Here is a 115,343-nt window from a genome sequence, read left to right on the forward strand (position 1 = left end):
AAATGGGATTCTATTAAGGCTAGATTTCTCAAATGTCTCGGCAAACCTTTCTGAACCAGAGAATATTCGATAAAATCTACAATTTCTCTGTTGGCATTAATGATACTTTTATATCTCTTCACACTGCTTTCCGAAGTATCGGAAGCGGCAAGAAACTGTGCATTCGCCATATTCGAGCACAGCAATACCATTGCGGTTAGAAAGATATTTTTGAGATTTGGGTTCATTGTTTTATGCTTTTGTGAAAAGTTTTTTAAACTGATTCACGATTTCCATTCTTTCTTATTCTACGTTCCAGCTCAGTTTTTCTTCTTCTGAATTCCAGTCGACATGAATGATCTGTCCGGCTTTTACTTCTTCTCTTACGATCATTTTCGAGATAGGTCTTGCCAATTGAGAACGTATCACTCCTGAGATCTGTCTTGCGCCGTATTTGCTGCTGAATCCGCCCAAAGCAAGATTTTTCACGGCTTCATCGGAGATTTTTAAACTCATTCCCAGTCGCGCTAAAGAGTTGTGTAGTGATTTTAACTGAATATTAAAAATTCTCTCGGCGATGGATTCTGTAATTGGAGCAAAAGGAATAATTTCTGTAATTCTTGCTAAAAATTCCGGTCTGAAACGTCCAGAATTCGACATAATCTGCATCAAAGTTTTCGATTCCGGGATCTTTCCTTCTTCAAACTGTTTTACGATTTCTTCGCTTCCGATATTTGAGGTAAATAAAATCAGGGCATTGCTGAAATCACCTTCTTTTCCAAGTTTATCATGAACTTTTCCCTCGTCCATGATCTGTAAAAACACATCAAAAACCGAATGATGGGCTTTTTCAATTTCATCAAATAAAACGACAGTGTAAGGCTGCTGTCTTATTTTGTTGACGAGCATTCCTCCTTCTTCGTAACCTACGTATCCGGGAGGCGCGCCATACAAAAGTGCGGCTGAATGTTCTTCTTTAAATTCAGACATATCGAAACGAACCATTGCCTTTTCGTCGTTGAAAAGGAGTTCTGCCATCGATTTTGCCAATTCGGTCTTTCCTGTTCCTGTTGGTCCCAAAAGGAAGAATGATCCAATGGGCTGTCCCGGTTTATTGAGTCCGCTTCGGTTTTCAACAATTGCATCGGAAAGGATTTTTAAAGCGTGATCCTGCCCTACAACACGGTTCATTAAAAGAGATTCCATATTCAGCAGTTTCTCTTTTTCCTGCGCCTGAATTTTCCCGATTGGAATGTTTGTTTTTGCCGCCATTACCGCCGCGAGTTCAAGACGGTCTACTTTTTCTCTTTTCTTTGAGGCGTGCTGCAACAGTTCGGCATAGCTGTCTTCAATAATTTTCTGAATCTGCTCCACCGGCATGGAATTGTCGATTTGCGGCTGCTCACTTAAAGATCCCCATAAAATCGGACTTATTTTGTCTCTCAGCAAATTGTAATTCCAGATCAGTTCGTCTGCTTTGTCTTTTTCGTCAAAATAATCTTCGCTCTGAAGCTTTTCGTAGGTTAATTTCCAGCTTTCCAGTTCTTTTTCTGAAAGTTCGTCGAGCATTTTAATCGCCGCCATGGTTCTGTCTAAAAGATCGATGGCTGCATCGGGAAGTTTTTTCCCTTTTGCATATCTTTTTGCAAGACGTACACATTCCGGAAGAGCGGTTTTCTCGACTTCAATTCCGTGGTGTTTTTTGTAGCCTTCGAGTAAAACGTCGATCATTTTAACGCAGGTTTTTTCGTCCGGTTCATTTACGGTTAGCACTTCAAACCTTCGGTTGAAAGCCTGTTCCAGCTCAATAATTTTCCTGTATTCTTCCTGAGTGGTGGCTCCGATTACGGTAATTTCACCTCTTGCGAGTTCAGGTTTCAACAAATTGGCAACGTTTCCGATGCTTCCTTTGGGATCTAAAAGGGTATGAATTTCATCAATAAAGAGAATGGCTTTTTCTATCTTTTTGCATTCGTTGATGACTTTTTTCAAGCGGTCTTCGATCTCGCCTTTGTAAGAGGTTCCTGCCAGTAATGCTCCGGTGTCCAATTCCAGTAAGGTTCCGTTTTTGAGCATTTCAGGAACATTTCCTTTGATGATTTCAATAGCAAAACCTTCTACCAATGCGGTTTTCCCGACTCCGGGTTCTCCGATAATGATAACGTTCGGTTTGCTTCTCCTGCAGAGAATTTCAACCAGCATTCTGAGTTCTTTGTCTCTTCCGATGATGTTTTCCAGTTCTCCTTTTCTTGCCTGTGCGGTTCTGTCTGTGCAATAGCTTTTTATGGAAGGAAAAGACTGATCTGAATAATCTGAACCTTTTGAAAATATCGAAGAAAATTCTCCGTTTTCCGAACTGTCGTAAGGCGTATCTTTTCTGTATAAGTTAAAAATTTCATGTTCTCTGAGAGGTAGTGATTTGAGCTGCTGTAAAGTAAAAGCGACCTGTGGTTTTACAATGGCTGTTAAAATACAGATCGGGGTAATTTCGTCCAGACCTAATTTTAGTCGGATGTCATCCGCTTCTTCTACAATATGATCTACAGTTTCGTCTTCTCCTGCTTCACTTGGAAGATGGCTGGTTTTGGGATAATCTTCAATGCGAACATCTGCCCATTCGTAGAAATATCCGGGATCTTTGTCGATGCTTTTAAGGAATTCGTTCAGCCCGATGTCTTTGTGCATAAGTGCCTGCAAAATGTGCGGAGCTCCGTAGGTGGCATTGTAATTTTCCTTCGCGATGGATTGCGCTATATGAAACAGCTGCTTTACAGTCTCATTGGTAACTAATACTCCCATTGTACTATTCAGATTAATATTTTGTGCGGTGATTTGGTGTTTCTCCGGTTTGGATTTTCCTTGTTTTTTATGGAATGAATCTATAACCGTCTGAATTTTTATTATTTACTAAGTTAACTGTTTTTTCTTAAAAACGGAAAAATATGTATTAATAATGTGATTTAGAATAAATATTTTAACAAAAATTAATTTAAAATGGTAAAAAGACCGTCTTGAGTGACAGCCTTTTGTATGAATATCAATGAAATGAATTGTTTAGCTTGATGGCCAAAGACCTTCGTATTTGGAATTTCCGTAGTCGATGGTTTCTGCACTTACCACGAAGCTGATGAGCATGCTGTTTTCGTCTACCGCATCGAACTCAACTTCGTGCTGAATAACGTATCCGTTGTTCCATGAAAGGGTGATTAATGTACCTTCTTCGTGGGATTTGTTGAAGGTAATTTCTCCTGTGGTCGGTTTGTATTTTCCGTTCAGTAAGCTTTCCAGAATGTCTGATTTTTCTGTCGCTTCTACGGTTACTTTGATGAGCGCATTGGAAGGATCTGAAGCTACTCTCCCGGAAACATCCGTAGATCTGGAAACGCTGTAGTTCAGTTTTAGTAATTTTTGCCCTTCTCCGCCGTTGAATTTTAAGATTCCTCTTGAATTTGCTGCCATGACAGGTAAATTTTAATCGTTATTACTATTTTGTGATTCGGTGATTGTGTAACAAAGATAAAGCGGCAATTTCTCTTCTGAAAGTTTTTAAATATCAATTTGAAATTTTGTCGTATTTCTACGATTTGATGTCGTAATTCTACGACATTGGATTTAATACTATCTTAACAAACCTTTGCTGTAAAATGTTTACGACAATTCTTTGAGTGTAAAAAAACTTTTATTTTTTACACCATACTGAGAAATACTGTAGCTGATTTCGATTTCTTTTACCAATCCGGAGTCTTTATCCAAGATATATTTTCCGACAAAATCAAGCTCATTTTCGTATGAATTTATATTCTGACGGAGAACGATTTCATGATCTTCGGAATCTTCCACTTTCTGCTGAAGCTGAATTTCTGTATTTTCTTCTCCGATTGACTGACTAAGATAAGATTTTCCTTTCTTAAACCTGTTTCTTATGCCTGCAAAATAGTTTTTGATGAAGATGTCTTCCTTCATTCTGCTATGGAAAAGTAAAGGATCGAGAACGACGAGTTCGAATTCATCAAGATATAGTTTAGCGTATTTATCGGGGAAAAGATCTGTAAGACGCTCTTTAATCGTATTGAAATGATCTGTGGTTTCTTTGGTTAACGAAATAAATACAACTCTGCCTTTGTCATCGGTTCTTACCTCAACAGGATTCAGCGAACGGATGGATTCTGAAGCGAGATCCGCCATCATCGTTCCGGATTTTTCGAAAAAATTGTTTTTGAAAAGGTGAAAAATGTGATTATTTTCTTCTTTTCGGATCCATTTTACTGAAACGGTGTAAGAAAGTGCATTTTCTTTTTTTTCAAGCTCATTTTCTTCGGTTTCCCGGCTTTCAACGGTATAAATTTTAGCCAGATTTTCGGGATGGAAAGGAATTTCAGGGTTTAATTTCAGATCTTTGAAAGGTGCATCATTCCTGCTGTTGTATTCTTTTATTTTGTGAATATCAGGAATAAGAAGTTTTTTCCGCGGAACAAGGTTATCGTATATAAAATCTTCTCTCGCACAATGTGCATTGTGAAATTCTTTAAGGTATTCTGGATTTTCGAGATTAATTTCTTCAGCTATACTTTCCAGCGTTTCTCCGGAAAGGATAAAATGAACGGTCATATATTTTTGTTTTTTGGCTCAAACTAAGTTAGAGGAAAATTTTTAGTCCGCAAAATAGTTTTGTCATGATCTTCATGTAACGCAAGGTTCATAAGTTTTTATGCAAATCACTTTTTAAGTTCACAATAGCTTTTCTACGGAGTCAGGAATGTAACCTTTTTTAAAACCATTTTAAATTTAACAAAAAAACAGCGCCCGAAAATGGATGCTGTTTCTATTTCAATCATTAATTTTTGATTATTTCTGTCTGGTGAATTCCAGATATTTATCGCCGCATTGCGTGAAGTGTTCGAATTCGTTCATGGCATTTCCGTAATTCTGGATCACAATTTTATCTCCTTCGTACAGACCGCCAATTTCGCCCATGGTAATATTTTTGATCTCTCCTGTTTTTTCATCGCTTTCCGCAGAAACATTTCCGGCAGCAATCACTTTTGTTTTATCTAAAATTTTAAATGTTGGATTTCCGTCCGTATTTTTAAATTCTATTGAAAATCTTGCACCTTCACAGGTTGTTGCGATAAATTTTCCTTCAACAGAAGTTTTGGAGACGGTCTTTTTTGTATCTTTTTCTTCCGGACTTTCTGTTTGTTCATCAGATTGTGCTGAATCTTTTTTCTCAACAGGAACTGCCGTTTTTTCAACAGGCTGAGAAACGGACATTGAGTCTGCTGTTGCCGTTTTGTTCTTTGTTTCATTTTTCGAGCAGGAAATGGTGAAAAGTCCTGCCAGTAAACAAATTCCAATGATTTTTTTTGTAATCATAAGGTATACTTTTGACGTATTTATTAGATCAAAAATACCATAAATTTTAATCCGACAATATTTTTTGTTTTAAAATTGACTGAAAAAAGATTCAGACAATGATTTAAGATGAAAAGTTCTGTGGTATTTTAATACTGCGTTCGCAAAGAAAACTCATTCAGCAAATGACAGCACAATATGTTCAAAATATATTTAACGGCAAAAGTGAGATGAGTTTAAAAGATTTACAAAAAAAAGAGATTGTGAAAAACACAATCTCCGAATGGTACCGTAAAGTTTATTATTTTACTTTCTTCAACGGAAGATCATCACTTCCGGGATTAATAAAGTAGATGGGACTTCCCGAGATATAAAATTCGTCATCAAGCTTTTCTACGTAGATGATTCCCATTTCTTTATCTTTCGGGCTGAAAGGGATGCTGATCTTGTCTTTGGTAACAAATTTACTCCTGATATTTTTATAAATTTCCGGCCGGTCTTCATCGCTCATATATTTTACCGTAATATTATCGAGCCTGATGATCTGTATATCAAAACTTGTTTTCATACCGTCGCGGTTTCTTGCAGAAAAGTGATAAGTTCCGATCCAGTCTTTTTCGCCGGACAATTTGCCGGCTTCGGAAGGCTGACAAACCATATTGATGAGCAATATGAAAAAGCAAAATAGTGATTTCATGTTCTTGTTATTTTTTAATGAATTTCCCTGTTGCGTCTATGCTGTATTCTACACTTACTTTCGCGGAATCGCCCTGTTTTTTTTCTCCCACAATATCTCCTGCCTCATTGTATTCCAGCTTATCTACAGAGTGTTTTACTATGGCGATGGATTTATCTTTGCCGATGGAAAATGTTCTGAAATATTCTGTCTCAAAAGTAAAACGGCAGTCGAGCAACAGTTTATCCGTTAAAACATTATTGAAATAGCTGTTCAGCTGAACATTCAGAATTTTGGTGTCATTTTCCCCAAAAGTATTATAAATAATGAGTTTTGCTGTATTCTGATCAGAAAATTTAAATGTCTCCAGTGTATAATATTTCGTTTTCGGATCGGGTGTAATCCCAAAATCATTTTCTTTGATGGGAACTGACGAGTCTTTCTCGTTAAATGTATCCGACTGCAAACCTTTATAAGAGGTATTTACAACATAGCTTACAGAATCTGTATCGGGTTTATAGTAGGGCTGCACACGGTCTGAAGTGTAGGGTAAATTATTTGTCATTTCTGTTGATGTACTGTCTGTTGATGATCTGTTGCTTTGCGAAATTCCGTTTTCGCTTACGTTTTTTTTGCAGGAAAAACACAGCAAAACAAAAAGGTGAATTGTGATCAGTTTTAAAATTTTCATTCTCTAATTTCTTTAAAATTTGGGCTGTACCCCTGTAGATGCAGGTGATGATGATGGTTTTTGGTATTCTTTGGCAAATGGTGAAGATAATTTATTTTGCCGTTTCTTTTGTAACTCCATCCCAGCATACTTTTCCACCCGAATCTGTACAGCGCATCATTCCATTTATTCTGTCTTACATCATCCAGCATATCCGGATTTGCGCTGATATCAAGACTGGTTCCGTCGCCAAACATCAGTTTTTTATCTTTTCTTAAATATTTAAAATCTCCGTTATTGCCATTGATATGGCTTACACTCGGACGTGAGGAACCGTCGGAATGGCTGAAACCGTTACAGCTGATGTCATTATAGCTTACTTCAAGCATTGCACCAAAAAGGCTTGCCAGTGTTTTTTCATTCACATATTTTCTCGGAGAGTCTACATTAAAAGTGTACTGATAGCTTCCTTTACTGTAGGTTTTGGTTACCTTATCAAAATTAATAAGATTGACCATCACTCCTTTTTTACCGTTTACCATCTGGGTCGGGATGATGTCGTAGGTTCCCAGCTCATGCAGGGTTCCTTCTTTATCATGGTAAATATACCTGTACTTTTTTTTGTTTTCTTCTTTTACTGTTTTCGGAATTCTTTTTTCAATTCTTCCGTCACTGTAGATATGGTAAGTGATAAGACTGGTGGAAGATGACGTTGTCGCTTTAACGTCCTGACAGGTGAAATCAGTAGTTTTTAATGCTTTTCCTTCGTTGTAAAAATCATTAATGGCTTCTTCGAATTCCCAGACGTACGACTTCCCTTCTTTTCCTTCGTAATATCGTTTTTTTCCTTTTTTATCAATCCAGAATTCATGAGATTCCCTTTTAAACATGGGATTATCATCATATGCAGCTTTGGTACTGTCGTAAACCACATAGTCTTTTTCTGTTCCGTGGCCGCATGCTTTGGGATAATTAACCGCAAGATAGAGATCCGTCTTTGTCTTCAGCTTTCCCTGAAACCTTTTTTGTAAAAAGTGTTTTTCCACATAATCGAGCTGTTTCTCCGCAGTCATCTTAATGAGTTCGCTCCGCTTAATTCCCAAATCTATGGAAGCCACCTGTCCGAACTGGATAAGCCCGACATATCCTCCTTTCCGGCTGTCGTCCTGATTGGATTTAAACGTTCCCACCGTAGGATCAAAACTTCTTCCCGTTTCCAGTGCCATAACCGCCATCAGCCAGTTTGCGCCTTCAAAATTCTGCTGCGGCAGTCCCAGATTCTGAGAAATCTTTATAACTTTTTTTCTGAATTCACAGCTTACTTTCCTTCCCCAGATGAGATCTTTATACAATTCTTTACAGATGCAGCCTTTCGGTGCCTGTGTTTTTCCTTCTACCACACTCGTTGTCTTACCTTCAGGTTTGGCAGCCGTAGGTTTTTTATCCGGTTTAACGGTTCCTTTAGATTCTGCCCAGTCCCAAAGTTCATTCCATGTATTTCTTAAGGATTCTGTGAAGGAATCAAATATTCCGCTGGTTTCTTTTTGTGAATCAGGTTTTGAAGCGGCGGGTGAACCGGTGGCTTTTGGTGTGGATTTCGGAGCCTGAGAGGACTGAACAGGCGGTTTGTATTCTGGATTTTTTATCACCCTGTTTTCACTTGCGTGCTTTCGGTCTTTGTAATATTCTACCGTCACATAAAATTCCAGTTCTTTAGGATCTCTTTCGCCCTGCGAAGCTTTCTGCATCAAAGCTTTAGTAAGTATAAATTCTGCGGTTGCCGTTCCGGTTCTGGTTACAACGGCTTCTTTGCTGTCCACAAATTTATTCTTAGAATTATGTCCTTCTCCGGCGGTATCATCTTCCCAAAGCGTAAACAATAATTTTTTACCTGCAAGATTTACGCACTGCGCACTGGCTACAAGCTTTTCCTGATAGCTGAAAACGGTTCCCGGAGAATCGTCGACATAGCGTAATTCCACTTTATTGATCTTGGGAACTTCTCCCGGTTGCGGAGTAATATCAATGGTGGTACTTCCTTTCCCTTCCGGCTGATGAAGATACGCTTCCAGACGGTAGGTATTTTTAGCCGCAACTTCTCCAAATGTAAAACTTCCGTCCCCCACTTTTTTGATGTTGGTTGTCGTATAACTTCCGTCGGGACGTTTTTTAAAAAGTTCCCAGGTAACCCCAGCAGGATTTCTCTCTTCTGCGGGCGTGGCGGGATACCAGTCTGTAACCATGTAAGTGGTTTTTTCACCAACAACCGGACTTGGGTTTCCCGAGATTTTTGAAACTCCTTTTTTAGACATAGAACGTTCTTTTTGAATTAATTAGTAAGCATCGATTTCACTTTCGAGAACGGTGTCTTTAAAATCCTGCATCTTCACCAATGGATTGATGTGCTGAACGGTTTTGTTATCCGCATTTTTTACATTCTGTTTACTCATTTCTCCACGCTGTCCGTGATCTTTAATAGTAATTTTGCCTCCGATTACACATTGCAGTTCAGAAAGTTCAGTGACGATCTTCTTCCCCATAATGGTTACTTTATCATAAGTTTTCTGCCATTTTCCGGCTGGCGCATAAGAGCATGGCAGATAACCTCCTGAAGTAGGTTTAAGTCTGCATTTTCCAAAACTGGGACCGGATGGATTAAACTGAAGATCGTCTTCGGTAACGCCAAGAAAATCTGCATTACCATCGGAATCGTTCCAAAAATGTTTCTGATGGGAAGTAACCTTGTACTGGGGAAACTGATCACCCTGATTACACTGGGCTTTGCCTTTGCGGACAACAAAATATTTGCCGTCATGAGGTGATGATTGCTGTGACATATTTACGTGATTTGGGTAACCAAAGATAAAAAATTTACATTAAAAAATAAAAAAAGCAGAAAAATATTTTCCGCTTTTCTGTTTATAAAGAATTAATGTTGAGTATATTCCGGTTCCTCGACAGGCATCATGGTCGGCATGAAATATTCATTCAGCCAGTAGAAAGTCTGTCCGTTCTGCTCGATTTTCACCGCAGGATCATTTCTGTGAGACAACATTCTTTCGGCTAAATCTTTGTAATGTTTAAAATAGGTTTTTACCGTTTCATTGGTCACAATTTTAGATTTTTTCCAGCCTTTCAGCATGTATTTCGACATCAGTTCTTCATCAGAATTATCAAAACCTGTACTGATTCCCACGGAGTAAGACATCGGCTGTTTGTAAAGATCACTTTTGTCTAAAAATTTCAGAGTGGGGTTGTATTTTTTCAGCAGTTTCACGTACTCGTTGATCGCTCTGGACTGGCTGAAATCTGATCGCTCTGCTCCGGTGTTCTGATAAACTTCCGTGTAGAAAAGTTTTAAATTATCAAATTCTTTCTCAGAAATTAAAATTCCTTTCTCTAATCCCGGTTTGTAATCTTTCAGTTCTTTCGGAATGTAACCTTTCACCAGAAACGGATTTCCGTAATTGATGAGCTGTGCGGCAATTCCTGCAGGAACGGGATTGGTAAGTCCCGGATAAAGATATTTGTACTTTACATCCACATCGGTTCTTCCTGCTCCTACTGATGAATGGAAATAATCGTTTAAAGATTTATCCAAAGTCGTATTATCGAGAGTAACCTGCGCAATCAGGCTGTCGACGGATTTTTTAAGATAACCGGGCTTCGCAATATCTCCTTTTTTAGGAAAAATTACAAATCCCTGTGCCATACTTTGCTTCGGGTAATCGAGTGAGAAAAAGCCTTCATCACCTTCAATAAGACTGAAATTATTTTTCGTTAAAACATCATTTTGGTTAATAATTTTCTGTTTCTTCAGTTCAGCAATATTTTTTGCGGTATTGGTTACCACATTTTCTGCCATCAAAACAAAATCGTTGTAGGTATCGGATGATCTCGCACTGGTCTGGAACATGATCAGTCTCGCCTGAGCCTGCGTTAGAGAATTGATGACTCCGTACATATTTCCCCCCTGACTGGACGATGTTCCCACCGTGATTACGATATTGGTTTCATCCGGAACGTTAGACAAAAGGTTTCCGGCAGCCATCAAACCTTCATTTACGGGCTGATAACCGCTGTTGCTTACACAGTTCATCTCATTACTTTTCTGATCGATGAAGGTGGTGATTTTGCTGTAATCTGTGCTTAAATTTGAAACCGCCACATTGTCTCCACAGGAATTATTTTTGTACAAAACCACTCCGTATTTTACCTGATTAAAGTAAGACGGTTTCTCGAATCTCAACTGCAAATCCTGTAATAAAGATTTCACAATCGGAGCATAAGGTGCATTCGGAGCACTGATGTCTAAGGCAAATACGATATTTATTTTTTTATTTTTTTCTGTAATCTCGCGGTAACGGTCGAAATAAATCGGCTCTCCTAATACATTGAAAACGTAATTTTTACTGTAATCTAAAATATTGGTAAAATACTTTGTTTTGGAATCCGGAGTGGGTGGTTCATTTAAGGGTAATGTTACCGGAAAAATATTTTCAAGCGGTGTTCTTTTGTTCACATCCGTTAATAAAACGGCGGTTCTGTTTTCGGTTTCGTTTCCTCCCGGAGAACCTTCATGAATTCCCAGCGTGGTTTCTGTAATTCCTGTGGTATTTTTCATTTTTACGGCAGAACGTTCTCCCCATGTAGAAACTACGTTGGAGCTTACCCATCCGTACAGACTTGTACTGATGCTGTCGATATCAATGTTGGGTTTTTTACCCACCAGAAATCGTTTGTTGTTTTCCGCCTGTTTGTAGACGTATACGATCTGTCCGTTCGGGATTTTCACATCTGTCTGTTCAATAAGACTCGGCGAATTAAAAACCATGATGGAATCGTTCTTGTAATATCTTTCTGAGTTTTTGATGACCTCACTGTTGCTCGGTACAATGGCTACTCTTACCGGAAATCCTGTCTTTTCGCTTTTTAAGGAATTGCTCCATAAAAGAAGATCGGATTCCGGAATCCAGCCGTAGGTTTTAATCTGTTTGGAAGACACTTTTTTCATGAGTGCATCCGGAATATATTCTGCAACTTTTACCATTCCGTCGTGGTTTTTCAAAACCATTAAAGGCTCCAGAAATTTAACTTCCTTGTAGGATTTTTCATCGCTTTTATCGAGATATGCGGTATTTCTGGATCTGTCGGATATGGCAATCCACGGAACTGATTTTTTAGGAAAACCGTTCACGACCGGAGAATTATCAACCTGTCCGTAATGAGTGGGCTCCGGAGTTCTTTTCGACGGCAGTTTTACCTGACAGCTTACGAGTACTACTGAAACTCCGATATAATATGCTGCTAAAGGAAGTTTATTTTTCATCCTGATTTATTTAATGATTGGTGTGTGGGGTTCAAGAAAATTTCTGAACGGAAAATTATTTACTTTGGTTAATATCAACTTTGGTTACACAGTTCTGTGCATCATCAAAGTTTACCTTTACGGTCTGAATGACCATATTTTTATCAAACTGAAGACCTGCACAGTACATATAAAAATTATTGACTTTGCTGTCACTAACTTTTACGACTGTATTTTCATTGTTGCACAGATAGGTTCTCAGTAAATAATTGTAATGCATATTGAAGCTGTTTCCGTTGGCAATCTGCTGAAGGTGATATTTAAAATCATTATCTATTTTAGCATAAGCGTCTTCTACACTTACCTCTTCTTCGAGCGCATCATAAGCGGGAAGAATTTTAATCTGATGAAGAATCGGCTCCGCGCTTTCGTCTGTGTAAAGTGTTACGACATAATCTCCCGGTTTTTTGTAGGAATAGATCGCCATTTTATCTTTAGAATCAATATTTCCGGTTTCTCCGAACTTCCATGTAAACTGTTTGGCATCGGAAATCGCGCGGAACTGTACGTTTTCAAACTGCATTGCCTGAGTCTGCGCATCGATTAAAGTTCTTGTTTTTGCGGAATCTACAGGCTTCGGAATTGATCTTGCGGAAACCATTACGGGAAAAGATTTGGAATATTTGTTATCAATAATCAGCGTTACCTGATAATATCCCGGTCTGTTGTAAAAGTGGAAGCCGCTGTTTTTATCGCTTGAAGTTCCGTCTCCGAAGATCCATTTTTTGGTTTTTGCAAACTGGGTTTTGTCTTCAAACAAAAGGGTGTCTCCTACTTTCAGGGAAGAGGGATAAACTACCCCTACAATATCATCTGCGGAGTGGATCACCTTCTTCTGCAGCCACAATGCAACCAGTGCCGCGATAAGCAGCGTCGCAATAACACCGATGATAATGTTCTTTTTGTTTTTTTGAAAATAATTCATAGTTAATGATTGTGTGATGTGTGTTTTATTTGGTGTGTTTTATGAAAGAATATAAAAATTTACTGAGTCCGCGCTTTTAAAGCTGTTTCCCGCTGAAAAAGCTGGCTTTTCTTCTCTTTGAAACCTATGGAGCATTCTTCAAATTGTTTTTCGAAGCTTTTAATGTTTTCCGTTTTGCTGGAAATTACTTTTTTGTCGTTGAAATACATTTTGTAGAATTTCGCAATCTGCGGATACGCATCTTTTCTGATGTCTGAAATATTATCCCCGTTCTGGAAATAATTGGCGACATCGTTAATTCCGTACATGATATTGCTTTCTACAAAAGGCTGCGGCGATTCATCCGTTAAACGGTTGATCATCGAAAAGGTGCTATCTAAGGTTTTATAGGAAAACTTCTGCTTTTGATCGAACTTTGCTTTTTCTTCAAGATTCTGTACCGAGATCATGTCTTCGTCTGAAAACGGAGATTCAAAACCTTTTAAAAAGATGATTCCCAGAAAAATAAGCGCTGCAAAAAGCATTACAATTAAATATAAAAACTGATAATGCTTTTCTTTTTTAGATAGTGTGATTTGTCCCTGCATAATTTTAGTTTTTATCTTCTTCGTTTGCTTCCCGAGAATTTTCTTGTAGGATCTACCCTTAGCTCATGGTTTACAATGCCCACTTTACCGCGGCATTCGCTGAGGTCTCTTAATGCATTCTGCTCTTTGTAGGAAACATTTACAATCTGATTTTTCAGTGCAAGCATCGGCTCGATCTGTTTCATGAGGATGGAATAATGCTTAAAATTATCCGCGCTGTCTTTCCCCATGATGTTTTTGGCATCTCTTACGTTATCCATAATGTAGTTGCGGAGGAAAATATCGTTATCCACCTTGCTGATATCGAGCTGATCCATCCGGTACAGGATACTGTCCACATGGATTCTGAGAAGATCGCTTCTTGTAAGCAGTTCGCGGTAGTCGTCCGCCTGTTTTTTAATCCCTTCTCTTTGGATATCATAGCTTTTAAAAAAGAAAAAGACACAGATGAAGGATACACCTGATAAGACAATGAATGACAGAACAAATTTCCAGATTCCCGCCCTAACGTCGGCATGGTTTAATTTTCTCTCCCTGTTCGAAGACATATTTTGTGATTTGGTTTGGTTATGTGAAATTATAAAAAAATAATTTATGCACAAAATTTAAGTTTTCACTTTAAATAATTCTATTTTCTGAATTAAATTAAGATTAATTTTCACTTTCAGCATATTTTCCTAATTTAGTGATCTGAATTTTAATTATCATTCACCAAATCGATAATAAAGTGAGCAAAATATTAACCAATACTGTGCGATTTTCTATTGCCGACAGTGATTTTTATTTTAAGAAAATCATGATCAAAACGCTGACGGAAAATCCGTTCTACATGCTGCTGAACGACTGCAACAACGGGCATGAACTGATCAGCCGGAATTACAGAAGACAGGAAGACGTATTTATTGTAGAGCTTTTTATGCCTGTTCTCAGCGGGCTGGAAGCCATTAAATACATCCGGAAAAGCGATTCTGAAACCCCTGTTATTACGTATTCCGGAACCTATCAGGAAGATATGGCGGAAATTCTTTCTAAAATTCCCAACACTTTTTACTGTGAGAAAAAAAGTACCATCATTAAAGAAATTATCAAAGGAAAAATTACCTCAGACAGTTTCGATTATGAAGCCTACACGAAACATTGGGAGCAGCAGCCCTTAGCGGTAATGGATTATATGAACCGGCAGAAAAAAAGCCAGGAAGAACTTTCCCCAACGGAAATACAGCTGATGAAATTCTGCTATGAAGGCTTCAGTAACAAGGAGATAGGAGAAAAACTGAATCTCAGTACGAGAACAATCGACACGTACATCAACCGTCTTACGGAAAAGCTCGGATTAAAGACAAAACTTCACCTGATCCGCTTCTGTGTAGAGAACGGCTACTACAATTCCAGTATGTAATCGTGACTTAACAGAATATCTGTACAGAATAAATACTAAGTTTTCAACCTCTTATCAAAAAATATTTTATCACTAATTTGCTAATATTCAATTTTTTTAACTAAATTTGCACACCTAAAATTTAAAATTAAAATAAGGAAATGACAAAGGCAGAATTGGTAAACACCATCTCAAACAAGTTGGGAACCGAAAAGAATGAAACACAGAAAGTTGTAGAGGCATTTATGCAAGAAATCAGGACTTCTATGTATAATGGAGATAATGTTTATCTAAGAGGTTTTGGATCTTTTATCATTAAAACAAGAGCAGCAAAAACAGGAAGAAACATCTCTAAGAACACTGCCATTGAAATCCCTGCTCATAACATTCCTGCTTTCAAGCCATCAAAATCTTTTGTGGAGAAAGTAAAAACGAAAGTTACAGTAAAATAAGAAATTAACTGAATATTAACTAGTTACTAAAAAATTATAATTATGCCAAGCGGAAAGAAAAGAAAAAGACACAAGGTTGCAACTCATAAGAGAAAGAAAAGAAGAAGAGCGAACAGACATAAGAAGAAATAATCTCTTTTTCTCGAGATTTACAATATAAAGATATAGTTGGTGATTTTAAATTTTAAAGCCTCACCGACTATATTTTGTTTTGCAACTATAAGATGTTTAAGGAAAAGAACGTTTTATATTTTATCAGAAAAATTAGCATTCATTCAATTGTTATGCGTAATTTAAGGTTAAAATTCATCTGATGAAAAAAACACTCTTTTCCTACAATCTTAACAATTTTATCTTACAACAAAATGAAGAAAGAACTAATAGTTTCGCATGAGGATGATCTTACAAAGATTGCACTGCTGGAAGACGGAAGACTATGTGAACTTCATGAGCAAGAGGACAAAAGCGATTTTATAGTTGGAGATTTGTTTGTTGGGAAAGTAAAAAAGCTGGCTCCTAACCTGAATGCAGCTTTCGTAAACATAGGATACGAAAAGGATGCCTTTTTGCATTATCAGGATCTGGGACCGCAATATCTCACGTACAGAAAATTTTTACGGGATACGATTTCCAAGAAACAAAATACTTCAAGCTTAAAAAATTTCGAGATACAACCCGAAATAGACAAAAACGGAACGGTAGACAAGGTAATCGCGAAAGACGATCTTGTGCTGCTGCAGATTACCAAAGAACCGATCTCTACGAAAGGACCGAGAATTTCCACTCAGGTTTCTTTAACAGGGAGATTCCTGGTACTCATCCCTTTCGATAACAAGGTTTCGATTTCCAAGAAAGTAAAAAGTTCCGAAGAAAAAGAGAGACTGAGAACGTTAATCGAAAGCATCAAGCCTGAAGGTTTCGGGGTTATTATAAGAACCGTAGCCGAAGGTAAAAAAGTTGCAGACCTGCATAATGACATGAATCAGCTGATTCAGAAGTGGGAAACAACTTTCAAAAATATACAGAAAAATAAAGTTCCGTCACGAGTTTTAAGCGAAGACGATAAAGCTTCAGCTATTTTAAGAGACAACTTCAACCAGGATTTCGTGAGCATTACCTGCGACGACGAACAGATGGTGGAAGAAATGAAAAACTACCTGGAAGTAATCGCTCCCGAAAGGAAAAACATTGTCCATTTTTACAATTCTCATATTCCTCTTCTGGAATATTATAATGTTGAAAAACAGCTCAAACAAAGCTTTGGAAAACACGTCAATATCCCAAGCTCAAAAGGTGCTTATCTGGTAATAGAACACACAGAAGCACTTCACGTAGTGGACGTAAACTCCGGAAATAATATCACAACCGGAACTGCCGTAAACAAAGAACACGCCTTAAAGGTGAATAAAATGGCAGCAACCGAGATTGCAAGACAACTGCGTCTCCGTGATATGGGTGGAATTATTGTGATCGATTTTATCGACATGCCCAACGCAGACCACAGAAGAGATCTGTACGAACATCTGAAGGAAGAAATGAAACGCGATAAAGCCCGCCATAAGATTCTTCCGCCGAGTAAATTCGGACTGATACAGATTACCAGACAAAGAAACCGTCCGGAAAAACAGATCGACACCAAAGAAGAAAACCCGAATAAAGACGGAGAAATTGCAGCTCCGATCGTTATTGTGGAAAGAATGGGAGAAACCTTGAGAACCATCATGCAGAAGGAAAAAGGAAAACTTTACCTTCACGTACATCCGTTTGTGGAAGCTTACCTTACGAAAGGGATCAAAAGCATCCAGATGAAATGGTTTATGAAATACAAAAAGTGGGTAACCGTTATTCCAAGGGATTCTTTTAAATATTTAGAATACAGAATTTACAATTCCAATAAAGAAGAATTGATAGGATATTCTAATTAATACAGGAAAAACTTAAAATCTCCATATTATTGTATGGAGATTTTTTATTTTTACAAGCAATCTGTATTTCACAGCTCTTATTATACAAACTGATACCTGAAAATGAAAAGTATTTTCTCCTTACTTTTATTATTGTGTTTCTTCATTGCTTTTGGGCAGAAAGAGGATTCTGTTGCAATAAGCAAAATATTTAAAATTGAAAATTCTTTACTGAATAAAATTATTTCTGAAACTGACAGCACTTCCATAAATTCAAAAAGTATTATTCATATTCAAAATGAAATTCTTTTAAAATACAATCAATTTATTGCAGCTTATCCGAATTCTGAATATTTATTTACTGCATTTTTAGGCAAAGCATCGAAGGAACAAAGTCTTAAACAATTTAATCGTGCAAAAATATCATATCTTGAACTTTTAAATTATTTTAAACAAAATAAAAATTTAAAAGACCCTTTTGTAAGGATACCCTATTCTGAAGACAATCAGTTTTTGTATGAACTCTACAAAAAACTGGCTTATCTTGAGATGATTCAAAAAAATTATAGGGAAGCCATACAATATCTTAATTTAGCCCAAAATAATCCGGTAAGAATATCCTGCGGAAACGGACTATTTTCAGAAATAGCTTATATTGCTTACCTATATTCTGAATGCTATTCCAATCTTCATGAATACGAAAAAATATATGACGTTCTGATTCCGATAGCCGCTATTCCGATGGTTCACGAAAACTCCCCTACCGTTACAATGCTGTATGAAACTCTTTCCAAAAAATATACAAAAAAAGGAACTTAAAAAACTCTTTAAAGAATCTTTTAAAACACTTTACTCCAAACAAGGCGTGATAAATACTATAGAAAACACCATTTATTACGTAAAGTTTATGGATAGAGATGTCATTTTATACGATCTAAATTTTAAAAATTTATCCAAAAGAGATACAAAGAAAAGACTGAATAAAATTTTACATTTTTCAAAGTTTTACACACTATTATCAAAATGAAAAATCACCATTATAAAATCACAGTTTGCTGGACCGGAAACAAAGGAAAGGGAACCAGTTCTTACAGAGAATACGAAAGAAGCCATGACATCTCTGCAGAGAATAAGGCGATAATTCAAGCTTCATCCGATCCGTCCTTTCGCGGAGACAAAACAAAATACAATCCGGAAGAGATGTTTCTTTCCTCAATTTCCTCATGCCATATGCTCTGGTATCTTCATTTTTGTTCCGAAGAAGGGATTATTGTGACGGAGTATACAGATTTTGCTACAGGCATCATGACGGAACCGGAAAACGGGAGCGGACATTTCACGGAAGTCATTCTCCATCCTGAAATCACGGTTTCAGAGGAATCGATGATAGAAAAAGCCAAAGAACTTCATCAAAAAGCAAACAAATTCTGCTTCATTGCCAATTCTGTAAATTTTCCGATAAAACATATCCCCAAAGTGTTAGTTAAATAATTTCTCAATCTAAATCAGTGTTCGAAAATCCCTATAAATACGGACATTTATTCGCAATAACTCTAAAAATAGAATTGAAAATTCCAATCACAGAGAGTTATTTATCAAATTATCATAAAAAATTAAATTATTTTGAATATTTATTTGGAATATCAATATATTTTTAACTATATTTAATAAAAATTCAAGTTTAATTAATTCCAACGAAACAAGCCATAATAAAATAACAATTAATAATCTTCCACAACCTATGCTGTAATCCGAAGTATTTTTACTTCTTCAGAACAAATTAAGATTTTGCGACAACTGATACTTGAGATCCGGAAAATGATAATTCACAATCAATCAGCAACGGATTTAGAAGTAAAGACCTCTCTAAAATTTTTTATAAGTAATAAAGCACGGTAGAAACACACAGAAAAAAAATTCTTTATCTAAATGAAATTCGGCAGTAAGCTGTAAAATAGTATGCAATCGCAAAGTAATAACAGCTCTATTTCATTACCAAAACAAGAATCCGCCTCAGAAGAGCCGGATTCTTTATTATTGAGCTTTTTTGTACATATGGATCACAAGCATAATGATTGCACTCTAAGAACTAAAATTTATTGCGTCATTATAAGAAATTTTAATTTTAGTATTCTTTTGTACAGTAATACCATATTTATCATCTGAATTGTCATCAATCACTTCATCAACAATAAAAAACAAATCATTTTCTATTAATATGTATTGATAAGGATCATTATTTTCAAAACTAACGCTTACTAAAACCTGCTGATTTAAATATTTTGATACTTGATATCCAAATAAAAAGTTATTTGGATATATTGCAGTTATTTCATTGTTAGGAATATAAACATTTAATTCAGTACAAAACTCTGAAATTTCATCTAAAATTCTGTTTTCAAAGGTTATTTCAAAGTCTTTCTGATCAAATAAATTTCCTATTTGTTCTTTTTTATAATTAAAAACATTACTGAGCATTTCAATAACCTCAGCATCTTCTTTATCATATTTTACATAACAAATATAATTATCCATTTTTGATGATTTTTTATATATCCTCTTCCAAAGCCAAGATCCGGAAATGAAACTCCAACTTTTGAAGCAGCTTTCTGCAATTTTTCTTCAGATGTAAATAGGCTCATCCTTATAATCATCTATATTGCAATTTGATATATTATTAATTAGACGAAAAACACCTTCATTCCACAATCTGTCAAATTCTATTTATTAAATATATTTCAACAATTTGATCTGGTGTGGCTGCATCATATTTTAAAGCAGTTGACCTTGTACTGGTAAATATATTAATTCTTTCCGCAAAATTTATTAATATAAAAAATAATGCTTATTGCTAAAAATTTAAAGACCTCTAATAAAATATCGTTGTATTATAACACAAAACCCACGCAATTGCGGTGGGTTATTTATTATTGCTAACGGATTACAAATCCGCTAGATCCCTGCTTCTTCCGCAACTTACCCTTGCATTTCCCAAATGATTTTTATACTGGTAAATATATTGATTTTTTATGTAATCGTAAAATCCTTCTGAAGTCGGTAAAAACTGCAGTTCAGAATTCTTCAGCATTCCGACAGGTTCCAGACCTCCAATGTCCACAAGACTGAACGCCTGCGTTTCCATCACTCTGGAACTCTCAAGATTGGATGCTGAAAAAGAAGAGCTTCCACCGCCTCCGCCACCTGAATTAGTGATGTTCTGATACTGGAAGCCGTCAAGGTAATCGATGGTCTTTACAGAAGTTGTGTAGCCATTAATTCCGGAAATCGTTGTGGTGTTTACCTTACGGAGCTTTGTTCCGTCGGCGCGGTATTTTGTGTCCAGTTTCACCATTTCAATGCCATCTCTGCTGTATTCCAGATGATGGGGAAGGTTTAAATGATTGTATTTAATCACACTGATTCCCTTATCCGGCATACTGATCATGTTTCCGTTCAGATCATATCCGATGGTTTGTCCGCCGCCTTCGTATCCTGTTGCATTTTGTGCATGATCATTGATGTTGGTAAGCCTGTTGCCGGTATTGCCGGAAGCATAGATGTATTGCAGGTTATCAATCATGGTCGGCGTTTATTCATCTGATCCTGTACAAAACTTCTTGAATTCGAATCAGGAATACCCGTATCTTTTCGGGGAACAAAACCCACCGCAAATTGGTGGGTTCTTTATTGTTGCTCACGGATTACAAATCCGCGAGATCAGGTTAATTATCTTCTTGACTTATGTAATATTTCAAAATTTTAAAGTCTTTATTTTCTTTTATCAAAGTAAAGCTCTCTTTTGTGTGTGCATTTTGATACTCAACTATATACCCCAAATGTATAGTATCTGTAGAATTTGTAGATTTTACTATTTTATATTTTCCTAAAGATTTTTTATTTATTTTTCCAAACGCTTTATTTTTGTTACTTACCATTTGAACAAATTGTTTATATGGAGTTCCTTGGTAAAATTGAAAGCTCATAAGTGTGTCAAGAGCCTTATAATTCCCAGATTCTGTATCACTATAAAAAGCATTTGTCACTGTTTCTCCTTGCTTTAATTGAGCTTTTCCACAAGCAGAAAGTAAAAATAAATAGGCTATAATTATTAAAAGATTATATTTCATTTTAAAATTTTGATTTGCTTATTATACATATCATATACTATTTTACTCTTATCTTTTTTATAAACTGTAAAATATGTAACATCTTTATTTTTAACTAAAGAGTCTCCAGGTTTAATTAATGAAATGATGTTTAAATCTTCCAAATAAATTTTATTTCCATCAGATGATTTGACAATATTAAAATGTGTCGTTAGATCATATATATTAGAAATAACTTTTCCATTACAATGCTGATCAAAATATTTGTATTTTGATAAATTAGGATCTAGCACTTTTTTAATAATTATAATAAAAAACAATAATCCAAAAAAACATAAAACTATTTTATTAATATTATTTTTTAAAAATCCCATACTGACGTTTTAGAACGTTTATAGAAAATCCCTGTTCCGATTCCTTTTAATCCTGAACTTATCTCGGTTGCACCTCTTTTACCTGCTCCAACATTTAAAGGATTCATCATTTCTATTGGTGTTGATTTTGGATCAAAAGTTCCGCCATAATTTACTCCTACAGGAGAAACAAACGATTTTGCTTCACCTGAATAATCCTCTAATAAAAAAGGACCTGAATGACTCGATGAGATTCTTCCTAGTTCTAATCCTCCTTCGAAACCTAATCCAAATTTATGTTTCTATTAAAAAATAATCCCCAATTATTTCCAGCATCTTTTACTAATCCAATATCAAATCCAAAACCGCCTCCTAAAACTCCATTTGCACTAAACGATATACTAGTACCTTTACTTTCTGTACCAATAATTCTAATTCCTCCTTTGGTTTCAAATGTTTCTTTAGCACTTTTTTGGGAACCGTCTGCCTTAGTAATTGTTCCATCATCGTGAAACGTAAGCTGAGAAGTCACTTCTCCATCTTCTCTTGTGGTGATTGTGCTACCTTCTATTAGATGTTGAGCATTCTCACCATATTTATCAATTGCCTGCTCTTGGGTTTTTATTGCAGAGTCGTAAAAAACTTGATTTCCTCTTTTTACCCAGTCTGATTCTGATCTTCCATCGGGATCAATAAATCGGATGGGATTATTGACAGCATAGTTATAAGGTGTAAATCTTCTGTTTTTCTCCGCGAGTGGATCTACGACGCCCCACCTTCCGATATCAGCCATATAAAACCTTGCTCCGTAATCATACATGCCGGATTCCTGTAACTCTTTTCCGTTGTATTTATAATTATACAAACTATTTACCCCAAAAATCGCCTTCTCTTCCCTCAAAATATTCATCCCGAAAGGATAATAATCATTCTGGTCTGTAATTTCTGCTAATCCGTTTGTTCCTTTTTTATAGCTTACCCTTACGTTCCCTAAATGATCTTTATACTGGTAAATATACTCTTTTCTTTCGTAATCATAAAATCCTTCTGCGGTCGGAAAAAAACTAAGAGTGGGTGTATGGTAATCCGGGGCTGCACCATCAATAAAAGCCTCCTGTTCATAGGCAAATTCCATAGGATCCAGTTCATTGGGTTCGCTTCCTACTGTACTCAGATACTGGAAACCATCCAGATAATCCGTAATGGTGGTATATACCGAGCCGTCCTGCTTTATAAAATTAAAGGTCTTTCTGAGCTTGGTTCCGTCTGCACGGTAAAGATAAAGCATCTTCTTTTTAGTATCATCAATTTTCATGGCATTGGGAAGGTTCAGGTAATTGTAGCCAATCTGCTCAATCTGCTTATCAGGCATGAATTTCATATTCCCGTTACTATCATATCCTATGTCGCCTCCACCGCCTTCATATCCTGTAGGATTGTTGCTGTTATCGTCTATTTTAGTAGCCTGATTACCTGAATATTTGTAATCCAGATCATCGATCAGTTCTGCAGTATTGCTGTAAAGGTTCCTCGCATTCCTTTTAAGCGTCTTTATATTTCCGTTCAGGTCATACGTTATTTCCTCATTATTCCAGTTGTTTCGAGGAACCACACTGTCCGGATTCAAAAAGGTTCCTTTCGTAAGGCGGTTCAAGCCATCGTACTGATAAGCATATCTTTTCATGGTCTGGTTGGAAGCTATTTTCCAGTTTACCTCAGAGATATTCCCGTTGTTTTTATTGGGTGAGAGAATAGCATCGGTAGGATTCTGATACCGGATATCGTATCCGAAAAGTTTTCCGTTCAGGTTTGCAGGATCATTGATCTTGGTCATCCATCCGCGGATGTTGTAGGTGTAATCGATGCTCTGAAGATTATTTCCTACTTTCTTGTTCACAAGCTGGGACAGATCGTTGTAGGTATTTTCGGTAAGCAGTTCCTGCGGTTATTATCCACCTGATGATAATGTTTTACCAACCTGTTCTGAGAATCGTACTCAAATCTTTCCTGTACCGTTACCCCGGCTTCGCCCTGCTTTCTGAGGTTAAAAATGAAAAGCATTTTATTTTGTGCTGCTATTTATAACACAAAACCCACCGCATTGCGGTGGGTTCTTTATTGTTGCTCACGGATTACAAATCCACGAGTGTGGGATCGCTTTCATTATAAATTCTTTACCGAATTATATTGTTCTTTTGTAATTACTTTCTTTTCTAACATTTTCTTAAGCCAATCTTTTATTTGCTTTTTAGAAGAAGAGTCCATTTTTGACATATCAATTTTTGAGAAATCACTAAAATCAACACTTACATTATATTTTTCGCACAACGCTTTAAAATAATTATAGTATGCTGTTTCATTATTGTATTTCTCTGCCATTATCTTGGAATAATACATTACTGTATCGGTTCTATCTTCTTTATTTGAATCCATTAAAAAATAATACAATTCATCATATGCTTCAATATTACCTTTATTTTTTACAAGATTAGTAATACTATCATAATTTGAAATATTATTAATAGAAACAACTTCATTCTGATTAATTGGTTTGTTAAATGATTTCTTTTCTCGACACGAATTTAATATAATGATTGATATTAAGACAATTATTACTTTCATAAAAATTAATTAAATATTTTATCCCATAAACTTCGTTGATCTTGTCCACTTGGCTTTGTATTACCTGGCTGCTGATTAGTCTGCTCTCCGTTTTTAAAAGAATTCCAACTTCCAAATTGACCTGTTGATTTTCCATGTTCACTTCTTGGTGTTTTTGGAAGATAATTCACCATTATTATCAGTATTTTTAGCGGATTGTGGTCCTATTTCTTTTCCTTTAGTACTAACAAATCTTTTTCATCAGGTTACAAATCTGCGAGATCAGGAGATCAGGGTTATCAAATATTCATTTTCTACTCTATAAAGTGCCAACCTTGCCTTAGAATTGCTCCAAAAGAGAAACAAATTATTAAAGTTATCAATAGCAAACTATTAATAATATAATTAAAGGTTTTATTATTATATCGATAAATGAAATAAAAATTAATGGCTAATAAGAATATTATTAATGGCAATAATTCTAAAACATCGAAATAAGGAAAAAATAGAAATTCTATTATAACTAATAAGGAAATAATAAAATTTATTTGAGGTATTTTTTTCATTGTTAATTAGGTATTAATTCTCTACTTACGACTTTAATTACTTTCGTGTGTAAATCATTATCTATACTTCTATGTGTTGAAGTTTCAGGAGCAGCTACATTTATTATTTTAGTCTTATTATTACCTTTTGTAGCCTCTATTTTCTCTCCACCATACATATCTTTTGTCTGATAGTAATTGACAGCTTTTGATACATTAGAAGGTATATCAGTATTAGAATAGCCTCCCAATATATCCAATGTAACAAGCAAATCTACTTTTAAATTTTTGTTCTCGTTTACTTTTTCCACTAAGTTATCCCCACCCAAACTATGTCCAACAGCAGCAACCATACCATCAGGATGGCTTTCATTGAAGCTCGAAATTGTTGAATTTATGTCGTTCTTTGTATTTTCATTTCGAGAAGAGTCAAAAATTACTACTTTTGTATTTGAATTTGATAGTTTTTGTAAAGCTCCTAATCCTGCCTTATCAACACTTCCATCTCCTCTGTTTTGAGCTTATGTATATCCTTTTCTTGTATCTCCTGACCAACCTTGAACTACAATTACAAGATTTTGATATTTGTCATTTTTTCTAAAATCTACCGCTTCTAATCCTTCTAATTCTCTTGCATCAACAACTCTGTTTTCAGAAAAATTATAATGCGATTGATAACTATACTTTTCACTCAATGGATCTATATTAAAAAACCTGCCAACATCCGGCATGTAGTTTCTCCACTTAAACGAGTAAAAACCAGTCTCCTGTAATTCCTGTCCCTGATATTTATAGTTTTTGTAGGAACCCCCTCCAAAATACGCATTTCCCGTTTTCAGGTGATTCATTCCGAAAGGATAATAATTATTAGCATCTACAATTTCTAGAATTCCTGCGCTGTTTTTCCCAAAACTTACCCTTGTATTTCCCAAGTGATCTTTGTATCCGGTAGAGTTTCCGCTGATGTCTTTAATTTTCGTTGCTCTGTTTCCGGTATAATCGTAAGTAAGATTATCAATTACCGTTGCCGTACTGCTTCCGTTTTCCATCACCGAAGTCCTGTAAAGGCTGGAAATATTCCCATTCAGGTCATACACCAGAGACTCCATATTTTCCTTGCTGTAAGGATTCTGTTGATTCTGGTAAAACCCCGCCGTTAACCTGTTAATTTTATCATACGCATACCCGTATCTTTTCGGGGTTGTTGATGGATTGGCACCAATAGATTCTACGGCTCTCCAGTCTACCTCGGCAATATTCCCGTTGTATTTCGGGACAACATTCTTTCCTGAAAACTGAGCTGTATCTGGATTTTCGATCCCCTCGCGACTGGTATATTTTATTTTGTAGGAAAACAGTTTTCCGCCAAGATCAGCAGCCGCCATCTGGTTTTTGTTGATCTCCGTCATCCAGCCGCGGATGTTGTAATCGTAATCGATGCTTTGCAGGGGCGCAGAACCCGATGTAGAGCCTACTTTCTTGTTCACAAGCTGGGACAGATCGTTGTAGGTATTTTCGGCAAGCAGTTCTTCGGGATTATTGTCTACCTGATGGTAATGTTTTACCAACCTGTTCTGAGAATCGTACTCAAATCTTTCCTGTACAGTTACCCCGACTTCGCCCTGCTTTCTGAGGTTAAAAATGAAAAGCATTTTATTTTGTGCTGCTCTTTATAACACAAAACCCACCGCTTTGCGGTGGGGTCTTATTGTTGCTCACGGATTACAAAATTCGCGTCATCGGGTTGTTATCATTTCTACCTTTATGGCAACTACTTCAGGGATCGGGTGACTTATTACAATTCACTCTATTTTTTAAATTATCAATATAATCCTGAACTTGCTTCTTTCTTTCTTCTTTGGTAGTTTTTCTGTATTTATTTCCTAATGTAATATTGAGAGTTGTTTTTTCTTTTTTATTAATATCAAAAATTATTAACGAAGAGTAACCAATATTTTCTGAAAAATAATCCTTGTTATTTTCAATATATCTTAATTTATCGCATAAACCAAAATTTATGACAAAATTGGAAACCTGAATGGAGTCCTTAATATCAATACTTTCTCTAGTGTTTAATTTGCTGGAATTACATGAATAAATCAATAATAAGCAAACACTTAAAAATAAATTCCTTTTCATTATTGTATTTCATTAAGGTTAATATTCCCTTTTTTCTCTTCTGAAGAAACGACATTTCCATTTTGATATACAACAACTCTATGCATTTGGTTACCATTTTTATCAGTAAAGTTTTGATAATTAGTAAAACTCATTGTTTTAGTATTTATATTACCGTCTTTATTTTCTCCTGATTTTACTCCTTGTATTTCATCTCCTTTAGTAACTGCCATAGGATGCACAACGTCATAAGCATTATCTTGAGATAAACTTGCTACTTCAGGAACATTCTGTGCCAAAAAGGATTCATATGCTTCATGAAAAATATCCGTTGATGCTAAATTGTTTTCAGTTGCAGCATGTTGTACATCCCATAAATCGACAGTGTTTTGATATTTTTTACCATCATCTCCTAAAGAAATATCAAATCCACCTATTAAGGTTTTACTGCTTTTCTCTGTCAATGATATTGTAGTTTTAGAACCTGGAGCGAGTAGCATACTATATGCATCATATAATCGTTGCTGAACTCCAGAAAGAACCGCTCCTTCTGCAAGTACAAAAGATACCAATCCACTCTTATCTATATTTACTGTTACATTATTTCCAAAATCATTTTGGATAATATTTTTAAATATATCAAATACTCTTTGTTGATCTCCAAAAGTTGTAACTATTAAATCCTTACCATCAGGATCAATAAATATTATGGGATTATTAGCTGCATAATTATAAGGAGACATAGAATTGTATTTCTCTGCTTTCATATCCACGACTCCCCAACGTCCGATGTCAGCCATATAAAACCTTGCACCGTAATCATACATACCGGATTCCTGCAATTCTTTTCCGTTATATTTATAATTCTTATACGAACTTGATCCAAAGAATGAATTTCCACTTTTTAGATGATTCATTCCGAAAGGATAATAATCATTAGCATCCACAATTTCAAGAGCGCCTGCGCTGTTTCTTCCGAAACTTACCCTTGTATTTCCCAAGTGATCTTTATACTGGTAAATATATTGATTTTTTATGTAATCGTAAAATCCTTCTGAAGTCGGCAAAAACTGCAGTTCAGAATTCTTCAGCATTCCCACAGGTTCCAGACCTCCGATGTCCACAAGACTGAACGCCTGGGTTTCCATCGCTCTGGAACTCTCAAGATTGGATGCTGAAAAAGACGAGCTTCCTCCGCCTCCGCCACCTGAATTAGTGATGTTCTGATACTGAAAGCCGTCAAGGTAATCGATGGTCTTTACAGAGGTTGTGTAACCGTTAATTCCGGAAATCGTTGTGGTGTTTACCTTACGGAGCTTTGTTCCGTCGGCGCGGTATTTTGTGTCCAGTTTCACCATTTCAATGCCGTCCCTGCTGTATTCCAGATGATGGGGAAGGTTTAAATGATTGTATTTGATCACACTGATTCCCTTATCCGGCATACTGATCATGTTTCCGTTCAGATCATATCCGATGGTTTGTCCGCCGCCTTCGTATCCTGTTGCATTTTGTGCATGATCATTGATGCTGGTAAGCCTGTTGCTTGTATTGCCGGAAGCATAGATGTATTGCAGGTTATCAATCATGGTCGGCGTTGTATTCCCATATTCCAGAACCGAGGTTCTGTAAAGACTGGTGATATTCCCGTTCAGATCATACGCTAAAGATTCCGTATTCTCTTTACTGTTCGGGTTTTGGGGATTCTGGTAAAACCCGGCTGTAAGCCTGTTAATTTTATCATACGCATACCCGTATCTTTTCGGGGTTGTTGATGGATTTGCACCAATAGATTCTACCGCTCGCCAGTCTACCTCTGCAATATTCCCGTTGTATTTCGGGACAACATTCTTTCCTGAAAACTGAGCTGTATCCGGATTTTCGATCCCCTCGCGACTGGTATATTTTATTTTGTAGGAAAACAGTTTTCCGCCAAGATCCGTTGCCGCCATCTGGTTTTTGTTGATCTCCGTCATCCAGCCGCGGATGTTGTAATCGTAATCGATGCTTTGCAGGGGCGCAGAACCCGATGTAGAGCCTACTTTCTTGTTCACAAGCTGTGACAGATCGTTGTAGGTGTTTTCGGCAAGCAGTTCTTCAGGATTATTGTCTACCTGATGGTAATGTTTTACCAACCTGTTTTGGGAATTGTACTCAAATCTTTCCTGCACCGTTACCCCGACTTCGCCCTGCTGTAAGTCTCCCTAAAAACTGGACAATTTATACCCCTAAGATTAACGAGAAAAAACAATTAATTTTAGGATATGAGAACAAGTAAATTTACAGACAGCCAAATTTTGGCAATTTTGAAAGAGTATGAATCAGGGCAGACCGCAAAAGAATTGTCTCGAAAATACGGTTTCCACTACCAAACCTTGCACGATTGGAAAAAGAAATTTGGTGGGATAACTTCTACCAAAGAACTACAGAAAATCAAGGAACTGGAATCTGAGAACAATCGTTTGAAGAAGATGTTTGCCAATTTGAGCTTGGAACATGAAGCATTGAAGGACGTTTTGTCAAAAAAGTGGTAAAGCCTGCTACGAAACGAGAAGTTGTGAATTACCTTGTGTCAGAATATCCTATAAACATCCGGCAGGCGTGTAAATCTCTTAATTTGGAAAGGAGCAGTTATTATTATCAGCCCCAAAGAAAGGAAGACACAGAACTCATTGGTTGGCTGAATGAACTTTCAGAGAAACATCCTAGCTATGGATTCAAGAAAATATTTCATAGTCTGAGGAATCAAGGTTTTTCCTGTAATCACAAGAAGGTGTATCGTATTTACAAAAAATTAGGATTGAATCTTTTAAGGAAACGCAAGAGAAGATTGGCTTCGAGAGAACGAAAAAATCTGGAAGTTCCAAGAAACTACAATGAAGTTTGGAGTATCGATTTTATGAGTGATGCGCTTTTCAATTCGAGAAGATTTAGAACATTGAATATCATTGATGATTACAACCGCGAATCAATTTGGATTGAGATTGGGCTTTCCATCGGAGCGATTCATATGACGGATTTGTTGGAATGGATTGTGAAAGAAAGAGGAAAACCCAAAGCAATTCGAACTGATAATGGTCCAGAGTTTACGAGTAGTGTTTTCACAAATTGGTGCCACAGGCATAGGATTGAAATCCGATATATTCAACCTGGAAAACCTACACAGAATGCTTTTATTGAGAGATTCAATCGTAGCTACCGCACCGAAGTTTTGGATGCCAGAATTTTCAACAATTTAGTAGAAGTACGAGAAATTACCACGGAATGGGTGGAACATTATAATAACAAAAGACCACACGAAAGTTTACAGAATCTTTCTCCAATGCAATATTTGTTGAAAAAGGAAAACTCGTCTAAACAGAATTCCATCTCCGAGTTTTCTCCTTTCCAACAAAATCATTCAACACCAACATCACCGCAATGAAATATTTTATAGTTTTACAAAACAAAATGAGGGTATAATTCTTTCCAACGTTCGGGGAGACTTACACTGCTTTCTGAGGTTAAAAATGAAAAGCATTTTATTTTGTGCTGCTCTTTATAACACAAAACCCACCGCTTTGCGGTGGGTTATTTATTGTTGCTCACGGATTATAAATCCGCGAGATTGGGGTTAAAATAATAAAACTTATTCAATTCTTGTATCAAAATTCAGATATTCATTTTTTTTATCAAATTTTATCCTAATATTTGATTTATCAGAATCTATCAACAATTTATTATTTACACATATACTATTATAGTAATATATTATTACAGAAAAATTATCATACACTAATTCCTGATTAGGAATACCCAAAACATTAATAAATTCTTTCTTACTTTTTTTATTTAATAATTTGTAACCACTTAATAGTTTATTAAAGTTTTTAACATTTCTGTACTTTAAGCAACCTATATTATCTTTCTTCCATTCTGATGATAAATTTTTTAAGCTATCATTTTTTATAACAATAACATTTTCTTTGGATGCAACATTATTTTCATTGAATTTACAAGAAAAGAAAAGTAATATTATTATAAAGTTTTTATCATAAATTTTATTTGTTGTTTTTCCAATTTTACCTTTCCCATTTTTATCAAATCTTACTCCTTTAAGAACATCATATACTTCTGTTTTATCTACTCTTCTAAAATTCGGATCTATAGAATTACTAGGCCCTTTTTTTGACCATTTAGGATGTACTTGTGTACCTCTCGCCTCCATAATGTCAGGTACATCGTTTTCATTTTGTCCTCCTTTATTAGTATGATCAAGCCCTAAACCATGGCCTATTTCATGAGCAGGTGTTGTTGAACCAGCTAAGTCATCATCAGTATTAAAATAATATGAATTTGCACCTAATTCTTGAGTGAAACTACTTTCTCCATTTTTACCATCTTCTACACGAATAAAGTTATTTTTTATATCCGTATTTCCAGAAGCCATTTTTTTAGCGTCAACTTCAGATACTGTTTCATAAGTAACTTTAAATTTAACTTTATATTCCACTCCACCAACTTTTACCCTTCCATTAGCACCATTCCATTGAGAAGATATTCCTGTTGCTATTTTATCGGATAATTTAGAAGTTGCTTTTCCTCCATAAAATATCAAATGTTGATTTATTGTGATGGTTTTATTTTTTTTATCTAGTGTGGGCTCACCACTTTGCCCATCGGGATCAATAAATTTTATTGGATTATTCCATACGTAACCATAAATATCCATAGTTTTCTCTGCCAACGGATCAACAACACCCCATCTACCGATGTCTGCCATATAAAATCTTGCGCCATAATCATACAATCCTGATTCCGTCTGCAATTCTTTTCCATTGTAACTGTATTTGTATGCAGGATTTCCCGGTAAAACATTATAGGCTTCATGCTTCATCCCAAAAGGATAATAGTTATTTTCTTCAAGAACTTCTGCGCCGCTTCCATTGTTGAAATAACTTAAACGGATATTTCCCAAATGGTCTGTGTAGTTGTAAATATACTTATTATTTTCGAAATTATAATACCCTTCGGAAGTTGGAACAAATTTAAGCAACTCATTGGTATATTGAAAACCATCCAGATAATCCGTCCTTTCGTTGAAAAGATGGGTTATATTACTGGAATTTTTATAGGAATATTGTTTCCCCACTTTTACTCCATCTGCCCTGTAAGTATATGCTGTATTAACGTATATTTTTCCGGCACGAGTTGTTATGAAATTATCGAACTTAATGTATTTCGGAAGATTTAAAAAATTATAATCAATTTGCAAAATTCCCTTATCTCTGTGAGAAATCATATTTCCGTTGCTATCATAGCGAATTGGATTTCCTGAGGTATCCGGATAACCTCTGTAATCTGTTGAGGAATCGGTAACGGAAGTCAGCCTGTTTCCGGTATAAATATATCCAAGATCATCAATATTAAATGCAGAAGCACCTTGCTGAGATTGCGCCGATCTTTTCAGATTGGATATATTTCCGTTAAGATCATATTCCATCTTTTCGAAGTATTCCTTTGCAGAAGGATTGGTGTCTTTCTGGTAAAATCCTGCCAGTAGTCTGTTCACTCCATCATAAACATAGCCGTATCTTCTCAGGTTATCTCCTGTGGTTGTTCCTGTTCTCCAGTCTACTTCCGCAATATTGCCGTTGTATTTCGGTTTTACTTTCAGAGTAGAAAAGTCTGTATTGGGCGTTTCAAGCCCTTCCACTTCACTATATTTTACTTTATACCCGAACAGTTTTCCGTTAAGGTTTGCCGGATCATTGATCTTGGTCATCCATCCGCGGATGTTGTAGGTGTAATCGATGCTTTGAAGATTATTTCCCACTTTCTTGTTCACAAGCTGGGACAGATCGTTGTAGGTGTTTTCAGCAAGCAGTTCTTCGGATTACAAATCCGCGAGATCGGTTTTTTTGCCAAAAACGCAGCTACGCTATAAAACATAAAACCCACCGCTTGCGGTGGGTTATTTATTGTTGCTCACGGATTACAAATTCGCGAAAGCAATTAAATAGGACTAGGTTTTATTCTTTTTCTTTTTATTAATGAAGCTGGTGCTGGAATAAATAATTTTTCTTCTGAATTTTGTTTATTATTATTTTCATCAATTAAGCATAAACATAATTCACATTCAAAGATTAGTTTTTTAGAATCAGATTCTACAAATACACGAAGATTATCATCATGACAACAAGGACAATCTTTATCTGTCTTAAAAATCAAAAGATTAAACAATATGTGATCAACATGTTCAATTGCCCATTGATAAGAATCAACTTTTGCTTGAATAATATCGTATTGAATTATTTCTTCCAATGAATACCAAACAATATTATCATTATAAAAGATTTCTTCTATATCTAGCTTTTCATAATAACTGAAGTGAAGTTTATATAAATTTTGTATATGAACATCTTTAATTTTTTTTATTTCTTGTGTCCAATCTAATAATTTCCTTAATAAAGCATGAGCATCCAAATTTTCTTTATCTGGAATTATTCTCTGTTTTAATTGTTCCCATTTTTTTAATACAATATGACTCATTATGGTGCTACTGGATATGTTGTTATTAAATTTCCTTTTTGATCAGTAATTACATTAATCCATGATGTTAATCCTCCGCCATCTTTTAAAGCTGCATTACCTATTATCTGACCTGTATCTACAGTTCTTTGAAACTGTCCTCCTGTCAGTGGAGTTAGCGGAGCAGTAATTACAGTTTTACTTTGTAGTATGTTTTTTACCTGTTCTTCTGTTATATTAAAGACTGATCTATTATTTGCTAAAGGTCTATTAAAATGACCATTGACTACATGTTTCCATCCAGCACTCACTGGGTTTCCGTTTAAACGTAAGGGGGTAAAGCGGGTAATTCCTTTTGCTATATTAATTCTAGAAGCATCTACATTAACCAGCTTTTGTATTCCAGATGCATTTCCATGGCTAACTTGAACAAGCATAGCCATTAGTTGAACTGTACCGACAGCTTCCTGAGCTTCTTCACTTTGATAATCAAGCCACCAATCAAAAGTAGCCCAACCAGCAGACGCAACAATGTTACTTCCTCCCATCATAAAAGTTCCCATCGTGAATGCAAGATTTCTTTCAAATTTCTCTGTTGCAAGAGCTGCTTTGCTTCCTCTAATAGCTTTAGCAAACCTGTCTTCAGAAGAATGATAAGCGCTCAAGCTGTTTATACCCATCCAAGAAAGTGATGAATCATGTGATTTTAGAGGTTTTATAGGAGCAGGTATTACAACTTCTTCTATTAATTTACCACCCTTGGGACCGTATATTTTTTTTGGATCAGGATCTTCTCCAATCATACCAGTCGGATCATTAAATCTAATCGAATTTCCATAAACATAAGAATAAGGGCTATATGTGAATTGTAATTCACTTAATGGATCGTGCACTCCCCATCGTCCGACATCAGGCATATAAAACCTTGCACCATAATCATACATGCCGGACTCCGTCTGTAATTCCTTGCCATTGTATTTATACTGGTAACTGCTTCCAAAACTGAAAGAAGTATTGTATCCTTCATGCTTCATCCCAAAAGGATAATAGTTATTTTCTTCAAGAACTTCTGCGCCACCTCCACTGTTGAAATAACTTAAACGGATATTTCCCAAATGATCTGTGTAGTTGTAAATATACTTATTTTTTACAAAATCAAAATACCCTTCTGAAGTTGGAACAAATTTTAACTGAAAATCATTCGTAGGTATTCCGGATAATGGTGTCCAGTCATATTCATATTGAAACCCATCCAAGTAATCGGTGGTTCTGGTTCCCAAAGCATAAGCATAGGAAGGATCTTTATAATTATGTACTTTTCTGATCTTTGAGCCATCTGCTCTGTAAAGATAATTCGTATTTACATATACTTTGTTGCTCCTGTCGTAACTTGCAAAATCACTGAACTTAATATATTTCGGAAGATTTAAAAAATTATAATCAATCTGAAGAATACCTTTATCCTTATGATCTTTCATGTTTCCGTTCAGGTCGTAGGAAATCGTGTTTCCTGAAGTATCGGGATAACCTCTGTAATCTGTTGAGGAATCGGTAACGGAAGTCAGCCTGTTTCCGGTATAAATATATCCAAGATCATCAATATTAAATGCAGAAGCACCTTGCTGAGATTGCGCCGATCTTTTCAGATTGGATATATTTCCGTTAAGATCATATTCCATCTTTTCGAAGTATTCCTTTGCAGAAGGATTGGTATCTTTCTGGTAAAATCCTGCCAGTAATCTGTTCACTCCATCATAAACATAGCCGTATCTTCTCAGGTTGTCTCCTGTGGTTGTTCCTGTTCTCCAGTCTACTTCCGCAATATTGCCGTTGTATTTCGGTTTTACTTTCAGAGTAGAAAAGTCTGTATTGGGCGTTTCGAGCCCTTCAACTTCACTGTATTTTACTTTATACCCGAACAGTTTTCCGTTAAGGTTTGCAGGATCATTGATCTTGGTCATCCATCCGCGGATGTTGTAGGTGTAATCGATGCTCTGAAGATTATTTCCTACTTTCTTGTTCACAAGCTGGGACAGATCGTTGTAGATATTTTCAGCAAGCAGTTCCTGCGGATTATTATCCACCTGATGATAATGTTTTACCAACCTGTTCTGAGCATCGTATTCAAACGTTTCGGTGATCACTTTTTCAGTATCTGTACTTAATCTTTTATGATACGTTTTAGAAAGCTTGGGAACTCCTGCAAAATCCAGCTCGGTTTCGGTGTTGGTATATCCTCCGAGATGGTTGGTGCTTTTGGTGGCAATGGCTCTTCCCATCGAATCGTAATAGATGTAGGTTTTCGTCCAGTTGTTGTCTTCTATGTTTTTAACGTAGGCAGCGGTTAAAATCCCTATCGTGGAAGCATCTTCACTGCTTCCCAGCGTCTGTTTCATCGTATGCTGTCCCAGAACCGTTGCCGGAACTGCCGGAGCTTCGGGAGGATAGGTATCGTAATAATTAACCGAAAGCAGGATCATGCTTCCTGTAGGAAATGCCTGTTTGTCGTAGTACACCTCCAGTCCCTGCAGATTAAAGGAGGTGGAGGTTCTTCTTTCAGTATTGTAAGGATTGGCGGTCATGCTGTTCAGGGCATTCTGCATTACCTGTCTCGATGCGGTGTTGGAGAAGAAACCGGTATACGCCACTCTTCCGAATTCATCATATTTGGTAAAAAGCCAGCCTTTGCTTCCGAAGCTGTTGTTTGCTGTTCTCAGGATCGCATCCTGCGTGAGCACCAAACGGTCCTGTTTGTCGTAGACCATCAGTTCCCATTCTTTTCCGGGCAGTCTTTTTTCAACCAGACGGTCTCTGCCATCGTACCGGTACTGGTAGCAGAGTTCGTTTAAAATCGCATCCGTAATCAGGTTACTGTTATCTGAAATCTGTTTTACCGCTTTCGGGGAAAGGACGAAAGCCAGCTGGTTGTACTCGTTGTACACGTAATACGTGTCCACATTCTGTGCCCCGTCATTTCTGCGCACCAGAATCGTCTGTCCCTGTCCGTTTTTAAATTCCGTTACAGGGTTTCCGTCCTCATCGGTAACGGTATTTTTATACAGTGTTGATGCGGGATAATATCCCGAATTATCCGTAGAAACCGAAAGCGTGGAAACCGTGGTGGAAACATTGCTGACGGTACTGGTGGTTGTACTGGTGATGAATTTCTTCACCTCTGTTCCCAGGTTGGTTTCGTACTTCAGCTTCCGGGTGTGTCCCGAGCTCATCTTCCATGGCTCTCCCGGGCTTGCCTGCTGCAATACCCTGTCCAGCGGGGAGTTTTCCATTTCCTTTTCAGAATATGCGTTGGAAACCCCGTAATAGGAGTTGGCAGCCGTTTCATCGGTAATTCCGGTATGGATGGAGGAGTTCTGGGTGGCGGCAGGAACGGGAAGGATGGTTTTCACCTGTCTTCCGAAGCCGTCATAGGTAACGGGGGTTACCAGGTCTTTTCCGCCGGGTGTCGCTTTCACACTGATGATCTGCTTGGGTCTTCCCAGACCGTCAAAATAAGTGATGGTCTCGGATTTACGGCTGCAGTCGTCATTCAGACAGCTCCGGGACTGTATGTAGTTCTCGTTCTGAGACTGTGCGAAAGACATCGCGGCAAAAACCAGCCCCAACAGGGAGAATGCTTTGGTTGTACTGTATTTTCTCATGTTTGTGTTATGGTTTGTAGTTGTACTTGTTTTCAGACATTTTTTTGTTGATATAGCTTCCTGCACTGTTTTTTGCTCTTACTCCTGTTTCTTTCAGCCTGTTTGCCGGATCGTAGGTGTAGGTCTGTCTTACCCCGGACGGAGGGGTGATGCTGGTTACCCCGATCAGCGGATCATAGGTGTAGGTGGAGATCAGCTTTCCTGAAAGAGCCGACTGTTTCCTGAAGCTGTTCAGGGCATCCAGAAGAAGGCTTTCCTGTGCAGGATCTGCGGCATCGTTATTCGACGCCGAAATAATATTGACATCAAGGTAGGCATGAGAAATAGAGGTATAATCCGCTCCTTCAATTTTAGCAATTGGCAGAGTTTTGTTATATCCCCAGATAATGGTTACCGGAATTCCGTCTTTGGTGGTGTATTGAAGAAGGTTCCCTTTTTCATCATATCTATCATAGGTTACATCCGTTGACATTGTATTATTCAGTTTATTATATGATTTTTCAGACAGTGGCAGGATAAGATTTTCTGATTGGTACGTTGGAAGTACTGTTGGATAAACGGTTTCAGATTTCTTCAGTGTTTTGGTAACACCGCCGACGGTTTGGGTCGTCGTTGTTTCCAAAGGAATACCTATCATGTTTTTAGAGATCATCAGCTGGTTGTTTTTTTCGTGGGCGTACTGGTAATTTGTCTCTGTAATGCTGTTCTCAGGGGTTGTGACGGTTTGTCTGGTAATCTGATTATGATTAGGCATGGACGAATATTCATAATTCGTAGTAGTAATGAGCTTGCGGTAAGCCGATTCTGAAGTATTTAAATTTTCTGCCGCCCAGTAATCATCTAAATTATTATACAGAGTTAAAGGAACTTCATCAATATAGTCTGTTACCGTTTCTTTTTCAATTTTGGTATCCACAGTGTAGTTTTTATACATTGTCATATAAAAATTGGCAATACGCTGTACATTTCCTGTAGGGCAGTTGGCATCAGTAAGATCATTAAACACCTTGGAAACAAAAAGATTTGGATTGGTTTTCAGGATATTGTACCTGTATTGGTTCTGTACCTGCTTATTTTTATAAATACTTCCGTTTCTTTTAACGAAGTATTTGGTATTCTGCAGGGTACCGCTGAAAGACAGCCTGTTTCCTTTTGCAGGAAAATAAACATCATTTAATAATGTACCAAAAAAGTTAGGGAGTGCCTGAATACTGCCAAGACCGCCATACCCTGTACCTGATGAAGGAGCCCCTGCCCCGCTACCGGAACCTGAAGAAGGCTGAATCCTTACCAATGCATCATCTGAGTCTTTTCTGAATGTTTTCTGGTATCCTCCGTTCTCAAAATGGTCTCCGCCCAAACTGGTGGTTACAACACGGTACCGCTCCTGAAGCCTGCTGTTATACAAAGGGCTGGAATTGGTAGAGTTATGCGCTGAATAGGTTACAGCCATATTCATGTTTTCATGAAATTCATCGAATGTTGCATATTTTACATACGGGACAATCATCATTTCATTTTCGTTAATATCTTCCTCTTTCGCAGTATAAAGTGCGGCCGGACAGTAATACAGTCTTTTGTATTCGCTTACCTGATTATTTTCAGAATGAGTGACAGACTTTAACCTGATCCCAAAGTTATCAATGGGGTCTTTGTGGCTGTAAGAATATTTAAGTTCCGCATTTCCTCTCGGTGTAAATGATATAAGATATCTCCTGTTCTTCTGAACACTGAACGATCCGGTAATTGAATCTTGTGGCGCATAGCCGTAAGATTTTCCATTAGCATATATCTGTATATTAGAATCAAGATCCTTTACCGTAAAATTTGCAAGTTTCATGTGATTAGGACTTGCATCACCTGAATAGGTTGTAAGAGTAAATTGAAGAGTCTGGTCAAAATGAAGATTCTCTATCAATTGTGTAGAAGTCCCTCCCGAAGAAAAAAGATCTTCTCCCATATTCACCTTTGTTTTGAACAAAGCCTTTGTTTTAGGAGCTTCATATTCAAACTTCGTTTTTCCTCCAGTGGGGTAGATTACTTCCTTCAATGTCCCTTTGGAAGCAAATGCAAAATCCGGTCTGCGGTTTCCGAAGGTCGATAAGATGGATGGAAGGTAAGCAGCACTTGGAGTAGCATCACCAAAGAAAGCCGCAATCAGAGAACCGTTTTCAGAATGTCCGTTAAAATACCCGTACATATCCTGTCCGTGAGTCAGTCTTGCAGGCAGATCTAATGGATTGTCATAATTAAACTGGTATTTTTTTTCAAAAACATTGTTGTTGTAATAGTTCAGCTGTGTTAAATAGAATCTCTGAATATTTTGTGGCGGATTTGAATTTTCAAAAAGATAATCAAAGGCTATTTTTTTAAATACTGAATTATTGACTTTGTATTCAATTCCTGAAAGGTATTTTTTAAAATCGGAATCCGTTCTCTCTGAATAAATAAAGTTGAGCACATCCGTATTTTCACTGTTCGAAATACTTAAAATCCTTTTTTTATTCTTCGTATAATGGGTTTGTGTTAAAACTATCAGTTCAGGATCCAGATTGGGCATAATTCCTGTTCCTAATCCTGCGGAATATAAATATCGTGTATGAATTTTACTGATGCTGTTGGTAACCAGCGGAGTATCTTCATAAGAGAAAAAAATCTTCTCTCCGTTAAGATACTGAATCTCCTTCAGGAAAAATGAAGTAATCGCATAATCGCCCGGCGGATTGGCGGGCATGGCTTTTGAAGCCGTGGTTTCCCAATATGCTATGCTTCCTCCGAAAATGTACTGGATTCCTTCCTTTGTCGTCAATTCAAAACCTATGAATTTCCTGTTGTCGGTTTCATTAGCCGGAAGGATATTTTTTATTCTGACATCCGAATCATTTTTCAGAAAAACCGGAATAAAATTCTCATCCAGATAGAAAGATCCGGACAGATCGCCGAACCTGAAATCAAAAATATCACGCTCTGTATCCATCTGTTGGGGAGTATAGCAGGCAGTTCTTATTTCTTCGTCCGCCGCACAGTCAGAAGCTGTTTTCTGGATTAATTCTGCTTCGGGCTTATTCATCCTCATGGTTGCCTTTTCATCGATAAGTCCGTTAACGGTTCTTGTAATGACTCCTCCTGCATTAACTACCCACGTCATCCCCGCATCGTTAGGCAGGTCGTCAACTTTTACCCCGGCTCCGCTGTATATAAGGCTGATATCCGTACTTAATTTATTGGATTTATAAGTAAACAGGGGGATGTTTACACTGGCACTTCCCGTATGTTCATTTTCAGACACCACATTCGTTGCTTTAACGAAAGAAAAAGACTGTGGGCTTGGGGGTATGAAACCCGTCCCCTGGGAATACATCATGGCAGACTGAAATAAGATCAGCAAAAATGTAAATGGTTTTATTTGTCTCATCATGTTTATTTTTTAATCAATTTGGCATTCGCCGTTTTGTCACTGGTTTTCACCACCACCAGATACGCCCCCTGAATCAAAGGCTGGGTATTGATCTTGGTGATCTTATTTTTTGTCTTTACCGTTTCAAGCTTTCTTCCGCCCATGTCGTACACCGCAATCTCGGCTTCAAACGCTCCTTCTCTCAAGCCCTCAAATCCAAGCTCCACATACACATAATCCGTTACCGGGTTCGGGTAGATCCTGATATCCTGCTTTTCGATCAGCTGGTCAACCTGTTTATCCCCAAGCTTTACGATCTTCCAGTTTTCTTTGCCTAACTCCTCTGCGCTGGTTCCTGCGAGTACAATCGATCCGTCACGGTTCAGCTTAATATCAGACAGTCTTTCCTCTTTTTTTCGGGATTCTCCTTTTACGTGCTTTCTCCACTGCTCATTTCCGTTCTGGTCCAGATACAGCATCCAGAAAGTCTCGTCATCATTTTCAATCCTGCCTTCCGCCTGTGTGTAACCGCCCAGCAGGATGCCTTTAGACTTCCCGCTTCCGTCTTCCTGCTTCCCGGCAATAACGCTCATCCCCATCAGAACATCGCGGTTTTTAAAGCTGTAGGATTTCTGCCAGAATTCTTCACCCCTTTCATCAATGGAGATCAACCAGAGGTCGGTACCCTCTTCAATACCTACTGATTTGTTTCCCGATCTTTCCGATCTGGATTCCCCTCCGATCAGGTAGCCTGTAGAAGTCAGTGCCAGTGTTCTTAGATGATCATCGCCTTTTCCTCCGAAATTCTTTTCCCATTCCACTTTTCCGTCTTTCGAAAGTTTCACGATCCAGTAATCGCCTTCGCCATAATTTTCTGTCTGCTTGGCTTTACTTCCAGCTTCTGCCTTCCCGCTTCCTACCAAAGCCCCGCTTCTCGAATAGATCCCTAATAAAGCTCCCCCGTCTTTGGTGGGAATCATTTTTTCCACTTCATCCAGACCTTTACCTCCTAAAACCAATTGGGATAGTTCCTTCCCGTTTTTATCCAGCCGTACTACCAGTACATCTTTGGAGCCGTAGCCTCTCATTTTTGGATCCTGAGCGGAGCCGAAGGATCCCGCTACAAAGAACCCCATATCCGTGGTCTGAATCACCGCCCTTGCTTCTTCATCCGCAGTACTGCCTATGGTTTTCTGCCATAATTCATCCCCAAATTCGTTGATTCTGATCAGCCAGAAATCCGACCCGCCTTTGGAATCGTCTTTTTTATCCAGCCCTTTCCCCGAATAGCTGGAACCTGCCAGAAGAAATCCTCCTTCCTGCGTGTTGACGGTTGCCGACAAAAAGTCATGGTTTTTCCCTGAGAAATATTTTTCCCAGACCTCTTCGCCCTGCTGGTTCAGTTTTACCAGATGGAAATCATAGCCGTTGTTCTGCTTTTGGCTGCCGGATGCTGGCTGATGGTTGTCAGAATGGATGCTGCTTCCGGTAATTAGATACTGCTGATCGATGGTCGTGGTGACCTGTGAAAGAAAGTCCTGCGTAGAGGACCGGATGTCTTTCTGCCAGACTACTTCCTGGGCATATACCCCCAGAATGCTGCACAGAGTGAACACACTCATGCTGAATTTTTTCATACTTAGTGTAATTTTAACGTTATTGTAAAGGTGAAATTAAGAATAGAACGGGTTAAAAAAATAAGGAAACCCTCATTCTTGAAAAATTATTCCGGATAGAATCTGCTCGAAAATCTTTTTTTGTATTCATGGTCTTTGTTTTTTTATTGGCTTTTGACAGCCTGTTTTTAGTTTTTTTTAAAAAATCAGAATCGTAAAAAGCTTTTAGTCTTTTTGTCTTCTGCAAAGTTACACCCCTGTAACGACAAAAGGTGTCGTTTTATTTTAAAGATGCAAAAATTTTTAAAAAGGTTGGAAATTAATCGAAAAAAAAGAAAGCGTGGAGCTTCCCATTTTCCCGTTATAATCCGGAAACGAAATTAGACAAAATATTTTTCAACGGCAAAGTTTATTTACTGTGCGCTTCGGCTTCGCTCAGCGCACGGTGGCAGGTTTGGGTACAATGATCTGTTTAAAATGGGGTGGCAATGATGTGTGCTTCGGCTCCGCTCAGCCTACAGTGGCAGGTTTTCGTTACAATGATTTGCTTAAAATGGGGTGGCAATGATGTGTGCTTCGGCTCCGCTCAGCCCACAGTGACAGGTTTGCGTTACAATGATTTGTTTAAATTGATGTAGTAATGATGTACGATTTGCAGAGCCGAAGCGGAAAATATCCGCATCAAAATTTTATCGGAGATAAAATCTTTGCGCCTTAATACATACAGCATGAAGTTGTTTAAAGTAAAAGAGTTTGCTCCTTTAGGAGCAGAATCTGTGTAGAAATAAGAATAAATCCGTCAGTCAATCCATAGGATTGATATCTTAAATACGATATATTTTCTAAAGATAGCGTTCCTACGGAACGCAGAACGTCTTGCGAATATGGTGTCTACACAGATAAAACTCTATAGAGTTTTCTACCATTTTACTTTAAACAACTTTTATGTTAAAAATCTTGCGCCTTTGCGATTGTAAACAATTTTGGGGATGGTTATTCAGGATGATGTTCGCTTCGGCTTCGCTCAGCGCACGGTGGTGGTTGATTGACAATGATTTGTTTAAAATGGTGTAGCATTGAAGTACGCTGAGCGAAGCCGAAGCGTACAATGAAGCAGAAATACTTTCATAAAATTCTTCCGGAATCCTTCGACTGCTGTTCGGTAATCCTTCGGAAAAAATCCCATTTTTCCGAAGCCGATCCGAAGAAGACCCGAACATGATCCGAAGAAATGGGTTTTCAAACCGGTCAAAACCGGTCAAAAGCAGTCAAAACCGGTCAGAATTTTTTATGATGGTGGAAAATGGACATTTCTGTGGTAATTTTACCCTGTTCATCAAAAAACAACATTCAAAAACAAGCAAAAAAACAGATTTCAGAAATTCAGCCATTCAAACAAATCAACCCATCAGCACGCAGAGCGAAACCGAAGCCCCCAACAACCAACAACCAACAACCAACAACCAACAACCAACAACCAACAACCAACAACCAACAACCATCAATCATCAATCATCAACCATCAACCCTAAACCCTAAACCCTAAACCAACGCCCCCTCACTTTTACCATTAATTAACATTTTCCGCTCTTCCTTTCTTCAAAAGAAATGATTAAATTTGAGAATGAGTTTTGGAAAAGATTTATTAAAGAAAATAAAGGCTGCGGAATTGCCGGGCATCCATGCGCACGGTGTTTTCTCCCCTCCTTCCCGCCCCGTTTTTACGTATGAAGAGGTTTTGGCAAAAAATCCAAAATTTGCTGCCGTAAATATTGTTCTGTACCTGAAGAATGATGAATGGCATTTCCCATTAATTCAGAGAACCATTAATGAGCACGACCGCCACAGCGGACAGATCTCTTTACCGGGCGGAAAGCGTGAGGAAACGGATGAGGATTTTGCAGAAACTGCGGTGCGTGAGACGTCTGAAGAAATCGGCATTGAAAAACATTATGTACGGATGATTCGTGAAATGTCGCCTATCTACATACCGCCCAGCAACTTTTATGTGTATCCTTATATTTCGTATACCAAGAAAAATCCGGAATTTATTTTACAGCAGAGCGAGGCGGTGGAAGTAATCGAGTTTCCCATCACGTGCTTTCTCAATCTTCCGGATGAGCCGGAAATGATGGTTTTACCGAGCACGGCAGGAAATGAAGTCCCTGTTATAAATTTCAACGGATATATTATCTGGGGCGCTACCGCCATGATTCTGAGCGAATTCAGCCAGTTGCTGAAAAAAATGTAACTTTGCAATACCGTGTTTAATTGAGAGATGGCGAAGAAAAACATTTTCACCGACGCGTTCGGAACTCCTTATTTTTTAAAAAGGTTAATTATTTTTATTTTAGGAATTGTATCTTACAGAAGATTCAACGGCTTTAATAAACTGAAAATCACCGGAACTGAGCATCTTGTGGATCTTCCGGATTCCAATGTGCTGTTTGTATCCAACCATCAGACGTATTTCGCAGATGTGGCAGCGATGTATCATGCATTCTGCTCGGTGAACAATGGGTATCTGAACACCATTAAGAACCCGATCTATCTTTTAAATCCTAAAATTGATTTTTACTATGTAGCTGCCGAAGAAACCATGAATAAAGGGATTCTTCCTAAAATCTTTAAGATTGCAGGGGCGGTAACGGTAAAAAGAACTTGGAGAGCGGAAGGTAAAAACGTCAACCGGATGGTAGACATGAGTGAGGTGGATAACATCATGAAAGCCCTGGATAACGGCTGGGTAGCTACTTTTCCTCAGGGAACCACTGCTGCTTTTGCTCAGGGAAGAAGGGGTACGGCAAAACTGGTAAAAAACCAACGTCCTATTGTTATTCCTATTAAAATTAACGGATTCAGAAGGGCATTCGATAAAAAGGGACTTCGTGTAAAAGTAACAGGTGTAAAACCGACCATGGAGTTTAAAGCGCCTCTTGACATAGACTACGATAAAGAAAACGCGCAGCAGATTCTGCATAAAATCATGACGGCGATTGAGCAGACGGAGGATTTCAATGTCCTGCACAGTTATGATGAAGAATTAAAGGCTAAAAAATCAGAACAAAAAGAATCAGATAATTAGTGCCTGTTTAAATATTGCTAAATAAAAGTTTTACAGGTTTTTCTTAACTTTCTTAATTAAAAGAAACTTTGTTTATTCTTAAATTTAACATTAAGAAATCTTAGATTCGATGAAGTTAATGTAAGCTGGTTAAACTGATTCTAATTAAGAAATCAATACATTGATTTTTATTAAGTTTTTTAAGCTGGAGGAGCTTAACTCCTTAATGGTAAAAGTAAATTATAAATTTAAACATGCTCTTAAAGTAGAAAAAATTATGAAAAGAATATTAGGAATTTTATTCGCGATCATAGTATTAGTATCCTGCAACAGCCAGAAAGTGTATTCGGATTTCGACATCAGCTATTCGAAAAGCGGAGGATTTGCACCGATGTATGAAAACCTTCTGATTAAAGGAAATAACGCGCATTACTCTTTCGAAGGACAGGGAAAAAAATACAAACAGGATTTTAAAGTTACAGACGAAGATCTTAAAAAACTGAACACTACCCTTTCCCAGAACAATTTCAGAAGAATACAGGAAGACCACCAGAAGATCTATGACGGGATTGCCACAACGATCAACGTGAAAAAAGGCCCGAATGAAGGCAGCAAAACCGATGCAAGCTCTGTAATGCCGAACTATAAAACAAACTGGACGAACATTACCAATGCTTTTCAGGAGATCATTAATACTAATGTAAAAAAACCGTAAATACAGTTGAAAACTCATTTCATCGCGATCGGCGGAAGTGCAATGCACAATCTTGCCATTGCATTAAAAGATAAAGGATATGTAGTAACAGGTTCGGATGATGCGATCTTTGAACCTTCAAAATCACGTTTGGAAAAGAAAGGAATTCTTCCCGAAGAAATGGGATGGTTTCCGGAAAAGATCACTTCCGATATCGATGCCGTTATTCTCGGAATGCACGCACATCAGGATAATCCGGAACTGGCGAAAGCCAAAGAGCTTGGTCTGAAAATCTATTCTTATCCCGAATTTCTGTACGAACAGTCTAAAGATAAAACAAGAGTGGTTATTGCCGGCTCACACGGAAAAACGACGATTACTTCCATGATTCTCCATGTGCTGAATTTCCATCAGAAAGAAGTGGATTTCATGGTAGGAGCGCAGCTCGAAGGTTTCGACTGTATGGTGAAATTAAGCGAAAACAATGATTTTATGGTGTTGGAAGGGGATGAATATCTTTCCTCTCCTATCGATCTCCGTTCAAAATTTTTGCTCTATCAGCCGAATATTGCTTTGCTGAGCGGAATTGCATGGGATCACATCAACGTTTTCAAAACATTTGATGATTACGTGGAGCAGTTCAGAAAATTTGTGGCAAGCATTACAGCAGGCGGTGTTCTGGTGTACAATGAAGAAGATGCCGAAGTGGTAAAAGTAGTGGAAAGTGCTGAAAATTATTTCAGAAAAATTCCTTACAAAACCCCTGAATACGAAATTGTAAACGGTAAAGTTCACCTGAAAACAGAAATGGGCGATGTTCCGCTTTCAGTTTTCGGCGCACATAATTTACTGAATCTTGGAGGGGCAAGACACATCTGCCATACATTGGGAATCATGGATGAAGATTTCTATGAAGCGATCATGAGCTTTAAAGGAGCTTCGAAGCGTCTGGAAAAGGTGGAAAGAGAAGACAACGGAACATTGTATAAAGATTTTGCACATGCACCAAGCAAGGTAAAAGCAGCCGTAAAAGCATTCTGCGAACAGTTTAAAAACGAAAAGAAATACGGTTTTCTTGAGCTTCATACGTATTCCAGCTTAAACCCTGTTTTTCTGGAACAGTACGATCACGCAATGGACGGACTGGATGAAGCGATTGTTTTCTATTCTGAAGATGCCCTGAAAATCAAAAGAATGGAGCCGATTTCACCGGAACTGATCAAAGAAAAGTTTAAGAATGAAAATTTAAGAGTATTCACCAACGCGGAAGCGCTTCATGCGTACTGGAACACGCTGGATAAAACTGAAGGCGTTTATCTCATGATGAGTTCCGGAAATTTCGGAGGTCTCGATCTTACGAAATAACTGTACAGAATATAAAAATCAAACTCCTTTCAGACCGAAAGGAGTTTTTTATTTTATTGACTTACCCCTTTTTACTCATAAAGGCTTCGACAGGCTCAGCCTGACAATGTTTAATATTGCGGTTAGTATTCGGGATGTCACCCTGAGCTTGTCGAAGGGACACTATTATAAACCGCCTGCTCATTGTTGTTCTCCAATAATAATTAAAAGGATAAGTCGATTATTTTATTTGATTCTTTTATAAAAACGCCTCAATACATCTTTGGCTCCGTCGCCGTCGAAATCCTGAGTGCGGTCTTCTACCACCATATCAGATTCATTAAGCTTTGTGATGTAATACGGATACTTTTCCTGCCCTTCAAACCAGAATGTACTGTTTGCCTGATTAAACGTGTATTTTTGGGTGACAACATTTGCTTTTTCGCAGGTATTGTTGTTCTGCGCAAAAGAAATGGAGAAAAGATGGGTAGAAGTAAATTCGTAGGTGCTCATTTTCTGACATTCCGTTGAGAAAGAAACCAGAATCTGCTGATTTAAAGATTTGTAAATCTCGGTTTTTTCGACATACCATGTTCCGATAATGGAAGATTTATTGTCTGTGTTCTGATCTTCATCACTTCCGGTGCAGGAAATAACAGAGAGCAGAAGAAATGACATGAGTATTTTGTTCATATTGATAAAAAGTATTCTTGCTGTCTAATTTCTTAAACAGAGGTATTGTAAGTCCGCAAAAATAGATGAAATTCACGGCTTATACATGTTATGCCGAAAAAAATCAGATGTTTTTGTTTTTTAAAAATTTTTGAATATTCAGGAGCCCGGATTCAATATTTTTGTAATGGAAATCGCATCCGCAACTGTATCGATGCTGTAAATCTGCATCACTCCTTGTGTCGTAGCAGCCTGAGCCAAGATATTCTGCTGATTCTGAGCGCTTACTGCATTCTGAAAAAGTATGCCTGTAGAATGTGCCATAGCCTGATAAAGATTTCCCATTGCCACTGCAGGAGCCTCTCCTAAAACTTTTACATTAGCCTGAGTCACCGCATCGGTGATCTGATCATTAACTTTTGTATCCATAATTTTAGTTTTTAAGTATAATGGTAAAGTTAAATGATATTTTTTAATAAAAAAAGAAGCAATAAATAATTATTACTTCTTTTTGTTTACTTCTTACAAATGATATCATTGTAATTTTGATAAGGCTCTTCCATTACAAATTGTCTCGCAAAACTATATACAGTATCCTTATTTAAATTTTTTAAAAAATCCTCTCTCCAATTAAAGATATCATCTCTTAAAAAGTCTATATTAATTTTTAAAAAATCTTGAATAATATGTCTTTTAATTTCGCAACTGTACGAATATTTATTGCCGTTATCTTTATTTGCAGGAATAAAAATATTAATTAAATCTAATTGTTCAAAATCTCTAAAAGCTTTTATAGTATTTTCTAACAGCTTTTTATAAGCATAATATTCTGTTTCTGCATACCTTTCTTTGAAACAAATAATTCTATTAAAATAATCAGATTTTTCAGAATCAAAATATGCTGTGTTATGCTTATTTCTTTTTATAAATTCATATTTAGAAAGTTGCAAACCCTTTATATTTTGATTAAAAAAATAATCGACAGGAATATCTATTTTTCCAAACTCATTAAATTTTAAAATATCTAGTTTTATATTAGAAAATTTTATTCTGTTCTTTGATGCTTGTGAATATCCGTTATTTGTAATTAAAAAACCAAAATTTGCATTCACATCTTGGCTCATTCCTATAAAACTTTCAACTCCTTTCACATCAACATTCTTATTATAGAACTTACAGTCCACAATACCTAATATTCTTTTTCCAGCAATTGTTCCTCTAATAGAAAAATCAATTTGTCTTTCAGCTTTGCTATAAATACCTAAAATCGAATCATTAAACTCTATTTCACATTCTGGATAAGCTAGCTTTAGAGCTTCGTAAACCTCTATTTCGTACTTTTTCCACATAGAATATTAAATATCCGCTACCGATTTCAGCATTTTCTGCTCCCATTCCGGATCTTTCGGATCGAAGAATAATCTTTTTCCGGTGTCTAAAGAACGAACCACATTCATTTCATCTTCGGTTAATTCAAAATCAAAAACATTGAAGTTTTCTTCAATTCTGGAAGGGGTAACCGATTTAGGAATCACGCAGAATCCTTCCTGTAAATGCCATCTTAAAATTACCTGCGCCACCGTTTTTCCGTATTTTTCGCCGATTGATTTAAGATCCTGATTATCCAGTAATCCGGCGTTTCCGTTTCCAAGCGGACTCCATGGCTGCGTGATAATGTTATTTTCTCTGTTGTACACCTGAAGTTCTTTCTGCTGGAAAATCGGGTGCAGCTCGATCTGGTTGATGACAGGAAGTACCGTTGCATCCGCTTTTAGTTCTTCCATTTTATCCTCCGGAAAATTACAAACTCCGATTGCTTTTATTTTTCCTTCCTGATACAGTTCTTCCATCGCTTTCCACGCTCCTTTAAAATCAGAGTACGGCCAGTGAATAAGGTACATATCAAGATAATCCAGCTGCAGTCGGTCTAAAGTTCTCTGAAAAGCGCCTTTCGCCTGCTCATAAGAAGTATCCTGAACCCAAAGTTTTGAAGTAATGAATAATTCTTCACGGTCTGTTCCGCTGTTTTTAATCGCATTTCCTACTGCGGTTTCATTCTGGTAAATGGAAGCCGTGTCGATCATTCTGTAGCCGGTTTCAATGGCCTTGATCACCGCATTTTCACATTCCTGCATATCTTCCATCTGCCAAACCCCGAATCCTAAAGCCGGAATATCCACTCCGTTGTTCAGTGTAATTACAGGCTGTCCTGTGTATGTTTTCTTTTGCATACTTGTTATTTATCTATTTATAATTTGTTAAATCTCAATTTCTTTTCCCATCATCTTCCTGAAAAGTGTTTTGATATGATCGATCTCCGTCTGATAATTCGTTTTCTTCCGGCATCCGAAATACAGGGTGTTTTTTAATGGTTTTTCACCTTCCCAGATCAGTTGTACTTCTCCGTTTTCAATTTCCTTTTTGCAGAGAAAATCAGGAACCACTGCCAAACCCGTTCCGCCTTTCAGACAACGCACAATTGAATTCAGGTTCGGAACGATATAATTGGGACGGAAGTTCGGTTTATGCCCGAAATTCAGGATCCAGAACTGAAAAAGATGCTCCATATCTCCTGCTGTACCGTACCATTTTTCGTTTTTCAGCCATTCTTCCACGTGTTCGATTCCTTTTTCATTTAAAATAATTTCAAACTCCTCTTTATCAACCTCTTTTCCTCCCACAAGAATGATCTGTTCGGAAGAAAATGCTTCATGCTCAATATTCGGCGAAACTCCTTTTTTGGGAGTAATGATTAAATCTAAAATTCCTTTATCTAATTGATCGAGCATTTCGCGGTATTCTCCGAAACTGATGATCAGATTGAACGGCAGACTGGAAACATACTGCTCCAGCGTTGTCTGAAACGTTTCAAAACACATGCCGACACTTATGGTAGGCGTGAGTTTCTCTGTCGATTTCTGAAAGTTTTTCTCCACCTCTTCCAGTTTTGCCAAAGGTTCGGTAATCGCATTATACAAAACCTTTCCTCTTTCCGTCGGAATCATTCTCCGCCCTGTTCTGTCGAATAATTTATACCCGACATACGCTTCAAGCGAACTGAGATGCAGACTTACACCCGGTTGCGAAATAAACAGCGTATCCGCAGCTTCGGTAAGCGTCCCTGTTTTATAGATTGCCTTAAAAGTTCTGTACCATTCTAAATTAACCATAGGTATTACTTTTATGATGCAAATGTACCCAAATAATCATGATTATGATATTTTCAGCATCAATGAAAGCGATAAAGGCGGTCTATATTTAAATTAAAATACTGATTCACAAATCAATACATTAATTATCATTTAAATAATACTTAGCTATGATTTTTATTATTTCTCTTATAGCAATTTAGCCAATACCTTTGTCCCTGTAAAATTTTAACAATCATAAAAGCAATGAAAAAAGTATTAATTATTAACGGAGGACAGAATTTCGGACATTCCGGAGGAAAATATAACCAGACCATCGCAGAGAACACTTTGGAAGTACTTAAGAGCTTTGAAAATGTAGAAGTAAAGATCACTAACGTAGACGAAGGGTATGATAAAAATGAAGAAGTGGCAAAATTTGTATGGGCAGATTACATCATTTACCATACTCCGATCTGGTGGTTCCAGTTACCGAACGGTCTTAAAAAATATATTGATGAAGTCTTCACCGCAGGACACGCCAAAGGAATTTATATGAGCGACGGAAGAAGTGCCGATAATCCGAAGATCAACTACGGAACGGGAGGAATGCTTGGCGGAAGAAAATATATGGTAACCACAAGCTGGAACGCGCCTGCAACAGCATTTACGCTACCGGGAGAATTTTTTAAGGAGACCAGTGTAGACAATGGACCGTTATTTGGATTCCACCGGATGAATGCTTTCGTTTCTCTAGAAAAATTAGAAAGTTTCCACTTTCATGATGTCGAAAAAAATGCTGATGTAGAAAGAGATATGAAGCTGTACAGAGAACATCTTACCGAAGTTTTTGAAAAAGAATTAAAACCCCAGCTGGCGTAATGAAGATTTATTTAACAGCCGTTATTAAAGCCAAAGAAGAATACAGAGCAGAAGTTCTGGAAGTTCTTCAGAATATGGTAAAAGAGACCGTGAAAGAGGAAGCCAACGAACTTTATACGCTTCACCAGGGAATTGAAGATAAAAACCAGTTTGTATTTTATGAAATCTGGAAAAGCAGTGAAGGTTTAGCACAACATAACGAGCAGCCTTACATCAAAGCTTTCGGAGAACTGGTGGATGAAAAGCTTCAGGAGCAACCACAGATTTATTTAACAGAAATTATTTAAAACACTATTAAATAACTGAATTTCAACAGTCTATTTAACAGTAAAATCAACATGAAAAAATTAACATTACTCATCCTTGCCATCTTTATGGCAGGATTTATGCAGGCACAAACCAAAAAGTTTAAAAATATGGAAAAGAAAATTTTGTTCGTCATTACCAGTCATGGAACAAAAGGCGACACCGGTGAGAAAACAGGATATTATCTGGGGGAAGTGGCTCATCCGTGGGAAGTTCTTCACAAAGCAGGATATGAAATCGATTTTGTAAGTCCGAAAGGCGGAACTTCTCCGGTAGACGGATTTGATCTGAAAGATCCGGTAAACAAAGAATTCTGGGAAAACGAAAAGTATAAAAACAAGATCGATCATTCCATGAAACCATCGGAAGTGAATCCGGAAGACTATAAAGCGATATTTTATGCGGGAGGTCATGGTGCGATGTGGGATTTTGCAGACAACACCGAACTGGCTTCCATCGCTTCTCAAATTTATGAAAACGGCGGTGTGGTTGCAGCAGTCTGCCACGGTCCGGCTGGTTTGGTCAACATTAAACTGAATAATGGTAAATATCTGGTTGACGGTAAAAAGATCAATTCTTTCACTAACGAAGAAGAAGCTGAAGTAAAATTAACCAACGTGGTTCCTTTCCTTCTGGAAGATAAGCTGAAAGAAAGAGGCGCAAAATTTGAGAAATCCGGACTTTGGCAGGTTCATGCAGTGAGCGACCAGAGAGTAATTACCGGGCAGAATCCTCAGTCTGCGAAAAGTGTAGGCGAAGAAATTCTAAAGGAATTGAAAAAATAAACAGACTAGTTTAAACTAATTTCAGAATAAACCGCAAAAGGGACAAAAGATAATGATAAAGCGAATTTCCAGAATAATCAAAGTGCTCAAAAGAATAAAAATCAAAGATTTTTAAAAACTATTGTGACCTTTTTTATTTATAATCACCAACTTTAAATAAAAGTTGAGTTGATCCTTTTGACTTTTGCGGTTAAATAAAAAGTTTAAACAGATTTAATAATGAAAAGAGCTTTTCAGATATGGAAAGCTCTTTTGTTTTTACCCTTGGCGTTTAAACATTATTTTCCAATCGGCATATGGGTAGAAATGGCAATTCTGTTCCACATATTAATGACAATACCTGCCATAATGATATCTGAAATCTGGGTTTCATCAAAAAGTTCTTTTGCCTTCTGATAGGTTTCTTCGGTTAATCCTTTCTCACTGATTAACGTAATTTCTTCCGCAATCATCAGAATAACCTGTTCTTCCTCCGTATAAAGTTCTTTCGCATCTCTCCATGCATTCAGCAGGAAAATTCTTTGCGGTGTTTCGCCATACTTCAATGCATCTTTCGTATGCATATCCAGACAGAAAGCACATCCGTTGATCTGCGAAGCTCTGATTTTGATTAATTCTTTCTGAATCGGACTTAAAAAGCTGTTCTGAAGAGAAGTTTCCATGCCTATTCCCGCTTTGTACGCAGCAGGATGAACGGTTGTCCAGTTGAATCTTGCACTCATAATATTTTGGTTTAAATTTCTGAGACAAAGTTCCGGTTTGAAGTCTGTAAAAATCTTAAACTGGTTTAAGAACGTAATTTCGCCCTGATTTCACTTAAATATTCCGGAGTAAAACCTAAAAAAGAAGCCACCAGATATTGCGGAATTCTCTGGATAAACCACGGATATTGGGTACTGAAATGCACATACAGCTCTTCCCTGGAAAATTCGTAAAGATAACGGATGCGCCTTTCTGAAGCGGCATATGCTCTCTGATAGATCATCCTGAAATACCTCTCCATAACGGGATGCTTTTTCAGCAGTTCTTCCTGATCTTTTAAATCAATTTTTAAAAGGTGTGATTTCTCAACCGACTGGATGGAAAAGTTGGAGACACCCTGTCTTTCGTACGCAAAAGTATCGGTGATCCACCAGTTTTCAATTGCAAATTCCGTAGTCTGCTCCACTCCTTTTTCATTGATGAAAAATTTTCTCAGACAGCCTTTTTCCACAAAATACATCGACCGGCAGATTTCTCCTTCAGTCATCAGATTCTGTTTCTTCTTACTATCCATTGGTTGAAAAAATGAAAGAATGGAAGAAAATTCATCATCGGTTACCGAAATAAATTTTTCCAAATGCTGCATGAAAGTTTCCATTTTTTTTGAAAATTGTATAACCAAACTTAACTTTATTTTTTTAGTTTTACAAAACAAAAACGTAAATTATGGAAATTGTAGCTAAAATACTCATTGCCGCTGTTGCCCTCGAACACCTTTATATTCTTTGGATGGAAATGTTTGCCTGGGAAACCAAAGGAAAAGAAGTTTTCAAAGCAGCCTTACCTCCCGAAATGTTTAAACCGACCAAAGGTTTAGCCGCCAATCAGGGACTGTACAATGGTTTTCTTGCAGCCGGACTCATCTGGTCATTCTTCATCGAAGATCCGAAATGGCAGACGAATATCGCTTTATTCTTCTTAGGATGTGTTGCCGTTGCCGGAATTTACGGTGCCATTTCAGCAACAAAGAAAATCTTTTTTGTTCAGGCTTTACCTGCAATTCTCGCGATTATTGCAGTGATTTTAAAATAAAAACCCCTACCGCAGATTTCATAACCCTTCATCATTTTGAAGTAAAAATTTCCTCTCTATTAAAATAAATGAGGAATATTTGTATTGGTGACCTTTCGTACGCTGAGCGGAGCCGAAGCGTACCGTAGAAATCTACAGCTTCCAATCAATATAATAAACAAAATCATTTGTTCAAAACCTCTTTGAGCTTCTTCTTTAATCTCTCAGGTTTAAATAACCCTTCATAATATCCAATCAAATTTCCATATTTATCCAGAATAATCCACGCAGGATAAACCGGCTGACTTTTATTCTTTGATAAAGCCAGAGCCAGCTCATGAATTCCCAAATTTCCGTTAGACAGATAATGGTATTCTTTTCCTAAAAAACGGATGTTCTCTTTTGTTTTTTCAGTTTCAAAATTGATAATATAGAAATGCTGATTGATGAGTTCAACCAGTTCTTTATCCTTATTTAAATTGAATTTCTCGATTTTACAGACGCCACACCAATCGGTATAAAGATGAATAATGATGGGTTTAGGATCTTCCTTCTGCTGAATTTCCAAATCCGAAAAAGTGCCGGTTTTCATCTGCGAAAGACAAAAACACGGCACCAACATTAAAAATAAAAATATCGTTAGGCTTTTCATTTTATATATGTTTTTTCTTATAAAAATCTTTTAAACGCAAAGTTTTAATTTTTTCTATTTCATATAAGTGAGCAAAGATGGATCAACAGGTTGATTTGATAAAGCTTTTCCTTACGCTTCGTGAAGCAAATTTATTTGCCTTTGCTTTCTAAAAATATTCTTGTTCATTAGAAAAATCTTTGCGTTAAAATTCACAACTATTTTAAAGTATATTTCACCCCCAAAAAACCTCTTATTTTCTGCATCGGCGCATATCCGTACGTCGTATCAAAAGTATAATGATAAGGATTGCTTACCGGATCATTTACATTTTTATCAAACGGATCAAAAGGTCGCATCAACGGATCTTTCGGAGTAAAATTGAAAAGATTTTTAATTCCGCAATACACTTCAAATCCGGATTTAAAACTCTTCGAAACCTGAATATTCGCCAAAGTATACAACGGAGAATATTCAGGTCGGTAATCATTCGGTAAAACCGGCAGTCGCATCGGTCCGTAAAACTGTCCTGTAAAATCTATTGTCAGATTATTTTTGAACTTATAACTCAGATTATAAGTTCCGCTCCATTTCGGGGCATGAAGCTGCTGCGTTTTTTCATTTTCCCCATCAAACTTCTGATAAACATCCAGATACGTCACTCCCAGATTAACACTCAAAGGAAGATCAAAAGTATAATCCAGATTTAAAGAAGCTCCTCTCGAAATTCCGTACCCCTGAAGATTGTCGTAAATAATTTTCGCAGGATCGGTATCAAAATCGCCGACAATTTTGTTGCTGAAATACGTATAAAATGCAGAAGCATCCAAATTAATCAACTGGTCTCCAGCAGGAATTTTCCATACATAGTTTATATTTCCGTTGATAGATCTTTCAGGCTTTAAATTCGACCGAATCACCACTTCACGCGAACCCGTTAATGCAGCGTGATCTTCGGTAAACAAATTCACCACACGGAAACCCGTCCCAAAATTGAATCGTACAGTATGATAAGGATTCGGTGAAAATTTCCATGCAAAACGCGGAGAATGTACGGCATGATGAATTTTATCATAATCCAGTCTGTAACCCAGCAACAACGTATTTTTCTCATTAATTTCCCACTGATCCTGAAAAAAAGCTCCAACAATCGGCGACCTCATCGGTTCGTTGGTTAATCCGTCCGCAGACAATGTTCCCGGCGTATTGTCATCATAGTATGTCTTTTTAAACGTAACCCCCAGAATCAAATCGTGTTTTCCGAATTTTTTATCCCAATACGTCTGGGTAAAAGCCACTTTCTGATTCGCCAGAAAAGGATTATTGCCGTAAAAAGAATTCTGGTCATGAAAATTATAAGAAAACTGGGTAATTATATTCTCTTTTAAAGGCCATTGATAAACCCCGAAAGCTTCTACTCTATTCGTATAAATACTCTCTCCGTATACTTCATTGCTTCCCCGATACGATCTATTCCACTGCATTTCTCCGCCAAAACGGTCTTCATATAAATATCTCAGAGCAAAACTCCCCAATCGGTTTTCCTTCCTCCGAAAATTCCATTTGTTAAAAACTGAAATTCTGTTCTGTAAAGCTCCATCCGTAAAATTGTCTTTATTGTAATCGAATCTTTTTGTATAGTTAAAATAATTCATGCTCAACAGCGAAGCGACATTCTTTCCCAAATTAAATTTCGTGGAAAGGTCTACATTATTTTCACTCCACGTTGTCGTCATGAGATCGACACTTAATTTGGGTGCAGTCAAAGCATTTTTAGTAATAATATTAATGACTCCGCCCATTGCTTCGGAGCCGTAAATAGAAGAAGCTGGACCTTTTACTACCTCAATTCTGTCAACAAGACTGTTGGGAATTCCGCTCAGTCCGTAAACGGTGGACAGCGAACTGACAATCGGCATTCCGTCAATCAAAATCATCGTGTAAGGACCTTCCAGTCCGTTAATGTGAATATCTCCTGTGTTGCAGACGGAACAATTTAACTGAGGCTTTACTCCATTGACCATAGAAATGGCTTCAAAAATGCTCGGCGTCGGATTTTTCTGAAAAAACTTCTGCGAATAAATTTCAACATTTACAGGACTTTTCGATTTGCTGATAGGTTTTATCGTTCCTGTAATCACCACATCATCAATATTTTTTGTTTTGATTTTTGGATTTGAAACTTTTGCAGAATCGTGCTCTTTCGACCCATTCAAAGCCAGACTGTCCGTTTCCTGTGAAAAGCAGAAACCCGAAAAGAAGATTGCAGAAAATAATATTCGCCTCATGAAATTATAATTGTTAGACAAAGCTAACAATTATTTTCTAACCACAAAACTCAACTGAAAAATATTATTAAATTGAATTCATGAAAAAGTGTTAAATTTGAGAATCAACATATAAAAGTAAAATGAGATATCATCAGTCGGGAAATATTCCCCAGAAAAGACACACGATTTTTAAATCTCCTGAAGATAAATTTTACTATGAACAGCTTTTCGGGACGGAAGGTTTTCATGGAATTTCTTCTTTATTGTACCACATTCACCGTCCTACGCAGATAAAATCCATCGGCGAACCGAAGGACGTAGCTCCGAAAATTGTTATTGATAAAAACGTAACGCCAAGAATGTTTAAGGGAATGAATGTAACTCCCGAAGACGATTTTCTGGACAGCCGTAAGTTCCTAATGGTGAACAACGACCTGAAAATGGGATTGTCGAAGCCAAGAAAATCAATGGATTATTTTTATAAAAATGCCGAGTGCGATGAACTTTTATACGCGCACAGCGGAAGCGGAATTTTAAAAACTTTTGTGGGAAATCTTGAATTTTCTGTAGGGGACTATTTAATTATTCCGAGAGGAACCATTTATCAGGTGGAACTGCATTCTGATGATACGGTTTTCTTCATTCTGGAAAGCCATTCTCCAATCTACACTCCGAAAAGATACAGAAACGAATTCGGACAGTTGCTGGAACATTCTCCTTTCTGCGAAAGGGACATCATCACTCCTACCTTTGTGGAACCGAAAGACGAAAAAGGAGAATTTTTAATTAAAGTAAAAAAGGAAAACCAGATTACAGACTTCATCTACGCAACGCATCCGTTTGATGTTGTAGGATGGGACGGTTATTTTTATCCTTACAAATTCAATATCAAAAACTTTGAGCCGATTACGGGAAGAATTCATCAACCGCCTCCGGTTCACCAGACTTTCGAAGCTCATAATTTCGTAGTCTGCTCGTTCTGTGCAAGAATGTACGATTATCATCCACAAGCCATTCCGGCTCCTTACAACCACTCAAATATCGATTCGGATGAGGTTTTATTTTATACGGAAGGCGATTTCATGAGCCGAAACCATATCGATTTAATGGATTTCACGCTTCACCCGGGAGGAATTGTTCACGGACCGCATCCGGGAGCTATGGAAAGAAGTATCGGTAAAAAATTCACGGAAGAATATGCTGTAATGGTAGATCCTTTCAGACCTTTGAAAATTACGGAAGAAGCTTTAAAAGTGGAAGATCCTTCTTACAAAACTTCATGGCTGGAAAGCGAAGACAATCATCTTGAAGACCGTTCTCAGGAATAATAAAGCTTTTTGCGACTGGCTTCCGGCTTTTAGCACTGAAATTATTATCAAAATATATTGAGGACTGAATATTAATATTTCAGTCCTTTTTTTTTGAATCAATTTAATTAAAACATGATAAAAATCTTCGAATAATAAGACTAAGTAAAAACAATATGAACTATCTTTAAGACTAAGAAAAATTCATAAAAAATTTCAATATGCAAAATTACATCAGCGCAGAAGAAGCTATTTATACCATTAAAAGCGGAAACCGTGTATTTTTTCACGGAAGCGCCTGTACTCCCAATTACTTAATCGACGAACTAGCGAGGCAATCCCATCGTTTGGATAATGTAGAAATGGTTTCCATTACCCAGCAGGGAAATGTGGAAATTGCAAAACCTGAGTACAAAGACAAATTTTTCGTTAATTCTTTATTTGTTTCGTCTCCTGTACGCGATGCAGTGAATTCCGACAGAGGAGATTTTGTTCCCGTATTTCTAAGTGAAATTCCTATTCTTTTCAGAAAAAATATATTACCGCTTGATGTTGCTTTAATTACTGTTTCACCGCCCGACAGACATGGTTTCTGTACATTGGGAACCTCCGTGGATGTTGCAAGAGCTGCGGTGGATACCGCAAAAATACTTGTCGCAGTTGTGAATCCTTTAATGCCGAGAACGCATGGCGACGGAATGATCCACATCAGCAGAATTCATAAGCTTGTATGGCATGAAGAAGAACTTCCAACCGTAGATTACGGGGCAAAAGTAGGTCCTGAAGAAATGCTGGTCGGTAAAAATGTTGCGGAATTAATTGACGATAAATCCACCCTGCAAATGGGAATAGGAACCATTCCGGATGCGGTTCTGAAATGTCTTCACAATCATAAAGATCTGGGAGTACATACCGAAATGCTGAGTGACGGTGTAATAGATCTGATCCAGAATGATGTCATCAACAATAAATATAAAGGCTACAACGACAATAAAACCATTACCAGTTTCTGTTTTGGCACAAGAAAACTGTATGATTACGTGGACGATAACACGGTATTTTCATTTGATGATGTGAGTACGGTGAATTTCCCGATCAATATCATGAGAAATAATAAAATGGTTGCTATCAATTCTGCCATTGAAATTGATCTTACCGGACAGGTTTGTGCAGATTCTATCGGAACGATGCAGTACAGCGGAATCGGAGGGCAGATGGACTTTATGAGAGGAGCCGCATTGAGCGAAGACGGAAAACCGATCATCGCCATTACTTCGAGAACCAAAAAAGGAGTGTCCAGAATTGTTCCTTTCCTGAAACAGGGAGCCGGAGTGGTAACCACAAGAGGACATATTCATTGGGTGGTAACGGAGTACGGAACCGCTTATCTTTACGGAAAAAATTTAAGGCAGAGAGCTCAGGAATTAATCAGTATTGCGCATCCCGATGACAGGGAAATGCTGGAAAAAGCTGCCTATGAAAGGTTTAAGCATTAATATTCTCTATATTTTAAGAGCTTATTTTTCTTTCTGCCAGTCAAAAAAACAGTCTGCGATTTAACATAATGAAATAGTTAAAAAAAAATCAGTCAATTGGCAGTATATTTGCAAAAAAGCTTTTAAAAACAGGAAATTGAAAACGATATATAATTCGATAAGAGAAGAGGTTGTTAAGCATCCCAAAGTGAAAAATTCAGTTCTGGGGAATGTGCAGGAATGGAAGCGAAGCCATTATATTATCCTTTCTGAAATCATTAAAGATGAACTTTCTGAAGCAGAAGAACTTAAAGGCGGAAAAAAATTTGAAATAGGCAATACCATTTCCCACGTTACCCTTCAGCGTTTTTTCGAGAATGATTATCAGGATAAAACGCACAATGATCTCAGATTTTTAAAAACACTGGATAAGATATGTATTTTTCTGGGATACAAAGATTTAAATGCTTACATACAGTTTATAAAAGAAAAGAGACAGGGAGATGATGAAGACAACAGTCAGAAATTCTTTCGGATGGTGTACGACTACTGCGCTACCGTTTTTGAATTTTACAAGCAGTTTCCTCAGCATAAGACAGAGCTCTTCACAGATCTGGTATTCAATGAATCGCCCTTTATGGAAAGAGCCTCACATTTCAGCAAAGAATTGTGTGAAAGAGATTTTCATCTGGTAACGAAAAATAACCGTTCGAATTATGAAGTATTTGACATCCATATTGTGACAGATGAACCGGACAAAAAAATTCTGGAATCTCAGGAATTCTGGAACCTGCTTTTTAAAGTAGGAGCAACAGGTGAAGAACATTTTGTCAACCAGCTGAATACACAGATTTATTTTATAAGAAAAATAGACAATGTGTGGAAAATATGGGATAATTATAACCCGGATGCAGGAAGATTAAACAATCTAAAATAAAGAAAGCCGCAGGAAAAACCTGCGGCTTCATTTTTCGAAATATTTTTTTTTCACTTGTTAGTAATACAAATCTATACATATTATTAGCAGAATAATAAACTTAAATATACTTAAATGAACTTTTCTTTACGATTATGTTAAATCAACCTAACGATTGTTTGTTAATATTTTTCGTATTAGTAAGAAATTCGTAATTTGCATTCCCATAAATATAAAAGTAAAAATAGAAATATGTCAACACTTACATTTGCCGAAAAAATTGCTCAGGCTGAAAATTTTTTACCGATCAATGGTACAGATTACATTGAGTTTTATGTAGGAAATGCTAAACAGGCTGCACATTATTATAAAACCGCTTTTGGTTTTCAGTCTGTTGCATACGCTGGTCCTGAAACTGGAGTAAGAGATCGTGCTTCTTATGTTCTTCAGCAGGGAAAAATCAGATTGGTACTTACCACAGGGCTTAAATCTGATTCTCCAATTAATGAGCACGTAAAAAAACACGGTGATGGAGTGAAAATTTTGGCTCTTTGGGTAGATGATGCCTATTCTGCATTTGAAGAAACTACAAAAAGAGGCGGAAAACCTTACCTTGAGCCGGTAACGTTAACAGACGAAAACGGTGAGGTAAGAATGTCCGGAATTTATACTTACGGAGAAACCGTTCATATGTTTATCGAAAGAAAAAATTATAACGGACCTTTCATGCCGGGTTACGAAAAGTGGGAAAGCGATTACAAGCCTGAAGACGCAGGTTTATTGTATGTAGACCACTGCGTAGGAAACGTAGACTGGGACAGAATGATTCCAACGGTAGAATGGTATGAAAAAGTAATGGGATTTGTAAACATTCTTTCTTTTGATGACAAGCAGATTAATACAGAATATTCTGCTTTGATGTCTAAAGTAATGTCCAATGGAAACGGTTACGCAAAATTCCCGATCAACGAACCTGCAGAAGGGAAGAAAAAATCTCAGGTAGAAGAATATCTGGACTTCTACGAAGGTGAAGGAGTACAGCACATTGCGGTAGCTACAAAAGACATTATCCATACCGTAACTGAACTTAAAAAACGTGGGGTAGAATTTTTATCTGCGCCGCCTGAAGCCTATTATGACATGGTTCCTGAAAGAGTGGGACACATCGACGAAGATATTAAGAAACTTCAGGAGCTTGGTATCCTTATTGATCATGATGAAGAAGGATATCTGCTTCAGATCTTTACAAAACCTGTAGAAGACCGCCCTACTCTATTCTTTGAAATTATTGAAAGACACGGAGCGCAAAGCTTCGGAGCAGGAAACTTCAAAGCATTATTCGAAGCATTGGAAAGAGAACAGGAAAGAAGAGGAAATCTTTAATTTTATAGTAACAGTGAGTTTTGTCAGGATGAACAGTCTTGACAAAACTTTTTTATAAAAAACACATTAATATGAAAAAATTTTTAATTGGAATGTTATTTTTAGGAGCGAGCTTTGGGCTAAAAGCTCAGTATGGTTCGCTGAATGATATTCTTACAAGACTTGAGGAAAGAAAGGGAGTCAACCAGAATCTGGAAGCGGTAAATATTGACAACAAAAAGTTTATTTTCATCAACGATGAAGCAGACCATACCGAAAGGGATTTTATTGTCATTAAAGGAAACAAAGCGACTTATGTAGAGGTTTTTGATGATAAAGCTACTGGAGAAAGCAGTTCAAATGTTTTTTCAGGGGATATTGTAAGAAACAGAAAGAACATCATTTCTTTAAGAGCTGATCTTCTGGAAAACAAAAAAGTTCCGATCCCCGTTACCAAAACGCTGCTTTTAACAAGACAGGACAATATTCTGTACCTGATTGACGTGAATACAAAAGCACGTTGGATTGACGAAGAATCTTTTTCTAAAGTTAAAAACAAAACCAAATCTAAAAAGTAATATTTAAACAAATATTACAACCAAAAATTCTAACGGATTTATATAAAGTCCAAACTAAATTCTAAAATTATGAAATCATTTGTAGAATATTCATCAGATTCAGATTTTTCTATTCATAATATTCCGTTTGGTGTAGCGGTTTTCAACAAAGAATACATCGGGTGCTGTACAAGAATCGGTGATCAGATCATAGATCTGGCAACGTTGTACGATTTAGGGTATTTCGAAGAAATTGAAGGCTTTGGCGATAACGTTTTCGAAGCCTATACCTTAAATGAGTTCATCGAGCTTGGAAAGCCCGTAACAAATGCCGTTCGTTTAAAAATTCAGGAATTATTACAGGAAGGTTCTACTTTGTCAAAAGACGAAAAAACCATTGAAGAAGCTTTCTATGAGCTGGATCAGGTTAAAATGATGATGCCGGTTCATATTCCGAATTACACAGATTTTTACAGCAGCATCGAACATGCAACCAACGTGGGAAAAATGTTCAGAGATCCTGCAAATGCACTGCTTCCTAACTGGAAACATCTTCCGGTAGGTTATCACGGAAGAGCTTCCTCTATCGTCGTTTCAGGAACGGAAATCAACCGTCCGAAAGGTCAGATGAAACCTGTAGATGTGGAAAAGCCAATTTTCGGACCTTGCAAACAACTGGATTTTGAACTGGAAATGGCATTCATCATCAATAAAAATACCGAAATGGGCGAAAGTATCTCAACCAAAGATGCTGAAGACGCGATTTTCGGAATGGTGGTTTTCAACGACTGGTCGGCAAGAGATATTCAGTCTTGGGAGTATGTTCCGCTGGGACCATTTTTAGCTAAAAATTTCGGTTCCTCTATTTCGCCGTGGGTGGTTACTCTGGAAGCTTTAGAGCCATTCAGAACCGCTTCTCCTACACAGGATCCTGAAGTTTTGGATTATCTGAAATTTGAAGGAGATAAAAATTACGATATCAATCTTGAAGTCTATCTTCAGCCTGAAAACGGAGAGCAAAACCTGATCTGCGAAAGCAACTACAAGCATATGTACTGGAACATGACGCAGCAACTGGCTCATCACACCGTAAACGGCTGTAACGTGGAAGTCGGAGATCTGTATGCAAGCGGAACTATTTCAGGAAGCGATCCGAAATCTTTCGGTTCCATGCTGGAATTAACATGGAGAGGTCAGAATCCGATTCAGTTAAACAACGGAGAAGAAAGAAAATTCATCAACGATAACGATACCGTAACCATGAAAGCCTGGGCTGAAAAAGACGGGGTAAGAGTTGGTTTTGGAGAGGTTTCTGGCAAAATTATTCCTGCTGTTTAAATATAAAATTTATAGATAATTTTTGACACATAAGTCACAAAGAAGTTTTTATCTGCATAAGAGAACACATTAGTTTGAAAATCTATCGATTTTCATTGAATTAGGCAAAACACAATTATGGAACTTACTAAGAAATACATCAATGAGCTTACGTATAAGATAATTGGCGCATGTATAGAAGTTCATAAAATTGTTGGTCCGGGTCTTTATGAAGAAATATATCATAAATGTTTAGAAAGAGAATTTGATTTGCTTGGCATAAAGTATAAAAGTGAACTTGAAATTCCATTAATCTATAAAGGTTTAAAGATTGACGGTAAGGTTAAATGTGATTTTCTAATTGAAAATGCTATAGTATTGGAAATAAAATCCGTTACAGAATTTCATAATATTCACAGAGCGCAAACAATGAATTATATGAATTTGCTTAAAGTTTCAAAATCAATTCTTGTAAATTTTAATGTTTATAATCTTTATCATGAAGGAACGGAAACATTTGTAAATAAAGACTTTGAAAATCTGTTATAAATGAAAATCTATAGATTTTCAAACTAATGTGTACTAAATATTTTCAATATTTTGAACTTTAAACTTATGTGACTTATGTGTTAAAAAAAACAATATAATAATGAAAACACTCATCCCCTCTGAAATAACTCCAGTACAACTGCAGACAGTAATGCAGACTGCCGTTTCACCGCGTCCGATTGCACTGGCTTCAACGGTTGATAAAGACGGAAACAGCAATCTGTCGCCGTTCAGTTTTTTTAATATGTTCAGTACAGTTCCTCCGGTTTTGGTTTTTTCACCTTCAAGAAGAGTTCGCGATAATACGATCAAACATACGCTGGAAAACGTTCTTGAAGTTCCGGAAGTGGTGATCGGAACGGTTAATTTTCCGATTGTACAGCAGATCTCTTTGGCTTCAACAGAATATGAAGAAGGCGTTAACGAATTCATTAAATCCGGATTAACGATGAAAGATGCTGATCTTGTTCAGCCTAAATTAATTGAAGAATGTCCTGTAAATTTTGAATGTAAAGTATTAGAAGTAAAATCTTTAGGCGATCAGGGCGGTGCAGGAAATCTGGTGATCTGTGAAGTTCAGAAAATTCATATCCGGGAAAAATATCTGGATGAAAACGGAAATCTGGATCAGGCAAAACTGGATATGGTGGCAAGACTGGGAAGCAACTGGTATTCCAGAAATACGGCAGACAATCTTTTCGAAGTTCCAAAACCACTGGTAACGAAAGGAATCGGCTTCGATCTTCTTCCGGATGAAATAAAATTCAGCAGAATATTTACAGGAAACGATTTGGGAATGCTGGCAAATGTTGAAATACTGCCTTCAGGAAATTATCATTCCGATGAAAAGATTCATTTTGAAGCCCAGAAATTATTACTGGAAAGTAAAATTGAAGAAGCCTGGAAAATTCTGATTTACTAACATTTATGAGAAAATTCATCCTCTTATTACTGATCCTGTTTGGTTTACAGTCCTGCTATTATCCTGTAAGAAAAGACTACGGAATTTACAGCAAATCTCTGGTGTTTTCTAACGATCAGAAGTGGCTGGTTAATAATATCAACACGACGGTTGATGAACATCACAAGGAAATGATGACATCTGCAACCATGAAATTATTTAACGAATTAAGCGGCGGGAAAGCCTATGATTTAAAGACAGCAAAATCCGAAAACTTAATCAGTCATGATATTCCGTTCAGTCCGGAAACAGAAGATCTGGAAGACCTTAAAAACAATTCAGACTTTAACTTTCTGGTGAATATTTATACGTTCAAAGTCCGAAACGGGTTAGACCATACTTTAGGCGTACAAGACGAATACAGAAAAAATGAAACTTTCGCGATGATGGATGTTTATGACATCAAAACATTGAAAAAGATCTACACCCTCAAAGCCTATTCGGAAGTTTCTGTAGAAAAAGGTGAGAAAGCAACGATCTTTACACCGTCCACGGAAATGATGACGATGAAAAACTTCAGAAGTCTTTTAAAATCCGTAAAAAAGAATGCCATTAAGCTGAACAAATAAATAAGGAGTGAAAATTTTCACTCCTTTACTTTTTAGAAACAACACTGAGATCGTCCGTTTACCGTAACGATTGTACCATAATCGTTTGGACATCCCGAAGCGATACAAGTACTGTCTCCATCGCTGAGATAGAAATTGTAACATCCTGTTGGCGGACAAGATTGTACTCCTTTTCCTACAATAGCTTTTTGTGCCTCTCTGGTTAATTTTTTTAAATTTTTCATAGCAGAATAATTTGGATTTGTTAATCTCACTAATGTATGAAAAATTTTCAATCCGGAAACTTACATTTTCTCTTTAATAAACGCAATGCATTTTTCTGTAACTTCATGAAGGTCTTTTGGAAGTTGTTCCTCTTCCCACGGTTCCTTTGCTCCAAAAGTATGATTGGCATTTTCAACCAGATACAGTTCAGAATTAGGATTCAGGATGTGAAGATGCTCTGCGCTTTTTACATTTACTGCTTCATCTTCCGTTCCATGAATGATTAAAAAATGTACTTTCGCCATTTCGGCTGCTCTTTCCACATCAAAACGGTGAAAATTATTTTCAAAATCTTCATAAAACTGATAATAATGAGGCATTTCCTGCTTTGTTCTTCCATTCATCACATAATACACTCCGGCTTCCTTCCATTTTTCGAAGGCATCGTTTTTCGGGAAGCGATCCAGTGTGTCTACACTTGCAAGGGTAATTAAACCTTGAATTCTTTCATCCTCAAAACTTTTGATGATTGAAATTCCTCCTCCCCTGCTGTGACCGATCAGGATAATCTTATCAGCATCTACTTTTTCATTTTTAACGAAATAATCAATCACGGTTCCCAGATCCGAAAGTTCCTTAGAATAATTATTATTTCCAAACGCTTCAAGATCAGCAAATTCATGAGGATTTTCAACCGTTATTCCGTTGTGCGAAAAATTAAATTTAACAAAGAAAAATCCGGCTTCCGCAAACTTTTCAGCCATAAGATTCCATGCGCCCCAATCTTTGTAGCCTTTATAGCCGTGAACGAAAATCACCAACGGTAATTTCTGTTCAGTTTCCGGAAAAAATGCATCGGCGAAAAAGTGTCTGGTTTCAGGATTGGAAATAATGATATTTTGCTTTTTTGTGATCTGCATATTGTATTGTATAATAATGTATTAAAAATTTTTCTTTGTCATTCCGACACAGCATTAATCGATGCGAGCATCGTTCAGGAAATTTATATTCAGATTTCTTCATTCCGCTATGGTCTATTCAGAATCATAATTTCGAAACAATCAATTTTTACTTAAAAATAGTATAAATAGAAATAAAGACAAAGGAATATCTTATTTTTGCCTTATGTTGGATTTAAGAAAGGTAACCGTCATGCGTTATATTCTGCCGCTTCGGGAGGGAGGTTCTCTTCCTGCTTTGGCAGAAGCAGATGATGATTTTAAATATGTTCTGAAATTCCGTGGAGCAGGTCACGGAGTAAAAATGCTGATCTCTGAACTGATCGGCGGAAAGATTACAGAAATTTTGGGATTGAAAATTCCAGAGCTTGTTTTTGTGAATCTGGATGTAGATTTCGGAAGAACGGAGGCTGATGAAGAAATTCAGGATCTTTTGAAAAATTCCGAAGGTCTTAACTTGGGACTTCATTATCTTTCAGGTTCCATTACTTATGATCCGAGTGTGAAGATCGATCCGCTTCTGGCTTCGAAAATCGTCTGGCTGGATGCATTTATCACGAATATCGACCGTACTTTCAGAAACACAAATCTGCTGATGTGGCACAAAGAACTCTGGATTATTGATAACGGAGCTTCTTTTTATTTTCATCATTCATGGCAGAATTTTGATGCTGCAGCAAAAACACCTTTTAAATATGTAAAAGACCATGTTTTGCTTCCACAGGCATCGAAGCTGGATGAAGCCGATCTGTTTGCCAAAGAAGTACTGAACGAAAAGGTATTCAGAGACATTGTGAATATCATTCCCGAAGACTGGCTGCACTGGAACGATGCGGAAGAAACGCCGGAAGAAATCCGTGATATCTATTTCAACTTCCTGAAGACCCGATTAGAACATTCTGAAATCTTTTTAAACGAAGCTAAAAATGCAAGAGGATAAAATCTACGAATACGCGGTAATAAGATTGGTTCCGAAGGTTGAAAGAGAAGAATTTTTCAATATCGGACTGGTAATGTTTTCAAAAAAAGAAAAATTCATTAAGGTGGAATTTTATCTCTGTCCGGATAAATTTAAGCTGATGCGAAGCAAAATAGACTATGAAGACGTGATCCAGAATCTGGAAAGTTTCAAAAAAATCGCTGACGGCACAAAAGACGGCGGACCGATTGCACAGCTTGAAATTCCGGAAAGATTCCGTTGGCTGACTGCCGTAAGAAGTTCTGTGATCCAGACTTCGAGACCTCATCCCGGAAAATCCAGAAATCTGGAAGATACTTTTGGTAGGCTTTTTGAGGAGTTAGTAAAATAATACGCTTCAAAAAAATATTCTATGAAATTTACGAATGACAATACTATATACAGGTTTTCTAAAAGCCTGTTTTTTATTTTTCTGTTCAGCTTTTTTACGTTGAGTTATTCTCAGGGTCCGATCGAAGGAACTCCGACACCGCCAAGTGTTCTTCTTCCCGAAAAAACGGATTTTTCAGAAAATATTACGTATAAAAATGATGTTTCCGGAAATCCCATCAAATTGGATCTGTACAAACCGAAAAACGCGGGTTCCGCAAAACTTCCGGTGGTTATCTATGTTCACGGCGGAGCATGGGCGAAAGGCGATAAAGTAGTAAGATCCAACAATTACATCGAAAATTTCATTTTAAAACTTGTTGAAAAAAATTATGCTGTGATAAGCATCGATTATACCCTTGTAAGTGAAACCGTACACTTTCCGCTGCCGATTCAGGATACCAAAGATGTGGTGCGATGGGTAAGAAAAAATGCAGATCAATATCATTTTGATCCTGATAATATTGGTTTTTTCGGAGCTTCTTCGGGAGCGCATCTTGCTCTGATGGCTGCTTACACGAATGACAATGAATATTTGGGAAGCCCTGAATTATCTCCCTATTCGGCAAAGGTAAATTATGTGGTTGATAATTTCGGACCGACTGATATTAATAAACTTCTGCATACAAGACTGGGAAAAGTTCCGGTGTCTATTGTAGGTCTCTTCTTTAAACCGATTGTTGAGATCAGACAGAAACTGGTTTATGGAATTTCCGGCTACGATATTAATGAAGAAAAAAGAAAAGCCATAGATTATCTGGAAACGGTTTCTCCGATCAATGAGACTGAAAACGGTATTCCGACCTTTATTCTTCATGGAAATAAAGATAAGGTGGCGCCATTGAGTCATTCTAAAAAACTGGTAAAAAAGCTGAAAAAGCAAAATATAGAAGCTGAACTTGTCGTGGTAGAAGACGGAACGCACGGTTTCGGAACGACTGATAAAAAATATATGGATCAGCTTACGGATGATATGATCCGTTTTATTGATGCGCACAAAAAGTAAAAAGTTTTAGTTTAAAATTTAATTGAAGATAATTGCTTTTTTACAAAGAATATTTGACCTTTTATATAACCACAAAAGACATAAAAGATAAGATAACCTTTATTCAAAGTGCTGATTTTAAAAGAAAAAGATCACAAGAGTTTTTAAAAATCTTTGATTTTTATTCTTTTGAGTGCTTTGCTTATGCTGGAAATTCGCTTTATTATTATCTTTTGCATCTTTTGCGGTTAATTCTGAAATTAGTTTATTCAAGTTTTAGTTTAAAATTTAATTGAAGATAATTTTAACATTTTTCATCAAATGTTTTTAACTATTCGTTACTATGCTTATCTAAAAATCAGAATTTAAACTAATTTCGTATGAAAATAAAAAATCTATTTTCTGTTTCTGCTTTTTGTTTTTTAGCATTATCCTGCAGCTCTTCTGATGATATTACGCAACCCTCTTCAGATCCGAACAGTACAGTTTCTACAACGGAAGCCATGTATTTTCCTCCTTCCAACAGTGATGTATGGGAAACCAAATCTCTTTCTTCATTAAACTGGCATCAGGAAAAACTTCAGGATCTTCTGACGTATCTGGAAACCAAACATTCTAAAAGTTTTATGATCCTGCAAAATGGAAGAATTGTTATGGAAAACTATTTTTCGGGCCATACTTCTACTACACCTTGGTATTGGGCAAGCGCAGGAAAAACGTTAACCTCAACGGTGACAGGAATTGCAGAACAGGAAGGGTTTATCAATATCAACAATAAAGTTTCCACATACATAGGAACCGGCTGGACAAGCGCGCCTTTGGCAAAAGAAAATTTAATTACCTGCCGGAATTTACTTACGATGACTTCCGGATTGGACGACAGTCTCGGAGATAATGTAAGTCCTGCAAATCTACAGTACAAAGCCGATGCAGGAACACGATGGGCGTATCACAATGTCTATGTAAAACTTCAGGATGTTGTAGCCGCAGCAACGGGACAAACTTGGTCACAATATTTCAACAGCAAACTGAGGGATAAAATCGGGATGACAGGAAACTGGATTCAAAGTGGTGACAACAGTGTGTACTGGAGTACAACGAGAAGTATGGCGCGTTTCGGACTGATGGCTTTAAACAACGGAAACTGGAACGGAACACAGATCATCAACTCGAATTATTTCCAAAGTGCGACAAACACTTCCCAAAGCATCAATTTAGCCTACGGTTATTTGTGGTGGCTGAACGGAAAAACAAGTTATCATATGCCGCAGACTCAGTTTCAGTTCAACGGAAAACTGATTCCGAGTGCCCCGGATGATATGTTTTGTGCTTTGGGAAAAAATGACCAGAAAATCTATGTCGTTCCAAGCAAAAAACTCGTTATCATCAGAATGGGCGATGCTGCAGATAATGTGAATCTTGCCCTTTCAGATTTCGATGATGTTTTGTGGCAGAAAATAAATGCAGTGATTAATTAAAGTGAATGGTCAATAATCAATTTGCTTCGCAGTGAATTTAACATGATTGAGATAATCATAATGAAAAAATTCACCATTGACTGCAAAGCAAATTCACCATTCGTCTTAATTAATGGGTTCTTCATACAACTGACTTCCCAAAACTGAATATCTCTTTCCGGAAGATTGGAGTGATAGAAAACTTCTTTTACTTCTTCAATGATTTTAGCAACAGCTTCCGGATCGGTTGTTCTGATTCTGGTTTCGTGGTTATCTTTCACGCCGCTTAGCAGTGAATTTAACATGATTGAGATAATCATAATGAAAAAATTCACCATTGACTGCAAAGCAAATTCACCATTCATCTTAATTAATGGGTTCTTCATACAACTGACTTCCCCAAAACTGAATATCTCTTTCCGGAAGATTGGAGTGATAAAATACTTCTTTTACCTCTTCGATAATTTTTGCGACGGCTTCCGGATCGGTTGTTCGTATTCTGGTTTCATGGTTGTCTTTCACTCCGCTTCCTGTGAAATTCAGAGAACCTAAATAGGCAATTTCGTCATCAATGATGTAAATTTTACTGTGAATAAAGGTTTTATTGGTAGAATTTCCGCTATTCGGAGAGACAAAAACCTTGAAGGGAAAAAGCTGCTTGTAGCTGTAATGGTAAACCTTTGTCTTTTTTATTTTTTTGACGATGGAATCTCTTATGAGAAACATTAAAATGACAATAATAAATCCGTAAGCAAGTTTAAAATTGTTTAAAAGATACATTAGCGGAAGCAAAACCACGCCCAAACCGATCATGGCAAAAAGAAGCGTTCCGGAAAGGCTTACCAGATTGTCTCTGGTCTGTTTTGCCTTTTCGTCAACGTGTTTATTCTGAATAATCAGTTTGTGAATATTCTTGTCGTAGCCGTAAAAATCTTCGATTTCATCGCTGGTAACCAATCTTATTTTAATTCCTCTGGAATGGAGATGAATCAGCTCTTTAATTAAAAAAGGAGAAAGATAAGGGGAAACAATTTTCACATTTCTCTGAGCATTTCTGATGTCCTGCATCATTTTAGCTCCTGCACTTTTTCCTATATAAATATCACAAACCGCATTGTTGTAAAACATACCCATCGTTCGAAATCATTTTATTTTCGCTCCAAAGAAAGAAAAAATAAAAAACTTTGCAAAATAATTGAGTGAGAAGTTGGGAGTTAGAAGTAGGGAAGCTGGGAGTTGGAAGCTGGAGGATGGAAGTTTAAAATCTGTATGCACATTTATTAGCATCAAATCTTCCTGCTTCTAACTTCCCGTTTCTAGCCTACTCCATCCTTCTTCCATCTTCCATCCTACTTTCTACTCTTTTCCACTCTTTTCATTTCGTTGATGAGCAAAGGAAATGCGGGTTGCGCCATTCCACCGTGATCAAAACCCTGAAGTTCGTATAAAGTGGTTTCTTTATGACCTTTCAGTTTCATCATTCGCGCCATATAAGCGTTTTCTTCATATCTTCCGAGCAGTTCTTTCTCGCGGTCTCCGGTAATTAATAACAAAGGCGGTGCATCTGCTCTGATGAAATGCAGCGGTGCATATTCGTCAATTCTGGCATCCAGTTCATCAATTCCTTTTTCTTTTCTAGTGGTAAAATGCGAGATCATCTGTCCGCTGAAAGGAATAATTCCGGCAAGTTTATTGGCATCAATTCCATATTTGTTCAGGTACATTTTATTTAAACCTACCATAATGGCAAGATAACCTCCCGCAGAATGTCCTGAAATAAAGACAAGATCTTCATTTCCTCCATAATTTTTAATATTCTTAAAAACCCATGCTGTTGCTGCGGCTGCATCTTCAATGTATTTCGGGGCATTAACTTTCGGAGAGAGTCTATAATTGACTCCAATCACTGCGATTCCTTTATTTTTCAGTCCTTCTGGAATTTCCTTTTCACCTCCGGTTAAACCTCCGCCGTGAAACCAGATCACCGTCGGAAAATTTTTCACATTTTTCGGAATATAAATATCCAGCACGCATCTTTCATTGATGTAAGCATCCGATTTATTAGTTTTTTCATCATAATAATGGATATTATTTTTGGTGCGGTATTCCTGAGAAAAAAGTGGGGTGGAAAACAGGGTAAGAAGTAAAAATAGCAGAATCCTTTTCATTGAATAACTTTTATGGTTTAAAGATACAAATTGTCTTTCACCCAAATAAAAAAATGAACCCGGAAAAACCGGATTCATTTCAGATGAGAATTAAAAAAATTTCATTGTCCTTTATTAATCATACTGCTTTTTAACGCAAAGAATCGCAAAGATTCTTTTATATACCAACTGTTTTTAAGTTCACAAAGGTGCTTCGACAAGCTCAGCATAAACTATTCACTCAGCAAAGATCTCAAAGGTTTTTCAATGATGACAAACTACGGACAATCATAAAAATGAATTAAAAATTAAAGTTAAGTCTTGAGAATACAAATCTTCCGTTCTGCCCAAACTGTGAAGTTGATCGCGAGTAAACGAACTGATCGTTATTGGAAGAAGCAGGAAGGTTTTTCGTTGGATAAATGTCAAAAAGATTATTGACTCCAACAGTAAGTCCTATATTTTTGGTAAACTGATATGCCAGAGAAACATCGGTAATGATCTTATCTGTAATTTCCTGATGTTCATTCGGAGAAATGATGCCGTCTCCGTTTGCATCAATAATATCGGGACTCGTTACCTTTCCGAAGTAAGTATTTCTGAGATAGAAAATAGCATTTCCCCAGGTAAGCTGATTGGATAAGCTGGCTTTTACTCTGGGAACTGCTTCTTCCAGATACACTCTTGATGCCTCGGAAAAATAAACATTTTCCAGATTTGAAGACTGTAATAATCCTGATGAATGGATGGCTCCGACTTTTCTGGTCCGGTTAAGATTGATCGCAAAATTATTATCCAGTTTGATGTTTGAGAATTTTGCATTATGTGTAAGAACAATATCTAATCCTCTGGTTTCCGTATCTATTGCGTTGGTAAAAAGCTGTACAGCATTTACTCTTTCGGCATCGTAAATCAGCTGCGTTGCCGGAGAAACGGCAGATCTTGTAAACTGACCGGTAAGCAGAATTCTGTTATCAATTCTGATGAAATATCCGTCTGCGGTAAGCGTAAGTTTTGCCGAAGGAATTTTATAGGTAAATCCTACACTTGCAGATTTTGAAGTTTCCTGTTTCAGACTTGGTATTCCCAATGAACTGGCAACTTTTGAATCGTTGCTGAACGTTCCCACTTCCAGAAGCTGTCCGTTTGTAAACAAAGTTGACGTTACATTATAATAAATCTGATGGATAGAAGGCGCTCTGAATCCTGTAGAACCTGCAAACCTGAAATTAAGATCTTTATTTACTTTGATTCTTGAAGCTAATTTATAATTGAATGTAGAACCGAAATCTGAATAATTTTCATATCTCACGGCTGCATCTGCCAATAACCAGTTGGTAAAATTGAATTCAACATCTGCGTATCCAGCAATTGCCTGTCGGTTTTTATTCACTGCATTTGCGGGTTTAAATCCACTGAAAACCTGAGAGCCTCCCGGAAGTGAAGCGCCGAAAAAGTCGGTCGGACGAACTGTATTTCCGTTCCAGAGATTTCCGGAAACATCATACGTAGCGTAAGAAGCTTCTTCTCCTGCTGTTATTTTAAAATTTTCGTAACGGTGTTCTGCTCCGAAGGCAACGTTGATTCCGCTCCAGACATCATATTTCTTTGAAAAATCAAGGTTGATTGTATTTTGGGAAAATCTTAAACCTCCTGCATCAAATTCATTCGGAGAATTGAATCTTAAAGAGGTATTTCCGGTATTTTTAATATCATAGCTGAAAGAATTCTGTCCGAAAGTATTGCTGAAATCGATGTTCCAGCCTTTCCAGTCTCCTTTAATTCCTGCGGAAAGCGAAAGATCCTGAATGTCTGTTCCGATCTGCGGCAGATAACCGTTGGGATACAATCCTGTAAATGTTCTGCTTTGGTTAGGTCTTCTAAAAAATCCTCCCGAAGTTCCGTGTCTGAAGCTGTATCCGCCAAAAGTATAAACTTTCCAGTTGTCGTTCAGCGGAACTTCTACATTGGCAAAAAGCTGATGATTATTCAGTTTAGACTGTCCCACCTGCATATTGAAATCTTTTCTGGACAAACCTCTGTAAGCCAGCTCCTGATCCGTCACATTCGTATTTAAAATTCCCTGTAATGCGGAAATTGTATTCGCCGACTGAATCTGGTTCTGTAACGTCGGAGAAAAATAATTGACTTCCTGCGCATACTGATGAATATAATTGATGATCTGTTGGGAATTCGGAGTATTGTTAATATTCGTGAAAAGGGATGAAAGATTCACGCCGTTATTTAAAGCACGCTGTTCAATCGCGTTGTAAGCATTGAAAATGTTTCCGCTTTCTGTTCCCGCTCTGTAGGTAGGATTTCTGAACTGGGATGTCCACGTAATGTTATAAAATCCGCCTTTCTTCCCAATTTTATTTCCGTAGTTAAGGTCTACTTGAATATTCTGTCCGTCAAAATCTCCTGTGTGATCGTTGGCCGTTGGAGTAAGATTTCCGCCATAGCTTAGTTGTCCCGTCAGTTTTCCGGTATCTCTTTTCAATCCTAAATTGATGACTCCGGCAATGGCATCCGAACCGTACTGCGCAGAAGCACCGTCTCTTAAGACTTCAATTTTATTAATGGCAAAAGACGGAATGGCATTAAGATCGGTTCCTACTGTTCCTCTTCCGGGAGATCCGTTGACATTGACTAACGCGGAAGTGTGTCTTCTTTTTCCGTTTACCAGAACCAAAACCTGATCGGGACCCAACCCTCTGAGCTGTGCAGGATCCAAATGATCGGTTCCGTCTGCATTGGTTTGTATGGTTGATGTAAACGACGGTGCAATGAAATTAAGGATTTGTGCAACGTTGGTTTGCGGTAAAATAACCGAAGATTCTTTGATATTGAAAACGTCCACCGGAACAGGGCTGTCTACTTTAGACCTTGCTCCGCCTCTTGATCCTAAAATAACAACTTCCTCTAAGTTGTTTGTTTTTACTGTATCTTTTTCCTGTGCGTATGCAAATGTTCCCAGGAAAAATAATACCGATGCCGAAAAAATAGTTTTTTTATTCTTCATACATTCCTCACTTTAAATTCATGTTTTAAAAGTGCAAATGTAAATTATATTTATTAGTCCACAAAATTAATAGACTAAAAGAATTCAGAAAATGAATATTGTCATCTTCTATTTTTTAAAGTTGAAATGAATTTTAGATTTTAGTGAGTTTCGCGTATTTCAGGATAAGATTTTTCTCGCCTTCATGCTGGAAGACTACTTTGGCTTTGATATTCTGAGGATCTGTTCCGTCGAGGAAAGTCACTTCTCCGATTCCGAAACGGTCGTGTCTTACCTTATCACCCACTTCAATATCCTGAGAAGAAGCTCCGCTCGGATTGATAATTTTTGCGGTACTTACAGGTTTCAGTTTGCGTGGTTCTGCAATCGGTTTTGAGCTGTCGCTTCTTTCGATGGTTTTCTTTTCCACTTTTTTGAAACTTCTCATTTCGGAAGGATGCTCATCGAAAATATTGGATTTGATGCCGGAATTGTTGATAAAACGTTTTTCAATCGCAGGATTTACAAATTCGATATATTCTTCATCAATTTCACTTAAAAATCTTGAAGGTTCCGCATCGGTAATTTTCCCCCACTGGAAACGTGAAACGGCATAAGAGAAAAACACCTGCTTTTCGGCTCTCGTTAAAGCAACATAGAAGAGACGTCTCTCTTCTTCCAGATCTTCTCTTGTGGAAGAACTCATAAAGCTCGGGAAAAGGTTTTCTTCAAGCCCTACCAAATGTACAACCGGAAATTCAAGACCTTTTGAAAGGTGAATCGTCATTAGCGAAACCATATCCTCTTCATTGTTTTTATCCTGCGTATCGGCAGAAAGGGCAATGTTTTCAAGGAAATTCGGTAAGCTCGGATCTCCGTCTTCCAACTGCATCTGTTCTTCAATGAAACCCTGCATTGAGTTCATTAATTCCTGAACGTTTTCTACACGGGAAATTCCTTCGGGAGTCTGATCGTCTTTTAAAAATTTAATCAGTCCGCTTCGTTTCGCCACTTCCATCGCAACGCTATACGCAGTTTCCGTTTTCAGCAGTACCTGAAATGCCTTGATCATCGACCAGAAGTCATTCAGTTTGTTTAAAACCCCATTGTTTAACCCTAAATGTGGCGAATACATTGGTAAATTATCGAGAACCTGTGATATGGAAACATTTTGTGCATCTGCAAAAACAGTCAGTTTATTCTGAGTGGTTTCTCCAATTCCTCTTACCGGATAATTAATGATTCTCATCAATGCTTCAGAATCGTTTTCATTGACTAAAAGTCTAAGATAAGCGATGAGATCTTTCACTTCTTTTCTCTGGTAGAAAGAGAGACCTCCGTAGACTTTGTAAGGAATATTTTTTCTTCTCAGTGCATCTTCGAAAGCACGCGTCTGAGAGTTGGTTCTGTATAAAATGGCAAAATCGCTGTATTTTCTCTGCTCGCGGTTTCTGGTTTCCCAGATGTTTCCGGCAACGAAATTCGCTTCATCGGCATCGGAAAGTGAGCGGTATACTTTGATTTTCTCTCCTTCTTCATTTTCGCTGAAAACATTTTTCTTGAACTGCTGAAGGTTTTTCGCGATCACTACATTCGCAGCATTCACAATATTCTGGGTAGAACGGTAATTCTGCTCCAAAGCGACCGTCATTGCATCCGGATAATCTTTTTTAAAGTTTAAAATATTGTAGATATTCGCGCCACGGAAGGAATAAATGGACTGTGCATCGTCTCCCACAACACAAATATTTTCAAATTTTGAAGCTAAAGCTTTTACAATTAAATATTGAGAATGGTTGGTATCCTGATACTCATCCACAAGAATGTATCTGAATCTGTCCTGATATTTTGCTAACACTTCAGGGAAACGGGTTAACAATTCGTTGGTTTTTAACAGCAAATCGTCAAAATCCATCGATCCGTTCTTGAAGCACTGCTCTACATACCGCTGGTAAATCTGCCCGATGAATTTCATATTGGCTTTTTCATCGGCTTCCATCAACTCAGGATTGTTGAAATAAGCTTTTACGGTGATGAGGTTGTTTTTATAGGTCGAAATTCTTGCCTGAACTTTTTTGGGCTTATACAGATCGGCATCAATATTCATGTCTTTCAACACTTTTTTGATGACATTTAATGCGTCCTGCTGATCGTAAATGGTAAAATTGGAAGGATATCCGAGATAATGTGCCTCATTTCTCAGAATTCTTGCAAAAACAGAGTGGAAGGTTCCCATCCAGAGACTTCTTGCATTGCTCTGTCCCACAACTTTTGCAATACGTTCTTTCATTTCTTTTGCTGCCTTATTGGTAAAGGTAAGCGCCAAAATATTAAAAGGATCGATTCCGTTGGTAATGAGATGGGCAATACGCATGGTGAGTACACGCGTTTTTCCGGAACCCGCCCCTGCAAGAACCATTAATGGTCCCTGTAATGTGGTAACGGCTTCGTATTGTGATTCATTAAGTCCTTTCAGATAATCCTCCATGCTGCAAAAAATTTTTGGGAACACAAAATTAGTGTATTATATGGAGAATTCAAATTTTAATAAAACAGCATTTATCTATTCACCTTATTCCAGATTTTGCCGTTGTATTCGTATGTGGTATCCATGTTAAAACGATTGCTGTCTGTGATTGAGACATTAAGTTTATAAGGGTTTTGAAAGCGAATTTTTACGACAACTAAAATATTTTGTTTTTTACTGTCTTTTAAAATAAAAATATTGGACTCATTTTTTTTGGAATATTTTACCAAATAATCATACAAAGGAGGATCTAAAAATTCTTGTAAATCGGGAAATACCTGCTCCGGAATTTTTGTAGAAAGGCATAATACTGAAAAATAGTTGGTAGAATCCTATCAAAACCTCATTGTTAGGCTGCTTGGAGGAAGTTTTATGAAACGTGTTTCATAAAACTTTTTCTTTGTCTGAAAAATGGCAAAAAAACGTTGTTGGTCTTGTTCAAGCCTGGAGGTAATTCGTTGGGGAAAACAAGGGGGAAAGCAAAGATTTAAATGTAAAAATTGCGGGATTTTATTTACTCAAAACAGAACGGAGCAGAGAATTAAAAATCGTTTTATCTGGTTCAAAAAATGGGTATTGGAAAGGCAGACCTACAAAACGCTTTGCAGAGACAGCGGTTATTCGAAAGATACTTTGCAGAAAACATTTTATACCATTTTAGAGCAGTCTCCTACCTTAAAGATCATCAAACGGGAAAAGGTGAATTTAAGAATGGATGCAACTTATTTTGCTCAGTTCTGTTTAATTGCTTATCAGGATGATTTTGATGAATATACACAGCTTATCCGTTTTACCGATGGAGAACATTATGAAGAAATCAGGGAAGATTTAAACAATCTTTTACGGCTGGGCGTAAAGCTGGAAAGCATTACTACAGATGGACATAAAAGCGTTTTGAAAGCCATAAATAAATCTGATGGAGACATCATTACTCAGAGATGTCTGGTTCATATTCAGAGAATGTGCCTGATCTGGCTCACAAAGTTTCCTAAACACATTGCCGGTCAGGAACTTCGAAAACACGTTTTATTATTACTGAAAATTAAAACACAAAACGATAAAATCTGGTGGAAAAATGAACTCAACGACTGGTATTTGAGACATCAGGATTATATTAATGAAAAAACAATTAATCTTGAAACCGAAAGATACTGGTATACCCACAAGCTTATCAGACGATCGTATTTTACTATAAAACGGGCATTGCCCAATATGTTTCATTATCTGGAAAATCCCAATATTCCTAAAACAACCAATGGTATTGAGGGATATTTCAGCCATTTAAAAAATCATCTCGACCTGCACAGAGGTCTCACATTGAAAAACCGAATCAATTTCATCAAATGGTATATTTATTTTTCTAACGAAAAATAGAGTTTTTTTAGCCATAAGGTTCATCCGATAATAAACGAAAAGGTGAGGGAAACCTCACCTTAAAACTATCGTTTTGAACATTAATCCTATTGCTGAAAAGTTGATCTCCACCAGTGCTTTTGTCCTCTTCGGATTAACATCCATAATTTATTAAAATATATCCTGAATTTCACCAACTATTTTTCAGTACATTACCTGTAGAAAAAGAGATCCCGTTAATATTATTCCTGTTATAAAAATATTCTAATGTTGATTTATTCCAAAATTTAGTTGTTAAATAATTTGACTTATCATATTCCCAGTTTGGAGCGCAACCATCACCTACTATATCCATAGGACCCCAATGAATAAGATCAATGTGAAGCCTGATATTTTTTAGATTATATTTATTAATCGGCTCTAAGATTTTCCGGCTAAGCTTATTGTAAATTTTATCAATATCTTTGTAGTCAGCTCTTAATTTAATCATTTCAAGACTGTCTTTTCTTTCTTCAGCTTTACAATCTCGTTGATAAGGTTTCGGACATCCGTTATAATCTGTGGTTCCAGGAATTGTGGGACAAGCATCATATTTATCCAAGATTCCATCTTGGTCTGTATCTATTAAATCGTCTTTAATTTCTTGAGCATGAAATAAAGACAACTGTAAAACAAAACAGAGCAAAATAGTTAATTTATTCATTCTCAATAGGCTTTTCAATTAATTTCCATTCCATGTTTTTATATTGATAGGTTTTAGAATACGCCTCATTATATTTTTCATTATAAATGAATCGAACAATCACCTTATTGTTGATTTCGTTAAAAAATACCAACTCTAGTATATTAAAGTCATCTTTGGGTTCCGAAGAAGTGTTATCCTCGGTTATTACTAATTTTTTTTGTGATTGAAGGGGAAATATAATAAAACTTTTCTTCATCGGAAATGTTCTCATAATTTGCATTAAGAGCTTTTTTCTGGTAAGTTCCTATTTATTGCCTTTTTGTTGCTTGGGAAAATCCCACAATAAAAAAAGACAATAAAAGAAACGAAAACAGAAGCTTCATTTTATTTGATATACGTTCTCACGCGGGAAATCATGTCTCCCATATCAAAAGGTTTTGCGATAAAATCGTTGGCTCCTGCATCAAGAGCAGACTGCTCCAGTCCTCGGCTTGCGGACATGATAAGCACCGGAATATCTTTTAAATTTTCATCGGCTCTTATGGTTCTGCAGATATCTCTTCCGTCTTCTCCGGAAAGCCACATATCCATGAGGATAACATCCGGTTTTGGCTGTGTATTCAGTGCATCCAGCATATCCGATCCTTTATAGAACTTGGAAACGGTAAGTCCTTCTAGCTCCATCATCATTTCAATAGAATCAACAATTGCAGGACTATCATCCAAGACTAAAATTTGTGTAGACATGTTTTATATTTTAATTTTAGGTATTTCGAAGCAAAAATCAGACCCCTTTCCTTCTACGGAGTGAACATAAATTTTTCCTCCCGTCCTTTTGATGATTTCTGAGGAGATGTAAAGTCCTAATCCCAGCCCCGGAAAGGTATGTTCTTTTGTTCCGCTCACACGGTAATACTGCTCGAAAACCTTATGCTGTTTATCTTCCGGAATCCCGATCCCGAAATCTTTTACACTGAATTTTATCATATTATCTTTCACCTGAGTAGAAACAATCACTTCATCTGCATCAGGAGAATATTTGATGGCATTGCTGATCAGGTTGCTCATCACCTGAGAAATACGGTGCCTGTCTGCGGTTACCTTTCCGATATTGCTTTTATTGAAGATAATTTTGTGTCTTGCCGTCATCTGCTGTTCTATAACAATATCTTCCACGAGCTGATCAAAATCAAAATCAGATTCATTAAGCTGGATTTGTCCTTTCTGAATTTTGGTAACATCCAGAAGATCATTAACGAGTTCTGTGAGTTTCTCAATCTGATCGTTCATTCTTTTTGCTACTTCAGCATTTTTGTAATCGCCCTGTTTATTAAGGTTCATCCCTATAAACTGGGTGTAAAGTTTCAGGCTGGTAAGCGGAGTTTTGAGTTCGTGACTGGCAATGCCCAGAAAATTATCTTTTTGGTTCTGCAATTGTTTAAAATCATCTATATCGGTAAAAGTTCCGATCCACTGCTGTATTTCTCCCTCCGAATCCAGATTGGGAACAGCTCTTCCCAGAAACCAACGGTAAACTTCAGGATTATCCGGATCCGAAAATTCATATTCTACTTCGAAGGGTTTTCCTGTATTTACACTTTCTTCCCAGATTTTTATAATATTCGGATAAACTTCGGGTCTTATGATATTTTTAATGGCTTCATTGGCATCTTCTTCCTTTTTGAACTTCATGTATTTGTACCAATTGTCGTTCATATAGGTTATTTTACCCCGTTTGTCACTGGTCCATACAAACTGAGGCATAGAGTCTGCAAGATCTCTGTATTTTTTCTCGCTTTCCTGTACTTCTTTTCTGGCTTTCACAAGATCTGTGACATTCACTGCCATATTAAGGATCGCATATACTTCCCCACTGGAGTTTTTCAGAGGTTTGTAAGAAAAGTTATAGTAAAAAGTCTGAAGTTTGCCATCTACTACAAGATCTGCACGATCTTCTGTTGCGGAGTAGGTTTTTCCTGTTTTGAAAATGTCTTTTAATAATCCTACAAATGGCTGACCTTCCAGTTCAGGAAGTGCATCTTCAAGTTTCATTCCGATGACGGAAGCATCTTTACCCCATGTTCTCAGCATTTTGTCGTTGGCAAGCTCTATATATAAATCTTCTGAACGATAGATCGCGGTGGAATAATCTGACTGCCTGATAAGATCTTCAAAACGGTATTCGCTTTCCAAAAGTTTCTGCTCCGAAATAACATGATCCGTAACCTCTATGGCTACAACACTTACTCCGATAACTTTATGATCCTCATTATACACAGGAGCATAAATGAAATTAAAAAAGTGTTCTTCGTAATTTCCGAATTTCTCTAAAAAAACCGACCATTTATTGCCTTTAAAAACTTCTCCGGTCGTGAAAACGCTGTTTAATATTTCAAAAAGTCCCTGAGATCTTATTTCAGGAAGCACCTCTTCAAGCTTTTTTCCTATTACGGATGCATCTCTTCCCCAGAGTTCAAGAATCTGCTGATTGGCATTACTGATAATAAAATCCTCCCCCATCAGCAAAGACATCGCTACCGGAGCCTGACTGAATAATATTTTAAGCGACTCATGAGAGATATTCTGGTCTAAAAAGTTTTTCATTACAATAATGGTTTCTGTTTTACAAAATTAATTTTTATTCTACACTTTCACTGAAAATATGATACCACTTTTTAACATAATAAAATTTTATTTCAAAGAAGTATTTTTAAAGCTAATTTTATTTTGATAATAATGTAACAATTAATGTATTTTTGGAACTAATTGACAAAACAATTTCTACTTTATGAAAAAGCGACTTCTTTCTGTTGCTGCAGCGGCTTTCTTCGGAATGGCTCTTAATGCACAACAAATTAAATTCGAAGAGTATGACTTACCAAACGGTCTTCACGTAATTCTTCATCAGGACAACTCGGCTCCGGTTGTAACAACAGGGGTAATGTACCATGTAGGTGCAAAAGACGAGGTAAAAGGAAGAACAGGTTTTGCTCACTTCTTCGAGCATCTTTTATTTGAAGGAACACCTAACATCAAGAGAGGTGACTGGTTTAAGATCGTTTCTTCAAACGGGGGACAAAACAACGCTAATACAACGAACGACAGAACGTATTATTACGAAACTTTCCCATCCAACAACGAACAGCTGGGACTTTGGATGGAAGCTGAAAGAATGCGCCATGCTGTAATCAACCAAGTTGGTGTGGATACTCAGAGAGAGGTTGTAAAGGAAGAAAAGAGATTGAGAATGGACAACCAGCCTTATGGAAATCTTTTCACTACCATTCAGAAAAATTTGTTTACCAATCACCCGTATAACTGGCCGACAATCGGTTCTATGGAGGACCTGAATGCTGCGAAATTAGAAGAGTTTCAGGCATTCTATAAAAAATATTACGTTCCGAACAATGCTACTTTGGTGGTAGCAGGAGATATTAAACCGGAACAGACTAAAAAATGGATTAAGGAATACTACGGAGGAATTCCAAAAGGAACAGTTTACCCGAAAGATTTCCCGAAAGATACTCCAATTACTCAGGAGAAAGAAGTAACGGCTACAGATCCAAACATCCAGCTTCCTGCTTATGTATTTGCTTACAGAACTCCGGGTAACAAAGAAAAAGATGCTTATATTTTAGATATGCTTTCTTCTTATTTAAGCAGCGGAAAATCTTCTGTTTTATACAAAAAATTAGTGGATCAGGATAAAAAAGCGCTTCAGGTACAGGCATTTAACCAAGGTCTTGAAGATTACGGTATTTTTGCATTCTTTGCGATCCCGATGGGACAAACCACAAAGGCTACTTTGCAGGCGGATATTGATGCTGAAATTAAAAAACTGCAGACGACTTTAATTTCTGAGGACGATTACCAGAAGCTTCAGAATAAGTTTGAGAACCAGTTCGTTAATTCAAACTCCAGCATTCAGGGAATTGCAGCTTCACTGGCAACCAACCACGTATTGATGGGCAATACAAACCTGATTAACAAAGAGATTGACATCTACAGAGGCATCACAAGACAGGATCTTCAGAATGCAGCTAAAAAGTATCTTAATTCCAACCAAAGAATAATCATTAACTACGTACCTGAAAAAAAGTAATCCGCTGAGATTTAGGTTTAAAAATGATTATTAAAAATTAAATTTTTACAAATGAAAAAGCAATTAACATATATAGCTGCAGCGTTTTTCTTCGCAGGAATGGTTTCAGCACAAAAAATAGATCTTAATGCCATGCCAAAACCGGGACCTACTCCGGCAATTAATATTGCAAAGCCAAAAACATTTCAGCTGAGCAATGGTCTTACGGTAATGGTAGTAGAAAACAATAAGCTGCCGAGAGTAAATGCCAATCTTACGATGGACAGAGCTCCTTACAGTGAGGGAGCTGTAACAGGAGTAAGTGAAATCATGGCGGAACAGTTCGAAAACGGAACAACCAACATGAGCAAAGATGAATTCAACAAAAAGGTGGATTATCTTGGAGCGAACTTAAACTTTTCTTCTAACGGAGCTGCAGCAAATTCACTTTCAAAATATTTTCCTCAGGTTCTTAACTTAATGGCAGATGCCATCATTAATCCGAAATTTTCTGCTGAAGAAATACAGGATTCTAAAGACAGAGCCATTGAAGGTTTAAAATCTGAAGAGAAAAATGCGTCTTCTATTGCTTCAAAAGTTTCTAACGCTTTAATGTATGGTAAAAATACATCAAGAGGAGAATTTGAAACGGTAGAATCGATCAGTAAAATTCAATTGGCAGATGTACAGAATACCTACAAAAAATATTACGCTCCGGACAACGCTTATCTTGTAATTGTAGGAGATGTAAAATTCGATCAGGTAAAACCTATGGTTGAAAAAGCATTCAGCGGATGGAAAAAAGCAAATACTCCGGTTACTCCTTTAGAACCGGCTTCTAATGTTGCCAAAACGGAAATTAACGTAGTAGATGTTCCTTCTGCTGTACAGTCTGTTGTGTCTTTAAACAACCTGAACACGCTGAAAATGAAAGATCCGAACTACTTTCCGGCAACCATTGCAAACTATATTCTTGGAGGTGGCGGTGAAGCGAGACTTTTCATGAACCTTCGTGAGAAAAACGGCTTTACATATGGTGCTTACTCTAATCTTAGCGCAAGCAAATATTCTCCGCAATTCTCGGCAAGTGCAAGTGTAAGAAACGAAGTTACGGATAAAGCAGTAAAAGAGTTCATGAACGAACTTAACGCTATTTCTACCGTAAAGCCTGAAGAACTGGAAAATGCAAAGGCTAAACTGAAAGGTTCTTTCATCATGTCTCTGGAGCAGCCATCAACCATTGCAAGATTTGCTCTCAATAAAAAAGTACAGAATCTTCCGGATGATTTTTATACCAATTATCTGAAATCTATTGATAAGGTAACGGCTGCGGATGTTTCTAATGCTGTAAAATCTACCATTCTTCCTAACCAGAGCAGAATTTTCATTGCCGGAAAAGCAGCGGATATTTCTGAAGGTCTGGAAAAATTAGGATATCCTGTGAAATATTTCGATAAAGAAGCCAATCCTGTAGCAAAACCTACAACACAGAAAGTAGATGCAGGAGTTACTGTTGCTTCTATTGCAGATAAATACATCAACGCAATCGGAGGAAAAGCAAACATTGATAAAGTTTCTTCTTACACGGTAAATGCTTCTATGTCTATGCAGGGGCAGAATATCGACCTGAAAATGATGAAAGCGAAAGGAGGAAAAGAACTTACCACTGTTACAGGAATGGGACAGACTCTTCAGAAACAGGTATTCGACGGAAAGACAGGATACTCTGAGCAAATGGGGCAAAAAGTGGAAATGAAGCCTGAGCAAATTGCTGAAAAGCTTAAAAATACTGAACTTTTCCCGGAGCTTGGTTTTGCAAAATCTGCTGACTACAAACTTGCAGGAATTGAAAAAATCGGCGGTGAAGATTCTTATGCTGTAAAAAATGGTGATAATACTTATTATTACAGCGTAAAAACAGGTCTTAAAACCGGAGAAACAAAAACAGTAAAAGCAATGGGACAAACCATGACTGTTCCTACAACATTCTCTGATTACAAAGATGTGGCAGGTGTGAAAATGCCTTATACCATTACCGTAAGCCAAATGGGTATGGACATGACAATGAACGTAAAATCTTACGAAGTGAATCAGGCTAAAGATTCTGATTTTAAATAAAAACAATCTGATCTTACAGTAAAAACGGCAACAATTGTTGCCGTTTTTTATTTTTCCTAACATTTGTATTATCTTTCTTTGTCATTCGGTAAAAAAAGATTAAATTTGCCCATTCAAAAAGATGTCAAATTAATGGATTCTATATTTATACTATTGATGGTTCTTATTATGATCGCCAGCATTTTACTGGTTATCATCGTTATGGCTCAAAATCCTAAAGGCGGAGGTCTTTCCAGTACTTTCGGAGGAGCATCTTCTGCTCAGTTTGGAGTACAGAGAACCAACGACTTTATGGAAAAAGCAACATGGACTTTAGGAGGAACAATTATCGTTCTTATTCTTTTAAGTGTTGTAATTACAGGGAAGCCTTCAGCAACAGCTCCGGTTCAGACGCCTGCAAAAAAAGAAGCTCCGGCTAAGCAATCTTCAGCTCCTGCTTCTGCAACAACTCCGGCTAAGACTCCTGCACCAACAAAATAAGTAAATACTATTTATATATAAAAAGCAGCTCGATCGGGCTGCTTTTTTGTTTTATGATACTGATTTAGGTTTAATTGATTCTGAAAGAATTCCAGTAATCATTCTGATCTTCACCAAAAAGACATTCTATAAAAGAATCCAAAGACATTTTATACAAAACTTCCAGATCCATTTCTTTAAAATCTGTTGCAAAAAATTCAGGTTTCAACTGAATATCTTCCCGATCAATCACCAAAATATTTTCAGGGCAGTAAAAAGGATAATTTTTGATATCCGAATTGGTTGTAATTAATTTTCTTCCGGAAGCCAATACCTCAAAGGTTCTTATGGTTAAGCCATTCTGAAAAGGTTTATTAATATCCAGCACAGATTTTGTTTTTTTGTAAAAATCAATGATCTGATGATGATTCAGCTTATCAAAACTTACTTTTGTAATATCAAACTGCTTCAGGTTTTTATCAATGATCTTTTTCAGTCGGAATGCAATTTTTCCCATTGCATAATAATAAAAGTAAGATTTCAGATTCAGCCTGTCTGCAATTTCTCTGATCTTTTCTCCTACAATATACCGGTCTGTATGTGCGCTTCCTATGAAGACAATATCATATTCCGGTTTCTGAGTATGCTGTTTTAAGCTTTTGTAATCATCCACATAAAATAAAGGTCGGAAGCTTATGTTGTATTTTACCGAATCATTGTATTCAAACGTAAATTTTTTGTCGAAATATTTAAGATTTTCAATCAGATTAGGATATTCTTTCAATGGATCAAAATTATAATAAATCATTTCCATTTCAGGGTTGTCCTGCTTTATTTTTTCAAGAAAAAAAACAGGAATGGCTTCTCCTTTTATCAGGAAGAAATAATCGTATTTTTTGCCTTTAATTTCTTCAAGAATCCGGTTATAGTAATTGTTTATTTTAAGATGGTAGAATCTTTTATTAAGACGGATTATTCCTTTCGAAAAATTGGAATTGGAAGGTCTTTCGTCATAAAAATCCACTTCAGCGCCCAGTTCAGAAAGTCTTCGGGCTATTGCCTTTTCATATTTGAAAAAGCTAACCGACAGAAAAAGTATTTTTTTATCTTTTAAACAGATCATTTTAAAAGTCCTTTTACTTTCATTTCTTCAAGGGACTCTTTAAACTTTACATCCTGAATATTCTGCTGCAATACCCAATTGGTAAATTTGGACATTCCTTCCTCAAAGGATATTTTCGGCTGAAAATTTAATTTTGATTTAATCTTGCTGATGTCTGCAAAATTATGCCTGATATCTCCCAGACGAAACTGTCCGGAAACATTAATTTCAAAATCAACATTATAGAATTTTCTGAAACTTTCCGCTACCGTAGTTACAGCCGTTGAAACTCCTGTTCCCACGTTGAAAACTTCACCGTTCGCCCCATCATTTTCAATACAACGGATTGTTGCTTCCACGGCATCATCCACATGAATGAAATCTCTGGATTCGTTTCCGTCTTCAAAAACATTAATATCATTTCCGTTAAGAATCTGGGACGAAAAAATAGATAAAATTCCCGTGTAAGGATTTAAAAGCGATTGTCCTTCTCCGTAAACGTTCTGAAACCTCAGCGCAACCGGAGCAACTCCCATGGAAGAACAGGCAGTCATTACCATCTGTTCCTGGGTGTATTTTGTAATTCCGTAGATGGAAGTGGGATGTATTTTAGACTCTTCGTCCGTTGGCAAAGCGCGGAGAATCTGTCCATCGGGATAGATAATTTCGAAATTTCCTTTTCGCATTTCTTCTATGTTTCTGGGTCTGGGATAAATCAGTCCCAATTCGGGATGAAGATATTTTCCTTCTCCATAAACCGCTCTGGAAGAGGCAATAATTACTTTTTTTACCTGATGTGGTTTATTAACCAGCAGATCCAGCATTTTTGCGGTCCCTGAAACATTCACATCCGTATATTTTTCGATCTGGTACATGGATTGTCCGGTTCCCGTTTCTGCCGCAAAATGCACAATAACATCCTGTCCGTCAATCGCTTTTTCCCAGTCTTCAAAATGAGCAACATCTCCTTTAATGAAATTTACCTTTCCTAAAATATTTCTGTACAAAGGCGAATCCTCATCAGGATTTTCTCCGTGAATCTGAGAAGAAAGATTATCTAAAACTGTAATTTCATACCCCTTCTTCCTAAGTTCTAAAGATAACTTACTTCCAATAAATCCGGCTCCTCCCGTGATGAGTATCTTCATGCTGTGTTTGTGAAAATGTTATTTTTTTCTGTTTAAATTATAATAAAAAGTCCTAAGCAACAAAAGTAAATATTTTGCTTTATAAAACAGCTTAAATGTGGTATATTGAATAAAGTTTATTTCTTTTAAAATATACATTTCCTTCAGATTCTTTTTAAAACCTTTTGCCATTTCGGGAAGATTTGCAGACAAACCCGAAACCCCGAAACTTCTTTTTCCTTTGCCTACCAGAACCAGACTTTCATTCAGAATGTACATTTTATTTTTCAGGGAAACCTTCATCCAGTAGTTTACATCTTCCGCATATCGCTGTTCGGCATCAAAATAACCTGTATTTTCCAGAACTTTTCTCCGGAACATTACCGTAGAAGGCTGTGCCTCATTTCTTATCAGAAGTTTTCTGAAGGTAATTTCCGCAAGACCATTTTTTACACGGTACGGAAAAAGGATTTTATTATTATTTCTCGCCGTGGCAAGAAAATCTATTTTCAGTTTACTATTTTCAAAATATCGTATCTGTTTTTCGGTTTTTGCAGCATCCCACTCATCATCTGCATCCAGCAAAGCAATATAGTCTCCTTTTGCTACTTTCAGTCCTGTATTTCTTGCACTTGATACTCCGCCGTTTTCCTGATGAAGCAAGGTTATCGAAAGCTGCGGATTATCCTTCATGTAATTTTCAGCTATAGCAGCGCTTTCGTCTGTGGAGCCGTCATTCACGATGATAATTTCAAATTTTTCCAGAGGAAAAGTCTGATTTTTCACAGAATCCAGAGCAGAAACAATGGATTGTGCAGCATTATACATCGGAATAATTACGGAAATCATCTATACTTTTATATTATTTTTAAAAATACCCAAAATTAAAGCGGTCATTACAAACGGCATTGACATATTGAAAAAACTGATATCAAAATATGAATTAACGATCATATTTTCATAGCCATATTCTGCAAAAAACATGATAAACGGAACAAATACACAGATAAACAGTAAAATTCCTGACCAAAACAGAGTTTCATAAAAAGATTTTACCCTGAATGAAAGTATACAGCCTGAAGCAATATAAGAAATACTTAATATCAAAGGCTGTTTTCCTCCCTGAATAACAAAAGGATTATGCTTCAGGAAAACATTAAAATCCGGAGCATTATGAAAGAAAATATAGCAGACTGCAGCCATTGTAACTAAAAAAACAGCCGTAAAGCGCAGTTTTTCTTTTATTGAAAAATCAACAAACTTTTTAAACAATAAAATAGTCAGCGGAATAACTGCGGAAAGCCTCGTGAGTAAAATTAAAGCGGATAGAAACGATACAACCGCAGAATTGATCTTTTTCTCTTTGATGAATTTTTCCCAAATTAAATAAACAAACCCCGCAATGATGATAAAATTGGAAAACAAATCACTTTTAACATAAATTTCCCACAGATAACTGGGCGAAAGGAAAAGCAGGACCAAAACCGCAAGTCTATGCCTGTAATTATTAAAAATTTTAAAAATTAAATAAGCAAAAAGCAGAAAAGAGAAAGACTGCAGATACCCTACACTTCCGAAAAGCAGGTAAAAAGGCATCCCAAACACAATAAGAACTGGCAGATTAGAAGATTCTCTTCCCATATGATCCGGAATATTGTATGGATACTGTCCGCTGAAAACAACCTTTATCCCGACTTCCATTGCCGACCAGCGATCAACATTCAGCGTATTTCCATCCACTTTATAATTTAAATAAATACTAATGAGAAAGAAGAAAAATATTCCCAGGAAAAAAGCCGTTTTATAAAAAAATTCTTTGAAATGAACTTTTAGATAGAAGAAACCCAATCCGAAAAATACCACAAGATATCCTGCCAAAAGCGGGATGTTATACTGTTCTCCGTATTTAATGATAAAAAGAGAATTTACAGCAAGATAAATACAGGCTAAACTGTAGGTTTTCAGTTTTTCTGATATTGGGATATTTGAAAATGCAGCTTCCATGAAGAATATTAGTTTTAAGAATTTCCTTCATTATAAGGCAGCCTGTTCATAATCGATCTTCCCAGAGAAATTTCATCTGCGTATTCCAGCTCATCACCTACGGAAATTCCCCTCGCAATACTGGAAAAATTCACATTAAAATTTTTAAACTTTTTGTAAATATAATATGCTGTGGTATCCCCTTCCATCGTTGCGCTTAAAGCAAAAATAAATTCCTTTACCTTTCCGTCATTCAGCTTTTTTTCGATACTCGGAATGTTTAGCTGATTGGGTCCTACTCCTTCCATCGGAGAAATTTTACCCCCCAGAATTAGATATTTCCCTGTATATTTTCCTGTGTTTTCAATAGCAATTACATCGCGTACATCTTCCACAATGCAGATGACCTCGTCATTTCGCTTCTCGTTGCTGCAAATCTCACAAATTTCAAAATCCGAAAAATTGTGACATTCTTTGCAGTATTTTATTTCGTTCACGAGATTAATGAGGGAATTTCCAAGGCTCGTCGCTCTGGAGTTGGGCTGTTTCAGTAAATGTAACGCCAGACGCAAAGCTGTTTTTCTTCCGATACCGGGCAATCCGGCAATTTCATCCACTGCTTTCGCTAAAACTTTACTAGGGTAATCCATAAAACAAAAATAATGATAATTGTTGACAGTTTACCATCCGCTCATTTCTTGTTTTGGATCTGAAAAATAAATTTTAATTCTTCTTAATAATCATCCTTTTTTCGTTGCGGTTTTCTGAGCTCAGATTAAAAACCTTATATTTGGTTCTCTAAATAATAACTTGAAAATAAAACTAAATGATTCTTAACAATTTAAACTATCCGCTGGATTTTAAATTCAAAATTTCTACACTGGCAAGTGATTTCAATATTACAGACAAAAACGGAAATTACGTCGCTTATGTGCGTCAGAAAATGTTCAAACTGAAAGAAGACGTTATCATTTTTAATGATGAAAGCAAGTCTAAAGAACTTTTCAGAATCAAAGCCGATCGGTGGCTTGATTTCAATGCCTCCTATTCTTTAACTGAAATAGCGACCGGAAGAAGCTTCGGAAGACTGGCGAGAAAAGGGATGCGTTCTTTCTGGAAATCTACTTATAACATTCTGGACAGTAATGATAAAGAACGCTTTACCATCACAGAAGACAATGCATGGACAAAGTTTCTGGACGGAATGGTAAGCGAAATCCCTGTGATCGGTATGTTTACCGGATATTTCCTAAACCCTTCTTACACCGTAGCCGGAATGGACGGAAAAGCGTACTTTAAACTGAAAAAAATGCCTTCTTTCTTCGGAAGAAGATTTCAATTGGACAGACTGGTTGATATTGATGACGAAGAAGAAAGTCTCGTAATTCTTTCATTGCTTATGATGACACTGCTTGAAAGAGCGAGAGGATAGCCTCAGAATTTCCGCAGTTTTCAATCTATGAAAATATCTTTTGATTTAGATGATACCATTATTTCCAACAATAGATTTCCTTTAGAAAAAGAGACTTTTTGGGCTAAAATTATCGGATGCGAGAGCATTCGATCCGGAACAGTTGCCTTGTTTAAAGCATTAAGAGACAGAAAACATACAATTTATATTTATACGACTTCTTACAGGAGTACCTTAAAAATTAAGCTCATGTTTCTATCTTACAGTATTCCGGTTGATGTTGTTATCAATCAGCAAATGCATGACAGAAGAGTGATAAGAAAAGGCAAAAATATTTCTAAATTTCCTCCGGAATTTGGCATTGATATTCATATTGATGATTCTGCAGGAGTTGAAATGGAAGGAAAAAAATTCGGATTTAAAACCATCATCATTTCACCGGATGAAACAGACTGGAGCAATATCATTCTGAATAAAATTGATGAATTTGGAATGGGATATGAATGATTTTAAAAAGCTAAATTTTATCAAAAAATCAATACATTAAATTTTCCTTACCTTTAAGTTTCGAAAATTTTTAGGTTAAATTAAATAATACACGATGAAATATGTAATCATTTTCTTTTCGGCTTTCCTTCTGGTTGCCTGTAAAAAAGATAAAGAAACAGTTTCCGATTCGGCAAAAAAAGATTCTGTAACGGTAGTTCAGGATTCTGTAAAAACAGATGTTCAGAAAACAGGTATTACCGTTGAGACATTTCCTTTTCCGAAAGAAATCAAGGAATGTTCATGCTATTTTGCGAAAAGCAAGTCGGATTTTGAAAACGAAAAGTACATTTATGCAGATGATGCCGGAAAAACAGCCTATATGAAGCTGGACGGAAAAAGACTGGCAATGAGCCTGATCTCTTCAAGTGATATGGAAGTAGATGAAGAGCTGAATAAAGAAATAGAAAGTGACGAATACAAAATCTCAGTAAAAGGTAAAAAAATAAAAGGTGAAGAAGCTTTGCTTTTTGAAGGTACTCTTACGATTGAAAAACCGGACGGAACGGTTGTCACCCTACCTGTTTACGGAGAATGCGGATGCTAAAAATCTGCCTGAAACAATAAAAAGAATGCTTCTGAATGATCGGGAGCATTTTTTATTTCGTAATTTTGATAAAAATAAATTTCATGGAGCTATCTCACATAGAACCGCAGATTATCTGGAAGAATTTCTCCAAACTGAATGCGGTTCCAAGACCCTCAAAAAAAGAAGAAAAAGTAATTGCTTTCATCAAAGAATTCGGTGAAAACTTAGGACTGGAAACCAGCGTTGATGAAGTAGGAAATGTAATCATCAAAAAACCGGCAACAGCGGGAATGGAAAACCGTAAATCTGTGGTTCTGCAATCGCATCTGGATATGGTTTGTCAAAAAAACAATGATGTAAATTTTGATTTTGAAACAGAAGGAATCAAAATGGAAATCGATGGAGACTGGGTAAAAGCAAAAGGAACCACTCTGGGAGCCGACAATGGTTTAGGAGTAGCGACAATCATGTCTATTCTGGAAAGTTCAGATATTCCGCATCCTGCTTTGGAAGCACTTTTCACCATTGATGAAGAAACAGGAATGACGGGAGCTTTAGGTCTGAAACCGGGACAGTTAACCGGAGATATCCTTCTGAATCTTGATACCGAAGAAGACGATGAAATTGATATCGGCTGCGCCGGAGGAATTGATGTAACGATCTCCCAAAACTACGAAACTGAAGCGGCAAACGGACAAATCGTGAGATTTGAAGTAAAAGGTTTGCAAGGAGGGCATTCAGGAATGGATATTCACAAAGGCTTCGGAAATGCAAATGTTATTTTGGGAAGACTTCTTTATAAGGCTTTGGAAAAAGAAAACATTCAGCTGATTTCTATTGACGGAGGCGGATTGAGAAATGCCATCCCGAGAGAAGCCGTTGCTGTTGCTTCCGTAAGAAATGCTCAGGAATTTATCGAAGAAGTGACGAACGGACTTAAAAAAGAAATTTTAGACGAGTTTGCAAGCATTGAATCCGGTCTTCAGATCAATATCGAAAACACTACAACTTCAGAGAAAGCGATTTCGGAAGCAGATTCCAGAAAGATTATTTTAACATTGAAATCTCTTCATAACGGAGTGTACAGAATGAGTCCGGATGTAAAAGATCTGGTAGAATCTTCCAACAACGTCGCAAGAGTTGAATTAAAACACGGTGCATTAAAAATTTTAAACCTTTCCAGATCATCTGTAGAATCATCTAAAGATTCGGTGGCTGAACAGTTAAAATCGGTTGCTGAACTTGCCGGAATGAATACCGTTTTCAGCGGTTCTTATCCGGGATGGAAACCAAAACCGGGTTCTGAAATCGTTCAATTGATGGAAAAAATCTATGTTGAGAAATTCACTGAAAAACCTCACGTTGTAGCCTGTCACGCAGGTCTGGAATGCGGAATCATTGGAGCCAATTATCCTGAAATGGAAATGGTAAGTTTCGGACCGACTATTCGCGGCGCACACTCTCCGGATGAAAAGGCAAATATTCCTTCGGCACAGAAATTCTGGAGTTTCCTGAAAGATATTTTAGCCAACATTCCTCAGAAATAAAATTGTAAAATTGCTATATTGAATATCCAAAGTCTTTTTGATTTTGGATATTTTTTGTTCCCAATCTTTCTCAATTGTTATCAAAAAGTTATACATTTGAATAAACAATCCAAAGTATGAACACACAGACACTCAATGAAAAACTTGAATTAATTCAATGGCTGTCAACATTGGAGGATGCTTCTGTTATCAAAAAACTGATTCAATTCAGGAAAGAGGAGACTAAAGACTGGTGGAGTTTAATTTCGGAAGAAGAAAAAGAATCAATTGAAAAAGGAATTTCTGAAGCGGATAATAATGAACTAAAATCTCATTCTGAAGCCAGAAAGTTATATGGAAAATGGTTATAATATTCTCTGGACCCCAAATGCTTTAGAGGAATTAGAACAGACAATAGAATATCTTCAACTTCATTTTACGGATAAAGAAATTAAAAAGCTTGTTCAAAAAATTGAAAGTTTAATTGAAATTATATCTCAAAATCCTTTCATATTTCCCATATCCGAAAGCAAAAATATTCACAAACTGGTTATTCTGGAATTTAACACCATGTATTACCGCGTAAACAATGGCAGCGTGGAAATTTTATCATTCTTTTCAAACAGACAGTCCCCTCAAAAAAGAAAAATTTAATTCAGTTTTTTTAATTGTTAATCATGAAAAGCATCACCGTATTCTGCGGATCCAGCTTCGGTTCTGCATCTATTTACAAAGAACAGGCAGCTTTGCTTGGTGAAACTCTGGCAAAACAAAAAATTCAGCTTATTTACGGCGGCGCAGATGTTGGTTTAATGGGCGCTGTTGCAGACGGAGCACTAAATGAAGGCGGAAAAGTAACCGGCGTCCTTCCCCGCTTTTTACAGTCCAAAGAAATTGCTCACAAACAATTGACAGAATTAATTCTGGTGGAAACCATGCATGAACGAAAAACCAAAATGAATGAACTTTGCGACGGCGTTATTGTTCTTCCGGGAGGTTACGGAACAATGGAAGAATTTTTTGAAATGATAACCTGGGCGCAACTGGGACTTCATAAAAAACCGATTGGAATTTTAAACATCAACGGATTTTATGACGATCTGATCAGACTTGTGGAAACAATGGTGGAAAAAGGATTTTTAAAGCAGATTAACCGTGAGATGCTTTTAATCTGTGAAAATATTGAAGAATTACTGGAAATGATGAAAAATTATCAGGCTCCGAATGTTGGAAAATGGATTTCGAGGGAGGAAGTTTAGTATATTTACATTACAGACTTTTAATTGTCTAAAAAAAATCAACCATGAAAAATATATTTCTTTCAGCAGGATTATTTTTAAGTCAAATAATATCCGCACAGTACAATTATCCTGCAACTCCTGAAAAAGTGGTGGTGGATGATTATTTTGGGACAAAAATCACAGATCATTACAGATGGCTGGAAGACATCAAAAATCCGGAAGTGAAAAAATGGTTCAAATCTCAGTCTGATTTCAGCCATACCGTGATTGATAAAATTCCGAACCGTGAAGATCTTTACAGACGGATGAAAGAAGTACAGGAAATGAACGGTGATTCTTTCGACGTCATCTATCAAAGAGGAAACACCTATTTCTACACAAAGACTAAAAAAAGCGAAAACCTTTCTAAGCTTTATTCAAGAGATCTTGCAACAGGAAAAGAATCGCTGATTTTTGATCCTGAAACGCTTGGCAAAAATACACAAATCACCAATTTTGTACTAGATTCCAAAGCGGGAAAAATTGCTATTTTACTATCAAAAGCAGGCGGAGAAATCTGCGATTTAAGAATTTTTGATCTATCCACAAAGAAATTTCTAAAGGATGAAATCGGTCCTATCTGGAGTGAATTTGCTTTTGAATTTACACCCGATGATAAAGCTATTCTTTATACAAAAATGAGTACCGCAGATCCAAGCAGTAATATGCTTCTAAAAGACATGAAAGCGATGCTTCATGTGATTGGAACCGACACAAAAGCTGACAAGGTATTAGCATCCAGAGAAGATTATCCAGAGCTGAATGCTTTAACAGAGCAATTTCCTTCAATTTATTTTACCGATGACTATAAAAATATTGTTTTAAGATTAAGTTCTGTAAAATCTGAAAGTCCGATATTTGTTGCACCTTTTTCTGAATTAAAAAATAAAAAAATAAACTGGAAACAAATCGTAAAACCATCAGACGATATTACTGATGTATTTATTTCCGGCGACAAATTATTTCTGCTGACTCACAAAGATGCACCCAATTATAAAATTACTCTCACAAGCTTATCAAATCCTGCCCCTGATAAAGCTAAAACTGTAGTTCCGGAAAGCAAGGATAAAGTAATCATAAGTATTCATAATTCTAAAAACTATCTTTATTACTCTTTAGGAGATGGTATTGTAAGAGATAAATATCAGGTAAATATCAATACACTTGCCGGAAAGAAAATTGATTTTCCGACAGGGGTTAACAGTTCATTATCTCTCAACCAAAGAGAAAACGACAATATATACTGTAACAATGTTAACTGGCTGACTCCGTTGACGACCTATGAATACAACCCTGAAAAAGAGAATATTGTAAAAAGCAAATATCTTAATTCAGAAACAAAATATCCGGATTACAGCACACTTTACAATGTAAAAGAGGTGGAAGTAAAAAGCCACGACGGCGTTATGGTTCCGCTATCTATTATTTATCCTAAAAATATGAAAATGGATGGCAGCAGTCCGGCTTATATTACAGGTTATGGTGGTTATGGATTTTCATATGAGCCGCGCTTCTCAACAAGACTTTCCGTGTTGTTGGAACAGGGCGTTGTATTGGCTATTGCCCACGTAAGAGGAGGAGGCGAAAAAGGGGAAAACTGGCATAAAGACGGTATGAAAGGAAAAAAACCGAATACATGGAAAGATTTTATTGCATGTTCTGAATATCTGATCTCCCAAAAATACACCTCATCTTCAAAACTCATTGGGAATGGTGTAAGTATGGGCGGAGTACTCATTGGAAGAGCCATTACGGAAAGACCTGATCTATTTGCCGTTGCTATTGCTGAAGTAGGAATGACCAATGCCATCCGCTCTGAGATTACACCGAATGGTCCCAATCAAATTCCGGAAATAGGAACTTTAAAAGATGAAGAAGACACAAAAAACCTCCTTGAAATGGATGCCCAGAATAAAGTAAAAGCCGGAATAAAATACCCCGCTGTAATTATCCGCACCGGAATGAACGACTCCAGAGTTGAACCTTGGGAACCCGGAAAATTTGCAGCTATATTGCAAAAAAATTCCGGTTCAGGAAAACCTGTTTTGCTGTATGTAAATTATGAAAACGGACATTTCACCAGTGATTTTGACGTTGTTTTTAAAGAATACGCCGATATTTATTCATTTGCTTTATGGCAGGTGGGGCATCCAAAATTTCAGCCTGTAAAGTAAAAATCTAAAGCATACAGAATTCAGGCAAAACAGAATTTCAAAATTCAGGATATAAAAAATGTAAATGAGCTTTATTAAAAAATAATCAGAATGAGGCTGCTTTTCTGTATACAGAAGGCGTTATTCCTTTTTTATTAAAAAAAACTCTGTTAAAATAGCTGAGACTTTCAAATCCACACTCAAAAGAAATTTGGCTGACAGAATTTTCTGTTTGGGTCAACAACCGGCAGACTTCATTTATTCTGATTTCATTTAAATAATCAGAATACGTTTTCCCTGTTGCCTTCTTGAAGAATTTACAGAAATTGCTTTCAGTCATATAAACCAGTTCAGCAACCTGCTTCAGAGTGATCTTGGTATAAAAATTATTCTGAATAAAGAGGCAGACTTTATTGATTCTGAGTTCGCTCTTTTTCGAAACTACATGATGAAAAGTGTCGGAAGCAATTACCCGATACTTCATTTTTGACAAATCATTCAAAATTGAAATCAGCTTCATAATTCTCTCAACTCCCTGATTTTCCGTTATACTTATCAGTTTTGAAATTAAATTTTCATGCGCGGAAAAACTAAGCCCTCTGGATGAAATTTCAAGCATCTTTTTAATTACCTTACATTCATCCAGTTCCAAAAAGGAAGCAAGAATTTCTTTAGGAAACTGAACGACAATAGCTTCCGAAGAGAGATCAGCCTTTAGTTTTCCGGACCATGTATGCGGCAGATTACCTCCCAATAAAACCAGATCACCATCACTAAAATATTCGTAGGTGTTTCCTACAATCCTGTGCCCGTTTCCTTTTAAAATATACGTTAATTCATATTCAGGATGATAATGCCACTTAAATTCAAAAACAGATGTCTGAAAGCGGTATGCATAAAAACTTGAATTTCCTTTATTTAATTTAATATTTTCCAGAATGGCTTTCACAGATAATATTGACTTATAGCATTAATATTTTACAAAAATAATTCAATATAATATCAGAATAAAACAATTTAACATTAATTCCTACAATTCTTAATTAATATTTTTGAAGGGAATAATACCGGAATACATTATGAGAATAAAAATACTCGCAATAATCATCACAGCAGTAATAAACATACAGAATCTATCCGCTCAGAAAAACTCAGGTTTTGTAAATGTTTTTATCGGAACAGACGGCACCGGACATACCTTTCCCGGTTCTTCAATGCCTTTCGGAATGGTACAGCCCGGTCCGGACAACAAAGATTCCGGCTGGAACCACACAAGCGGATATCAATATAAAGATACTTTGCTGATAGGATTTTCACAAACCCGTTTCAGCGGGACAGGTATTAATGAAATGGGAGATATTTTGCTGCTTCCGATTAATCCCAAAAAGGAAAAACTGAAAAATTTATATAAAAAAGAAACTGAGAAAGGCAAAATCGGCTATTACTCTCTTATTAAAAAAGATGAAGTAAAAGTAGAACTTACCTGCTCGGAAAGAGTGGCTTTTCATCAATATACTTTTCCTGAAACTAAAGGGCAGGTTTTGGTAGATCTGCAGCATGGCTTGCGTTTTGTGTTTGATGAAGCCAACCAAAAGAATCTGATAGTAAAAAGTGATATAAACATTGAAAACAATAATACGATTTCCGGATATTGCACAACACAAAACTGGGTAAACCGAACTTACTTTTTCACTATTACTTTTGATCAGTCCTTTACAAAAAGCAGAGCTTTAAATGAAAACAGCAATGATAAAGCACCGAAGTATCTTCTAGACTTTGACCTTCGAAATGATAAAACATTAAAGGTTAAAATTGCGCTGTCCTCAGTATCTGTAGAAGGTGCAAAACGTAATCTGAATACTGAAATTCCGCACTGGGACTTTAACAAGGTGTATGAAAATAATATTGCTTCATGGGATAATTATTTAAACAGAATACAAATCGAAGCAAATAGTAAGAAGAAGGAAATATTTTACACTTCCATGTATCATCTGCTATTGCAGCCTTCTAATATCGCAGATGTGGACGGACAATACCGCGGCTCGGATGATAAAATTGCCATTTCACATCAGAAAGAATATTATTCAACACTTTCCAATTGGGACATTTATCGCGGGGCTTTCCCTTTGCTGCAAATTGTAGCACCGGAAAAAATTAACGGAATCATTCAGACTATGCTTACTCATCATCAACACAAAGGTTTTTTACCAATATGGACTGCATGGGGACAAGATAACTACTGCATGATCGGTAATCATGCTATCCCAATGATTTTATCTGCCTACAATAATGGTTTCAGAGGATTTAATGCTGAAAAAGCACTTGAGGCAATGGTTGAAACATCCACAAAACCGCATATAAATTCCGATTGGGAATTATACAACCGATATGGTTATTATCCTTTTGATAAATTAGATAATGAATCTGTTTCTCGTACGCTGGAAAGCACTTACGATGATTGGTGTGTAGCGAATATGGCTAAAAAACTTAAAAAAGATGAAATTGCTGCAACTTTTTCTCAACGAGCCAGTTATTACCATAATCTTTTTGATACCGAAACTACATTCTTCAGAGGAAAAGACAGCAAGGGAAATTGGCGCACCCCTTTTAATCCGTTAACTGCGACTTCACCACTGAATAATCCGGGGGATTATACTGAAGCTAATGCGTGGCAATATTTCTGGACTCCTGCACAATTTGATATTCAGGGCTTAACTTCACTTTTAGGAGGTAAGAAAAAATTGACAGCAAAACTGAATGAATTCTTTACGACAAATACTTCGAATCCCGATAAGTTTCTTGGTCAGGAAGCAATGATCGGGCAATATGCACACGGAAATGAACCCAGTCATCACGTTATTTATTTATATGCATTCAGTAACGAACCTGAAAAAGGGCAAAGCTATATTCATCATGTAATTAACGAATTTCACAATAATACTCCCGACGGTATGATTGGTAATGACGATTGCGGACAGATGAGTGCCTGGTATATTCTATCCACTTTGGGATTCTATCCCGTAAATCCTGCAAGCGGAGAGTTTGTATTCGGAAGTCCACAAATTAAAAAAGCAAAACTTCTTTTACCGGGAAACAAAATATTTACTATAGAAGCTCATAATTTTTCCGAACAAAACATTTATAATGACATTCGATTGTTAAACGGGAAAAAAACAGATAAACATTATATTACCTTTCAGGAAATCATCAATGGAGGTAATTTAACTTTTGAAATGACAAAAAAATGAAAATAAAATTAATATTCTTTTTATTATTCGCCATGTACTTAAATGCACAGCAAATCTCGGAAAAGTTTATTCCTTTGCCATTTGGCAGCGTAAAACCAACAGGCTGGCTTCAAGCGCAGATGCAAAAAGATATTGATGGTTTTGTTGGTAATCTGGATGTAATAGTTCCGGAATTAATGAATGATCATATTTATGGGAAAGGCAGACTACAGAAGCATTCCAAAGCAAAAGATCTCGGAAATCTGAAATCCGGCGACGCCGAAGGTGACGATCAGTATAAATGGTGGAACAGCGAGACACAATCGAACTGGTGGGATGGCTATCTTCGAAATGCAATCTTATTGAATGATAAAAACGGGACGGAGAAAATAAGAAAATATGTCGAAAATATTCTCGCCACTCAGGATGAAGACGGGTATTTAGGAATTTACGATAAAGATCTGCGTTATCAATTTAAATCTGAAAACGGAGAGTTATGGTCCAAAGCAACCTTATACAGAGGTCTGTTGGCATATTATGAAGCGACAAAAGATGAAAAAGTCTTTAAAGCGGTAGAAAAAGCGGTAGAAAATGTTATGCAGAATTATCCCATTTATGCATCAAGCCCGTTCAGTTCAGGAGAAACCTTTAATGGAGGTGTATCTCACGGATTAACCTTTACTGATGTTTTGGAACGAATGTATTTTTATACAAAAGACGAGAAATACAGAGCGTATTCTTTGTTTTTATACAATGATTTTTCCAATACTTATCAATCTGAAGAAGATGCTCAGTTAAAAAATATATTTAATATTAATTATCGTTTAAAATCTCACGGAGTGCATACTTTTGAACATCTCAGAGCCTTAATCATTGCAACATATGCTGCTCAGAATAGAGATTTTGATAAAGCTTTGGCTACTTATCTTGGCAGAATAAATAAAGTTACGACAATAAGCGGCGGTGCGGTTGGTGATGAATGGATTGCTGAGAGAAATGCAGATGCCACCCATACCGGATATGAATACTGCTCTTTACAGGAACTATTGGATAGTTATAATCTGCTCTTTCAGAAAACGGGTTCAGCAGACATTGGAGATAAAATTGAAAACACTTTTTACAATGCTGCGCAAGGTTCCAGAAACCACAATCATTCCTGCATAGCATATTTAAAAACAGATAATTCTTTTGAAATGTCAGGCACTAAAAACGGAGAAACTGAACCCGGCAGAAAACAAACCCGATATAAATATTCACCTGCACATCAAGACGTTGCGGTGTGCTGCAATCCTAATGCAGGAAGAATCTCTCCATATTTTGTACAAAACTCGTGGATGAAAGAAAATGAAACAACTTTTGTAGCAGCACTTTTAATGCCTAATATTTTAGCTACATCTGCTGCCGGTAATAGTATACAGATCGAAAATATTACAGATTATCCTTATCAAAATCATTTTAAGTTTAAAATTACCCAAACAAAAAATTCAAAATTTACCTTAAAAATCAGAAAACCAAACTGGGTACAAAAAGTAAATACAAATGAGAAATTCCAAATTGAAAATGGTTTCATTGTCATCAATAGAGAATTTTCTACCACCGATTATGTAGACCTTTCTTTTGAAGCAAGAGTAGAAATTAAAACAGATCCTGCAAATGCCCGTTATTTTACTTTTGGAGCGTTGCTGTATGCTTTACCGATAGCCTCAAAAGAAATTTCAGGCAGAAATTACTTCGGTACTTTTAAAGATTTTACTTATGAACCAAAAAATAACATCAGATATACATTTAAAAATAATGTAAAAACAAAATATGAGCAGGGAAAAATATACACAGAACTCATAAACCAAAACAATAATAAACCCGAAAAAGTGGAACTTATCCCTTTTGGAAAAACAATATTGAGACAGGTTACCTTTTAAAAGTTTATTTTAGCACATTGACAAAACAAAACCTCCCAAAGAAAATCTTAGGGAGGTTTTTTATGGTAAGGTAAAATCTTTCTAAGGATAAGGAGCAATCTCTACTTCCAGACCTTCCATTTCTGGAACAATATGCAACTGGCAACCCAGTCTGCTGTTTTCCTGTACATGGAAAGCTTCACCCAGCATCGCATCTTCTTCTGCTCCCATTTCATCCAGTCCCGGATCGTTGGTCACATAAACCTGACATGATGCACACATTGCCATTCCTCCGCAAACTCCGATGGTTCCTTCTTCCGCCAGTTCATAAGAGCGGATGATTTCCATCAGATTCATAGACATATCCGTTGGCGCAACAACATCGTGTGTAACTCCTTCCCTATCGGTAATTTTTATATTAATATCGCTCATCTTTTGTTGATCGTTAATAGTTGATTGTTGATGGTAATTGATATTAAACAACAGACAACAAAATTAGTCAATTTTTTTAACAACAGCTTTTTCTGCTTCTTTTCTGCTTCCGTCGAAACCATCCACTCCGCTTACCGTTGTATATTTCAGAACGAATTTTTTACCCGGATTCAGTCTATTGTAAACACTCTGACACATTAAAGTAGCTTCATGGAATCCACAAAGAATCAGCTTTAATTTTCCCGGATAAGTATTGATGTCTCCGATCGCATAAATTCCGTCAATATTCGTCTGATAATCCAAAGCATTGTTTACAACGATTGCATTTTTTTCGATATTCAGTCCCCAGTTTCCGATTTCTCCTAACTTTGGTGTTAAACCGAATAACGGAATAAAATAATCTGTTTCAATATCGTAAGGATCCTGTCCGTCAATAGCAACCGTGATCGCTTCTACTTTTCCGTCACCTTTAATCGCTGTAACTTCTGCAGGAGTTATTAATTTAATTTTACCCTGATTTTTAAGATCCTGAACTTTTTCTACAGAATCCAAAGCACCACGGAATTCATTTCTTCTGTGGATCAAAGTAACTTCACTTGCCACATTTGATAAGAAAATACTCCAGTCCAGTGCAGAATCTCCTCCTCCTGCGATTACTACTTTTTTATTTCTGAAATGTTCAGGCTCTTTTACGAAATACTCAAGACCCTTTTCCTCGTAGTCGGCTACGTTTTCAATGGTAGGCTTTCTCGGCTCGAAAGTTCCCAAACCTCCTGCAATGGCAATTGCTTTCGCTCTGTGAACCGTTCCTTTGTTCGTAATTACTTCAAACCATTCATCATCCACTTTTGTGTAAGAAACCGCTGTTTCTCCCAAAGTGAATCCCGGCTGAAACTGCTTGATCTGCTCCATCAAATTATCCACAAGTTCTCCTGCATTTACAGAAGGGTATCCCGGAATATCGAAAATAGGCTTTTTAGGATAAAGCTCAGCCAACTGTCCTCCCGGTTGAGGAAGTGCATCAATAATATGGCACTTCATTTTTAATAAACCTGCTTCAAATACAGCAAAAAGTCCTGTGGGACCGGCTCCTATGATCAATATATCCGTCGTTATCATAATTATAAGATAATTTAATTATACTTGTGAGCGCAAATTTACTAATTTTAATGCGAAGCATATTTAATTCAGTCTAAATAAAACTGAGATTTGTCAAATATCTTTTATATTTTTAAGTTATTGAATTTGGCAATGTTTTTGTAAAATTTAAATTATGAAGAAATTTTTAAGTATTATTTCGATATTTATATTCATTCTGGGATTTGGACAGATTGATAATATTGCAGACGGAGAGTCTATTACGCTGAGAATCCATTACGGATTTCTGAATGCCGGTACCGCTAATCTTACGGCACAGAAAACCACTTTCAAAGGCGCTCCTCACCTTCATGTAAGAGGGACAGGACAGACTACGGGAGCGGTAAGAGCTTTTTTTAAAGTGGAAGATTTTTATGAAAGCTACATCAATATGCAGACTGAACTTCCTAGCTTTTACGTAAGAAATGTGCGGGAAGGAAGCTACAGACAACATCTGGAAACTACTTTTAATCACGACAACAATACATTGGTTTTAACGGATAAGAAAACGCCGGCAAACGGATCGAAAGTGATAAAATCTGTAAAAGGAGTTCAGGATATGCTTTCGTGCTTCTACTATTTAAGAAGTAAAACTGCCGCTGAACTGAGAACCGGAACAGTAATTAACATGAATGTCTGGATTGATGATGAAATGTTTCCTTTTCAGCTAAAAGTAGTGGGAACTGAAAATCTTGATACCAAATTCGGGACAATTAACTGTTTAAAAATTATTCCGTCTGTGAAAAGCGGAAGGGTTTTTAAAGAGAAAGAAGGAGTAACGATGTGGGTTTCCAACGACGCCAACCACATTCCTATTTTATTAAAAGCCGAATTGGCAGTCGGATCCTTAAAAGCAAGTATCGACGGATATAAAAATGTAAAATATCCTCTAAAGTTTACAAATTAAAATATGGTAACTCATTAGAAATAAAGTGTCTGCAAAATTTGCAGACACTTTTTCGTTTTGTCATGTAATACATCTCAGATTTCGGTTGTCTTCTTTAAAACATTAAGAACTGAAATATGAAAACTCATATACTGACAATTTGCTTTATTTTATCTTCTCTATTCACCTATTCTCAGAAAAAGGAAGATGTACATATTGTCAGAAAAAACATCGTCATCATAAAAACCTCATCATCGCCCAAAATAGACGGAATTCTGGATGATGCAGAATGGCGGAACGCTCCTGTTGCTACAGGTTTTATAGAAAGACAGCCCAACAACGGAAAACTTCAGGCTGATTCTGTGAGAACGGAGGTAAGAATTTTATATGATGATACAGGAATTTACTTCGGAGCACAGATGTACGATCCTACTCCCCATAAAATTGCCAAAGAACTTACGGAAAGAGACGGTGTAGGAAATGATGATTTTTTCGGTGTTACTTTAAACGGCTATAATGATAAGCAGCAGAGTCTGGAATTTATGGTAACCGCAGCCGGCGTTCAGTTTGATGCAAAAATTACGACGGACGGCGAAGATTCTACATGGAATTCTATCTGGTATAGCGGCGCAAAAATCAACGAAAAAGGATGGGCTGTAGAAATGAAAATCCCATATTCAGAGTTAAGATTTCCGAAAAACAATGTGCAGGAATGGGGAATGAATATGTTCCGAAGAATTCAGAGGACTAAAGCTTCGTATGACTGGAATTTTGTGGATAATGCTAAAAATTCTTATACTTTGTTTGATGGTGTTTTAAAGGGAATCGAAAATATCAATCCTCCGACACGATTGTCTTTTACACCTTATTTTTCTACCTATGTAAACAGTTTCGACGGAAAAACTACTGCCAATGTGAATGGCGGAATGGACGTAAAATATGGTATTAATGATGCTTTTACCTTCGATATGACTCTGATTCCGGATTTCGGGCAGGCAAATTTTGATAATTCTATTTTAAATTTAACCCCGTTTGAACAGCAGTTTTCCGAGCAGAGAACATTCTTCACAGAAGGAACCGAATTATTCAGTAAAGGTGGAATGTTTTATTCAAGAAGAGTCGGCGGAGAACCTTCGAGATATCCTGTAACCAATGACAATGAAGAGGTAACAGAATATCCTTCAAAGGTAAAATTATTCAATGCTTTTAAAATTTCGGGAAGAACAAAAAAAGGATTGGGAATAGGTTTTTTTAACGGAATAACGCAAAAAATGGAAGCTACGATTTTAAACCATGAAACCGGAGAAGTGAGAAGAGAGGTGGTAGAACCGTGGACGAATTACAATGTTCTGGTTTTTGACCAGCGATTCAACGGAAATTCTTCTGTTTCTTTGGTAAACACCAATGTTACGAGAGACGGAGATTTCCGCGATGCCAATGCAACGGGAATTCTCTGGGATATCAACAACAAAAAAAATACTTACAATACTTTCGGAAGTTTAAAAGGAAGCTGGGTGATGGATGGTGAAACGAAATTCGGGACTAAAGGTGAACTCGGCTTCGCAAAAATTTCAGGCAAAAACCGTTTCAACATTAATGGAAATGTAACCACAAAAGACTGGGACATTAATGATGTAGGATTTTCTACAAGAACCAATTTCGGAAATTACAACGCGTGGTACGGTTACAGAATTTTGCAGCCTACGAAAACATTCAATAATATGTATCTGAATTTTAATCTGAACTACTATCACAGATTAGAACCGTTTATTTTTCAGAATCTGATTTTTAATAACAATAACAGTTTTACCGATAAAAATTTCAGGGTTTTCGGAGGAGGAATAGAATTTACCCCTTTTACCCAGAATGATATTTACGAGCCGAGAACTTTTGGGAGACATCTTCAGGTTCCTAAATATTTCGATTCGTGGATCTGGTTTGAAAGCGACAGCCGAAAGAAATTACAGCTTAATTTCAGTTTCGATTATTATGCGTATGATGAAAAAGGCAGAAATCAGGTTCTTACCAATTTCGGACTCCGTTACCGTTTTTCAGACAAATTTAATGTAAACTGGAGTTTTAATCCGAGTTTCAGCAATAATGAAACAGGTTTTGCAGGAAAAAACAGCACTGATATTTTCATCGGAAGAAGACAGCGAAATACCTACGAAAATGCATTGACTTCAAAGTATACCTTTAACGAAAAAATGGCTCTCACGTTAACATTCAGACATTATTTTTCGGATGTTACGTATAAACAGTTTTACGCATTAAATCAGGATGGAAGTCTTACAGAAACCAATGCTTTTAATAAAAACCTGAACGGAACCTACAATGCATGGAATGTTGATCTAAGATTTTCGTGGTGGTTTGCTCCGGGAAGCCAGTTGACATTATTGTACAGAAATGCCACGTCCAATTATCTTGAATTTTCGAGACTGAATGTAAAGAAAAACTATGATATGCTCTTCAATGAACCCACCGTGAATAATATTTCTTTAAAACTGACTTACTTTCTGGATTATAACAGGGTAAAAAGCTGGACGAAGAAAAAGAGTTAATCATTGATTTAACAGAACCATTGTAATTTTTCAATAGAATTTTGTTTTTAATTACGTTTTGTTTCTTAGGTCAGTAATTAAAAACGTCAAGCCTCCGAAATTTCGGAGGCTTGATTTTCATTGTGTGTGTTTTTTTAGGCTGCTTTCTAACCTTTGCTACCTTTTTTTAGTATCTATCACAGAGCATTGCTGCTCTGCAATAATGATACAAGTATTATCATTTGTGCTTTAAGATATTTGATCCTGAAATAATTTTTTTTCATCATTTGTGTTTTCAGAATCAAAATCAATTTTAATTACCGGTTAATAATTGTTGTTTTTGTTGATACAAATGTAGGCACATTGTGGTACATAATTCTAATAAAACATTTAGATATATATCGCTAAGCTTGTAGATATTTATCTACAGAATATGAAAAAGCAATATTTAGCATTATAAACAGGCATTTTAAATAAAAAAATTCATGAAATATTATAATTTCATGAATTTTATATCATAATAACCTCTAAAAATCAGTAATGATTTTTCATGAGATCAATAAGTTCTACAATATTTTCGATCTTAAGCTTATCGAAAATTCTTTTTTTAATTGTACTTACTGTATTTTGCTTTACATCAAGACGATTGGCAATTTCGAGATTTCCAAGACCTTCGGCATACATTTCCGCGATCTGCAGTTCTCTTTCTGTTAAAGACAGCAAAGGATTAATAAGCGTCGGATTGCTTATGGAACTTCTTAGCAAAGCCTGTGTAACTTCAGAAATATAGCTTCCATGTGTGTACATTTTTTTAATTGCTTCTGCAATCTCTTCCTCTTCGTTCAGCTTGCTTAAAAATCCGTCTGCTCCTGCATTTAAGAACTTCAGAGAATGGGTGCTTTCTTCAATTCCTGTAAAAATAAGGATCTTGGTTTTCGGACTTATTTTTTTAATTTCAGGTACAATGGTAATGCTGTTTCCATCGGGAAAATGAGCATCTATAATGGCAATATCTATCGGATGTTCCTGTATAGAGTTCATCAGCTGCTGTAAACTGGAAGCCTGAAAAATTTCGCATTCCCAGTCCATGTCTTCCAGCAGAAAAACAATCCCCTGTCTTATCAGGCTATGGTCATCTGCAAGCAAAACATTAACAGATGCAGAATTTAGTTCACTCATTTACTGACATTTAAATTAACAGAAAAATGTACGGTTGTGCCTTTTCCTTCTTCGCTCGAAACAGAGATATCTCCATCGTATAAACCAATAATTTCTTTACATAAGCTCAATCCTAAGCCTGCACCTAGATTTTCTACGTCTTCCGACAGAACTCCCTGATAATAAGGTTCGAATATTTTTTCCAGATCGGATTTTGAAATTCCGACACCGGTATCGCTGATTTCTGTAATCAAAGATATTGTATTTTCGTCAACAGGCTGCGTTTTAGCGGTGACTTTTATCTGCCCGTTTTCAGTAAACTTATTCGCATTTCCCAGAATATTCATGAAAATCTGATTGATCTTTTTATTATCAGAATAAACATTGATATCCGGATTTATATTTTCATCAATAATGAATTTATTGTTTCTGGTTTCAATATACGGCTCAATGGAAGTAAGAATTGAAGTGATCTCGCTTTTAAGATTAAACTTCACCGGTATCAACTTATTTTCAACCGCCTGATTTTTGGTATACTCCAAAATCTGGTTTGCCTGCATCAGCAGAGAATCGTTGGTAAAACTGATGGATTTCAGATATTCTTTCACCTTTTCGTCTTCTGTTCTTTTATTGATTCTGTTGATGAACAGCCCTATGATTTTCAGAGGCGATCTCAGCTCGTGACTCAGCATTCCCAAAATTCTGTTCTTGAAATTAAGGTTTTCGCTGATCTGTCTATTGGCAGCGTTCAGCTTTTTCTCATAAATAAAGGCAATTCTGGTTAAGAACATGATTAAAACAGAAACAATAAACATCAGAATCATCGCCCCAAATACGAGATTTTTTCGGATTCTGTTGCTTTCGGAATTCTGCTTTTGATATTCTTTCTCAAGCTCGGCTTTCGAATCTTTAATGGCAACATCATAAATGTTCATCAGTCCATTGCTATACACCATAAGATTATTAAAGATTTTATAAAAGTTACCGCTGTTGTTCTGGTTTCTTACGACATTCACCTGAATTTTCTTTATTTCTCCTTTATAATGATTGTTTACTTCATTAAAAATACTGTCGAATTCAGCTTTAATATTGGCAGGACTGGCTTCTTTTCCCTGTTTCACCGTAATAATCGTACTTTCTTTCCGTACATTTTCTTTTCCGGAAATAGCGTCTCCCAAACGTCCGAAAAGTCCTTTTTTCTTTACCGTATCAGAGATTGTCTTTGTTTCTACCTTAAACTTATCAAAGTCGTAGTTTACACTGTATTTTTCGAGTTTAGGAAGATTATTCTCGACTTTAAAATTAGATTTTGTTGAATATTCGTAGGTAGAATCTATCAGAGATTTCAGTTTTTTAATCTCCATAGAATCTTTTCTGTTTGAGGTAAGAACATTCTTAAGCTTAGGATATTTGTTTTCGTAATGTCCGATGCTGTCGAGGTTTTTACCCAGTTTATTAAGGGAAGCGAAATATGAATTAAGATAAGTATTATCATTGCTCACCATATATTTTTGAAGGAAATTTTGTGCATTCAGAAGCTCTCCTCGGGAATTATCCGTAAGATTTTCCAGTGTATGAACTTCTTTCAGCTGATTTTCAAAGAAAGCCAGATTTTTTCTCGAAATAAATTCATTATAGAAATATCCTGCAATAAGAAGCTGGATGAGCAGAATACAAACGAGCAATGAGTAATGGATTATTTTTCTCGCTTTAAAGTTCAATAATTTTTTGGACATTTTGTGTAAGTTATTAGTAAGTGTGTTTAGCTGTTTTTTAACTGCAAAGAAATTTTGCTTAACCGTTTAAATCCTCATTTAAATTTGAAAATTTTAAACAAGTTTAGCATAAAAATAGTAAAAAATCCTGTAAATATAATTTTTACAGGATTTAAATTTATTTAAAACTTCAATATTTATAAAGTTTTGAATTGCTCTAATGTTCTGATATCATTTTCGAAAAACATTCTGATGTCGCTCATCTGATAAAGAAGCATTACAATTCTTTCAATTCCCATCCCGAAAGCATATCCCGAATATTTCTCAGGATCAATGTTTACATTCTTCAAAACCGCCGGATCTACCATTCCGCATCCCATGATTTCCAGCCATCCCGTTCCTTTTGTTATCCTGTAATCTGTTTCAGAGTTTAATCCCCAATATACATCAATTTCCGCACTTGGTTCCGTAAAAGGGAAATAAGAAGGTCTCAGTCTGATCTTAGATTTTCCGAAAAGTTCAGTAGTAAAAAACTGAATGGTCTGCTTTAAATCTGCGAAGCTTACATTTTCATCAATATACAATCCTTCAATCTGGTGGAAAATACAGTGGGAACGCGAAGAAACCGCTTCGTTTCTGAATACTCTTCCCGGAGATAAAATCCTGATCGGCGGCTGATTCTGTTCCATGTAACGGATCTGTACGGAAGAAGTATGCGTTCTTAATAAAATATCAGGGTTCTGCTCGATGAAGAATGTATCCTGCATATCTCTCGCCGGATGATATTCCGGAAGATTAAGCGCCGTGAAGTTATGCCAGTCGTCCTCGATTTCAGGACCGTCTGCCACAGCAAAACCGATAGATTTAAAAATCTCGATAATCCTGTTTTTCACCAGATTGATCGGGTGTCTTGATCCCAGCTCCAAAGGAAACGCCGGTCTTGTAAGATCTTCTTTTTCTACGATAATAGAAGATGCGGAAGCATTTTTTAAATCTTCCAGTTTTACGTTAACAGCCTGCTTCAGAGTATTGATCTTCTGCCCGAAATCTTTCTTCTGGTCGTTGGGAACTTCTTTGAATTTTTCAAAAAAATCATTCAGAATTCCTTTTTTACCATTGTACTTGATTCGGAAGTTTTCAATTTCCTCTTTAGATGTAGCATTAAAGCTGTTTACCTCAACGAGTAATTCTTCTATCTTTTCTATCATTGTTTTACCCTTTCAAAATGTTTTGCAAAAATAAGGTTTTTCAGTTGAATAATTTTCTTAAAAATGTTAAAAAATCTGCCTCTTTTGGGGAGACAGACTTCAATCACTTATTTCACTTAAATAAAAAAATTATTTTTTTTCTAAAGCTTTCACGTTGATCTGAAGAGTAACCTCATCTTTTATCACGCCATTTTCGGCAGGTGCCTGAAATTTCACCCCAAACTCTTCTCTCATTATGTCTTTCGGTTCGGTAGCAATATTCACCAGACCTTCCTTCACAGAGACATTGGCTTTAAACTGAACCGGTTTTGTAATTCCTTTGATGGTTAAATTCCCATCCAGCAAGGTATTGTAATCTCCTTCAGCAGAAGGTGTTACTTTGGTAATTTCATACGAAGCCGTCGGAAATTTTTCTACCTCGAAAAAGTCCCCGCTTTTCAGATGTCCGTTAAGTTTGTTCAGATTTTCGGTATCGTTTTTCAGATCTTCAGAAGTTAAGGAAGCCATATCTGCAACAAATTTTCCGCTTTCCAGCTTTCCTTCTTTTACGGTAACATCGCCGCTTTCAAATTTAATGGTTCCGAAATGGCTTGTATTCTCCGATTTAAAAATTTTATATCCCTTCCACTCTACTTTACTGTTAAGTGTATCCACAACATATTCAGCTCCGTCTTTGGTTGTTGCAACTTCATTGCTATCGCTGGAAAGAGGTTTCTCCTTTTTGCAGGAAACTACCGCAGCTAAAGCAAAAAATGCAGGAATAACCAACGAAAACAGCTTTTTTTTCATGATTTATAAATTTTTATTACTCCTGCTAAAATAATAAAAAATATTGTTCTTTCCTAAAAACATTTCAATTCATTACTTTTGTAATATGCTATTAGAAATAAATCATTTAAACTTTTCCTATTCTAAAGAAAAACCTTTGTTTGAAAACCTCAGTCTTACGTTTGAGGAAGGTAAAATCATTGCGCTTGCCGGAGAAAGCGGGTGCGGGAAATCTACTTTATTAAGCCTGATTTATGGTTTGCTGGACTGGGAAAGCGGTGATATTATTTTTGACGGTAAAAAATTACTGGGACCTAAAGGAAATCTGGTTCCGGGAGAAGCCGAGATGAAATTCGTTGCCCAGAATTTTGATCTGATGCCCTATGCAACGGTTGCGGAAAATGTAGGAAAATTTATTTCCAATATTAATCTGGCAAAAAAGAAAGAAATGGTTTCTGAGCTTCTGGAAGTTGTCGGTTTAGAAGAGTTTGCCCCCATTTTACCTAAATATCTGAGTGGAGGACAACAGCAAAGAGTTGCCATCGCAAGAGCGCTTTCTGTACTTCCGAAGCTTCTGATCCTAGATGAACCTTTCAGCAATCTGGATTTTCCGAGAAAGATTGAACTAAGGGAAAAGC

The 115,343-nt window shown here is 36.8% G+C and carries 109 protein-coding genes (2 of these 109 running past the window's edge); 46 read left to right on the forward strand and 63 right to left on the reverse strand.

The features are described from left to right. The 13 genes from AC52CF_RS15435 to tssO all read right to left on the reverse strand — a co-directional run. Window positions 1-227, reverse strand: partial view of a lytic transglycosylase domain-containing protein gene (locus AC52CF_RS15435; RefSeq protein WP_214588816.1) — the 5' portion only. The gene continues 646 nt to the left of window position 1, outside the view; 227 of the gene's 873 nt are visible here — the first part of the coding sequence; the start codon lies at window positions 225-227; its stop codon lies off the left edge, out of view. 55 nt (window positions 228-282) lie between these two features. Continuing rightward, window positions 283-2,778: an ATP-dependent Clp protease ATP-binding subunit gene (locus tag AC52CF_RS15440; protein WP_214588815.1), complete on the reverse strand. Its 2,496-nt coding sequence runs from the start codon at window positions 2,776-2,778 to the stop codon at window positions 283-285. Window positions 2,779-3,033: 255 nt separating this feature from the next. Beyond that, window positions 3,034-3,438: a type VI secretion system tube protein TssD gene (gene tssD, locus AC52CF_RS15445; RefSeq protein ID WP_076392041.1), complete on the reverse strand. Its 405-nt coding sequence runs from the start codon at window positions 3,436-3,438 to the stop codon at window positions 3,034-3,036. 189 nt (window positions 3,439-3,627) lie between these two features. Then, window positions 3,628-4,587, reverse strand: a complete 960-nt coding sequence (locus AC52CF_RS15450) for a hypothetical protein (protein ID WP_214588814.1) — start codon at window positions 4,585-4,587, stop codon at window positions 3,628-3,630. Window positions 4,588-4,824: 237 nt separating this feature from the next. Further along, entirely contained in the window at window positions 4,825-5,352 is a 528-nt protein-coding gene (locus AC52CF_RS15455) for a hypothetical protein (RefSeq protein ID WP_375182037.1), read from the reverse strand. A 280-nt stretch (window positions 5,353-5,632) separates the two neighbouring features. Beyond that, window positions 5,633-6,028 (reverse strand): hypothetical protein, encoded by a 396-nt coding sequence (locus tag AC52CF_RS15460; RefSeq protein ID WP_235131528.1) that lies wholly within the window; start codon window positions 6,026-6,028, stop codon window positions 5,633-5,635. Window positions 6,029-6,035: 7 nt separating this feature from the next. After that, window positions 6,036-6,698, reverse strand: a complete 663-nt coding sequence (locus AC52CF_RS15465) for a hypothetical protein (RefSeq protein WP_235131529.1) — start codon at window positions 6,696-6,698, stop codon at window positions 6,036-6,038. Then, window positions 6,695-8,989: a hypothetical protein gene (locus AC52CF_RS15470; protein WP_375191162.1), complete on the reverse strand. Its 2,295-nt coding sequence runs from the start codon at window positions 8,987-8,989 to the stop codon at window positions 6,695-6,697. The genes AC52CF_RS15465 and AC52CF_RS15470 overlap by 4 nt, the downstream gene beginning before the upstream one ends. A 21-nt stretch (window positions 8,990-9,010) precedes the next feature. After that, window positions 9,011-9,514, reverse strand: coding sequence for a DUF4280 domain-containing protein (locus AC52CF_RS15475; protein WP_375182040.1), 504 nt, complete (start codon window positions 9,512-9,514; stop codon window positions 9,011-9,013). Between the two features lie 92 nt (window positions 9,515-9,606). Beyond that, the gene (tssR, locus tag AC52CF_RS15480) at window positions 9,607-12,006 is read right to left on the reverse strand and encodes a type VI secretion system protein TssR domain-containing protein (protein ID WP_375182041.1); all 2,400 of its coding nucleotides are present in this window, start codon (window positions 12,004-12,006) and stop codon (window positions 9,607-9,609) included. A gap of 55 nt (window positions 12,007-12,061) precedes the next feature. Further along, window positions 12,062-12,970: a PKD domain-containing protein gene (locus AC52CF_RS15485; RefSeq protein ID WP_076392027.1), complete on the reverse strand. Its 909-nt coding sequence runs from the start codon at window positions 12,968-12,970 to the stop codon at window positions 12,062-12,064. A 59-nt stretch (window positions 12,971-13,029) separates the two neighbouring features. After that, on the reverse strand, window positions 13,030-13,557 hold the full coding sequence (locus tag AC52CF_RS15490) for a type VI secretion system transmembrane protein TssO (protein WP_235131534.1): 528 nt from the start codon (window positions 13,555-13,557) through the stop codon (window positions 13,030-13,032). A gap of 11 nt (window positions 13,558-13,568) precedes the next feature. Then, window positions 13,569-14,105 carry a type VI secretion system TssO gene (tssO, locus tag AC52CF_RS15495; RefSeq protein WP_214588806.1) on the reverse strand — a complete coding sequence of 179 codons (537 nt, stop codon included), beginning with the start codon at window positions 14,103-14,105 and terminating at the stop codon, window positions 13,569-13,571. A 179-nt stretch (window positions 14,106-14,284) separates the two neighbouring features. On the opposite strand from tssO, the gene AC52CF_RS15500 reads away from it, so the two are divergent. The 5 genes from AC52CF_RS15500 to AC52CF_RS15520 all read left to right on the forward strand — a co-directional run bounded on the left by AC52CF_RS15500 (window position 14,285) and on the right by AC52CF_RS15520 (window position 18,782). Further along, window positions 14,285-14,956: a LuxR C-terminal-related transcriptional regulator gene (locus AC52CF_RS15500; protein ID WP_214588805.1), complete on the forward strand. Its 672-nt coding sequence runs from the start codon at window positions 14,285-14,287 to the stop codon at window positions 14,954-14,956. A 140-nt stretch (window positions 14,957-15,096) separates the two neighbouring features. Beyond that, complete coding sequence (locus AC52CF_RS15505) at window positions 15,097-15,387, forward strand: HU family DNA-binding protein (RefSeq protein ID WP_027388329.1); 291 nt, start codon at window positions 15,097-15,099, stop codon at window positions 15,385-15,387. A 365-nt stretch (window positions 15,388-15,752) separates the two neighbouring features. Beyond that, window positions 15,753-17,312 (forward strand): Rne/Rng family ribonuclease, encoded by a 1,560-nt coding sequence (locus AC52CF_RS15510; protein ID WP_214588804.1) that lies wholly within the window; start codon window positions 15,753-15,755, stop codon window positions 17,310-17,312. Between the two features lie 102 nt (window positions 17,313-17,414). Beyond that, window positions 17,415-18,110, forward strand: a complete 696-nt coding sequence (locus tag AC52CF_RS15515) for a hypothetical protein (RefSeq protein WP_496517353.1) — start codon at window positions 17,415-17,417, stop codon at window positions 18,108-18,110. Window positions 18,111-18,314: 204 nt separating this feature from the next. Further along, window positions 18,315-18,782 carry an OsmC family protein gene (locus AC52CF_RS15520; RefSeq protein ID WP_214588802.1) on the forward strand — a complete coding sequence of 156 codons (468 nt, stop codon included), beginning with the start codon at window positions 18,315-18,317 and terminating at the stop codon, window positions 18,780-18,782. Between the two features lie 591 nt (window positions 18,783-19,373). On the opposite strand, the gene AC52CF_RS15525 is transcribed toward AC52CF_RS15520, so the two are convergent. From AC52CF_RS15525 to AC52CF_RS15585, 13 genes are all read right to left on the reverse strand, one after another. After that, entirely contained in the window at window positions 19,374-19,826 is a 453-nt protein-coding gene (locus tag AC52CF_RS15525; RefSeq protein WP_214588801.1) for a hypothetical protein, read from the reverse strand. Between the two features lie 406 nt (window positions 19,827-20,232). Then, window positions 20,233-20,871 carry a hypothetical protein gene (locus AC52CF_RS15530; protein WP_496517354.1) on the reverse strand — a complete coding sequence of 213 codons (639 nt, stop codon included), beginning with the start codon at window positions 20,869-20,871 and terminating at the stop codon, window positions 20,233-20,235. A 142-nt stretch (window positions 20,872-21,013) separates the two neighbouring features. Next, a complete protein-coding gene (locus AC52CF_RS15535) occupies window positions 21,014-21,418 on the reverse strand; it encodes a hypothetical protein (protein ID WP_375182026.1) in 405 nt (134 codons plus the stop codon). Beyond that, window positions 21,415-21,771, reverse strand: coding sequence for a hypothetical protein (locus AC52CF_RS15540; RefSeq protein ID WP_375182027.1), 357 nt, complete (start codon window positions 21,769-21,771; stop codon window positions 21,415-21,417). Before AC52CF_RS15540 ends, AC52CF_RS15535 begins: the two co-directional genes overlap by 4 nt. Further along, complete coding sequence (locus AC52CF_RS15545; RefSeq protein WP_375182028.1) at window positions 21,759-21,881, reverse strand: hypothetical protein; 123 nt, start codon at window positions 21,879-21,881, stop codon at window positions 21,759-21,761. Before AC52CF_RS15545 ends, AC52CF_RS15540 begins: the two co-directional genes overlap by 13 nt. A gap of 152 nt (window positions 21,882-22,033) precedes the next feature. Beyond that, entirely contained in the window at window positions 22,034-23,647 is a 1,614-nt protein-coding gene (locus AC52CF_RS15550; protein ID WP_496517355.1) for an RHS repeat domain-containing protein, read from the reverse strand. Next, window positions 23,644-23,811, reverse strand: coding sequence for a hypothetical protein (locus AC52CF_RS15555; protein WP_496517356.1), 168 nt, complete (start codon window positions 23,809-23,811; stop codon window positions 23,644-23,646). The genes AC52CF_RS15550 and AC52CF_RS15555 overlap by 4 nt, the downstream gene beginning before the upstream one ends. Window positions 23,812-23,913: 102 nt before the next feature. Beyond that, complete coding sequence (locus AC52CF_RS15560; protein ID WP_375182030.1) at window positions 23,914-24,372, reverse strand: hypothetical protein; 459 nt, start codon at window positions 24,370-24,372, stop codon at window positions 23,914-23,916. A 5-nt stretch (window positions 24,373-24,377) separates the two neighbouring features. Continuing rightward, on the reverse strand, window positions 24,378-24,545 hold the full coding sequence (locus AC52CF_RS15565; RefSeq protein WP_375182031.1) for a hypothetical protein: 168 nt from the start codon (window positions 24,543-24,545) through the stop codon (window positions 24,378-24,380). 374 nt (window positions 24,546-24,919) lie between these two features. After that, window positions 24,920-25,249, reverse strand: coding sequence for a hypothetical protein (locus tag AC52CF_RS15570; RefSeq protein WP_375182032.1), 330 nt, complete (start codon window positions 25,247-25,249; stop codon window positions 24,920-24,922). Window positions 25,250-25,417: 168 nt separating this feature from the next. Continuing rightward, the gene (locus tag AC52CF_RS15575; protein WP_375182033.1) at window positions 25,418-26,548 is read right to left on the reverse strand and encodes an RHS repeat domain-containing protein; all 1,131 of its coding nucleotides are present in this window, start codon (window positions 26,546-26,548) and stop codon (window positions 25,418-25,420) included. Window positions 26,549-26,672: 124 nt separating this feature from the next. Then, window positions 26,673-27,035: a hypothetical protein gene (locus tag AC52CF_RS15580; RefSeq protein ID WP_375182034.1), complete on the reverse strand. Its 363-nt coding sequence runs from the start codon at window positions 27,033-27,035 to the stop codon at window positions 26,673-26,675. Continuing rightward, complete coding sequence (locus AC52CF_RS15585; RefSeq protein WP_375191161.1) at window positions 27,035-29,182, reverse strand: RHS repeat-associated core domain-containing protein; 2,148 nt, start codon at window positions 29,180-29,182, stop codon at window positions 27,035-27,037. Before AC52CF_RS15585 ends, AC52CF_RS15580 begins: the two co-directional genes overlap by 1 nt. A gap of 93 nt (window positions 29,183-29,275) precedes the next feature. Between AC52CF_RS15585 and AC52CF_RS15590 the strand changes: the two genes are divergently transcribed. Then, window positions 29,276-29,545, forward strand: a complete 270-nt coding sequence (locus tag AC52CF_RS15590) for a transposase (RefSeq protein ID WP_336734695.1) — start codon at window positions 29,276-29,278, stop codon at window positions 29,543-29,545. Between the two features lie 23 nt (window positions 29,546-29,568). Further along, on the forward strand, window positions 29,569-30,435 hold the full coding sequence (locus AC52CF_RS15595; RefSeq protein WP_375181860.1) for an IS3 family transposase: 867 nt from the start codon (window positions 29,569-29,571) through the stop codon (window positions 30,433-30,435). Window positions 30,436-30,639: 204 nt separating this feature from the next. Here the strand turns inward: AC52CF_RS15595 and AC52CF_RS15600 are convergent, their stop codons facing one another. The 5 genes from AC52CF_RS15600 to AC52CF_RS15620 form a co-directional block, all read right to left on the reverse strand. Beyond that, window positions 30,640-32,826: an RHS repeat-associated core domain-containing protein gene (locus AC52CF_RS15600; protein WP_496517357.1), complete on the reverse strand. Its 2,187-nt coding sequence runs from the start codon at window positions 32,824-32,826 to the stop codon at window positions 30,640-30,642. A gap of 179 nt (window positions 32,827-33,005) precedes the next feature. Then, complete coding sequence (locus AC52CF_RS15605; RefSeq protein WP_496517358.1) at window positions 33,006-33,542, reverse strand: hypothetical protein; 537 nt, start codon at window positions 33,540-33,542, stop codon at window positions 33,006-33,008. After that, window positions 33,542-37,180: a DUF6443 domain-containing protein gene (locus AC52CF_RS15610; protein WP_496517359.1), complete on the reverse strand. Its 3,639-nt coding sequence runs from the start codon at window positions 37,178-37,180 to the stop codon at window positions 33,542-33,544. The genes AC52CF_RS15605 and AC52CF_RS15610 overlap by 1 nt, the downstream gene beginning before the upstream one ends. 7 nt (window positions 37,181-37,187) lie before the next feature. After that, window positions 37,188-40,598 carry an RHS repeat domain-containing protein gene (locus AC52CF_RS15615; RefSeq protein ID WP_375182261.1) on the reverse strand — a complete coding sequence of 1,137 codons (3,411 nt, stop codon included), beginning with the start codon at window positions 40,596-40,598 and terminating at the stop codon, window positions 37,188-37,190. Between the two features lie 2 nt (window positions 40,599-40,600). Next, window positions 40,601-42,214, reverse strand: coding sequence for a T9SS type A sorting domain-containing protein (locus AC52CF_RS15620; RefSeq protein WP_214588795.1), 1,614 nt, complete (start codon window positions 42,212-42,214; stop codon window positions 40,601-40,603). A 1,197-nt stretch (window positions 42,215-43,411) separates the two neighbouring features. Here AC52CF_RS15620 and AC52CF_RS15625 point away from each other — a divergent pair. The 5 genes from AC52CF_RS15625 (at window position 43,412) to AC52CF_RS15645 (ending at window position 47,316) form a co-directional block, all read left to right on the forward strand. Continuing rightward, window positions 43,412-43,732: a hypothetical protein gene (locus tag AC52CF_RS15625; protein WP_496517360.1), complete on the forward strand. Its 321-nt coding sequence runs from the start codon at window positions 43,412-43,414 to the stop codon at window positions 43,730-43,732. Window positions 43,733-43,817: 85 nt separating this feature from the next. Then, a complete protein-coding gene (locus AC52CF_RS15630; protein ID WP_214588793.1) occupies window positions 43,818-44,444 on the forward strand; it encodes an NUDIX hydrolase in 627 nt (208 codons plus the stop codon). Window positions 44,445-44,471: 27 nt separating this feature from the next. Further along, complete coding sequence (locus AC52CF_RS15635; protein WP_214588792.1) at window positions 44,472-45,278, forward strand: lysophospholipid acyltransferase family protein; 807 nt, start codon at window positions 44,472-44,474, stop codon at window positions 45,276-45,278. Between the two features lie 256 nt (window positions 45,279-45,534). Further along, the gene (locus AC52CF_RS15640) at window positions 45,535-45,972 is read left to right on the forward strand and encodes a hypothetical protein (RefSeq protein ID WP_214588791.1); all 438 of its coding nucleotides are present in this window, start codon (window positions 45,535-45,537) and stop codon (window positions 45,970-45,972) included. A gap of 6 nt (window positions 45,973-45,978) precedes the next feature. Further along, entirely contained in the window at window positions 45,979-47,316 is a 1,338-nt protein-coding gene (locus AC52CF_RS15645; protein WP_496517361.1) for a UDP-N-acetylmuramate--L-alanine ligase, read from the forward strand. A 225-nt stretch (window positions 47,317-47,541) separates the two neighbouring features. Here the strand turns inward: AC52CF_RS15645 and AC52CF_RS15650 are convergent, their stop codons facing one another. The 5 genes from AC52CF_RS15650 to AC52CF_RS15670 all read right to left on the reverse strand — a co-directional run bounded on the left by AC52CF_RS15650 (window position 47,542) and on the right by AC52CF_RS15670 (window position 51,137). Further along, the gene (locus tag AC52CF_RS15650; RefSeq protein WP_214588789.1) at window positions 47,542-47,988 is read right to left on the reverse strand and encodes a lipocalin-like domain-containing protein; all 447 of its coding nucleotides are present in this window, start codon (window positions 47,986-47,988) and stop codon (window positions 47,542-47,544) included. A gap of 138 nt (window positions 47,989-48,126) precedes the next feature. Beyond that, complete coding sequence (locus AC52CF_RS15655; protein ID WP_214588788.1) at window positions 48,127-48,396, reverse strand: RebB family R body protein; 270 nt, start codon at window positions 48,394-48,396, stop codon at window positions 48,127-48,129. 86 nt (window positions 48,397-48,482) lie between these two features. Then, window positions 48,483-49,316, reverse strand: coding sequence for a restriction endonuclease (locus AC52CF_RS15660; protein ID WP_214588787.1), 834 nt, complete (start codon window positions 49,314-49,316; stop codon window positions 48,483-48,485). Window positions 49,317-49,322: 6 nt separating this feature from the next. Then, the gene (locus AC52CF_RS15665) at window positions 49,323-50,198 is read right to left on the reverse strand and encodes an aldo/keto reductase (protein ID WP_214588786.1); all 876 of its coding nucleotides are present in this window, start codon (window positions 50,196-50,198) and stop codon (window positions 49,323-49,325) included. 27 nt (window positions 50,199-50,225) lie between these two features. Beyond that, on the reverse strand, window positions 50,226-51,137 hold the full coding sequence (locus tag AC52CF_RS15670; RefSeq protein ID WP_496517362.1) for a LysR family transcriptional regulator: 912 nt from the start codon (window positions 51,135-51,137) through the stop codon (window positions 50,226-50,228). A 225-nt stretch (window positions 51,138-51,362) separates the two neighbouring features. Between AC52CF_RS15670 and AC52CF_RS15675 the strand changes: the two genes are divergently transcribed. Genes AC52CF_RS15675 through AC52CF_RS15685 form a run of 3 tightly spaced genes read left to right on the forward strand, consistent with a single transcriptional unit; the run spans window position 51,363 to window position 53,068 of the window. Further along, the gene (locus AC52CF_RS15675) at window positions 51,363-51,977 is read left to right on the forward strand and encodes an NAD(P)H-dependent oxidoreductase (RefSeq protein ID WP_235131556.1); all 615 of its coding nucleotides are present in this window, start codon (window positions 51,363-51,365) and stop codon (window positions 51,975-51,977) included. After that, the gene (locus tag AC52CF_RS15680; RefSeq protein WP_235131557.1) at window positions 51,977-52,264 is read left to right on the forward strand and encodes a putative quinol monooxygenase; all 288 of its coding nucleotides are present in this window, start codon (window positions 51,977-51,979) and stop codon (window positions 52,262-52,264) included. Before AC52CF_RS15675 ends, AC52CF_RS15680 begins: the two co-directional genes overlap by 1 nt. A 51-nt stretch (window positions 52,265-52,315) precedes the next feature. Next, window positions 52,316-53,068 (forward strand): type 1 glutamine amidotransferase domain-containing protein, encoded by a 753-nt coding sequence (locus tag AC52CF_RS15685; protein WP_496517363.1) that lies wholly within the window; start codon window positions 52,316-52,318, stop codon window positions 53,066-53,068. Between the two features lie 278 nt (window positions 53,069-53,346). On the opposite strand, the gene AC52CF_RS15690 is transcribed toward AC52CF_RS15685, so the two are convergent. Both AC52CF_RS15690 and AC52CF_RS15695 read right to left on the reverse strand, forming a co-directional pair. Beyond that, window positions 53,347-53,790 (reverse strand): carboxymuconolactone decarboxylase family protein, encoded by a 444-nt coding sequence (locus AC52CF_RS15690; RefSeq protein WP_214588781.1) that lies wholly within the window; start codon window positions 53,788-53,790, stop codon window positions 53,347-53,349. Between the two features lie 65 nt (window positions 53,791-53,855). Beyond that, window positions 53,856-54,428 carry a Crp/Fnr family transcriptional regulator gene (locus AC52CF_RS15695; RefSeq protein ID WP_496517364.1) on the reverse strand — a complete coding sequence of 191 codons (573 nt, stop codon included), beginning with the start codon at window positions 54,426-54,428 and terminating at the stop codon, window positions 53,856-53,858. A gap of 68 nt (window positions 54,429-54,496) precedes the next feature. On the opposite strand from AC52CF_RS15695, the gene AC52CF_RS15700 reads away from it, so the two are divergent. Next, complete coding sequence (locus AC52CF_RS15700; protein ID WP_496517365.1) at window positions 54,497-54,862, forward strand: DUF1304 domain-containing protein; 366 nt, start codon at window positions 54,497-54,499, stop codon at window positions 54,860-54,862. A 163-nt stretch (window positions 54,863-55,025) separates the two neighbouring features. Here AC52CF_RS15700 and AC52CF_RS15705 read toward each other — a convergent pair whose 3' ends face one another. Both AC52CF_RS15705 and AC52CF_RS15710 read right to left on the reverse strand, forming a co-directional pair. After that, a complete protein-coding gene (locus AC52CF_RS15705) occupies window positions 55,026-55,493 on the reverse strand; it encodes a thioredoxin family protein (protein WP_496517366.1) in 468 nt (155 codons plus the stop codon). Window positions 55,494-55,690: 197 nt separating this feature from the next. Continuing rightward, entirely contained in the window at window positions 55,691-57,760 is a 2,070-nt protein-coding gene (locus AC52CF_RS15710) for a TonB-dependent receptor plug domain-containing protein (protein ID WP_496517367.1), read from the reverse strand. 122 nt (window positions 57,761-57,882) lie between these two features. Between AC52CF_RS15710 and AC52CF_RS15715 the strand changes: the two genes are divergently transcribed. The 9 genes from AC52CF_RS15715 (at window position 57,883) to AC52CF_RS15755 (ending at window position 66,755) form a co-directional block, all read left to right on the forward strand. Continuing rightward, a complete protein-coding gene (locus AC52CF_RS15715; RefSeq protein WP_214588777.1) occupies window positions 57,883-59,070 on the forward strand; it encodes a homogentisate 1,2-dioxygenase in 1,188 nt (395 codons plus the stop codon). Window positions 59,071-59,270: 200 nt separating this feature from the next. Then, the gene (locus AC52CF_RS15720; RefSeq protein ID WP_214588776.1) at window positions 59,271-60,545 is read left to right on the forward strand and encodes an acetyl-CoA hydrolase/transferase family protein; all 1,275 of its coding nucleotides are present in this window, start codon (window positions 59,271-59,273) and stop codon (window positions 60,543-60,545) included. 136 nt (window positions 60,546-60,681) lie between these two features. Further along, a complete protein-coding gene (locus AC52CF_RS15725; protein WP_290266568.1) occupies window positions 60,682-61,461 on the forward strand; it encodes a hypothetical protein in 780 nt (259 codons plus the stop codon). A gap of 231 nt (window positions 61,462-61,692) precedes the next feature. Continuing rightward, window positions 61,693-62,823 (forward strand): 4-hydroxyphenylpyruvate dioxygenase, encoded by a 1,131-nt coding sequence (gene hppD, locus AC52CF_RS15730; protein ID WP_214588774.1) that lies wholly within the window; start codon window positions 61,693-61,695, stop codon window positions 62,821-62,823. Between the two features lie 71 nt (window positions 62,824-62,894). Then, window positions 62,895-63,380: a hypothetical protein gene (locus AC52CF_RS15735; RefSeq protein WP_214588773.1), complete on the forward strand. Its 486-nt coding sequence runs from the start codon at window positions 62,895-62,897 to the stop codon at window positions 63,378-63,380. A gap of 69 nt (window positions 63,381-63,449) precedes the next feature. Then, window positions 63,450-64,697 (forward strand): fumarylacetoacetase, encoded by a 1,248-nt coding sequence (fahA, locus tag AC52CF_RS15740; RefSeq protein ID WP_214588772.1) that lies wholly within the window; start codon window positions 63,450-63,452, stop codon window positions 64,695-64,697. A 117-nt stretch (window positions 64,698-64,814) separates the two neighbouring features. After that, window positions 64,815-65,225 carry a GxxExxY protein gene (locus tag AC52CF_RS15745; protein ID WP_496517368.1) on the forward strand — a complete coding sequence of 137 codons (411 nt, stop codon included), beginning with the start codon at window positions 64,815-64,817 and terminating at the stop codon, window positions 65,223-65,225. A 100-nt stretch (window positions 65,226-65,325) separates the two neighbouring features. Continuing rightward, on the forward strand, window positions 65,326-66,147 hold the full coding sequence (locus AC52CF_RS15750; RefSeq protein ID WP_214588770.1) for a flavin reductase family protein: 822 nt from the start codon (window positions 65,326-65,328) through the stop codon (window positions 66,145-66,147). 5 nt (window positions 66,148-66,152) lie between these two features. Beyond that, window positions 66,153-66,755, forward strand: a complete 603-nt coding sequence (locus tag AC52CF_RS15755; protein ID WP_214588769.1) for a hypothetical protein — start codon at window positions 66,153-66,155, stop codon at window positions 66,753-66,755. Between the two features lie 32 nt (window positions 66,756-66,787). Here AC52CF_RS15755 and AC52CF_RS15760 read toward each other — a convergent pair whose 3' ends face one another. Continuing rightward, entirely contained in the window at window positions 66,788-66,979 is a 192-nt protein-coding gene (locus tag AC52CF_RS15760; protein ID WP_214588768.1) for a bacteriocin-like protein, read from the reverse strand. A 60-nt stretch (window positions 66,980-67,039) separates the two neighbouring features. Next, window positions 67,040-67,879 (reverse strand): alpha/beta hydrolase family protein, encoded by an 840-nt coding sequence (locus AC52CF_RS15765; RefSeq protein WP_214588767.1) that lies wholly within the window; start codon window positions 67,877-67,879, stop codon window positions 67,040-67,042. Window positions 67,880-68,084: 205 nt separating this feature from the next. Here AC52CF_RS15765 and AC52CF_RS15770 point away from each other — a divergent pair, with 205 nt between their 5' ends. From AC52CF_RS15770 to AC52CF_RS15785, 4 genes are all read left to right on the forward strand, one after another. After that, on the forward strand, window positions 68,085-68,858 hold the full coding sequence (locus tag AC52CF_RS15770) for a HipA family kinase (RefSeq protein ID WP_214588766.1): 774 nt from the start codon (window positions 68,085-68,087) through the stop codon (window positions 68,856-68,858). After that, window positions 68,845-69,228 carry a DUF3037 domain-containing protein gene (locus tag AC52CF_RS15775; RefSeq protein ID WP_214588765.1) on the forward strand — a complete coding sequence of 128 codons (384 nt, stop codon included), beginning with the start codon at window positions 68,845-68,847 and terminating at the stop codon, window positions 69,226-69,228. Before AC52CF_RS15770 ends, AC52CF_RS15775 begins: the two co-directional genes overlap by 14 nt. Before the next feature lie 21 nt (window positions 69,229-69,249). Continuing rightward, window positions 69,250-70,272, forward strand: coding sequence for an alpha/beta hydrolase (locus AC52CF_RS15780; protein ID WP_290266560.1), 1,023 nt, complete (start codon window positions 69,250-69,252; stop codon window positions 70,270-70,272). Window positions 70,273-70,631: 359 nt separating this feature from the next. Continuing rightward, window positions 70,632-71,729, forward strand: coding sequence for a serine hydrolase domain-containing protein (locus AC52CF_RS15785; protein ID WP_214588763.1), 1,098 nt, complete (start codon window positions 70,632-70,634; stop codon window positions 71,727-71,729). Here AC52CF_RS15785 and AC52CF_RS15790 read toward each other — a convergent pair. From AC52CF_RS15790 to AC52CF_RS15810, 5 genes are all read right to left on the reverse strand, one after another. After that, window positions 71,726-72,094 (reverse strand): hypothetical protein, encoded by a 369-nt coding sequence (locus AC52CF_RS15790; protein ID WP_214588762.1) that lies wholly within the window; start codon window positions 72,092-72,094, stop codon window positions 71,726-71,728. The two genes, AC52CF_RS15785 and AC52CF_RS15790, sit on opposite strands and share 4 nt — an antisense overlap. Next, on the reverse strand, window positions 72,075-72,836 hold the full coding sequence (locus AC52CF_RS15795; protein ID WP_214588761.1) for a phospholipase D family protein: 762 nt from the start codon (window positions 72,834-72,836) through the stop codon (window positions 72,075-72,077). Before AC52CF_RS15795 ends, AC52CF_RS15790 begins: the two co-directional genes overlap by 20 nt. A gap of 221 nt (window positions 72,837-73,057) precedes the next feature. Continuing rightward, on the reverse strand, window positions 73,058-73,876 hold the full coding sequence (locus AC52CF_RS15800) for an alpha/beta hydrolase (protein ID WP_214588760.1): 819 nt from the start codon (window positions 73,874-73,876) through the stop codon (window positions 73,058-73,060). Between the two features lie 280 nt (window positions 73,877-74,156). Continuing rightward, the gene (locus AC52CF_RS15805; RefSeq protein WP_214588759.1) at window positions 74,157-76,877 is read right to left on the reverse strand and encodes a TonB-dependent receptor plug domain-containing protein; all 2,721 of its coding nucleotides are present in this window, start codon (window positions 76,875-76,877) and stop codon (window positions 74,157-74,159) included. 133 nt (window positions 76,878-77,010) lie between these two features. Then, window positions 77,011-79,344: an ATP-dependent helicase gene (locus tag AC52CF_RS15810; RefSeq protein WP_375181084.1), complete on the reverse strand. Its 2,334-nt coding sequence runs from the start codon at window positions 79,342-79,344 to the stop codon at window positions 77,011-77,013. 450 nt (window positions 79,345-79,794) lie between these two features. Here AC52CF_RS15810 and AC52CF_RS15815 point away from each other — a divergent pair, with 450 nt between their 5' ends. Further along, complete coding sequence (locus AC52CF_RS15815; protein ID WP_496517369.1) at window positions 79,795-80,757, forward strand: IS256 family transposase, variant Zn-binding type; 963 nt, start codon at window positions 79,795-79,797, stop codon at window positions 80,755-80,757. Between the two features lie 169 nt (window positions 80,758-80,926). Here AC52CF_RS15815 and AC52CF_RS15820 read toward each other — a convergent pair whose 3' ends face one another. The 4 genes from AC52CF_RS15820 to AC52CF_RS15835 form a co-directional block, all read right to left on the reverse strand. After that, complete coding sequence (locus tag AC52CF_RS15820; protein WP_214588757.1) at window positions 80,927-81,439, reverse strand: hypothetical protein; 513 nt, start codon at window positions 81,437-81,439, stop codon at window positions 80,927-80,929. Then, the gene (locus AC52CF_RS15825; protein WP_290266457.1) at window positions 81,432-81,677 is read right to left on the reverse strand and encodes a hypothetical protein; all 246 of its coding nucleotides are present in this window, start codon (window positions 81,675-81,677) and stop codon (window positions 81,432-81,434) included. The genes AC52CF_RS15820 and AC52CF_RS15825 overlap by 8 nt, the downstream gene beginning before the upstream one ends. 128 nt (window positions 81,678-81,805) lie before the next feature. Next, window positions 81,806-82,168, reverse strand: coding sequence for a response regulator transcription factor (locus AC52CF_RS15830; RefSeq protein ID WP_214588756.1), 363 nt, complete (start codon window positions 82,166-82,168; stop codon window positions 81,806-81,808). A gap of 3 nt (window positions 82,169-82,171) precedes the next feature. After that, window positions 82,172-84,025, reverse strand: a complete 1,854-nt coding sequence (locus tag AC52CF_RS15835) for a PAS domain-containing sensor histidine kinase (RefSeq protein WP_214588755.1) — start codon at window positions 84,023-84,025, stop codon at window positions 82,172-82,174. A 184-nt stretch (window positions 84,026-84,209) separates the two neighbouring features. Between AC52CF_RS15835 and AC52CF_RS15840 the strand changes: the two genes are divergently transcribed. The 3 genes from AC52CF_RS15840 to secG all read left to right on the forward strand — a co-directional run bounded on the left by AC52CF_RS15840 (window position 84,210) and on the right by secG (window position 88,100). After that, window positions 84,210-85,523: a M16 family metallopeptidase gene (locus tag AC52CF_RS15840; protein WP_214588754.1), complete on the forward strand. Its 1,314-nt coding sequence runs from the start codon at window positions 84,210-84,212 to the stop codon at window positions 85,521-85,523. Between the two features lie 51 nt (window positions 85,524-85,574). Then, on the forward strand, window positions 85,575-87,620 hold the full coding sequence (locus AC52CF_RS15845) for a M16 family metallopeptidase (RefSeq protein WP_214588753.1): 2,046 nt from the start codon (window positions 85,575-85,577) through the stop codon (window positions 87,618-87,620). Window positions 87,621-87,752: 132 nt separating this feature from the next. Next, window positions 87,753-88,100 (forward strand): preprotein translocase subunit SecG, encoded by a 348-nt coding sequence (gene secG / locus AC52CF_RS15850; protein WP_214588752.1) that lies wholly within the window; start codon window positions 87,753-87,755, stop codon window positions 88,098-88,100. A gap of 70 nt (window positions 88,101-88,170) precedes the next feature. Here secG and AC52CF_RS15855 read toward each other — a convergent pair whose 3' ends face one another. Genes AC52CF_RS15855 through recR form a run of 5 tightly spaced genes read right to left on the reverse strand, consistent with a single transcriptional unit; the run spans window position 88,171 to window position 92,941 of the window. Further along, window positions 88,171-89,202, reverse strand: a complete 1,032-nt coding sequence (locus tag AC52CF_RS15855) for a WaaS/CpsH family glycosyltransferase (protein WP_214588751.1) — start codon at window positions 89,200-89,202, stop codon at window positions 88,171-88,173. Next, entirely contained in the window at window positions 89,199-90,329 is a 1,131-nt protein-coding gene (locus AC52CF_RS15860; RefSeq protein ID WP_214588750.1) for an NAD-dependent epimerase/dehydratase family protein, read from the reverse strand. The genes AC52CF_RS15855 and AC52CF_RS15860 overlap by 4 nt, the downstream gene beginning before the upstream one ends. 18 nt (window positions 90,330-90,347) lie before the next feature. Continuing rightward, window positions 90,348-91,157, reverse strand: a complete 810-nt coding sequence (locus tag AC52CF_RS15865) for a glycosyltransferase family 2 protein (RefSeq protein WP_214588749.1) — start codon at window positions 91,155-91,157, stop codon at window positions 90,348-90,350. After that, complete coding sequence (locus AC52CF_RS15870; protein WP_496517370.1) at window positions 91,158-92,312, reverse strand: hypothetical protein; 1,155 nt, start codon at window positions 92,310-92,312, stop codon at window positions 91,158-91,160. Window positions 92,313-92,326: 14 nt separating this feature from the next. Next, a complete protein-coding gene (gene recR / locus AC52CF_RS15875) occupies window positions 92,327-92,941 on the reverse strand; it encodes a recombination mediator RecR (protein ID WP_214588747.1) in 615 nt (204 codons plus the stop codon). Between the two features lie 176 nt (window positions 92,942-93,117). Here recR and AC52CF_RS15880 point away from each other — a divergent pair, with 176 nt between their 5' ends. The 8 genes from AC52CF_RS15880 to AC52CF_RS15915 all read left to right on the forward strand — a co-directional run bounded on the left by AC52CF_RS15880 (window position 93,118) and on the right by AC52CF_RS15915 (window position 99,757). Then, window positions 93,118-93,723 carry an LURP-one-related family protein gene (locus AC52CF_RS15880; RefSeq protein ID WP_214588746.1) on the forward strand — a complete coding sequence of 202 codons (606 nt, stop codon included), beginning with the start codon at window positions 93,118-93,120 and terminating at the stop codon, window positions 93,721-93,723. A gap of 27 nt (window positions 93,724-93,750) precedes the next feature. After that, window positions 93,751-94,209 (forward strand): hypothetical protein, encoded by a 459-nt coding sequence (locus AC52CF_RS15885; protein ID WP_214588745.1) that lies wholly within the window; start codon window positions 93,751-93,753, stop codon window positions 94,207-94,209. A 94-nt stretch (window positions 94,210-94,303) separates the two neighbouring features. After that, a complete protein-coding gene (locus AC52CF_RS15890; protein ID WP_214588744.1) occupies window positions 94,304-94,795 on the forward strand; it encodes a hypothetical protein in 492 nt (163 codons plus the stop codon). Between the two features lie 83 nt (window positions 94,796-94,878). Beyond that, window positions 94,879-96,324, forward strand: coding sequence for an aminoacyl-histidine dipeptidase (locus tag AC52CF_RS15895; RefSeq protein WP_214588743.1), 1,446 nt, complete (start codon window positions 94,879-94,881; stop codon window positions 96,322-96,324). Between the two features lie 116 nt (window positions 96,325-96,440). Beyond that, the gene (locus AC52CF_RS15900) at window positions 96,441-96,674 is read left to right on the forward strand and encodes a hypothetical protein (protein WP_076395731.1); all 234 of its coding nucleotides are present in this window, start codon (window positions 96,441-96,443) and stop codon (window positions 96,672-96,674) included. Further along, complete coding sequence (locus AC52CF_RS15905; RefSeq protein WP_214588742.1) at window positions 96,658-96,957, forward strand: type II toxin-antitoxin system RelE/ParE family toxin; 300 nt, start codon at window positions 96,658-96,660, stop codon at window positions 96,955-96,957. Before AC52CF_RS15900 ends, AC52CF_RS15905 begins: the two co-directional genes overlap by 17 nt. Window positions 96,958-96,980: 23 nt before the next feature. Next, the gene (locus tag AC52CF_RS15910; RefSeq protein ID WP_076395726.1) at window positions 96,981-97,562 is read left to right on the forward strand and encodes an LOG family protein; all 582 of its coding nucleotides are present in this window, start codon (window positions 96,981-96,983) and stop codon (window positions 97,560-97,562) included. Between the two features lie 44 nt (window positions 97,563-97,606). Further along, the gene (locus tag AC52CF_RS15915) at window positions 97,607-99,757 is read left to right on the forward strand and encodes a prolyl oligopeptidase family serine peptidase (protein ID WP_496517371.1); all 2,151 of its coding nucleotides are present in this window, start codon (window positions 97,607-97,609) and stop codon (window positions 99,755-99,757) included. 85 nt (window positions 99,758-99,842) lie between these two features. Here the strand turns inward: AC52CF_RS15915 and AC52CF_RS15920 are convergent, their stop codons facing one another. Further along, window positions 99,843-100,685, reverse strand: a complete 843-nt coding sequence (locus AC52CF_RS15920; RefSeq protein ID WP_496517372.1) for an AraC family transcriptional regulator — start codon at window positions 100,683-100,685, stop codon at window positions 99,843-99,845. Between the two features lie 130 nt (window positions 100,686-100,815). Between AC52CF_RS15920 and AC52CF_RS15925 the strand changes: the two genes are divergently transcribed. Both AC52CF_RS15925 and AC52CF_RS15930 read left to right on the forward strand, forming a co-directional pair. Then, on the forward strand, window positions 100,816-102,984 hold the full coding sequence (locus AC52CF_RS15925) for a GH92 family glycosyl hydrolase (protein WP_496517373.1): 2,169 nt from the start codon (window positions 100,816-100,818) through the stop codon (window positions 102,982-102,984). Then, window positions 102,981-104,882, forward strand: a complete 1,902-nt coding sequence (locus tag AC52CF_RS15930) for a beta-L-arabinofuranosidase domain-containing protein (protein WP_496517374.1) — start codon at window positions 102,981-102,983, stop codon at window positions 104,880-104,882. The genes AC52CF_RS15925 and AC52CF_RS15930 overlap by 4 nt, the downstream gene beginning before the upstream one ends. Before the next feature lie 81 nt (window positions 104,883-104,963). On the opposite strand, the gene AC52CF_RS15935 is transcribed toward AC52CF_RS15930, so the two are convergent. Continuing rightward, window positions 104,964-105,293 (reverse strand): 2Fe-2S iron-sulfur cluster-binding family protein, encoded by a 330-nt coding sequence (locus tag AC52CF_RS15935; RefSeq protein ID WP_087707626.1) that lies wholly within the window; start codon window positions 105,291-105,293, stop codon window positions 104,964-104,966. A 63-nt stretch (window positions 105,294-105,356) separates the two neighbouring features. Continuing rightward, window positions 105,357-106,412, reverse strand: a complete 1,056-nt coding sequence (locus AC52CF_RS15940) for an NAD(P)/FAD-dependent oxidoreductase (protein ID WP_087707623.1) — start codon at window positions 106,410-106,412, stop codon at window positions 105,357-105,359. A 154-nt stretch (window positions 106,413-106,566) separates the two neighbouring features. On the opposite strand from AC52CF_RS15940, the gene AC52CF_RS15945 reads away from it, so the two are divergent. Together AC52CF_RS15945 and AC52CF_RS15950 are read left to right on the forward strand one after the other, a co-directional pair. After that, window positions 106,567-107,337, forward strand: a complete 771-nt coding sequence (locus AC52CF_RS15945; RefSeq protein ID WP_496517375.1) for a DUF3108 domain-containing protein — start codon at window positions 106,567-106,569, stop codon at window positions 107,335-107,337. 116 nt (window positions 107,338-107,453) lie between these two features. Further along, the gene (locus AC52CF_RS15950; protein WP_496517376.1) at window positions 107,454-109,877 is read left to right on the forward strand and encodes a DUF5916 domain-containing protein; all 2,424 of its coding nucleotides are present in this window, start codon (window positions 107,454-107,456) and stop codon (window positions 109,875-109,877) included. Window positions 109,878-110,390: 513 nt separating this feature from the next. On the opposite strand, the gene AC52CF_RS15955 is transcribed toward AC52CF_RS15950, so the two are convergent. From AC52CF_RS15955 to AC52CF_RS15970, 4 genes are all read right to left on the reverse strand, one after another. Continuing rightward, window positions 110,391-111,035, reverse strand: coding sequence for a response regulator (locus tag AC52CF_RS15955; RefSeq protein ID WP_496517377.1), 645 nt, complete (start codon window positions 111,033-111,035; stop codon window positions 110,391-110,393). Next, window positions 111,032-112,750 carry a sensor histidine kinase gene (locus tag AC52CF_RS15960; protein WP_496517378.1) on the reverse strand — a complete coding sequence of 573 codons (1,719 nt, stop codon included), beginning with the start codon at window positions 112,748-112,750 and terminating at the stop codon, window positions 111,032-111,034. Before AC52CF_RS15960 ends, AC52CF_RS15955 begins: the two co-directional genes overlap by 4 nt. Before the next feature lie 176 nt (window positions 112,751-112,926). Continuing rightward, a complete protein-coding gene (gene pheS, locus AC52CF_RS15965; RefSeq protein WP_214588736.1) occupies window positions 112,927-113,937 on the reverse strand; it encodes a phenylalanine--tRNA ligase subunit alpha in 1,011 nt (336 codons plus the stop codon). A gap of 129 nt (window positions 113,938-114,066) precedes the next feature. Beyond that, window positions 114,067-114,726 (reverse strand): YceI family protein, encoded by a 660-nt coding sequence (locus AC52CF_RS15970; RefSeq protein ID WP_214588735.1) that lies wholly within the window; start codon window positions 114,724-114,726, stop codon window positions 114,067-114,069. A gap of 85 nt (window positions 114,727-114,811) precedes the next feature. Here AC52CF_RS15970 and AC52CF_RS15975 point away from each other — a divergent pair, with 85 nt between their 5' ends. Then, window positions 114,812-115,343, forward strand: the 5' portion of a protein-coding gene (locus AC52CF_RS15975; protein WP_375181356.1) for a sulfate/molybdate ABC transporter ATP-binding protein. Its footprint extends 404 nt past the window's final position; only the first 532 of its 936 coding nucleotides appear in the window; it begins with the start codon at window positions 114,812-114,814; the stop codon falls past the right edge of the window.

This window comes from Chryseobacterium sp. 2P (assembly GCF_059579425.1).

Coding starts and splice junctions, on each gene's coding strand:
- AC52CF_RS15440 (WP_214588815.1), bottom strand. CDS start 2,778: ATGGGAGTATTAGTTACCAATGAGACTGTAAAGCAGCTGTTTCATATA.
- tssD (WP_076392041.1), bottom strand. CDS start 3,438: ATGGCAGCAAATTCAAGAGGAATCTTAAAATTCAACGGCGGAGAAGGG.
- AC52CF_RS15450 (WP_214588814.1), bottom strand. CDS start 4,587: ATGACCGTTCATTTTATCCTTTCCGGAGAAACGCTGGAAAGTATAGCT.
- AC52CF_RS15455 (WP_375182037.1), bottom strand. CDS start 5,352: ATGATTACAAAAAAAATCATTGGAATTTGTTTACTGGCAGGACTTTTC.
- AC52CF_RS15460 (WP_235131528.1), bottom strand. CDS start 6,028: ATGAAATCACTATTTTGCTTTTTCATATTGCTCATCAATATGGTTTGT.
- AC52CF_RS15465 (WP_235131529.1), bottom strand. CDS start 6,698: ATGAAAATTTTAAAACTGATCACAATTCACCTTTTTGTTTTGCTGTGT.
- AC52CF_RS15470 (WP_375191162.1), bottom strand. CDS start 8,989: ATGTCTAAAAAAGGAGTTTCAAAAATCTCGGGAAACCCAAGTCCGGTT.
- AC52CF_RS15475 (WP_375182040.1), bottom strand. CDS start 9,514: ATGTCACAGCAATCATCACCTCATGACGGCAAATATTTTGTTGTCCGC.
- tssR (WP_375182041.1), bottom strand. CDS start 12,006: ATGAAAAATAAACTTCCTTTAGCAGCATATTATATCGGAGTTTCAGTA.
- AC52CF_RS15485 (WP_076392027.1), bottom strand. CDS start 12,970: ATGAATTATTTTCAAAAAAACAAAAAGAACATTATCATCGGTGTTATT.
- AC52CF_RS15490 (WP_235131534.1), bottom strand. CDS start 13,557: ATGCAGGGACAAATCACACTATCTAAAAAAGAAAAGCATTATCAGTTT.
- tssO (WP_214588806.1), bottom strand. CDS start 14,105: ATGTCTTCGAACAGGGAGAGAAAATTAAACCATGCCGACGTTAGGGCG.
- AC52CF_RS15505 (WP_027388329.1), top strand. CDS start 15,097: ATGACAAAGGCAGAATTGGTAAACACCATCTCAAACAAGTTGGGAACC.
- AC52CF_RS15510 (WP_214588804.1), top strand. CDS start 15,753: ATGAAGAAAGAACTAATAGTTTCGCATGAGGATGATCTTACAAAGATT.
- AC52CF_RS15515 (WP_496517353.1), top strand. CDS start 17,415: ATGAAAAGTATTTTCTCCTTACTTTTATTATTGTGTTTCTTCATTGCT.
- AC52CF_RS15520 (WP_214588802.1), top strand. CDS start 18,315: ATGAAAAATCACCATTATAAAATCACAGTTTGCTGGACCGGAAACAAA.
- AC52CF_RS15525 (WP_214588801.1), bottom strand. CDS start 19,826: ATGGATAATTATATTTGTTATGTAAAATATGATAAAGAAGATGCTGAG.
- AC52CF_RS15530 (WP_496517354.1), bottom strand. CDS start 20,871: ATGATTGATAACCTGCAATACATCTATGCTTCCGGCAATACCGGCAAC.
- AC52CF_RS15535 (WP_375182026.1), bottom strand. CDS start 21,418: ATGAAATATAATCTTTTAATAATTATAGCCTATTTATTTTTACTTTCT.
- AC52CF_RS15540 (WP_375182027.1), bottom strand. CDS start 21,771: ATGGGATTTTTAAAAAATAATATTAATAAAATAGTTTTATGTTTTTTT.
- AC52CF_RS15545 (WP_375182028.1), bottom strand. CDS start 21,881: ATGATGAATCCTTTAAATGTTGGAGCAGGTAAAAGAGGTGCAACCGAG.
- AC52CF_RS15555 (WP_496517356.1), bottom strand. CDS start 23,811: ATGCTTTTCATTTTTAACCTCAGAAAGCAGGGCGAAGCCGGGGTAACG.
- AC52CF_RS15560 (WP_375182030.1), bottom strand. CDS start 24,372: ATGAAAGTAATAATTGTCTTAATATCAATCATTATATTAAATTCGTGT.
- AC52CF_RS15565 (WP_375182031.1), bottom strand. CDS start 24,545: ATGGTGAATTATCTTCCAAAAACACCAAGAAGTGAACATGGAAAATCA.
- AC52CF_RS15570 (WP_375182032.1), bottom strand. CDS start 25,249: ATGGTTGCTGCTGTTGGACATAGTTTGGGTGGGGATAACTTAGTGGAA.
- AC52CF_RS15575 (WP_375182033.1), bottom strand. CDS start 26,548: ATGCTTTTCATTTTTAACCTCAGAAAGCAGGGCGAAGTCGGGGTAACT.
- AC52CF_RS15580 (WP_375182034.1), bottom strand. CDS start 27,035: ATGAAAAGGAATTTATTTTTAAGTGTTTGCTTATTATTGATTTATTCA.
- AC52CF_RS15590 (WP_336734695.1), top strand. CDS start 29,276: ATGAGAACAAGTAAATTTACAGACAGCCAAATTTTGGCAATTTTGAAA.
- AC52CF_RS15605 (WP_496517358.1), bottom strand. CDS start 33,542: ATGAGTCATATTGTATTAAAAAAATGGGAACAATTAAAACAGAGAATA.
- AC52CF_RS15610 (WP_496517359.1), bottom strand. CDS start 37,180: ATGAGAAAATACAGTACAACCAAAGCATTCTCCCTGTTGGGGCTGGTT.
- AC52CF_RS15615 (WP_375182261.1), bottom strand. CDS start 40,598: ATGATGAGACAAATAAAACCATTTACATTTTTGCTGATCTTATTTCAG.
- AC52CF_RS15620 (WP_214588795.1), bottom strand. CDS start 42,214: ATGAAAAAATTCAGCATGAGTGTGTTCACTCTGTGCAGCATTCTGGGG.
- AC52CF_RS15625 (WP_496517360.1), top strand. CDS start 43,412: ATGATCCGAAGAAATGGGTTTTCAAACCGGTCAAAACCGGTCAAAAGC.
- AC52CF_RS15630 (WP_214588793.1), top strand. CDS start 43,818: ATGAGTTTTGGAAAAGATTTATTAAAGAAAATAAAGGCTGCGGAATTG.
- AC52CF_RS15635 (WP_214588792.1), top strand. CDS start 44,472: ATGGCGAAGAAAAACATTTTCACCGACGCGTTCGGAACTCCTTATTTT.
- AC52CF_RS15640 (WP_214588791.1), top strand. CDS start 45,535: ATGAAAAGAATATTAGGAATTTTATTCGCGATCATAGTATTAGTATCC.
- AC52CF_RS15650 (WP_214588789.1), bottom strand. CDS start 47,988: ATGAACAAAATACTCATGTCATTTCTTCTGCTCTCTGTTATTTCCTGC.
- AC52CF_RS15655 (WP_214588788.1), bottom strand. CDS start 48,396: ATGGATACAAAAGTTAATGATCAGATCACCGATGCGGTGACTCAGGCT.
- AC52CF_RS15660 (WP_214588787.1), bottom strand. CDS start 49,316: ATGTGGAAAAAGTACGAAATAGAGGTTTACGAAGCTCTAAAGCTAGCT.
- AC52CF_RS15665 (WP_214588786.1), bottom strand. CDS start 50,198: ATGCAAAAGAAAACATACACAGGACAGCCTGTAATTACACTGAACAAC.
- AC52CF_RS15670 (WP_496517362.1), bottom strand. CDS start 51,137: ATGGTTAATTTAGAATGGTACAGAACTTTTAAGGCAATCTATAAAACA.
- AC52CF_RS15675 (WP_235131556.1), top strand. CDS start 51,363: ATGAAAAAAGTATTAATTATTAACGGAGGACAGAATTTCGGACATTCC.
- AC52CF_RS15680 (WP_235131557.1), top strand. CDS start 51,977: ATGAAGATTTATTTAACAGCCGTTATTAAAGCCAAAGAAGAATACAGA.
- AC52CF_RS15685 (WP_496517363.1), top strand. CDS start 52,316: ATGAAAAAATTAACATTACTCATCCTTGCCATCTTTATGGCAGGATTT.
- AC52CF_RS15690 (WP_214588781.1), bottom strand. CDS start 53,790: ATGAGTGCAAGATTCAACTGGACAACCGTTCATCCTGCTGCGTACAAA.
- AC52CF_RS15695 (WP_496517364.1), bottom strand. CDS start 54,428: ATGGAAACTTTCATGCAGCATTTGGAAAAATTTATTTCGGTAACCGAT.
- AC52CF_RS15700 (WP_496517365.1), top strand. CDS start 54,497: ATGGAAATTGTAGCTAAAATACTCATTGCCGCTGTTGCCCTCGAACAC.
- AC52CF_RS15705 (WP_496517366.1), bottom strand. CDS start 55,493: ATGAAAAGCCTAACGATATTTTTATTTTTAATGTTGGTGCCGTGTTTT.
- AC52CF_RS15710 (WP_496517367.1), bottom strand. CDS start 57,760: ATGAGGCGAATATTATTTTCTGCAATCTTCTTTTCGGGTTTCTGCTTT.
- AC52CF_RS15715 (WP_214588777.1), top strand. CDS start 57,883: ATGAGATATCATCAGTCGGGAAATATTCCCCAGAAAAGACACACGATT.
- AC52CF_RS15720 (WP_214588776.1), top strand. CDS start 59,271: ATGCAAAATTACATCAGCGCAGAAGAAGCTATTTATACCATTAAAAGC.
- hppD (WP_214588774.1), top strand. CDS start 61,693: ATGTCAACACTTACATTTGCCGAAAAAATTGCTCAGGCTGAAAATTTT.
- AC52CF_RS15735 (WP_214588773.1), top strand. CDS start 62,895: ATGAAAAAATTTTTAATTGGAATGTTATTTTTAGGAGCGAGCTTTGGG.
- fahA (WP_214588772.1), top strand. CDS start 63,450: ATGAAATCATTTGTAGAATATTCATCAGATTCAGATTTTTCTATTCAT.
- AC52CF_RS15745 (WP_496517368.1), top strand. CDS start 64,815: ATGGAACTTACTAAGAAATACATCAATGAGCTTACGTATAAGATAATT.
- AC52CF_RS15750 (WP_214588770.1), top strand. CDS start 65,326: ATGAAAACACTCATCCCCTCTGAAATAACTCCAGTACAACTGCAGACA.
- AC52CF_RS15755 (WP_214588769.1), top strand. CDS start 66,153: ATGAGAAAATTCATCCTCTTATTACTGATCCTGTTTGGTTTACAGTCC.
- AC52CF_RS15760 (WP_214588768.1), bottom strand. CDS start 66,979: ATGAAAAATTTAAAAAAATTAACCAGAGAGGCACAAAAAGCTATTGTA.
- AC52CF_RS15765 (WP_214588767.1), bottom strand. CDS start 67,879: ATGCAGATCACAAAAAAGCAAAATATCATTATTTCCAATCCTGAAACC.
- AC52CF_RS15770 (WP_214588766.1), top strand. CDS start 68,085: ATGTTGGATTTAAGAAAGGTAACCGTCATGCGTTATATTCTGCCGCTT.
- AC52CF_RS15775 (WP_214588765.1), top strand. CDS start 68,845: ATGCAAGAGGATAAAATCTACGAATACGCGGTAATAAGATTGGTTCCG.
- AC52CF_RS15780 (WP_290266560.1), top strand. CDS start 69,250: ATGAAATTTACGAATGACAATACTATATACAGGTTTTCTAAAAGCCTG.
- AC52CF_RS15785 (WP_214588763.1), top strand. CDS start 70,632: ATGAAAATAAAAAATCTATTTTCTGTTTCTGCTTTTTGTTTTTTAGCA.
- AC52CF_RS15790 (WP_214588762.1), bottom strand. CDS start 72,094: ATGAAGAACCCATTAATTAAGATGAATGGTGAATTTGCTTTGCAGTCA.
- AC52CF_RS15795 (WP_214588761.1), bottom strand. CDS start 72,836: ATGTTTTACAACAATGCGGTTTGTGATATTTATATAGGAAAAAGTGCA.
- AC52CF_RS15800 (WP_214588760.1), bottom strand. CDS start 73,876: ATGAAAAGGATTCTGCTATTTTTACTTCTTACCCTGTTTTCCACCCCA.
- AC52CF_RS15805 (WP_214588759.1), bottom strand. CDS start 76,877: ATGAAGAATAAAAAAACTATTTTTTCGGCATCGGTATTATTTTTCCTG.
- AC52CF_RS15810 (WP_375181084.1), bottom strand. CDS start 79,344: ATGGAGGATTATCTGAAAGGACTTAATGAATCACAATACGAAGCCGTT.
- AC52CF_RS15815 (WP_496517369.1), top strand. CDS start 79,795: ATGGCAAAAAAACGTTGTTGGTCTTGTTCAAGCCTGGAGGTAATTCGT.
- AC52CF_RS15820 (WP_214588757.1), bottom strand. CDS start 81,439: ATGAATAAATTAACTATTTTGCTCTGTTTTGTTTTACAGTTGTCTTTA.
- AC52CF_RS15825 (WP_290266457.1), bottom strand. CDS start 81,677: ATGAAGAAAAGTTTTATTATATTTCCCCTTCAATCACAAAAAAAATTA.
- AC52CF_RS15830 (WP_214588756.1), bottom strand. CDS start 82,168: ATGTCTACACAAATTTTAGTCTTGGATGATAGTCCTGCAATTGTTGAT.
- AC52CF_RS15835 (WP_214588755.1), bottom strand. CDS start 84,025: ATGAAAAACTTTTTAGACCAGAATATCTCTCATGAGTCGCTTAAAATA.
- AC52CF_RS15840 (WP_214588754.1), top strand. CDS start 84,210: ATGAAAAAGCGACTTCTTTCTGTTGCTGCAGCGGCTTTCTTCGGAATG.
- AC52CF_RS15845 (WP_214588753.1), top strand. CDS start 85,575: ATGAAAAAGCAATTAACATATATAGCTGCAGCGTTTTTCTTCGCAGGA.
- secG (WP_214588752.1), top strand. CDS start 87,753: ATGGATTCTATATTTATACTATTGATGGTTCTTATTATGATCGCCAGC.
- AC52CF_RS15855 (WP_214588751.1), bottom strand. CDS start 89,202: ATGATCTGTTTAAAAGATAAAAAAATACTTTTTCTGTCGGTTAGCTTT.
- AC52CF_RS15860 (WP_214588750.1), bottom strand. CDS start 90,329: ATGAAGATACTCATCACGGGAGGAGCCGGATTTATTGGAAGTAAGTTA.
- AC52CF_RS15865 (WP_214588749.1), bottom strand. CDS start 91,157: ATGATTTCCGTAATTATTCCGATGTATAATGCTGCACAATCCATTGTT.
- AC52CF_RS15870 (WP_496517370.1), bottom strand. CDS start 92,312: ATGGAAGCTGCATTTTCAAATATCCCAATATCAGAAAAACTGAAAACC.
- recR (WP_214588747.1), bottom strand. CDS start 92,941: ATGGATTACCCTAGTAAAGTTTTAGCGAAAGCAGTGGATGAAATTGCC.
- AC52CF_RS15880 (WP_214588746.1), top strand. CDS start 93,118: ATGATTCTTAACAATTTAAACTATCCGCTGGATTTTAAATTCAAAATT.
- AC52CF_RS15885 (WP_214588745.1), top strand. CDS start 93,751: ATGAAAATATCTTTTGATTTAGATGATACCATTATTTCCAACAATAGA.
- AC52CF_RS15890 (WP_214588744.1), top strand. CDS start 94,304: ATGAAATATGTAATCATTTTCTTTTCGGCTTTCCTTCTGGTTGCCTGT.
- AC52CF_RS15895 (WP_214588743.1), top strand. CDS start 94,879: ATGGAGCTATCTCACATAGAACCGCAGATTATCTGGAAGAATTTCTCC.
- AC52CF_RS15900 (WP_076395731.1), top strand. CDS start 96,441: ATGAACACACAGACACTCAATGAAAAACTTGAATTAATTCAATGGCTG.
- AC52CF_RS15905 (WP_214588742.1), top strand. CDS start 96,658: ATGGAAAATGGTTATAATATTCTCTGGACCCCAAATGCTTTAGAGGAA.
- AC52CF_RS15910 (WP_076395726.1), top strand. CDS start 96,981: ATGAAAAGCATCACCGTATTCTGCGGATCCAGCTTCGGTTCTGCATCT.
- AC52CF_RS15915 (WP_496517371.1), top strand. CDS start 97,607: ATGAAAAATATATTTCTTTCAGCAGGATTATTTTTAAGTCAAATAATA.
- AC52CF_RS15925 (WP_496517373.1), top strand. CDS start 100,816: ATGAGAATAAAAATACTCGCAATAATCATCACAGCAGTAATAAACATA.
- AC52CF_RS15930 (WP_496517374.1), top strand. CDS start 102,981: ATGAAAATAAAATTAATATTCTTTTTATTATTCGCCATGTACTTAAAT.
- AC52CF_RS15935 (WP_087707626.1), bottom strand. CDS start 105,293: ATGAGCGATATTAATATAAAAATTACCGATAGGGAAGGAGTTACACAC.
- AC52CF_RS15940 (WP_087707623.1), bottom strand. CDS start 106,412: ATGATAACGACGGATATATTGATCATAGGAGCCGGTCCCACAGGACTT.
- AC52CF_RS15945 (WP_496517375.1), top strand. CDS start 106,567: ATGAAGAAATTTTTAAGTATTATTTCGATATTTATATTCATTCTGGGA.
- AC52CF_RS15950 (WP_496517376.1), top strand. CDS start 107,454: ATGAAAACTCATATACTGACAATTTGCTTTATTTTATCTTCTCTATTC.
- AC52CF_RS15955 (WP_496517377.1), bottom strand. CDS start 111,035: ATGAGTGAACTAAATTCTGCATCTGTTAATGTTTTGCTTGCAGATGAC.
- AC52CF_RS15960 (WP_496517378.1), bottom strand. CDS start 112,750: ATGTCCAAAAAATTATTGAACTTTAAAGCGAGAAAAATAATCCATTAC.
- pheS (WP_214588736.1), bottom strand. CDS start 113,937: ATGATAGAAAAGATAGAAGAATTACTCGTTGAGGTAAACAGCTTTAAT.
- AC52CF_RS15970 (WP_214588735.1), bottom strand. CDS start 114,726: ATGAAAAAAAAGCTGTTTTCGTTGGTTATTCCTGCATTTTTTGCTTTA.